The sequence below is a fragment of the Brevundimonas sp. genome (genome assembly GCF_030704825.1).
Classification (GTDB): domain Bacteria; phylum Pseudomonadota; class Alphaproteobacteria; order Caulobacterales; family Caulobacteraceae; genus Brevundimonas.
Genome location: NZ_JAUYNX010000014.1, coordinates 220,733 through 336,075, shown reverse-complemented (window position 1 = coordinate 336,075; position 115,343 = coordinate 220,733). Strand labels below are relative to the sequence as shown.

88 protein-coding genes and 2 tRNA genes (2 of these 90 running past the window's edge) are annotated in these 115,343 nt (G+C 68.5%); 45 read left to right on the top strand and 45 right to left on the bottom strand.

Translation table 11 applies throughout. The features are described 5' to 3' along the window. Together Q8Q71_RS07015 and Q8Q71_RS07010 are read right to left on the bottom strand one after the other, a co-directional pair. Positions 1–559, bottom strand: partial view of a PepSY domain-containing protein gene (locus Q8Q71_RS07015; protein WP_305758911.1) — the 5' portion only. Its footprint begins 170 nt before the window's first position; only the first 559 of its 729 coding nucleotides appear in the window; its start codon is at positions 557–559; its stop codon lies beyond the left edge, outside the window. A gap of 13 nt (positions 560–572) precedes the next feature. Continuing rightward, positions 573–1,037: a DUF411 domain-containing protein gene (locus tag Q8Q71_RS07010; RefSeq protein ID WP_305758910.1), complete on the bottom strand. Its 465-nt coding sequence runs from the start codon at positions 1,035–1,037 to the stop codon at positions 573–575. A 259-nt stretch (positions 1,038–1,296) separates the two neighbouring features. Here Q8Q71_RS07010 and Q8Q71_RS07005 point away from each other — a divergent pair, with 259 nt between their 5' ends. The 4 genes from Q8Q71_RS07005 to Q8Q71_RS06990 all read left to right on the top strand — a co-directional run bounded on the left by Q8Q71_RS07005 (position 1,297) and on the right by Q8Q71_RS06990 (position 3,132). Next, positions 1,297–1,572, top strand: coding sequence for a hypothetical protein (locus Q8Q71_RS07005; protein ID WP_305758909.1), 276 nt, complete (start codon positions 1,297–1,299; stop codon positions 1,570–1,572). Next, positions 1,569–2,009, top strand: coding sequence for a Spy/CpxP family protein refolding chaperone (locus Q8Q71_RS07000; protein WP_305758908.1), 441 nt, complete (start codon positions 1,569–1,571; stop codon positions 2,007–2,009). The genes Q8Q71_RS07005 and Q8Q71_RS07000 overlap by 4 nt, the downstream gene beginning before the upstream one ends. A gap of 8 nt (positions 2,010–2,017) precedes the next feature. Continuing rightward, positions 2,018–2,596, top strand: a complete 579-nt coding sequence (locus Q8Q71_RS06995) for an RNA polymerase sigma factor (protein ID WP_305758907.1) — start codon at positions 2,018–2,020, stop codon at positions 2,594–2,596. 131 nt (positions 2,597–2,727) lie between these two features. Continuing rightward, positions 2,728–3,132, top strand: a complete 405-nt coding sequence (locus Q8Q71_RS06990) for a copper resistance protein CopC (RefSeq protein ID WP_305758906.1) — start codon at positions 2,728–2,730, stop codon at positions 3,130–3,132. A 95-nt stretch (positions 3,133–3,227) separates the two neighbouring features. Here the strand turns inward: Q8Q71_RS06990 and Q8Q71_RS06985 are convergent, their stop codons facing one another. The 3 genes from Q8Q71_RS06985 to Q8Q71_RS06975 all read right to left on the bottom strand — a co-directional run bounded on the left by Q8Q71_RS06985 (position 3,228) and on the right by Q8Q71_RS06975 (position 8,678). Continuing rightward, positions 3,228–4,451 carry a copper resistance protein B gene (locus Q8Q71_RS06985; protein WP_305758905.1) on the bottom strand — a complete coding sequence of 408 codons (1,224 nt, stop codon included), beginning with the start codon at positions 4,449–4,451 and terminating at the stop codon, positions 3,228–3,230. Beyond that, positions 4,448–6,205 (bottom strand): copper resistance system multicopper oxidase, encoded by a 1,758-nt coding sequence (locus tag Q8Q71_RS06980; protein WP_305759017.1) that lies wholly within the window; start codon positions 6,203–6,205, stop codon positions 4,448–4,450. Before Q8Q71_RS06980 ends, Q8Q71_RS06985 begins: the two co-directional genes overlap by 4 nt. A 124-nt stretch (positions 6,206–6,329) precedes the next feature. Beyond that, positions 6,330–8,678 carry a heavy metal translocating P-type ATPase gene (locus Q8Q71_RS06975; RefSeq protein WP_305758904.1) on the bottom strand — a complete coding sequence of 783 codons (2,349 nt, stop codon included), beginning with the start codon at positions 8,676–8,678 and terminating at the stop codon, positions 6,330–6,332. Between the two features lie 99 nt (positions 8,679–8,777). Here Q8Q71_RS06975 and Q8Q71_RS06970 point away from each other — a divergent pair, with 99 nt between their 5' ends. After that, positions 8,778–9,053: a metal-sensitive transcriptional regulator gene (locus Q8Q71_RS06970; RefSeq protein ID WP_305758903.1), complete on the top strand. Its 276-nt coding sequence runs from the start codon at positions 8,778–8,780 to the stop codon at positions 9,051–9,053. Positions 9,054–9,074: 21 nt separating this feature from the next. Here Q8Q71_RS06970 and Q8Q71_RS06965 read toward each other — a convergent pair whose 3' ends face one another. From Q8Q71_RS06965 to Q8Q71_RS06955, 3 genes are all read right to left on the bottom strand, one after another. Continuing rightward, complete coding sequence (locus Q8Q71_RS06965) at positions 9,075–10,622, bottom strand: alpha-N-arabinofuranosidase (RefSeq protein WP_305758902.1); 1,548 nt, start codon at positions 10,620–10,622, stop codon at positions 9,075–9,077. Positions 10,623–10,726: 104 nt separating this feature from the next. After that, complete coding sequence (locus Q8Q71_RS06960) at positions 10,727–11,080, bottom strand: L-rhamnose mutarotase (protein ID WP_305758901.1); 354 nt, start codon at positions 11,078–11,080, stop codon at positions 10,727–10,729. A gap of 11 nt (positions 11,081–11,091) precedes the next feature. Further along, entirely contained in the window at positions 11,092–12,252 is a 1,161-nt protein-coding gene (locus tag Q8Q71_RS06955) for an L-lactate dehydrogenase (protein ID WP_305758900.1), read from the bottom strand. Positions 12,253–12,359: 107 nt separating this feature from the next. Between Q8Q71_RS06955 and fucP the strand changes: the two genes are divergently transcribed. From fucP to Q8Q71_RS06915, 8 genes are all read left to right on the top strand, one after another. Then, entirely contained in the window at positions 12,360–13,628 is a 1,269-nt protein-coding gene (gene fucP / locus Q8Q71_RS06950) for an L-fucose:H+ symporter permease (RefSeq protein ID WP_305758899.1), read from the top strand. A gap of 1 nt (position 13,629) precedes the next feature. Then, positions 13,630–14,439 (top strand): amidohydrolase, encoded by an 810-nt coding sequence (locus tag Q8Q71_RS06945; RefSeq protein ID WP_305758898.1) that lies wholly within the window; start codon positions 13,630–13,632, stop codon positions 14,437–14,439. A gap of 68 nt (positions 14,440–14,507) precedes the next feature. Beyond that, the gene (locus tag Q8Q71_RS06940) at positions 14,508–15,539 is read left to right on the top strand and encodes an aldo/keto reductase (RefSeq protein ID WP_305758897.1); all 1,032 of its coding nucleotides are present in this window, start codon (positions 14,508–14,510) and stop codon (positions 15,537–15,539) included. Continuing rightward, the gene (locus tag Q8Q71_RS06935; RefSeq protein ID WP_305758896.1) at positions 15,536–15,841 is read left to right on the top strand and encodes a UxaA family hydrolase; all 306 of its coding nucleotides are present in this window, start codon (positions 15,536–15,538) and stop codon (positions 15,839–15,841) included. Before Q8Q71_RS06940 ends, Q8Q71_RS06935 begins: the two co-directional genes overlap by 4 nt. After that, positions 15,838–17,052 carry a UxaA family hydrolase gene (locus Q8Q71_RS06930; RefSeq protein WP_305758895.1) on the top strand — a complete coding sequence of 405 codons (1,215 nt, stop codon included), beginning with the start codon at positions 15,838–15,840 and terminating at the stop codon, positions 17,050–17,052. Before Q8Q71_RS06935 ends, Q8Q71_RS06930 begins: the two co-directional genes overlap by 4 nt. Position 17,053: 1 nt before the next feature. Next, positions 17,054–17,785 carry an SDR family oxidoreductase gene (locus tag Q8Q71_RS06925; protein ID WP_305758894.1) on the top strand — a complete coding sequence of 244 codons (732 nt, stop codon included), beginning with the start codon at positions 17,054–17,056 and terminating at the stop codon, positions 17,783–17,785. 3 nt (positions 17,786–17,788) lie between these two features. Next, a complete protein-coding gene (locus tag Q8Q71_RS06920; RefSeq protein WP_305758893.1) occupies positions 17,789–18,637 on the top strand; it encodes a fumarylacetoacetate hydrolase family protein in 849 nt (282 codons plus the stop codon). Between the two features lie 12 nt (positions 18,638–18,649). Continuing rightward, positions 18,650–20,707, top strand: coding sequence for a glycoside hydrolase family 2 TIM barrel-domain containing protein (locus Q8Q71_RS06915; RefSeq protein ID WP_305758892.1), 2,058 nt, complete (start codon positions 18,650–18,652; stop codon positions 20,705–20,707). A gap of 4 nt (positions 20,708–20,711) precedes the next feature. On the opposite strand, the gene Q8Q71_RS06910 is transcribed toward Q8Q71_RS06915, so the two are convergent. Genes Q8Q71_RS06910 through Q8Q71_RS06900 form a run of 3 tightly spaced genes read right to left on the bottom strand, consistent with a single transcriptional unit; the run spans position 20,712 to position 24,770 of the window. Then, a complete protein-coding gene (locus tag Q8Q71_RS06910; RefSeq protein WP_305758891.1) occupies positions 20,712–21,350 on the bottom strand; it encodes a 2-dehydro-3-deoxy-6-phosphogalactonate aldolase in 639 nt (212 codons plus the stop codon). Beyond that, positions 21,347–22,231 (bottom strand): 2-dehydro-3-deoxygalactonokinase, encoded by an 885-nt coding sequence (locus tag Q8Q71_RS06905; RefSeq protein ID WP_305758890.1) that lies wholly within the window; start codon positions 22,229–22,231, stop codon positions 21,347–21,349. Before Q8Q71_RS06905 ends, Q8Q71_RS06910 begins: the two co-directional genes overlap by 4 nt. A gap of 4 nt (positions 22,232–22,235) precedes the next feature. Further along, positions 22,236–24,770 (bottom strand): exo 1,3/1,4-beta-D-glucan glucohydrolase, encoded by a 2,535-nt coding sequence (locus Q8Q71_RS06900; RefSeq protein WP_371315933.1) that lies wholly within the window; start codon positions 24,768–24,770, stop codon positions 22,236–22,238. Positions 24,771–25,038: 268 nt separating this feature from the next. On the opposite strand from Q8Q71_RS06900, the gene Q8Q71_RS06895 reads away from it, so the two are divergent. From Q8Q71_RS06895 to Q8Q71_RS06885, 3 genes are read left to right on the top strand one after another with little or no spacing between them, the layout of a single operon-like run. Beyond that, complete coding sequence (locus tag Q8Q71_RS06895; protein WP_305758889.1) at positions 25,039–27,300, top strand: xyloglucanase; 2,262 nt, start codon at positions 25,039–25,041, stop codon at positions 27,298–27,300. A gap of 11 nt (positions 27,301–27,311) precedes the next feature. After that, positions 27,312–28,973, top strand: coding sequence for an alpha-L-fucosidase (locus Q8Q71_RS06890; RefSeq protein WP_305758888.1), 1,662 nt, complete (start codon positions 27,312–27,314; stop codon positions 28,971–28,973). Between the two features lie 11 nt (positions 28,974–28,984). Beyond that, a complete protein-coding gene (locus Q8Q71_RS06885) occupies positions 28,985–29,623 on the top strand; it encodes a hypothetical protein (protein WP_305758887.1) in 639 nt (212 codons plus the stop codon). Positions 29,624–29,695: 72 nt separating this feature from the next. Here Q8Q71_RS06885 and Q8Q71_RS06880 read toward each other — a convergent pair whose 3' ends face one another. The 4 genes from Q8Q71_RS06880 to Q8Q71_RS06865 form a co-directional block, all read right to left on the bottom strand. Next, the gene (locus tag Q8Q71_RS06880) at positions 29,696–31,672 is read right to left on the bottom strand and encodes a sialate O-acetylesterase (RefSeq protein ID WP_305758886.1); all 1,977 of its coding nucleotides are present in this window, start codon (positions 31,670–31,672) and stop codon (positions 29,696–29,698) included. A 22-nt stretch (positions 31,673–31,694) separates the two neighbouring features. Then, a complete protein-coding gene (locus Q8Q71_RS06875) occupies positions 31,695–34,622 on the bottom strand; it encodes a TIM-barrel domain-containing protein (RefSeq protein ID WP_305758885.1) in 2,928 nt (975 codons plus the stop codon). A gap of 37 nt (positions 34,623–34,659) precedes the next feature. Beyond that, entirely contained in the window at positions 34,660–36,312 is a 1,653-nt protein-coding gene (locus tag Q8Q71_RS06870) for a DUF5597 domain-containing protein (RefSeq protein ID WP_305758884.1), read from the bottom strand. 70 nt (positions 36,313–36,382) lie between these two features. Beyond that, a complete protein-coding gene (locus tag Q8Q71_RS06865; RefSeq protein WP_305758883.1) occupies positions 36,383–39,253 on the bottom strand; it encodes a TonB-dependent receptor in 2,871 nt (956 codons plus the stop codon). A gap of 352 nt (positions 39,254–39,605) precedes the next feature. On the opposite strand from Q8Q71_RS06865, the gene Q8Q71_RS06860 reads away from it, so the two are divergent. From Q8Q71_RS06860 to Q8Q71_RS06850, 3 genes are read left to right on the top strand one after another with little or no spacing between them, the layout of a single operon-like run. Beyond that, entirely contained in the window at positions 39,606–41,123 is a 1,518-nt protein-coding gene (locus Q8Q71_RS06860) for a tryptophan halogenase family protein (protein ID WP_305758882.1), read from the top strand. Positions 41,124–41,140: 17 nt separating this feature from the next. Continuing rightward, positions 41,141–42,661, top strand: coding sequence for a tryptophan halogenase family protein (locus Q8Q71_RS06855; RefSeq protein WP_305758881.1), 1,521 nt, complete (start codon positions 41,141–41,143; stop codon positions 42,659–42,661). Between the two features lie 13 nt (positions 42,662–42,674). Next, entirely contained in the window at positions 42,675–44,645 is a 1,971-nt protein-coding gene (locus Q8Q71_RS06850) for a glycoside hydrolase family 97 protein (RefSeq protein ID WP_305758880.1), read from the top strand. Between the two features lie 54 nt (positions 44,646–44,699). Here the strand turns inward: Q8Q71_RS06850 and Q8Q71_RS06845 are convergent, their stop codons facing one another. Next, positions 44,700–46,289, bottom strand: a complete 1,590-nt coding sequence (locus tag Q8Q71_RS06845; protein ID WP_305758879.1) for a sodium/sugar symporter — start codon at positions 46,287–46,289, stop codon at positions 44,700–44,702. Positions 46,290–46,467: 178 nt separating this feature from the next. Here Q8Q71_RS06845 and Q8Q71_RS06840 point away from each other — a divergent pair, with 178 nt between their 5' ends. The 3 genes from Q8Q71_RS06840 (at position 46,468) to Q8Q71_RS06830 (ending at position 49,962) form a co-directional block, all read left to right on the top strand. Next, complete coding sequence (locus tag Q8Q71_RS06840) at positions 46,468–47,241, top strand: IclR family transcriptional regulator (RefSeq protein WP_305758878.1); 774 nt, start codon at positions 46,468–46,470, stop codon at positions 47,239–47,241. A 168-nt stretch (positions 47,242–47,409) separates the two neighbouring features. Next, positions 47,410–48,159, top strand: a complete 750-nt coding sequence (locus tag Q8Q71_RS06835) for an SDR family NAD(P)-dependent oxidoreductase (protein ID WP_305758877.1) — start codon at positions 47,410–47,412, stop codon at positions 48,157–48,159. 6 nt (positions 48,160–48,165) lie between these two features. After that, positions 48,166–49,962: an IlvD/Edd family dehydratase gene (locus tag Q8Q71_RS06830; RefSeq protein ID WP_305758876.1), complete on the top strand. Its 1,797-nt coding sequence runs from the start codon at positions 48,166–48,168 to the stop codon at positions 49,960–49,962. A 43-nt stretch (positions 49,963–50,005) separates the two neighbouring features. Here the strand turns inward: Q8Q71_RS06830 and Q8Q71_RS06825 are convergent, their stop codons facing one another. The 4 genes from Q8Q71_RS06825 to Q8Q71_RS06810 form a co-directional block, all read right to left on the bottom strand. Continuing rightward, positions 50,006–51,049 (bottom strand): LacI family DNA-binding transcriptional regulator, encoded by a 1,044-nt coding sequence (locus tag Q8Q71_RS06825; protein ID WP_305758875.1) that lies wholly within the window; start codon positions 51,047–51,049, stop codon positions 50,006–50,008. Positions 51,050–51,221: 172 nt separating this feature from the next. Beyond that, the gene (locus tag Q8Q71_RS06820; RefSeq protein ID WP_305758874.1) at positions 51,222–51,650 is read right to left on the bottom strand and encodes a hypothetical protein; all 429 of its coding nucleotides are present in this window, start codon (positions 51,648–51,650) and stop codon (positions 51,222–51,224) included. 19 nt (positions 51,651–51,669) lie between these two features. Then, the gene (locus Q8Q71_RS06815; protein ID WP_305758873.1) at positions 51,670–52,932 is read right to left on the bottom strand and encodes a TadE/TadG family type IV pilus assembly protein; all 1,263 of its coding nucleotides are present in this window, start codon (positions 52,930–52,932) and stop codon (positions 51,670–51,672) included. Beyond that, positions 52,929–53,378 (bottom strand): PleD family two-component system response regulator, encoded by a 450-nt coding sequence (locus Q8Q71_RS06810; RefSeq protein ID WP_305758872.1) that lies wholly within the window; start codon positions 53,376–53,378, stop codon positions 52,929–52,931. The genes Q8Q71_RS06815 and Q8Q71_RS06810 overlap by 4 nt, the downstream gene beginning before the upstream one ends. Positions 53,379–53,566: 188 nt before the next feature. On the opposite strand from Q8Q71_RS06810, the gene Q8Q71_RS06805 reads away from it, so the two are divergent. Beyond that, a complete protein-coding gene (locus Q8Q71_RS06805; RefSeq protein WP_305758871.1) occupies positions 53,567–56,884 on the top strand; it encodes an EAL domain-containing protein in 3,318 nt (1,105 codons plus the stop codon). A gap of 64 nt (positions 56,885–56,948) precedes the next feature. Further along, a complete protein-coding gene (locus tag Q8Q71_RS06800) occupies positions 56,949–57,353 on the top strand; it encodes a response regulator (RefSeq protein WP_305758870.1) in 405 nt (134 codons plus the stop codon). Between the two features lie 31 nt (positions 57,354–57,384). Here Q8Q71_RS06800 and Q8Q71_RS06795 read toward each other — a convergent pair whose 3' ends face one another. Further along, the gene (locus Q8Q71_RS06795; RefSeq protein ID WP_305758869.1) at positions 57,385–57,732 is read right to left on the bottom strand and encodes a hypothetical protein; all 348 of its coding nucleotides are present in this window, start codon (positions 57,730–57,732) and stop codon (positions 57,385–57,387) included. Positions 57,733–57,991: 259 nt separating this feature from the next. Here Q8Q71_RS06795 and Q8Q71_RS06790 point away from each other — a divergent pair, with 259 nt between their 5' ends. Further along, the gene (locus Q8Q71_RS06790; RefSeq protein WP_305758868.1) at positions 57,992–60,184 is read left to right on the top strand and encodes a DEAD/DEAH box helicase; all 2,193 of its coding nucleotides are present in this window, start codon (positions 57,992–57,994) and stop codon (positions 60,182–60,184) included. Between the two features lie 31 nt (positions 60,185–60,215). Here the strand turns inward: Q8Q71_RS06790 and Q8Q71_RS06785 are convergent, their stop codons facing one another. Next, positions 60,216–61,067, bottom strand: a complete 852-nt coding sequence (locus Q8Q71_RS06785; protein ID WP_305758867.1) for a class I SAM-dependent methyltransferase — start codon at positions 61,065–61,067, stop codon at positions 60,216–60,218. 13 nt (positions 61,068–61,080) lie between these two features. Between Q8Q71_RS06785 and Q8Q71_RS06780 the strand changes: the two genes are divergently transcribed. The 3 genes from Q8Q71_RS06780 (at position 61,081) to alr (ending at position 63,854) form a co-directional block, all read left to right on the top strand. Further along, positions 61,081–61,563 carry a helix-turn-helix domain-containing protein gene (locus Q8Q71_RS06780; RefSeq protein ID WP_305758866.1) on the top strand — a complete coding sequence of 161 codons (483 nt, stop codon included), beginning with the start codon at positions 61,081–61,083 and terminating at the stop codon, positions 61,561–61,563. Positions 61,564–61,691: 128 nt separating this feature from the next. Then, positions 61,692–62,774, top strand: a complete 1,083-nt coding sequence (locus tag Q8Q71_RS06775; protein WP_305758865.1) for an ABC transporter ATP-binding protein — start codon at positions 61,692–61,694, stop codon at positions 62,772–62,774. A gap of 45 nt (positions 62,775–62,819) precedes the next feature. Continuing rightward, positions 62,820–63,854, top strand: a complete 1,035-nt coding sequence (gene alr, locus Q8Q71_RS06770) for an alanine racemase (protein WP_305758864.1) — start codon at positions 62,820–62,822, stop codon at positions 63,852–63,854. Between the two features lie 4 nt (positions 63,855–63,858). Here the strand turns inward: alr and Q8Q71_RS06765 are convergent, their stop codons facing one another. Next, on the bottom strand, positions 63,859–65,139 hold the full coding sequence (locus Q8Q71_RS06765) for an amidohydrolase family protein (RefSeq protein ID WP_305758863.1): 1,281 nt from the start codon (positions 65,137–65,139) through the stop codon (positions 63,859–63,861). A gap of 113 nt (positions 65,140–65,252) precedes the next feature. Here Q8Q71_RS06765 and Q8Q71_RS06760 point away from each other — a divergent pair, with 113 nt between their 5' ends. The 5 genes from Q8Q71_RS06760 to Q8Q71_RS06740 all read left to right on the top strand — a co-directional run bounded on the left by Q8Q71_RS06760 (position 65,253) and on the right by Q8Q71_RS06740 (position 68,958). Further along, on the top strand, positions 65,253–66,125 hold the full coding sequence (locus Q8Q71_RS06760; protein WP_305758862.1) for a MoxR family ATPase: 873 nt from the start codon (positions 65,253–65,255) through the stop codon (positions 66,123–66,125). 100 nt (positions 66,126–66,225) lie between these two features. Further along, the gene (locus tag Q8Q71_RS06755) at positions 66,226–67,119 is read left to right on the top strand and encodes a methyltransferase type 11 (RefSeq protein WP_305758861.1); all 894 of its coding nucleotides are present in this window, start codon (positions 66,226–66,228) and stop codon (positions 67,117–67,119) included. Positions 67,120–67,242: 123 nt separating this feature from the next. Next, the gene (locus tag Q8Q71_RS06750) at positions 67,243–67,836 is read left to right on the top strand and encodes an HD family hydrolase (protein WP_305759015.1); all 594 of its coding nucleotides are present in this window, start codon (positions 67,243–67,245) and stop codon (positions 67,834–67,836) included. A 3-nt stretch (positions 67,837–67,839) separates the two neighbouring features. After that, on the top strand, positions 67,840–68,781 hold the full coding sequence (locus Q8Q71_RS06745; RefSeq protein WP_305758860.1) for an NAD regulator: 942 nt from the start codon (positions 67,840–67,842) through the stop codon (positions 68,779–68,781). Between the two features lie 87 nt (positions 68,782–68,868). Continuing rightward, positions 68,869–68,958, top strand: a tRNA-Ser gene (locus tag Q8Q71_RS06740). A gap of 68 nt (positions 68,959–69,026) precedes the next feature. Here Q8Q71_RS06740 and Q8Q71_RS06735 read toward each other — a convergent pair. The 5 genes from Q8Q71_RS06735 to Q8Q71_RS06715 form a co-directional block, all read right to left on the bottom strand. Next, on the bottom strand, positions 69,027–70,532 hold the full coding sequence (locus tag Q8Q71_RS06735; RefSeq protein WP_305758859.1) for a tryptophan halogenase family protein: 1,506 nt from the start codon (positions 70,530–70,532) through the stop codon (positions 69,027–69,029). Positions 70,533–70,545: 13 nt separating this feature from the next. Beyond that, positions 70,546–72,495, bottom strand: coding sequence for a glycoside hydrolase family 3 protein (locus tag Q8Q71_RS06730; RefSeq protein ID WP_305758858.1), 1,950 nt, complete (start codon positions 72,493–72,495; stop codon positions 70,546–70,548). A 105-nt stretch (positions 72,496–72,600) separates the two neighbouring features. Further along, positions 72,601–75,459 carry a TonB-dependent receptor gene (locus Q8Q71_RS06725; RefSeq protein WP_305758857.1) on the bottom strand — a complete coding sequence of 953 codons (2,859 nt, stop codon included), beginning with the start codon at positions 75,457–75,459 and terminating at the stop codon, positions 72,601–72,603. A 180-nt stretch (positions 75,460–75,639) separates the two neighbouring features. Beyond that, the gene (locus Q8Q71_RS06720; protein WP_305758856.1) at positions 75,640–77,106 is read right to left on the bottom strand and encodes a glycoside hydrolase family 30 beta sandwich domain-containing protein; all 1,467 of its coding nucleotides are present in this window, start codon (positions 77,104–77,106) and stop codon (positions 75,640–75,642) included. Between the two features lie 106 nt (positions 77,107–77,212). Continuing rightward, positions 77,213–78,277, bottom strand: coding sequence for a LacI family DNA-binding transcriptional regulator (locus Q8Q71_RS06715; RefSeq protein ID WP_305758855.1), 1,065 nt, complete (start codon positions 78,275–78,277; stop codon positions 77,213–77,215). 92 nt (positions 78,278–78,369) lie between these two features. Here Q8Q71_RS06715 and Q8Q71_RS06710 point away from each other — a divergent pair, with 92 nt between their 5' ends. Further along, the gene (locus Q8Q71_RS06710; protein WP_305758854.1) at positions 78,370–79,596 is read left to right on the top strand and encodes an MFS transporter; all 1,227 of its coding nucleotides are present in this window, start codon (positions 78,370–78,372) and stop codon (positions 79,594–79,596) included. 138 nt (positions 79,597–79,734) lie between these two features. Here the strand turns inward: Q8Q71_RS06710 and Q8Q71_RS06705 are convergent, their stop codons facing one another. Continuing rightward, positions 79,735–83,079, bottom strand: coding sequence for a TonB-dependent receptor (locus Q8Q71_RS06705; RefSeq protein WP_305758853.1), 3,345 nt, complete (start codon positions 83,077–83,079; stop codon positions 79,735–79,737). A gap of 313 nt (positions 83,080–83,392) precedes the next feature. Then, positions 83,393–85,015 carry a family 43 glycosylhydrolase gene (locus Q8Q71_RS06700; RefSeq protein ID WP_305758852.1) on the bottom strand — a complete coding sequence of 541 codons (1,623 nt, stop codon included), beginning with the start codon at positions 85,013–85,015 and terminating at the stop codon, positions 83,393–83,395. A 318-nt stretch (positions 85,016–85,333) separates the two neighbouring features. On the opposite strand from Q8Q71_RS06700, the gene Q8Q71_RS06695 reads away from it, so the two are divergent. The 8 genes from Q8Q71_RS06695 (at position 85,334) to Q8Q71_RS06660 (ending at position 93,915) form a co-directional block, all read left to right on the top strand. After that, positions 85,334–86,470 (top strand): fumarylacetoacetate hydrolase family protein, encoded by a 1,137-nt coding sequence (locus Q8Q71_RS06695; protein ID WP_305758851.1) that lies wholly within the window; start codon positions 85,334–85,336, stop codon positions 86,468–86,470. Beyond that, complete coding sequence (locus Q8Q71_RS06690) at positions 86,467–87,225, top strand: SDR family NAD(P)-dependent oxidoreductase (RefSeq protein WP_305758850.1); 759 nt, start codon at positions 86,467–86,469, stop codon at positions 87,223–87,225. The genes Q8Q71_RS06695 and Q8Q71_RS06690 overlap by 4 nt, the downstream gene beginning before the upstream one ends. A gap of 49 nt (positions 87,226–87,274) precedes the next feature. Next, positions 87,275–88,708: a sugar porter family MFS transporter gene (locus Q8Q71_RS06685; RefSeq protein WP_305758849.1), complete on the top strand. Its 1,434-nt coding sequence runs from the start codon at positions 87,275–87,277 to the stop codon at positions 88,706–88,708. A gap of 76 nt (positions 88,709–88,784) precedes the next feature. After that, on the top strand, positions 88,785–90,227 hold the full coding sequence (locus Q8Q71_RS06680; RefSeq protein ID WP_305758848.1) for an aldehyde dehydrogenase family protein: 1,443 nt from the start codon (positions 88,785–88,787) through the stop codon (positions 90,225–90,227). Between the two features lie 2 nt (positions 90,228–90,229). Further along, positions 90,230–91,084 carry an SMP-30/gluconolactonase/LRE family protein gene (locus Q8Q71_RS06675; protein WP_305758847.1) on the top strand — a complete coding sequence of 285 codons (855 nt, stop codon included), beginning with the start codon at positions 90,230–90,232 and terminating at the stop codon, positions 91,082–91,084. Next, on the top strand, positions 91,081–91,959 hold the full coding sequence (locus Q8Q71_RS06670; protein WP_305758846.1) for an aldose 1-epimerase: 879 nt from the start codon (positions 91,081–91,083) through the stop codon (positions 91,957–91,959). Before Q8Q71_RS06675 ends, Q8Q71_RS06670 begins: the two co-directional genes overlap by 4 nt. Then, a complete protein-coding gene (pelA, locus tag Q8Q71_RS06665; protein ID WP_305758845.1) occupies positions 91,956–93,038 on the top strand; it encodes a pectate lyase in 1,083 nt (360 codons plus the stop codon). The genes Q8Q71_RS06670 and pelA overlap by 4 nt, the downstream gene beginning before the upstream one ends. Positions 93,039–93,051: 13 nt before the next feature. Further along, positions 93,052–93,915 carry a rhamnogalacturonan acetylesterase gene (locus tag Q8Q71_RS06660; RefSeq protein ID WP_305758844.1) on the top strand — a complete coding sequence of 288 codons (864 nt, stop codon included), beginning with the start codon at positions 93,052–93,054 and terminating at the stop codon, positions 93,913–93,915. Between the two features lie 20 nt (positions 93,916–93,935). Here the strand turns inward: Q8Q71_RS06660 and Q8Q71_RS06655 are convergent, their stop codons facing one another. After that, a complete protein-coding gene (locus Q8Q71_RS06655; protein WP_305758843.1) occupies positions 93,936–94,706 on the bottom strand; it encodes a FadR/GntR family transcriptional regulator in 771 nt (256 codons plus the stop codon). A gap of 208 nt (positions 94,707–94,914) precedes the next feature. Here Q8Q71_RS06655 and Q8Q71_RS06650 point away from each other — a divergent pair, with 208 nt between their 5' ends. Continuing rightward, the gene (locus Q8Q71_RS06650) at positions 94,915–98,208 is read left to right on the top strand and encodes an amidohydrolase family protein (RefSeq protein WP_305758842.1); all 3,294 of its coding nucleotides are present in this window, start codon (positions 94,915–94,917) and stop codon (positions 98,206–98,208) included. Positions 98,209–98,230: 22 nt separating this feature from the next. Here Q8Q71_RS06650 and gspM read toward each other — a convergent pair whose 3' ends face one another. The 13 genes from gspM to Q8Q71_RS06585 all read right to left on the bottom strand — a co-directional run bounded on the left by gspM (position 98,231) and on the right by Q8Q71_RS06585 (position 112,829). Next, a complete protein-coding gene (gene gspM / locus Q8Q71_RS06645; protein WP_305758841.1) occupies positions 98,231–98,713 on the bottom strand; it encodes a type II secretion system protein GspM in 483 nt (160 codons plus the stop codon). After that, positions 98,710–99,810 (bottom strand): type II secretion system protein GspL, encoded by a 1,101-nt coding sequence (gene gspL, locus Q8Q71_RS06640; RefSeq protein ID WP_305758840.1) that lies wholly within the window; start codon positions 99,808–99,810, stop codon positions 98,710–98,712. Before gspL ends, gspM begins: the two co-directional genes overlap by 4 nt. Next, complete coding sequence (gspK, locus tag Q8Q71_RS06635) at positions 99,807–100,763, bottom strand: type II secretion system minor pseudopilin GspK (protein WP_305758839.1); 957 nt, start codon at positions 100,761–100,763, stop codon at positions 99,807–99,809. Before gspK ends, gspL begins: the two co-directional genes overlap by 4 nt. A 29-nt stretch (positions 100,764–100,792) precedes the next feature. After that, positions 100,793–101,380: a type II secretion system minor pseudopilin GspJ gene (gene gspJ, locus Q8Q71_RS06630; protein WP_305758838.1), complete on the bottom strand. Its 588-nt coding sequence runs from the start codon at positions 101,378–101,380 to the stop codon at positions 100,793–100,795. Continuing rightward, positions 101,380–101,751 (bottom strand): type II secretion system minor pseudopilin GspI, encoded by a 372-nt coding sequence (gene gspI / locus Q8Q71_RS06625; protein ID WP_305758837.1) that lies wholly within the window; start codon positions 101,749–101,751, stop codon positions 101,380–101,382. The genes gspJ and gspI overlap by 1 nt, the downstream gene beginning before the upstream one ends. After that, entirely contained in the window at positions 101,744–102,184 is a 441-nt protein-coding gene (locus Q8Q71_RS06620; RefSeq protein WP_305758836.1) for a GspH/FimT family pseudopilin, read from the bottom strand. The genes gspI and Q8Q71_RS06620 overlap by 8 nt, the downstream gene beginning before the upstream one ends. Before the next feature lie 40 nt (positions 102,185–102,224). After that, positions 102,225–102,683 carry a type II secretion system major pseudopilin GspG gene (gene gspG / locus Q8Q71_RS06615; protein WP_305759014.1) on the bottom strand — a complete coding sequence of 153 codons (459 nt, stop codon included), beginning with the start codon at positions 102,681–102,683 and terminating at the stop codon, positions 102,225–102,227. Between the two features lie 14 nt (positions 102,684–102,697). After that, a complete protein-coding gene (gene gspF, locus Q8Q71_RS06610; RefSeq protein ID WP_305758835.1) occupies positions 102,698–103,915 on the bottom strand; it encodes a type II secretion system inner membrane protein GspF in 1,218 nt (405 codons plus the stop codon). Next, a complete protein-coding gene (gspE, locus tag Q8Q71_RS06605) occupies positions 103,915–105,429 on the bottom strand; it encodes a type II secretion system ATPase GspE (protein WP_305758834.1) in 1,515 nt (504 codons plus the stop codon). Before gspE ends, gspF begins: the two co-directional genes overlap by 1 nt. Positions 105,430–105,436: 7 nt before the next feature. Continuing rightward, positions 105,437–107,536, bottom strand: coding sequence for a type II secretion system secretin GspD (gene gspD, locus Q8Q71_RS06600; protein WP_305758833.1), 2,100 nt, complete (start codon positions 107,534–107,536; stop codon positions 105,437–105,439). Next, positions 107,533–108,378, bottom strand: coding sequence for a type II secretion system protein N (locus Q8Q71_RS06595; RefSeq protein ID WP_305758832.1), 846 nt, complete (start codon positions 108,376–108,378; stop codon positions 107,533–107,535). The genes gspD and Q8Q71_RS06595 overlap by 4 nt, the downstream gene beginning before the upstream one ends. A 189-nt stretch (positions 108,379–108,567) precedes the next feature. Then, entirely contained in the window at positions 108,568–111,225 is a 2,658-nt protein-coding gene (locus Q8Q71_RS06590; RefSeq protein WP_305758831.1) for a TonB-dependent receptor domain-containing protein, read from the bottom strand. 92 nt (positions 111,226–111,317) lie between these two features. After that, positions 111,318–112,829: a hypothetical protein gene (locus tag Q8Q71_RS06585; RefSeq protein ID WP_305758830.1), complete on the bottom strand. Its 1,512-nt coding sequence runs from the start codon at positions 112,827–112,829 to the stop codon at positions 111,318–111,320. 322 nt (positions 112,830–113,151) lie between these two features. On the opposite strand from Q8Q71_RS06585, the gene Q8Q71_RS06580 reads away from it, so the two are divergent. Continuing rightward, positions 113,152–113,910, top strand: coding sequence for an A24 family peptidase (locus Q8Q71_RS06580; protein WP_305758829.1), 759 nt, complete (start codon positions 113,152–113,154; stop codon positions 113,908–113,910). A gap of 641 nt (positions 113,911–114,551) precedes the next feature. Here Q8Q71_RS06580 and Q8Q71_RS06575 read toward each other — a convergent pair. Then, a tRNA-Ser gene (locus tag Q8Q71_RS06575) sits at positions 114,552–114,643 on the bottom strand. A gap of 123 nt (positions 114,644–114,766) precedes the next feature. Between Q8Q71_RS06575 and Q8Q71_RS06570 the strand changes: the two genes are divergently transcribed. Continuing rightward, on the top strand, positions 114,767–115,343 hold the 5' portion of the coding sequence (locus Q8Q71_RS06570; RefSeq protein WP_305758828.1) for an exopolysaccharide biosynthesis polyprenyl glycosylphosphotransferase. Its footprint extends 998 nt past the window's final position; only the first 577 of its 1,575 coding nucleotides appear in the window; it begins with the start codon at positions 114,767–114,769; its stop codon lies off the right edge, out of view.

The following is a 115,343-nucleotide window of genomic DNA, read 5'->3' as shown; positions in this document are numbered from 1 at the left end:
GACGCCAGAAGAAGTCGAAGAGGCGCCAGACGCCGGAGCGGCGGGTCACCACCTCGGCCGTGGCCGGTGACAGGTAGAAGCTGGTCTTTTCGCGGTCGGCGAAATCCACGCGCCAGAGCGGTCCGGTTCGTCCCGTCTCCTCGGGCGCCTCGCGCAGGAAGGCGACGCCGGATACCTCGGCCGTTCCCCGATAGGCGCGCCTGGCGAAGGCCGAGGCTTCCACGGCCGACAGGGGACCGAAGGGCCGACCGGTCAGGGCGGATACGACGATCGGCTCGCCGCTGGCCGGCTTCAACGTCCAGGCGGGTCCGCGAGGCGTGTTGCGCAGCTCCGCCTGCGCGGGGGCGACGCCGGCCTGCCGGGCGATATCGTCGAGCGGCGGCAAGGCGGCGAGCGCCAATGGGACCGGAGGCTGCTCGGCCACCCGGTGTTCGCTGCGGACCGTCTCGATCGGAATGGCCGTCATCACCAGACCGCCGCCGACCCAGAACAGGACCTGAAGGCCGACCACGAGCGCGATCCACTTGTGCAGCTGGGTCGAGAGCCGGAGCATCTGCATTCCTCGACCTTCCTCAGCCGTGGCGCGCGAAGACACGCGTTCCGCCGCCCCTGAGGATCAGCAGGGTCTCATAAGGTCCTCCCTGACCGTCGGGCGTCTCCATGCCGGGAGCCCCCGGCGGCATGCCTGGCACGGTGAGACCCACGGCCTGCGGACGTTCGGCCAGAAGCCTGCGCGCGTCTCCGGCCGGCACATGACCCTCCAGGACATAGCCGCCGACCACGGCCGTGTGGCAGGAGGCGAGCGTATCGGGCACGCCATGGGCGCCGCGTATGGAGCGGAGGTCGGGAAGTTCGTTTATCCGCACATCGAAGCCCGCGCCGCGCATGTGATTCACCCACGCGGTGCAGCAGCCGCAGGTCGGGGTCTTGTACACCACGAGTTCGGTCGGCGGGCGCCTTGCCGGCGCGCAGGCGGCGGCGGTGACCGCACCGGCTCCTCCGGCCAGAAGCGCGCGGCGCGAAAGCGGGACAATCATCGATCTCATGGGTCCTCGGGCGAGCGGGATGTTAAAGGCTTCTATGGACGCCGGGGAGCGGTCAGGCGGCGTTACGGGAGGGTCGGATCAAAGAGTGATAGAGGTCGAAACTCCAGCCGTCACCTCGCTTGCGGGATTGGGGCTCATGGCCGTTCCGGTCCCCGTCCCCTTTGCTGGTACCCACCGAAGGGGTCGTCCCCCTCGCCCGAGGGATCGGGCGGGTTTCAGCGTAGTAGGATCAGGGGCGAAGGAGAAATCGATGACGCATGATCTGGATGATATTCTGACGGCGTCAGCGGCCGCCGGTCCGTCGCCTGACGGGCTCGAGGCGCTGGTCTGGAGCCGCGTCGAGGTGCTCCGCGGTGAAAGACTTGCTTCACAGCTGCGGCTGGGCGCCGTCGCCCTGGCCCTGGCCACCGGTCTGGCCGTAGGCGGCGTCGGCGCGGTCGCCGCACCCAGACCGCCCGGGGACATGGCCATCTTCACGGTCGGTGCGGATCTGTCGCCGCTGACGGGACTGGGGAGCAGTCGATGATGCGCGGCTGGCGGGCGATCGCCCTGACGGCCGTTCTCGCGGCGGTCGCCAGCGGCGCCGGCACCTGGATCAGCGCCAGCTGGGTGCTGAGCCGGCGCGAACCGCCGTCCCTGCACGACATCGTGCACCATGACCTCAAGCTGTCGCCCGGCCAGGTGACCCGGATCGAGGCGGTCGAGGCCCGGTTCGCGGCGCGCCGGCCCGCGCTCGAAGCCGAGGTCCGCGCGGCGAACCGGGAACTCGCGCGGGCGATCGAACAGAGCGAGGGCGACAGTCCGCAGGTCCAGGCCGCCGTGGATCATTTCCATGCCGCGATGGGCGCGCTGCAAAAGGAGACCATCGCCCACGTTTTCGAGATGCGGTCCGTGCTGACGCCCGCCCAGGCCGAAGTCTTCGACGACCGCATCGTCGCGGCCCTCGCGCCCGACGAAGGCTAGCGGTTCGGGTGGAGAGTCCAGCGGACCTGTCAGCCCGCGCCGCCGGCGGCGACCGTGCGGCCTTCAGCGAGTTGATGCGGCAGACGACGGCCGCCCTGTTCCGTCTGGTCCGGCGTTATGTCGGCGACGAAGAGGAGGCCCTGGATCTGTTGCAGGACACCTATGCGGCGGCCTGGATCAACATTCGCCGCTACGATCCGGCACGGCCCTTCGAGGTCTGGATCCGGACCATCGCGCTCAACAAATGCCGGGACTGGAGTCGTCGTCGGTTCGTGCGACGGCTCATCCGGGGGAGCGTCGAACTGTCGTCGCCCGAAGCCATGGCCGTGTCGGACGGAACCAGATCGGCGGAGGAGCGGATGGAGATCGGCGTCCGGCTGGCCCGGCTGAACACGGAAATGAGTCGCTTGCCGCCGCACCTCAAGGCTCCGCTGCTGCTCACGGCGATCGAGGGTCGCAGTCAGGCGGAAACGGCGGGCATTCTGGGCGTTTCCGTCAAGGCGGTAGAAACCCGTGTGGCGCGCGCCCGTCGCAGGCTGTCCGACGCCCTGTGCGACGCGGCCGCCGTCCGGATCGTCGCGGATTGATCGGGTCGGCGGTCCGGCCGATCGCGTCGGCGGCGAGGGTTGACGCCCGCGCCCGCGTATTCAGTCAAGAGGCCGCCCGCCCATCCGATGGCCGGCCCCAGGCAACAGTCGCGTAAACAGGAGGTCTCCCCATGAACCGTTCAACCCTCGCCGGCCTGGTCGCCCTGGCTGTGCTCACGCCCTCGGTCGCCCGGGCCCAGGACCATTCCCACGCCGGCATGTCGCCGCAGGATCACGCCGCCATGCAGGCCGCGCCCGCGGCGACCGGCGTCACCACCACGCCGGCGGACAACGCCATGCTGGCCGCCGCCCCGGCGGCCTTCTCCGTGACCTTTCCGCACGCGATGACCCTGACGTCGCTCAGGTTGACCGGTCCCCAGACGGTCGAGGTGGCCGTGTCCGCCGACGCCGCGCCGGCCACAACGGTCAGCGCGCCCCTGCCCGCCCTGGCGCCCGGGTCCTGGTCCGCCGCCTGGACCGCCAGGGGCGCCGATGGCCACGAGATGAGCGGCGTCGTCCGGTTCATGGTCCACTGAGGGGGGGCAAGCCGATGTGAAAATGCGCCGCGCAGCCTGCTGTGCGGCGTATTTCGTCGTCGACCGACTCTACGGGCTGAACCGCTCGCCCGCCGCTAGAACCAGGCCCGAATCCCGACGACCAGCCGGGTGTCTTCCGAACTCCGGCCGTCGGCCTCCAGAAAGTCCGCCGTATCGCCGAAGCTCCGGGTCCATTCGACCCCGACATAGGGCGCGAACTCCTTGCGGAGCTCATATCGCAGCCGGGCCCCGATCTGGAGCGACGACAGGCCGGATCCGATCGAGAGCTCGGGGATGTCTTCAGCCGACAGCAGGATTTCGGCCCGGGGCTGGACGATCCACCGGTTGGTGATCCGCTGGTCGTATTCGGCCTGGGCCCGGGCCGTGAGTTCGCCCTTGCTGGACAGGAAGGCGGCGGCGTCGACCTCGAACCAGTGGGGAGCCAGCCCCTGAACGCCGAGGACCAGATCGGTCCGGTCGCCATCCGGCCGCCAGGTCTGGCTCAGGCCGGCCTGTACGTCGAAGAAGGGTCGGAAAGCCCGGCTGTAGAGGGCCTGGATCCCCGCTTCCTCGAGGTCGCCCCCGAAGTCGCCCTCCCCTTCCGATTTCCACCAGAAGCGGTTGATGTCGCCGCCGCTCCAGCCCTGGGCGTCCCAGGCGTATCCGTCCCCGTCCTCCCCGAACGCTGCTTCCAGCTGGTCAACGACGACCGCCGTCGTCCGCACGTCCCCGTGCTCGAGCCGCAGCTGCGCGCGGGCCGCCGCCATTTCGGCGGGGTCGAACAACAGGTCCGCGGCGTGGGTCGGCCCGCCTGTCGCGCCCGGCGGAACGGGATCTTCCGGCGGGCGTCCCGGATTGTCCGCGCTGGTCGGTACGTCGGGCGGCATGGCCGCGCCCGACATATCGTGGCCAGCATGATCGGAGGCGGCGCCCTGAGCCGGCGGCGCCTGCCCCATCATGGACATGTCGTGCCCCGCGGGCATCGCCGGAGCGGGCGGGGTCTGGCCCATCGTCGACATGTCATGACCGGCGTGGCCGGACGCCGCCGCCGGAGCGTGCTGCCCGTGGCTCATGGTCGACATGTCGTGGGTCTGAGCCGGCGGGCGGGCCGGGACCGCGCCCGTCGGGCACGTCGGCGCGCCGGCGGCGCCGACCCGGGATTCATCGGCCGTGGGGGAGCCGCGCGCTACGCAACCCTCCGGGAGCGCCTGCCGAGCCGGCGCGGGCATGACGTGCCCGGCGTGGCTCTGGGCCAGCGCGGGCGTGCCGGCCGCCGAGGCCGCGACGAGGACCAGGGGAAGGATCGCGAGCGTCTTCACGACGCGGCTCCTTCCATCGGACGGACGGTGACGACGTTGAACATCCCGGCATGCATGTGCAGCAGCAGATGACAGTGGAAGGCCCAGTCGCCCGGGTTGTCGGCGGTCAGGTCGAAGCTGACCTTGCCGCCCGGCGGAACGTTGACCGTGTGCTTGAGCGGCTGGTGACCGGCCGGCCCCCCGGTGACCAGTTCGAAAAAATGGCCGTGCAGGTGGATCGGATGCGCCATCATCGAGTCGTTGACCAGGGTCACGCGCACCCGTTCGTTCCGCTCGAACCGGATCGGCTCGACCAGTTCGCTGAATTTGCGCCCGTCGAAGCCCCACATGAACCGCTCCATGTTTCCGGTCAGGTGGATTTCCATCGTCCGGGACGGCGGTCGCTGATCCTTGTTGGGCTGAAGCGACACCAAGTCGGTGTAGACCAGGACGCGGTGATCGACGTTCGCGAGACCGATCGGCCGCTCGCCGAGGCGATTGGCGGGGTCCATGGCGATCATGTCCACCCCGACGCCGACCGCCATGTCCGGCGGGGCGTTTTCCGGGTCGCGCATGTTCATGCCGGCCATGGAGCCGCCCGGTGAGGGAACCGCGGCGCCGTGATCCATGCCCGCCATGGCGCCGTGATCCATTCCACCCATGCCGCCCATGCCCATGTCGCGCATGGTCAGGTTCGGGACCTCGCGCAACGGCGGAACCTCGGCCGTCATGCCGAGACGCGGCGCCAGGGTGGCGCGACCCATGCCCGAGCGGTCGATGGCCTCGGTAACGATGGTGTAGGCCCGGTCCTCCGTCGGCGTGACGATCACGTCATAGGTCTCGGCGACCGAAATCTGGAACTCGTCGATCTCGACCGGGCGCACGTTCTCGCCGTCCGCCTGCACCACCGTCATCGGCAGGCCGGGGATACGGACGTTGAAGATCGACATGGCCGAGGCGTTGATGATGCGCAGCCGCACCCTCTCGCCTGGCCGGAACAGGCCGGTCCAGTTCTCCCGCGGCCCGTGTCCGTTGATCAGATAGGTGTAGGTCGAGCCGTTGACGTCGAGAATGTCGCGCGGATCCATCCGCATCCCGCCCCACATCCGGCGCTCCTCCAGGCTCATGCGGTCGCCGCCGTCCAGCAGGCCGGCCAGGGTGGTGCGCTGCCGGTTGAAGTAGCCGGGACTCTTCTTGAGTTTCTCGAATATCTCGTGGGGGTGCATGAAGCTCCAGTCCGAGAGGACCAGGACATGCTCGCGATCGTAACCGACCGGATCGGCGCCGGCCGGATCGATGACGATGGGCCCATAGTGGCCGAGCGCCTCCTGAAGGCCGGAGTGGCTGTGGTACCAGAAGGTGCCCGATTGCCGGACCGGAAACTCGTAGACGAAGGTTTCGCGCGGGCGGATGCCGGGAAAGCTGACGCCCGGAACGCCGTCCATCTGGAACGGGAGCAGAATCCCGTGCCAGTGGATCGAGGTGTCCTCGTCGAGCTGGTTCGTCACCGCCAGACGGGCATTCTGGCCCTCGCGAAGGCGGAGCACCGGGGCCGGGAGCACGCCGTTGATCGTCGTCGCCATGGCGGTGCGCCCGTTCACGGCGAAGGGCGTGTGTCCCACCGTCAGGTCGATATTCGGGCCGGTCAGGGTGGGCAGATCGGATCGCAACCCCGGCGAACCGGTCTGCGCCCAGGCGGGCGCCAAGCCCTGCAGACCCGCGAGACCGCCTCCGGCGACGGCGGCGCGCAGCAGCGCTCGACGATCCAGGTTCATGGAATACTCCTGAAAGACATGATCGCGCCGCGGTGCGCCGACGATCTGCAGGGATTTACGCACGCGACACGGCCGGCCCTCGCGACATGCCGCCGCGAATCCGACTTCGCCGAAGGACCGGCCCTCAAAGCCTGACGGCCCGAAGGCGCAGCGCATTGCCGACGACGCTGACGGACGACAGCGCCATGGCCAGGGCCGCCAGGGCCGGCGACAACAACAGGCCGAAAACCGGATACAGCAGGCCCGCCGCGATCGGGATGCCAAGCGTATTGTAACCGAAGGCGAAGACGAGGTTCTGGCGGATATTGCCCATTACCGCCTTCGACAATTTGCGGGCCCGGACGATGCCCTGAAGGTCGCCGCCCAGCAGGGTGACGCCCGCGCTCTCGATCGCCACATCCGAGCCGGCCCCCATGGCCACGCCGACGTCGGCGGCGGCCAGGGCCGGGGCGTCGTTCACCCCGTCGCCGGCCATGGCCACGATCCGGCCCTCGGCCCGCAGCCGCTCGACCACCGCCGCCTTGTCTTGCGGCAGAACCTCGGCCTGGACGTCGTCGATGCCGAGCCGGCGCGCCACGGCCTCGGCCGTCGTGCGATTGTCGCCCGTCATCATCACAAGGCGCAGTCCCGCCGCCTTCAGATCGCGGATGGCCTGGGCGGTCGTCGCCTTGACCGGGTCGGCGATGCCCAGGACGCCGGCCGCCGCACCGTCCACGACCACGAAGATGGCGGTTGCGCCCTCCTGACGAAGCGCCTCGGCCTCGCCTTCGAGCGGCGCAATATCGACGCCGATCTCCCTGAGGTAGCGACCGTTGCCGAGCGCCACGCGGCGCCCGTCGACCACGCCCGTGACGCCGCGTCCGACCGGGCTGTCGAACCCGGACGCCTCCGAGAGCGCGAGTTTCCGTTCGGTCGCGGCGCGGACGATGGCGTCGGCCAGGGGATGCTCGCTGCTGCGCTCCAGGCTGGCGGACAACCTCAGAAGCTCCCTCTCGTCGAAACCGGCGGCGGGCCGGATCGCCGTGACCGAAGGCCGCCCCTCGGTCAGGGTGCCGGTCTTGTCGAGCACCAGGGTGTCGACCTTCTCGAAGCGCTCCAGCGCCTCGGCGTTCTTGATCAGCACCCCGCCGCGGGCGCCGCGTCCCACGCCGACCATGATGGAGATCGGCGTCGCGAGGCCCAGGGCGCAGGGGCAGGCGATGATCAGCACGGAAACCGCGGCGACGAGGGCGTAGGACAGGCGCGGCTCGGGCCCGGCCAGGCCCCAGACGACAGCCGCGAGAACCGCGATCGCGATCACGGCCGGGACAAACCAGCCCGACACCTGGTCGGCCAGACGCTGGATGGGCGCGCGGCTGCGCTGGGCCTGGGCGACCATCTGGACGATCCGGGCCAGAAGGGTGTCGGCGCCGACCTTGTCGGCCCGCATCACGAACGAGCCGGTCCTGTTGAGCGATCCGGCGACGACCCTGTCCCCGACCTCCCTGGTCACCGGCATGGATTCTCCCGTGACGAGCGACTCGTCGATGGTCACCCGGCCGTCCAGGATCTCGCCATCGACCGCCACCTTCTCCCCGGGCCGAACGCGCAGTCGGTCCCCGACGGCGACCAGGTCGAGCGTGACGTCCTCGTCGCCGCCGTCCTCCCGCACCCGCCGCGCGGTTTTCGGAGTCAGGTCCAGCAGCGCCCGGATAGCGCCGGACGTCTGTTCGCGCGCCCGCAACTCCAGGATCTGACCCACCAGAACGAGGACGACGATAACGGCCGCCGCCTCGAAATAGACAGGCGCGCTGCCGTCCATTCGCCGGACCGCCGCAGGGAACAGGTCCGGAGCCAGGACCGCGACCACGCTGTAGATCCAGGCCGCGCCGACGCCGAGGGCGATCAGGGTGAACATGTTGAGGCTGCGGGTGCGGATCGACGCCCGGCCCCGCTGGAAGAAGGGCCAGCCGGCCCACAGCACCACCGGCGTCGCCAGGGCGAACTGGATCCAGTTGTTCGTCTGGCCCGGAATTCGCATCGCCAGTCCGGTCAGATGGCCGCCCATCTCCAGCGCGAGCAGCGGCAGGGTCAGCGCCAGGCCGAGCCAGAAGCGGCGGGTGAAATCGATCAGTTCGTGATTGACCGGCGCCTCGGCGGTGACCGTCTCCGGTTCCAGCGCCATGCCGCAGATCGGGCACGAGCCCGGGCCCTCCTGACGCACCTGCGGATGCATCGGGCAGGTGTAGATCGCTCCCGGAACCACAGGCGCGGACCGAGGTTTTTCTCCGAGGTATCGACCCGGCTCGGCGACGAATTTGGTCCGGCAGCCCGCGGAGCAGAAGACGTAGTCCTGGCCCTCATGGGCGATCCGATGCGTCGCGGTCGCCGGATCAACAGTCATGCCGCAGACCGGATCGACCGCCCCGCCGCCGCTGTCGGCCGGCGAGGAGCCGTCGTGACAGGCCGGATGCGAGTGCGAGGGCGTGGACATGACGGGCTCCTTGAACGACCCGATGCCAAATATACCCCAATAGGGTATCGCGCAAGATACCGTCGTAGGGTATATGGAACGGCCGGAACGAGGAATTGGATGCAGACCCAGACCAAGCCCAAGGTGATCAATCGACTCAACCGGATCGAGGGCCAGGTGCGCGGCATCACCCGGATGGTCGAGGATGACCGATACTGTGTGGACGTCCTGACCCAGCTGCAGGCAGTGCGGGCCGCCCTGCTGCGTGTCGAGAGCGAGGTGCTGAAGGACCACCTCGACCATTGCGTCATGGGAGCGATGACGGGCGACGATCCCGCCGACCGCAAGGCGAAGGCGACCGAGCTGATCGAGCTTCTCGGTCGCGCAACGCGTTAGGGCGGGGCTTCCTCGTCGGACCTAGTCCAGCGTCAGGATCACGAGGGATTTGGCCGGCAGGGACACGACCAGCCGGCCTTCCGAGATCCGGGTGGCGGAGAAGGCGGCCGGCTCCACCACGCGCGGCGCATCGAAGTCATTGTGGGCGTCCATGACCGCACCCGTCAGGATCCGGCCCGAAACACGATGGGCCGCGCCGCCGGCGACCGCGAGCGACACCTCGACCGGCCGATTCGGATCGAGATTGACCAGGGCCACATGGACCTTGCCGTCCAGGCCGCGCGCGGCCGTGCCATCCACCGCCTCCAGCGCCCCGTAGGCCGGCGACTCGATCGACAGGGGCAGCACGGTCGCGCCCTGGAACGGCTGGTACATGGCGAAGGCGTGGTAGGTCGGCGTCAGCACCATGGCCGGGCCGTCGGTCAGGATCATGGCCTGCAGCACGTTCACCATCTGGGCGACGTTGGCCAGCCGCACCCGGTCAGCGTGGCGATGGAAGATGTTGAAGTTCACGGCCGCCAGCAGGGCGTCGCGCAGGCTGTTCTGCTGCTGGAGGTGGCCGGCCTGCGATCCCGGCGTCGGATCGTACCAGGCGCCCCATTCGTCGACGGCCAGAACCACCCGCGCCTCAGGGTCGGTCTCGTCCATGATGGCGTCGTGACCGGCGATCATCTCCTCGATCCGGTAGGTCTGGACGAAGGTTCCCGCCCACTGCGCCTCATCGAAGCCGAGCGCCGATCCCTTGGCCCCCCAGTCGCCGGTCGGCAGGGTGTAGTAGTGCAGCGACAGGGCGTCGAAATTCTCCCGACCGGGCATCAGGGTTCGGGTCCAGTCGTAGTCCTCGGAAGTGGGCCCGGCGGCCACCATCGTGGTCCGCTCCCCGTAGGGTGCGACGAAGCCGACGTACTGCCGCATGAGATCGGCGTAGTAGGACGCCCGCATCCGCCCGCCGCAGCCCCAGGGCTCGTTCCCGAGGCCCAGATAGTCGATGCGCCACGGCTCGGCGCGACCGTTGGCCCGGCGCAATTCGGCGAGACGCGATCTGGTCGGGGACGAGATGTATTCCACCCAGTCCGCCGCTTCCGCCGGCGTGCCCGAGCCCACGTTGATGCTGAGATAGGTTTTGGCCCCGATCAGCTCGGCGAACTCGAAAAACTCGTGCGTGCCGAAGCCGTTCGCTTCCTCGTTCCCGCCCCACCAGCGGTTCAGGGTGACGGGCCGTTCGGCGCGCGGTCCGATTCCGTCGCGCCAGTGGTAGATGTCGGCATAGCAGCCGCCAGGCCAGCGCACGACCGGCACCTTCAGCGCCTTCAGCGCCTCGACCACGTCGGTGCGGAAGCCGCGGACGTTGGGAATGTCCGACCCCTCGCCGACCCAGACCCCGCCGTCGATTCCGGTTCCCAGCTGCTCCATGAACTGGCCATAGACCTCGGGCGCGATGGTCGCGCCGGGGCGGTCGAGGCGGAGTTCGCCCGTCGCTCTCAGCGTCTGCGCGGAAGCCCCTGACGGTGCGAGGACCAGGATCATGACCGCCGCAAGACCGCCCGCCACTCTCGAGATCGATGTCATGTCAGCCTCCCCGCGGCGCTGGATGGCCAGCCGCCTTCCAAAAATGGTACCGCTAACATTTCTTGACGGCAACCATGCCCGATGGCCACCGCACCACCGGCGCCTCAATCCGTTCGATGCCCGGACAGGTCGAAGATCAGTTCCGCCGGCCTCCACTTGCCTGCCCCCCCGCCGCCGGGCAACGGCTTCTGGAACTGGTCCATCAGGGCCTCCCACGCCCGGACATCGGGATCGGCCGCGTCGGCGGCCGCCTTGGCCAGGGGGGAGAAGGCCGGACCGGTTTCCATGATCATGACCAGACGATCGGCGACCTGATAAATTTCCATCGAGGTGATGTCCGCGGCCCGGATCGAGCGGATCACCGCAGGCGGCGTGGCCCCCGGCGCGTGCCAGGCCCGGTAGCGGGCGATGCTGGTCGGGTCGTCGATCAGATCGAGGCACAGACAGTGACGCGCCATGGACTGCTCCTTCAATCGGCGGTTCGGCCGCGGTCGACCAGAAGGTGCGGACCGATCGCGGGGATGTCGGCGGCGCCGGTCATGGTCATGACCGAGCGCATCTCGGCGGCGATCAGATCGAGCACCTCCCCGACGCCGCGCTCTCCCCGCGCCGCAAGGCCGTAGACCCAGGCGCGTCCCAGCAGCACGCCATGGGCTCCGCTGGCCAGCGCCCGGACCACGTCCAGACCCGACCGGACGCCGCCGTCCATGAGCACCGTGAGGCTGTCGCCGACCGCCCCGGCGATCGGACGGAGCGCGGTGATCGAGGCCATGGCGCCGTCCAGCTGGCGGCCGCCGTGATTGGACACGACGATTCCGTCCGCGCCGATCCTCGCGGCCTGACGGGCGTCCTCGACATCGAGCACGCCCTTGATGACCAGCCTGCCCGGCCAGGCCGCCCGGATCGCTTCGACGTCCGCCCGGGAGACGGAAGCGTCGAAATTCCGCGCCATCCAGGCCCAGTATTCGTCGACCCCCGCGTGTTCGCCGAGCGCCGAGCTGACGTGGCCGATCGTATGGGGCCGGCCGAGCAAGCCGACATCCCATGCCCAGCCGGGACGGCTTGCGGCCTGCATCAGACGGCTGAGCCGCCGCCGGAGCGGCGTCCCGCCCGCCAGCCCCGAGCGGCGGTCACGATAACGGGGACCGGGCGCGGGCATGTCGACGGTCAGGAACAGGGTGTCGCAACCGGCGCCCAGGGCGCGCGCCAGCATCTCCCTCATGAAGCCCCGGTCGCGAATGACATAGAGTTGGAACCAGGGCGGCGTAGCCACCGCCGCGCGGACTTCCTCGATCGAACAGGCGGCGACGGTGGACAGGCAGAACGGCACGCCCCGGGTTTCCGCAGCCCGGGCGGCCTGGACCTCGCCGCGACGCGCGTTCAGCCCGGCCATGCCGACCGGCGCCAGGGCCACGGGCATGCTCACCTCCCGGCCCAACAGACGGCAATCCAGGGAGACCTGATCGGTCCCCGTGAGCACCCGCTGTCTCAGGCTGATCTTCAGGAGCTCATCGACATTGGCGCGCAGGGTGGTCTCGGCGAAGGACCCGCCGTCCACATAGTCGAACAGGAACCGCGGCAGCCGTCGCCGCGCCGCCTCGCGATAGTCGCCGACGTCCGCGAGGATCATGGCGCGGATCTCATGAAATGCGTTTCATATTTGACGCTCAGGTTCATCTCTGATCTCGTGACGCGGTCTGAGCTCCCGGTCAACGGGGGTCGGGAGGAACACCGTCCATGCCGTCCACGCCCGCACAAGGCCGCCTCGCCACGGCCGCGCCCATCGTACTGGTCGTCAGCCTGTTTTTCCTCTGGGGCATGGCCAACAATCTGAACGATGTCCTGATCGCCCAGTTCAGGAAAGCCTTCACCCTCGGCGACCTTCAGTCGGGTCTGGTGCAGTCGGCCTTCTATTTCGGCTACTTCGTCCTGGCCATTCCGGCCGCCTTGTTCATGAAGCGGTTCGGCTACAAACGGGCGGTCGTGCTCGGGCTTTGTCTGTTCGGGCTCGGGGCGCTGATGTTTTTCCCCGCCGCCGAGGCGCGGCGTTACGAACTGTTCCTGCTGGCCCTGTTCGTGATCGCCAGCGGACTGGCGTTCCTGGAAACCTCGGCCAACCCGCTGGTGACGGTGCTGGGCGCGCCCGAGACGGCTGAGCGGCGGCTGAACCTGGCCCAGGCCTTCAACCCTCTGGGCTCGATCATGGGGTTGCTGATCGGCCGGCACTTCATCCTGTCGGGCGTCGAACACACGCCGGAAGAACTGGCGGCCATGACGCCCGACGCCCACGCCGCCTTCTACGCGGCCGAGGCGGCCGCCGTGCAGACGCCCTATCTGATGATCGGCCTGTTCGTCCTGGCCTGGGCCCTGCTGGTGATGCTGGTCCCCTTCCCCCGGGTCGCCGGGGTCGAGGCCGCCCGCGAGGAAGGCCCCGGCTCGGCGAAGGATTTCGCCGCCCTGTTCCGCAACCGCCGCTACCTGCTCGGCGTGACGGCCCAGTTCTTCTATGTCGGCGCCCAGGTCGGCGTCTGGAGCTATATGATCCGCTACGCCCAGGAGTCGCTGGCGGTCGGCGAGCGCACCGCCGCCGACTATCTGACCTGGTCGATCGTGGCCTTCATGATCGGCCGCTTCGCCGGCACGGCCTTGATGGGCCGGGTGAGACCGACCCTCCTGCTGACGGCGTTCAGCGCCATCAACGTGGCCCTGTGCGTCGTGGCCGTCGCCGCGCCCGGACCGGTCGGCATGATCGCCCTGGCGTCGACCAGCTTCTTCATGTCGATCATGTTCCCGACCATCTTCGCCTCGTCGCTCAAGGGACTGGGAAACCTGACCAAGGCGGGCTCGTCCCTGCTGGTCATGGCCATCATCGGCGGAGCGGTGCTGACAGCGGCGATGGGGCTGGTCTCCGACGTCAGCAGCATCCACCTGGCCATGATCGTGCCGGCGATCTGTTTCGCCATCGTGGCGTTGTTCGGATGGCGGTCGCGGCGCGGCATCGCCTGAGGTGATCGACGCACACCAGCATTTCTGGCGGATCGGCCGACACGGACAGGTCTGGCCGACGCCGGACATGCCGGCGCTCCATCACGACGCCTTGCCGGATGCGTTCGAGCGACTGGCAAGGCCGGCGGGCGTCACCGGCTCGGTGGTCGTACAGTCCCAGCCGGATGACCGCGACACCGACTATCTCGTGGCGCTCGCGACCGAAGAGCCCTTCGTGCGCGGCGTCGTCGGCTGGGCGGACCTGGAAGCGCCCGAAGCGCCCCGCCGGGTCGCGTTCCTCGCCGACCGCCCGAAATTCCGCGGCCTCCGCCCCATGTTGCAGAGTCTCGCGCGAGACGACTGGATCGCCGAGGCCCGGATCGACGGTCCGATCGGCGCCATGATCGACCGGAGTCTGGTCTTCGACGCCCTCGTCGACACGCGCCATCTCAGGCCCCTGCACCGGTTTGCCCGCCGTTGGCCGGAGCTGACCATCGTCATCGACCATGCGGCCAAGCCTCCGATCGGGGAGGATCCCAGGCCCTGGCGGGACGGCTTGGCCGCGTTGGCGACGGAGCCCAACGTCCATTGCAAGCTGTCGGGGCTGACGACCGAGGTGCGACGGGGAAACCCCGGCGAAATGCTTCCAACGGTCATCGACGAGATCGCGGCGCTGTTCGGACCCGCGCGTCTGCTGTGGGGCAGCGACTGGCCGGTGCTGAATCTGGCCAGCCGGTACGAGGATTGGCTGAGCCTGTGCCGCTCCCGGATCGCTTCCGACGCCCACGAGGCCGTTTTCGGGGGAAATGCGCGACGCCTGTATCGCCTGTGAGCCGCTCCGAGGTTGACTTGTCGGGCGCGGGCTCACATCCATCTACGAAGATGGCTTCACCAATAAAAATGTCGGAAGCGGTTGAGGCCGTCGCTCCCCGCCTCTTCTCGCCGACCCTGCTCGGCTTCGGCGGAGCGGCTATCGGCAACCTGTACCGTCCGGTGTCCGACGAGGCCGCGGTGGCGGCCGTCGCGCAATCGTGGAGCCAGGGCGTCCGCTATTTCGACACCGCCCCCCACTATGGATTCGGTCTGGGCGAGCAGCGGCTCGGCGCCGCGCTGGAGCAGATCGATCCGCACGGCGAGGCCCTGGTCTCAACCAAGGTCGGCCGGCTTCTGACGCCTGTCGAGACCGGCGCGCGCGAGCGCCACGGCTTCGTCGACGCCAACGCTTTCGAGCCGGTGTTCGACTACAGCCACGACGGCGTGATGCGCAGCTTCGAGGACAGTCTGGATCGCCTTGGTCGCGACCACGTCGACATCCTGTTCGCGCACGACCTGGGCGCGGCCACGCATGGCGCGGCCCACGCCGGACGCTGGAGCGAGTTCATCGGCGGCGGCTACCGCGCCCTCCGGCGGCTCCGCGACGAGGGCGCCGTGGGCGCGATCGGCCTGGGCGTCAACGAATGGCAGGTCTGCGAACAGGCTATGACGGAAGGCGAGTTCGACGTCTTCCTGCTGGCGGGCCGCTACACCCTGCTGGAGCAGACGGCGTTGGCCAGTTTCCTGCCCCGGTGCGCGGAGCAAGGGGTGTCGGTCATTGTCGGCGGTCCTTTCAACTCGGGCGTGCTGGCCTGCGCGACGCTGTCGGAGGCGCACTACGACTACGGCGTGCCGCCGGAATGGGTGTCGACCAAGGTCGCCGCCCTGCGCGCGGTCTGCGCAGACTGGGACGTCGAGCTGCCGGCGGCGGCGCTGCAGTTCCCGCTGGCCCACCCGCAGGTGATCTCGGTCATTCCGGGCCTGGCGAACGCCGGCGAAGTCCATGCCGCCGCCAAGCGGATGGCCGCACCGATCCCACCCGGCTTCTGGACCGACCTGGTCGACCGGGGCCTGATCGATCCCGCGGCGCCCGTGCCCGGGACGGAGCGGGCGCCATGACGAAATCCGCCCTGATCCTGCTGCATCCGGACGACAACGTCCTAGTCTGCCGCGCGCCGGTGTCCGCCGGTCAGCCGTTGACCATCGACGCGGCCCGGATCGTGGCCGGGAGCGACATCCCGGTCGGCCACAAGGTCGCGCGGACGGCGCTCGCGGCCGGCGACAAGGTGCTTAAATACGGCGCGCCGGTCGGCTCGATGACCGCCCCGGCGCGGCCAGGCGAGCACGTCCACCTGCACAATATGAAGAGCGACTACATCGCCAGCCACGGCCGCGACGCCGCCTCGGAGCAACGGGCATGATCGAGGGCTGGCGCCGGGCTGACGGCCGCAAGGGCATCCGCAACGTCGTCGTGGTCGCCTATCTGGTCGAGTGCGCCCATCACGTAGCCCGACGGATCGTCAACGCCGCCGACGACATCGATGTCCATCTGATCGGCTTTCCGGGCTGTTATCCCAACAGCTACGCCGACCGGATGATGAACGCCTTGGCGACCCATCCGAACGTCGGCGGAGTCCTGCTGGTCTCGCTGGGTTGCGAGAGCTTCAACCGTCGCGGGCTGCGCGAGGCCGTGCTGGCCAGCGGGCGGCCGTGCGAACTTCTGGTGATCCAGGACGCCGGCGGCACGGCGTCGACCATCCGCGCCGGGGTCGAGGCGGTCGAGCGGATCCGCGCCGAAGCGGCGCGGGTCCCGCGCGTTCCCATGAGGCTCGACGAGCTGGTGATCGGCACCATCTGCGGCGGCTCGGACGGGACCAGCGGCATCACCGCCAACCCGGCCGTCGGCCGCGCCTTCGATGCCCTGGTCGCCGCCGGGGCGGCCTGCATCTTCGAGGAGACCGGCGAACTGGTTGGCTGCGAGGCCATCATGGCCGAGCGCGCCGTGACCCCGGAACTCGGCCGCGAACTGGAAGCCGCCGTCGAGAAGGCCGAGCGCTACTACACCATCATGGGGTTCGGCAGTTTCGCGCCGGGCAACGCCGACGGCGGCCTGACCACCCAGGAAGAAAAATCGATGGGGGCCTATTCCAAGTCCGGATCGTCCTTCATCTCCGGCCTGATCAAGCCGGGCGACGTACCCCCCGCGGGCGGACTCTATCTGCTGGACGTGGTGCCGGACGGCGAGCCGCGGTTCGGTTTCCCGAACATCAGCGACAACGCCGAAATCGTCGAGCTGATGGCCTGCGGAGCCCATATGACCCTGTTCACCACCGGTCGGGGATCGGTCGTCGGCTCGGCCATCTCGCCCGTAATCAAGGTCTGCGCCAATCCGGAGACGTGGCGGAGGATGAGCGAGGACATGGACATCGACGCAGGCCGCATCCTTGAAGACAAGGCGACGCTCGACCAGGTCGGGGCGGAAATCGTCGACCTGGTCCGGGCCGTGGCCACGGGCGCCCGCACCCGGTCGGAGGCGCTGGGCCATCAGGAATTCATCCTGACCTACAAGAGCTTCGAGCCGATCGGCCCCGCCTGCCTGCCGGGCCGGCCCTCCCCCGTTGCGGCGGTCTGAGATGGCCGGGCGGCTGGAGGGCAGGATCACGCTGATCACCGGCGCCGGCCAGGGCATCGGCCGCGCGACGGCGGAACTGTTCGCCGCCGAGGGCGCGACCGTCTGGGCGACGGACGTCGACGCCGAACAGCTCGGGACCATGGCGGGGGTCCGCACGCGGGTGCTGGACGTCACCGATCCGGCCGCCATCTCGGACACGGCGCGAGAGATCGGACGCCTGGACGTGCTGTTCAACTGCGCCGGCTATGTCCACCCCGGAACGATCCTCGACTGCGGCGAGGCCGACTGGGCGCGGTCGTTCGAGCTGAACGTCACCGCCATGTACCGCATGATCCGCGCCTTCCTGCCGGCGATGATCGCGGGCGGGGGCGGCTCGATCGTCAACATGGCGTCGGTGGCCAGCTCGATCAAAGGCGTGCCCAACCGGTTCGCCTACGGCGCGTCGAAGGCCGCGGTGATCGGCCTGACCAAGGCCATCGCCGCCGACCATGTGGCGCAGGGAATCCGCTGCAACGCCATCTGCCCCGGAACCATCGAGACGCCGTCGCTGAAACAGCGTCTGGCCGCGACGGGCGACTATGAGGCGGCGCTGGCGGCCTTCACCTCTCGCCAGCCCATGAGCCGTCTCGGGCGGGCGGAAGAGATCGCGGAACTGGCGCTCTATCTCGCTTCGGACGCCTCCTCCTTCACCACCGGGGCCGAGCACGTCATCGACGGCGGCTGGACGGGATAACGCATGAAACTGCTTCGATACGGGCCGGCCGGTTCAGAGCGCCCCGGCCTTCTGGACACCGACGGACAGGTGCGCGACCTGCTGGAACACATCGACGATGTCGCGGGCGAGGCCTTGTCGCCCGACAGCCTCGCCGGGCTGGCCGGCCTCGACCCGTCGACCCTGCCCCTGGTTGCGGAGCCCGGTCGCATCGGCCCGTGCGTCGGGCGCGTCGGGAAATTCATCTGCATCGGCCTGAACTACGCCGACCATGCCGCAGAGACCGGGGCGACGGTCCCCGACGAGCCGATCCTGTTCATGAAGGCGACCAGCGCCATCGTCGGTCCGGACGACGACATCATCCAGCCGCGCGACTCGACCAAGCTTGACTGGGAAGTCGAGCTGGGCGTCGTCATCGGGTCCACCGCCCGCTACGTCAGCGAGGCCGAGGCGCTGGATCACGTCGCCGGCTATTGCGTCATCAACGACGTGTCCGAGCGCGCCTTCCAGCTGGAGCGGGGCGGGACCTGGGACAAGGGCAAGGGCTGCGACACCTTCGGCCCGATCGGTCCGTGGCTGGTGACGAAGGACGAGGCGGGCGACGTCGACGACCTGTCGATGTGGCTGGAGGTCAACGGCCGTCGATTCCAGAATGGCTCCTCGCGCACCATGGTGTTCAAACCGGCCTTTCTGGTCAGCTATGTCAGCCGCTTCATGAGCCTCCAGCCGGGCGACGTCATCTCGACCGGCACGCCGCCTGGCGTGGGCATGGGTCAGAAGCCGCCGGTCTGGCTGCAACCCGGCGACGTCGTCGAACTCGGCATCGAGGGCCTCGGGCGCCAGAGGCAGCGCGTGATCACCGAGGGCGGCTGAGAGGATCGTGCGATGAACCGCCTCGCCTGCATGTTCGCCGCGCTGGCGGTCGTATTCGGAATGCCGGGCGCGGGACCCGCCGCGGCCGATCCCCGAACGGTCGTGCCGCTGGACGAAGGCTGGCGATTCATCCGGGGAGATCCGGCCGGCGCTTCGGACATCGCCGCCGACGAGGCCTCGTGGGGCGCCGTGCGACTGCCTCACACGTGGAACGGGGTCGACGGGGAAGACGGCGGGGGCGACTATTATCGCGGTCCGGGCTGGTACCGGACGACCTTCTCCGCCCCGTCGGACGGCCGACGGACATGGCTCGAGTTCGATGGTGCGGCCCTGATCGCCGAGGCGTGGGTGAACGGCGTCCATGTCGGCCGCCACGAGGGCGGCTATGCGCGGTTCCGCTTCGACGTCACCGACGCCCTGAAGTCCGGTCTGAACCATCTGGCTGTCCGGGTGGACAACAGTTCCGGAGGGGCCGTCGCGCCCCTGGGCGGGGATTTCACGGTCTTCGGCGGCCTTTATCGGCCGGTGCGGCTGGTCACGGTCGACCCGGTCCACCTCGACATGGCCGACCATGGCGGGCCGGGCGTCTATCTGACGGCGTCGAATGTCAGCGAGGCGGGCGCCGACATCGCCCTGCTGGCCCGCGTGACCAACGACGGCGACACGCGGGCCGCGGTCGTGCTCCGTACGACCCTGACGGACGCCGACGGCGCCGTGGCGCTGACGATCGAGACTCCGGTCGTCGCGCCGCCGGGTCAGACCGTCGAGGTTCGCGATACGGCCCGTCTGACCCGGCCGCGTTTGTGGGACGGCAGGGCTGACCCTCATCTCTACGCATTGACGGCTGAGGTGCTGGACGCCCGGGACGAGGCGGTGGACCGGCTGGTTCTCTCCACCGGCGTCCGGGCGGCGACGATCGATCCGGATCGCGGCTTCATCCTGAACGGCCGGCCGGTCCCGCTCCGGGGCGTGAACTATTTCCATGCGGGCCGGCCCGGGCGCGGCCTGGCGGTGCAGGATGCGGAGATCGACGCCGACTTCGCCATCCTCGACGACCTGGGCGGGACCGGCCTGCGCTTCGTTCATTTCCAGCATCCCCAGCGGGCTTATGATCTCGCCGACCGCACCGGCATGGTGGTCTGGACCGAGGTTCCGCTGAACGGCGTCGCCAGTCCCTCGCCCGCGTTCGCCGCGAACCTGACGCAGCAGATGCGCGAGCTGATCCGCCAGAATCATCACCACCCGGCCATCGCCGTCTGGGGGCTCGGCAACGAGGTCTACGCCACCGACGATGTCGCGGATGGGGCGATCGCCCTGATGCAGGCCGTCGCCAGGGAGGAGGATCCGGGCCGACCGACCGCCTATGCCCACTGCTGCCAGGACGACCTGGACCGCAAGGCGCTGCACGCCGACCTGACCGCCTACAACCGCTACTACGGCTGGTATGACGAAACCTTCGCCCGGATCGGCGCCTGGGCGGACGAACGGCGGGCCCGTGATCCGGTCCGGCCGACGGGCGTCGGCGAGTTCGGGGCCGGGGCCAGCGTCCTGCATCAGCAGAGCCCGCCGGATCGGCCGGTTCCGGACGGCGACTGGCATCCGGAGCAGTATCAGACCGCCTTCCACGAGGCCTACTGGCGAGCCCTGCGCGACCGGCCGTGGCTGTGGGGTTCGTTCGTCTGGGTGGGGTTCGACCTCGCCTCGGACGGGCGCGACGAGGGCGACCGCGCCGGCGTCAATGACAAGGGACTGGTCACCTATGACCGCGCGATCCGAAAGGACGCCTGGTACTGGTATCAGGCCAACTGGTCCGATCGGCCGATGGCCCACATTCTCGACCGCCGTCTGACGACCGATACGGCCCCTGTCGCCGCAGTTCGCGCCTACAGCAACCTCGCGAGTCTGGAGCTCTTCATCAACGGACGATCGGCCGGCGTGGCGCCGGTCGTCGACCACGTCGCGACCTGGACCGACGTTCCCTTGCCCGACGGCCTGAATCACCTCGAGGTCCGCGGTCCGGACGGGGTGTCGGACGCCGTCTGGCGGACCCGGCTCGCGCCGGCTCCCTGACCGGCTAGGGTCGGGGGCTGGATCCCGTCCAGGCCGCCACGAAGGCCGCCGCCCGTTCGCCCGTCTCCGTGGCCGACCGGCCGGCGCGATAGATGGCCGAGCCGATTCCGAACCCCGAGGCGCCGGCCGATCTCCAGGCGGCGACGCTGTCCGGTTCGACCCCGCCGACGGCGTAGACACGCTGTTCCGCCGGCAGGACGGCGCGCACGGCCTTGAGGCCGGCCGTCCCCGCCACCTCGGCCGGGAACAGCTTCAGGACCTGGGCCCCGGCGCCGATGGCGGCGAAGGCCTCAGACGGCGTGAAGAAGCCCGGCATGGACGCCAGTCCCGCCGCCCGCGCGGCCCTGATGACGGCGACGTCGGTATTGGGCGAGATGATGATCTGGCCGCCCGCCGCCGCCACCTCCTTCACGGCCTCGGCCGTCAGCACCGTGCCGGCGCCGACGATCGCCCGGTCGCCCAGCGCCGAGCGCAGGCGTTCGATGCTGTCCAGCGGTCGCGGCGAGTTCAGCGGCACTTCCAGACAGGTCAGTCCGGCCTCGACCAAGGCCTCGCCGACCTCGACCGCCCCGGCGGGCTCGAGGCCCCGCAGGATGGCGACCAGAGGCAGGGCGTCGAGCCGCGCGATGATGTCGGTCGTCATTGCGCCGCCTTCCAAATCCGCCAGAGACCCTTCGCCGTCGTCTGCTCCGCGTCCGCCGTCCGGACGACGCCGGCCCCCGCCAGATGCAGCGCCTCGACATACCGCGCGGAGAGCGCCGGATCGCCGATCAGGGTCAACGGACCGCGCAGTCGTGCGGCCTCCTGCCCCGCGATCTCGGCGCCGATGAGGAGGCCGGACAGATAGTCCGCGGCGCCCGCCGGCGCCAGTCGGTCCGCCAGGCTCTCGACCCGGACGGAGAACAGGGCGGCGCTCAGGTTGCGGTCCGCAAGGCTGCGCTCGACCCCGCGCCGGAACGCCTCCGGATCCGCACCCGGCGCGCCCATTCCCGCGCCCAGAAGGGTCGCCGAGCGGATGGCCGCGAACAGCTCTCCGGTCATGAACGTCCGGATCGCGACGATGCGGCCGTCCTCGACCGTGATCCATTTGCTGTGGGTTCCCGGCGCGACGACGAGGCCGTCAGTGCCGAGGCCGAAGACCTGTGTCTCCTCGCCGCGCATCACGTCAGTCAGGATCCCGCCGGGACTGAAGCAGACTCCGGGCGCGATCGCGACCTCCCGATCGGAATCCGGGCGCGCCAGACCGGCGGCGACGTCGGCGACGCCGGCGGGACAGGGACAATAGGCGACCTCGCGCCAGCCACGACGCGCCCCGGCCATGCCGCAGATCAGCACCGGCGCGCCGTCCGTCAGCCAGTCCCCGGCCACCTCGTCCAGAACCCCGCGGAAATCGCCCGGCTCCAGACCGACCCCGCCACGCGGGTCGGACCGACGATCCAGAACCACGCCACCGTCGCCGATGCGCATGACCCGCAGATTGCTGGAGCCCCAGTCCACGCCGATCAGGGCGGTCTTGTCGATCACGGCGTTACTCTGAAGGGCAGATGGCGTCGCCTTCGTTCGAGGCCAGCCGGATGTCCTCGACTGTGATGGCGAACGCCGCGTCTGTCGACAGGCTGAAGGGCTGGTCCACTGCCGAGACGTCGGCGCCCGCGTCCCGGAAGCAGGACAGGCGCACCTTGAGGGTCCGCCACTGTCCCACGGGCGCGTCCCGGAACAGGGTGGTGACGTCGAGCGCCCCCGCCCCGATCATCAGGCGGACCGGACCGGCGGCGCGCGAGTCCACACGATACCGGAAGCTCAGCGCCATCTCTCCATTGGTCTGCCGGGTCAGATCGACCGGCCGGGCGGCGATGACAGCCTGTCCCTGTGCGCCGGAGAAGGTCAACCCGAGGGCCGACTCCTGGGCGGCGCCGTCAGCGACGCGCAGGGTGACCGCGCCGCGCGGCGACTGGCCCGACCTCTCTTGCCCCAGCCGGAACTCTCCGCCGGCGTCGCGCAACATCAACGACCAGGGCGGCATGAACCGGCCGTCGACGAAATAGCGATCCAGGCTCGAGCCGTCGCTGGCCACGCCGCTCACCTCGGCGAGCGCCGGGACCGTCGCCGGGCGGGCGTACGACAGGCCGTAGCCATAGGCGAACTGCGGATCATAGCCGGGTTCTCCGCGGTTCAGCGGGGCGCCCGCGGCGTCCCTGGGCCACGAGAACGACAGCCGTCCGCTGAAGTCATGCCGGGGGCGCCCGTCGCCATCTCCGACCAGGACGTCCGCGACGCCCCCGCCTTCCGCGCCCGGCAGCCAGGCGGCCACGAAGGCGTCGGACTGGTTGATCTCCGGGTTGGTCCACATGGGTCGTCCCGACAGAAACACCGACACGGTCGGGATCCCGGCCGCCTTGAGCCGACGCAGCGTCTCCAGGGGCTCGGTCGGCAGGAAGTCCAGGGTGGCGACATCCCCCTGGAACTCGGCGTAGGGCGTCTCGCCGAACACGACGATGGCCACGTCGGGCTTCTGATCGAAGCTTCCGTCCGGGCTCAGGGTCGCGGTTCCGCCTCCGGCTTCCACCGCCTCGCGCAAACCACCCCAGATCGACTGGCCGTTCGGGAAATCCGAATTGCTGTTGCCCGTCCCCTGCCAGGTCAGGGTCCAGCCGCCGGACGCCTGGCCGATGTCGTCCGCGGCCCCGGCCACCAGCACGCGCGCGCCGGGGCGGATCGGCAGGACCGAACCGTTGTTCTTCAGCAGCACCAGGGACTTGCGGACCGCTTCCCGGGCCAGGGCGCGATGTTCGGGCGAGCCCAGGGCCTCGAACCGGCCTTCGACCGGCCGGGCCTCGACGAACAGACCAGCCTTGACCTTGGCCCGCAGAATCCGCCGCACGGCCTCCTCGAGCCGGGCCATCGGGATTTCGCCCGACTGAACCTGGGCCAGGGTGTTGGCGTAGAGCGGCTTCCAGCTGTCGGGGGCCATCAGCATGTCGATGCCGGCGTTGACCGCCAGGGCGCAGCTCTCGTTCGAGCAGCCGGGCAGTTGCCCGTGGGCGTTCCAGTCGGACACCACGAAGCCGTCGAAACCGAGGGGGCCGCGCAGGACACCGGTCAGAATGGTCTCGTTGCCTGAGTGCTTGATCCCGTTCCAGCTGGAGAAGCTGGCCATGACCGAAAGGACTCCGGCGTCGATCGCGGCCGGATAGCCGCCGAGGTGGATGTCGATCAGCCCCTGTTCCAGGCCCCGGAAGTCGCCCTGGTCCTGGCCGCCCACGGTGCCGCCGTCGGCGAGGAAATGCTTGGCCGACCCGGCGATGCGTCCCGGCGCCAGGGGGCTGTCGGCCCGCAGTTCGCCCTGAAGGCCGAGGGTCATGGGTCCGGCGTAGCTGCGGGCGATCTCCGGATCCTCGCCGTAGCCTTCATAGGCGCGACCCCACCGGTCGTCGCGCGGAACGGCCAGCGTCGGGCCGAATGTCCAGTCGGCGCCAGTGACGGCGACTTCCAGCGCCGTTGCCTCGCCGATGCGGCGGATCAGGTCCGGATCGCGCGCCGCGCCCAGGCCGATGTTGTGAGGGAAGATCGTCGCGCCCACGACGTTGTTGTGTCCGTGGACCGCATCGATGCCGTAGATCAGCGGGATTCGCGCGCCAGGACGGGCGGCGGCGGCGGCCCGGAAGGCCCGGGCCTGCTCGACCCACGCCTGGGGCGTCGCCCGGTCGTCGCCGCCCGGCGCCGAATTGCCGCCCGCCAGGATCGAACCCAGCGGATATGTCAGAAGGTCTTCCGGCTTGATCGCCGAGATATCGGCCTGGATCAGTTGGCCGACCTTCTCCTCGATCGTCATTCGCGACATCAGGTCCGTAACGAAGGCCTCGGTTTCCGGGTCGCTCATCGCGGCCGGAGAAGCCGCTGTCGGCCAGTTCGACGGATGCGCGCGAGCCGCCTCGGGCACGATCGACCCCGACCCCACGAGCGACGTCGGCTCCGAACCTCCTGTCATGGCGCAGCCCGCGCCGGCGAGACCGAGGCCAAGGGCCATGCCGGTCAGCAGCAGGGAGCGAAGGGACTGGGTCATGATCAGGTTCCGAAGGAGCGAAAAGGCCGGCGCGACGGCGGACCGTCGCGCCGTCAGTCGGCTCAGGGTTGCGCAAAAATTCGGCCGTATCCGTCCCACGGAAGGCCGGGACCGACATCGTCTCTCCCGGGACCGTCCGGCGACGCCCTCATTTTTACCTGTGCAAGCTTGATGCACAGGTGACAATGCTGTCAACTGCATTCTAGATAGCGCTACCATTTCACGAGCGGGCGGATCAACCGCCCCTGAACGGGGAGATCGGCCGGGCATGCGTCAAGGCCTGAACAGGCGCGAAGCCGGCGCGGCGCTGCTGGCCGCGGGCGCTCCCGGGGCGTTCCGCGCGCGGGTCGTCGAGGCCCCGTCCTACGTCTGGCGAAACGTCAAGGTCGGCGCGGGCGGCTTCATCCCGGGCGTCGTCTTCAGTCGCGTCGAAAAGGGTCTGGCCTACGCCCGCTCGGACATGGGCGGAGCGTATCGGTGGGATTCCGACCCGGGCCGCTGGGTTCCGCTGCAGGACTCCAACCCGATCGGAAGCGATTTCGGCGTGGAGAGCATCGCCCCCGATCCCGTCGACCCGGACATCGTCCACGCCGCCGTCGGCGTCAGCCGCCGCGAACCCGGGGCCATGTTGCGCTCCGCCGATCGGGGCGAGACCTGGATCCGCACGCCCGTTCCCTTCCGGATGGGAGGCAACGAGGACGGACGCGGGCTGGGGGAACGACTGGCGATCGACCCCAACGACAATCGCATCCTCTATTTCGGATCGCGCCACGACGGCCTGCAGCGCAGCACCGACCGCGGCGCCCGCTGGGAACAAGTCGACAGCTTTCCCGTGCGCGGCCAAGGGCTGACGCCGGGCGGACCGACCCATCCGGGGCTGAGCTTCGTCGTGTTCGATCCGGCCAGTGGAGCGCCAGGCGCGCCCACGCCGAGGCTGTTCGTCGGCGTGGCCGATCCGGACGGATCCCGCCTCTATCGCTCGGAGGACGCGGGGCGGACCTGGGCGGCGGTCCCGGGCGGTCCGGAAGCCGAATTCTCCGCCGCCAAGGCCGAACTGGATGCGCGCGGCGTCCTCTATCTGACCTGCACGCTGGGCGTAGGCCCGAACGGCGTCACCGACGGTCAGGTCTGGCGGCTCGACACCCGCACCGGCGAGTGGCGCGACATCAGCCCGCCACGGCCGCTGGGCGGCTTCATGGGCCTGGCGGTGGACCGCCAGCACCCCGGCGTGCTGATGGTCTCGACCCTCAACCGCTGGCAGCCCGGAGACACCCTGTGGCGCAGCACGGACGACGGCCGCAGCTGGACCAGCCTTCGCGAACAGGCCCGGCACGATGTCACAGCCACTCCATTTCTGAACTGGGGCAATGACAAGCCCGATTTCGGCTGGTGGATCGCCGCCCTGGCCATCGATCCGTTCGACCCGGACCGGGCCGTCTACGCCACCGGCGCGACCGTCTACGCCACAGCCAATCTGACGGAAGCCGATCATGGCCGCCCGACCGACTGGGCGCCGTGGGTCGAGGGTATCGAACAGACGGCCGTCATCACCCTGGTCAGCCCCCCGGCCGGCCCCGCCCTGCTGACCGGATTCGGCGACATCTCGGGGTTCGCGCATGAGGATCTGACCCGGTCGCCGACCCTTCAGTTCACCACCCCGGTGTTCGCCAACACCAACCAGATCGACTACGCCGGTCGCGCGCCGCACGTGGTGGTGCGCAGCGGCACGCCGCATGAGGGCGTCGGCTCCGAAGGGCATGACGGCGCGACTCTCGCCTGGTCCGATGACCATGGCCGCAGCTGGAAATCCCTGGGCCGTCCACGGCCGGCCGGCGCGGCCGAGGCGTCGTCCAACCCTCGCATGGACCTTTACCGCGACGCGCCGATCACCGTCACGGCGGATGGGTCGGCCTTCGTCCTGGCGACGCCCCAGGCGATGGTTTCGCGCGACCGGGGCGTCAGCTGGCGCCCCGTCCAGGGCCTGCCTCCGATGCTGCGGCCGGTCCCGGACCGGGCGGACCCCCTGCTACTCTATGCGCTGGATTTCGATACGGGCGGCTGGTTCGTCAGCATCGATGGCGCCGCCAGCTTCGCCCCGGTGTCATGCCGCGGCCTGCCCGCCGATCTGGCGCGCGACCGGCCGACGTGGCGCGAACAGGCCTGGCCGCTGAAGGCGACGCCGGGTCGCGACGGCGATCTCTGGTTCGTCTCCCGGTCCGGTCTGTTCCACTCCATCGACGCCGGTCAGAGCTTCGGGCGGGTGGACGGCGACCTCCGGGTCGAGATGATGGATTTCGGCAAGGCCCCGCCCGGCGAGACCTGGCCGTCATTGGTGGCCATCGGCGTGCGGGGCGACGTCCGCGGCGTGTTCCGGTCCGACGACCGCGGCCGCTCCTGGCTGCGGGTCAATGACGCCGCGCACGAATACGGCCGCCGCTTCCGCGCCATCGCCGGGGATCCGCGGATCTTCGGCCGGGTCTATGTCGCCACCGACGGCCGCGGCGTTGTCTATGGAGAGCCGACGTCATGAAGGAACCGCCCATGATCGATCTGTCCCGCCGCCGCATGCTGCAGGCCGGCATGGCCGCGCCTCTCTTGCCCGCTCTCCAGGGGTGCGCCACGGCAACGCCCGGCGGCGGCCCCGCCGCCGGGCCCTTCCAGCCGAGTTGGGAGTCGCTGATCGCCGGCTACCGGACGCCCGACTGGTTCCGAGACGCCAAGCTGGGCATCTGGGCCCACTGGGGCCCGCAATGCCAGCCCGAGCGCGGCGACTGGTACGGGCGCCAGATGTACATCCAGGGCAACCCGTACTACGAGCACCACGTCCGCACCTACGGCCACCCGACCGAGGTCGGGTTCATGGAGATCATGAACCAGTGGAAGGCCGACAACTGGGACCCCGAAGGCCTGCTGGACCTCTATCAGGCGGCCGGCGCCAAATACGTGATGGCCATGGCCCAGCATCACGACAATCTCGACCTGTTCGAGTCCAGCCATCCGTGGAACAGCCTGCGGGTCGGGCCGAAGCGCGACATCGTCGGGACATGGGAGAAGCTGGTCCGGGCCCGCGGCCTGCGCTTCGGGGTCAGCAATCACGGGGCCCACGCCTGGCACTGGTGGCAGACCGCCTACGGCTATGACGCCGAGGGGCCTCTGGCCGGTCGCCGCTACGACGCGGCGCGGCTGACGAAGGCGGACGGCGTCGGCAAATGGTGGGAGGGGCTGGATCCGCAGGAGCTCTACACGGGTCCGACCTTCGCGCCGCCGGACGGCATCGCCTCGATCGAGGCCATGAACGCCTGGCATGACGCGCGCGACGGGCAGTGGCTAGAGACGGTCCCGGAGAACAATCCCGCCTTCGTCTGCTCCTGGGTAACGCGCCAGCGCGAACTGGTCGACCGCTACAGGCCGGACATGGTCTATTTCGACAACCATGGCCTGCCCCTGGGCCAGCACGGACTGGACGCCACGGCGTACTACTACAACGCCTCGCTGGGCTGGCGCGGCGAGCTGCCGGTCGTCAACGGCAAGCGGCTGACCCCGGAGAAGCGGCGCGGCGTCGTCGAGACCTTCGAGCGCGGTTTCACCGACGCCCTGATGCCCGAGCCGTGGCAGACCGACACCTGCATCGGCGACTGGCATTACAACCGGGCCCGCTACACCGACCACAGCTACGTGCCCGCGAAGGCGGTGATCCAGCGTCTGTGCGACGTGGTCAGCAAGAACGGCAACCTGCTGCTGAACATCCCGATGCGCGGGGACGGCTCCATCGACAGCGACGAACGCGCCATCCTGGCTGAGATGGCGGCGTGGATCGCGGTCAACGGGGAGGCGATCTTCGCTAGCCGGCCGTGGGCGATCTACGGCGAGGGGCCGACGGCGGTGAACACCGGCAACCAGAACGAAGAGCATGCGCGGCCGTGGACGGCGCAGGACATCCGTTTCACCACCCGCGGCGGCGTGCTCTACGCCATCGCGCTGGACTGGCCCGAAGACGGGCGGGTGAATATCCGCAGTCTGGGCGCCGCGGCTCTGGCCGGCCGGCGCGTTGAGCGGGTCGAGATGGTCGGCGCCGACGCCCCGCTGATTTTCCGTCAAACCGACGACGCACTGTCCATCACCCTGCCCGGGCGCCGCGCCACGGCGTTCGTTCCGGCCTTCCGGATCCGGGGGACGGATCTGGTTCCGGCCCGGATGTCGTGAGGAGAATGTCGATGCACAAACTGCCCTGTGCGGCTCTCGCCGCGGTTTTCACCGTCCACGCCCCGGCCGTCGCGATGAGCCAGACAGCCGAACCGGCCGCCGCCGCCCCCGCCCCGCGGCCCATGAGCGATTTCCTGGTCAACCGGCCCCACGTGCCCAACTGGACCATCTGGGGCCTGCCGAACGGGCCCGAGTTGCGGAACGATCCGGGCGTCACCGGCGGACAGGCCCTGAGGGTGGTCGTGCCGGGACAGGTCGATCCGTGGGCGATCGGGGGCGTCATGCCCGCAAACGCCGAGATCAGGACCGGCGACGTCGTTCTGCTGGCGGTCTGGCTGCGCGCCGTTCCGGCGGAGGGGGCAGGTGAGGCCTCGGCGCGGATCTCCCTGCTCAAGCTGGAACAGAAGGACGTGCCGGACGGGACCATCGCCGGGGCCTCCGACGTCGAGGTCGGCGCGCGCTGGCAGATGGTCTACGCCTCGGGCGTGGCCACGAAAGACTACGCTGCCGACCAGACGGTCATCGCCGTCCTTCTGGCGGCCAGACCGCAGACGATCGACGTCGGTCCGGCCCTGCTGTTCAATCTCGGCCCGGGTTTCGACACCGCCCGCCTGCCCCGCAACCTCCCGCGGTCGTCCGCCGCGCCATAGGGACCACCCTCCTCCGCACGCGGGCCGGGCAGCGGATCTGGCGCGAGCGCACCCCGCTCCACTTTGCTGATCCTATCGCGGACGGGTCACCGGCAGGTCGAACGGAACCGCCGGCAGGCCCGCATCGCCGTACAGGTTGCAGACCGGACTGTCGGCCCAGCAGAAGCGGACCGTCGTCGCATCGGGGACATCGGCGGCGTCCAGCACCACCGTCGCGCCGTCGACGCGCGCATCGACGAACCGGCAGCCGGCCGCGCCGCACAGCTCGAAGCCGACCGGCCGCGACGCGCCATAGACAACCAGGCCCTGCCCGACACGATCGAAGCTGACCGTCACGACCTCGCCCGTAATCCGGGCGTCGCGCGGCGACGGGGACGCCGGAACGCCTTCCTCGCCATGGGCCACGGCCCGGGCGGCGAGCGCCAGCCGGCGGCCGACCTCCTGCTTGTTGGTCGGATGGATGTCGTAGCGGTCGCCGATGTCGATCGCGACCGCCAGTCCTGCGTTCCCGTCGGCCTCGACCACCTCGCGCTGGATTTCACGCAGCGCCGCCCATGCGGAGTCGGTGGGCGCCGACGTCGCCGGCCCGAAATTCGCCAGTTGGACCGCGAAGAACGGCAGATCCTCATTGTCGAAGCGATCGCGCCAGTCGGCGAACAACCCATGGAGCAACCGACGATAGCCTTCCGGATCCCCGACATTGGACTCGCCCTGGTACCAGGCGACTCCGGCCAGGCCGTAGCCCTCGAGAGGCTCGATCATGCCGTTGGACAAGGTCGTCACGCCGCTGCCGCCGATCCACGGCGTGCGCGGAAGGTTGCCCAGTTCGGAGATCGGGGCCGCCACCCGCCGACGCCATGGGTCGGCGAGGCTCACGACCGACCCGTCCGCGAGGGTCAGCGTCTTCTCGGCGGCCGGACCCCAGAGACCGCCGCCGCCGCCAGTGTCGAGCACGCCCACGGCGATGAGGTTGCGGCCTTCATGGAGCACGCCAGCCGGCACGGAATAGGTCCGAGGCGTATCCCAGCCTTCACGACCGCCGATCTTGCGGCCGTTGATCCAAGTGGTGTCGACGTCGTCCACCGGGCCCAGCCGCAGGGTCGCCTCGCCCGCCGCCTGGGCCGCCGTCAGGGTCACGGTGGTGCGATGCCAGATCACCCCGTTGAACATCATCAGCTCGGGCGATGAGCTTTCCCAGAAGCCCTCGGGCGCAGCTGTGGGCCAGCTGGAATCGTCGTAGGCCGGGCTGTACCAGGGCGTCGACCCGGCCGAACCGGGATCGTTGTCACGCCACCACCGGTCGCTCGTCTCGGCCCAGATCCTGCGCCCTTCTTCCGGCGAGCGGGCGTAGACGGCCAGGGTGTCCAGGGAAAGGTCGTAGCCGCCGATCCGACGAAGCGCCGGCTCGCTCAGCCAGTCCTCGATCACCGATCCGCCCCAGGAGGCGGCGATCAGGCCGACCGGCACGTTCTGCGACCGGCGCAACTGCTTGCCCATAAAGAAGCAGGTCGCCGAAAAATCACGGACGCTTTCCGGACCGGAGACGCGCCACACGCTGCCTGGCTCCATCGCATCCGTCGCCGACGGGCGGCTGGAACGGCCGACGAGGAGCAGTCTCAGTTGCGGGTCCGCCGAAGCGCCGATCTCCGTGTCCGCATTGGTCACGCTGCGCACGCCGAACTCCATGTTCGACTGCCCCGAGCAGAGCCAGACGTCGCCGATCAGCAGATCGGTGAGAACCTGGGTCCGGCCATCCTGCGCCACGCTCAGCTCATGAGGTCCGCCAGCGGGGAGCGCTGGCAGGACCGCCCGCCAGCGCCCTTCGGCGTCGGCGCGCGCCGCAACCGTGGTCCCGGCGAGGGTCACGGCCAGCTGCGAGTCCGGCGCCGCCCGGCCCCAGACGGCGATGGGCCGGTCGCGTTGCAGCACGGCGTGATCCTGGAACACGTCGGCCAGCAGGGGGCTCGTCGGCGACGTTTGCGCCAGGACGCCCGTCGCCGCGCCGGCCAGCACCACCGCCAGCCCGGCGGCCTTCAGGAACTGCTTCATCTACGCCTCGCCTTGATGCACCTCAGGGGCGGGAGACCTGTACGGCCTGCCCGCTATATTCGACCGTCCGCGCCGGAGCCGCGTCGAAATCGACCGCCGCCGCCGTCGGTCCGTCGATCCAGCGGATGTGGAAGGTCCGGTTCGCGGGCATGCCCGGATAGGTTCCGCTGCGCGCGCCGATGGTCAGGACGCCGCGAGCCTGGTCCCACGCCATCGGAATGCGCGAGAACTCGCCGCGCTCATAGCCATAGGTCGTTCCGGCGTCGTCGTAGAGCTCGAATGAGCCGTCGGCGCCGGCATAGACGGTCAGGGTGATCGGCCCATCCAGCTTCTCGGCGGTGTGCTGGATCTGCGGTCCCGTCGGCAGGATCGAACCGGCCCGCACGAACAGCGGGATCCGCTCCAGCGGCGCCTGGACGGTGGCTTCCGAACCGCCCGCGAATTTGCGGCCGGTGTAGAGGTCGAACCAGTCCGCGCCGGTCGGGAACCAGACCGACCGCTCGCGCGCCTGATACCTGTGCACCGGGGCGACCATGATCGCGGGCCCGAAGAGATACTGGTCGTTGACGTCGCGCCCGCGGACGTCCTGCGGGAAGTCCATGGCGAGGGCGCGCATGATCGTGCCATCCCTGTGCCAGGTGTCTCCGGCCAGGGTGTAGATATAGGGCATCAGCCGATAGCGCAGACGCATCTGGGCGGCGAAGGCGTCATACAGATCTCCGTCCGGCTCGGCGAGGTTGTAGACCTCGCGCAGCGGGAACTCGCCGTGTGAGCGGAACACCGGCGAGAAGGCGCCGAACTGGAACCAGCGCAGCTGCAGCTCGTCCCATTCGGCCCTGTCCTCGGGCTTCATCTGCGGGGCCTGATAGCGCGCCTCGACCGAGAAACCGCCGATATCGTGCGTCCAGTTCGGGATCCCCGACAGGCCGGCGTTGACCCCGGCCGAGATCTGCTCGCCCAGATTGTCCCAGCGCGCCACCACGTCGCCCGACCACAGGGTCGAGCCAGTACGCTGCAGACCGCCCCAGGCCGAGCGGGTCAGGATATAGGTCCGGGTGTCCGGCTGCTCCGCCCGGAAGCGCTGGTAGACGGTCTCGGCGTTGACCAGCGGATACGAGTTGAACACCAGGGCCCCCGGGCCCGCCGCGGTCGGCCCCATGCGCAGGGTGCGTTCCGCAATGTCGAGGTTGGAGTGCATGTCCGGCTCGACCGAATCCAGCCACCAGCCGTCGAAGCCCATGCCCCTGAAGCTGTCGCTGATCTGGCGCCAGTACAGGTCCCGCGCCGCCGGCAGATAGGGATCGTAGAAGCTGTTGGCGTAGCCGGGGCCGACCCAGTCGCGGGCGCCGGCCTCGACGTTGCGAGTATACATGCCGCCGATCGCCGCGAGTTCCCTGTAGTGATCGGTCGTCGGATAGAATTTCGGCCACACCGAGATGATGATGTTGGCGTCCATGTCGTGGACGTCCTTGACCATCTGCGTCGGGTTCGGGAAGCGCGCCGGATCGAAGTCGTGCGATCCCCAGGCGTTCTCGGGCCAGTAGAACCAGTCCTGCACCACGTTGTCGATCGGCAGGCCGAGCTCGCGATAGCGGCGCACCGTGTCCACCACCTCGGTCTGGGTGTTGTAGCGCTGGCGGCTCTGCCAGAAACCATAGGCCCAGCGCGGCAGCATCACGGCCTTGCCGGTCAGCCCTCGATAGCCGGATATGACCTCGTCCAGATCGTCGCCGCCGACGAAATAATAGTCGACGTCGTGGCCGGCCTGCGACCACAGCGACAGCGCCTGCCGGTCAGCCTCCGACTGCGGATCCAGGTGGCGAAGGGCGATGTAGCCGTCGCCGGGGATCCACTCGACCTTGATCGAGACCTGCCGGTTCGCCGGAAGCTCGACATCGAAATCGTGGAACCACGGGTTCCAGTTCTGACGCCAACGGTCGATCCGCAGTTCGCCGTCGATCCAGACCTTGGCGTAGCCCGAGGAATAGAGCTTGAACTTGTGCCGTCCGGCCGTGAAGGCCTCGATGGTGCCTTCCCAGACGACGCGCACGCCCTCCTGCCCTGCCCGGCCCATATCGCCGACCTGCACCGGCTGGGCCGGCTGGGCCTTGAGCCCCTCCGGCCAGCGTTGCTGGTCCCGGATGTATTCGTAGTTGATCTGGCCTTCCTGGCGCTGGACCCTGAGTTCGTCGCCCTGGAAATAGCTGGCGGTCAGACCGCCGAACCGGCCGGTCGCGTCCCGCACGGTCAGCCGCTCATCCAGCATGCCGTAGGGGCGCGGGTCGCCGAAGCGGGTGATGGAATTGTTGTCCCAAAGCAGACCGTAGCCCCCGGTCGAGGCGACGAACGGAACGCCGACATCCATGTTGTGCTGGGCCAGTTCGACGTCATGGCCGCGATAGTTGAGCACCCCCTGCTGGTGCTGGCCGAGGCCGTAGATGGCGTCGTCCGCCGCCGGCTCGAACACCTGACGCACCGTCTCGAAGCGGTGGGCTCCGGTCTGGTCCTCGACAATGATCGGATCGATCTCGCGGCCGTTCGCGCGTTCCGCCAGGATCACCTCGCCGGCGTTGTCGAGGAAACGCACCGCCCCCGTCTCGAGCGACACCTCGGCGGTGACCTCCGCCGCGCGGACCAGAACCAGATCGCCCCGGGTCTCGACGTCGAAGCCCTGGGTCACCGGCTCGGCCGTGACCATCAGGCTGGCCGGCGCCTCGAAGCTGGCGTCGGGGGAGGCCGTGACGCGGATTGTCCGCGGCCCGAACACCTGAAGGCGCACGGCCCGCGCCTCGCCCGAACGTGGCGTGACGATGACGCCATCCGGCTGGCGCCGCACGAGCGAGTCGGCGACCACGTCCGGCGATCCGCCCGGAAAGGAGGCGCAGGCCCCGAGGGCGAGCAGGGCCGCCGCCAGGGCGGCGGAAGCCAGGTGACGGGACTTGGACGGCATGGGGCGGACTCCGCTCTCTTGGGGCGATCGGATCAAATCAATAGGTCGCGGTGACAACGCGCAGCAGCCATGGCTGGTCGGTGAAGTTGAGGCCGTAGTCGGTCTGGTCGCCGTTCCAGATGCGCTCGAACACCCAGGTCCCCGCCTCGTCAAAATGACCTTCCTCGACGCGCAGCACCATGCGGCGCTTGCCGTCGGTCGAGGGCTTGGCGTTGAAGTCGACCCGGGCGTAATGGCCGGCGACGATGAACTCGCCCGGCGCGATCCGCGCGATCACCGCGCCGCCGTTCGGCGTCTCTCTCCCGGGCACCTCGGCCAACGGGCCGAGCCAGGTCCATTCCGGCTGGCCGAACTGCCAACGGCGATAGCCGACCGTGGCCGTCCATTCGCCGAGATCCAGGGTTTGCGATGACCGGTCGTCGGGCTCGGAAACGCCCCACACCTGACTTTCGAAGGCCAACCGGGCCCAGACCCGCTGCCATGGGGCGATCAGGCGATAGGCGTCGCGCAGTGGGGTCAGGGTCTTTTCGGTGACCGCCTGCGAGCCCAGCGGGTAGTTGGCGTAGCCGGTGTAGTCGATGCCGAACGGCGAATATCCGATGCCGCCCCGTCCCAGGACGGTGAACAGGTAGCGGGCGTACATGGCGTCGTTGCCCGTCTCGGCGACGAACAGGGCGTTGTCGGGCCGCGCGTATCGGCCAAGGTGCGCCTCATAGTTGACCGAGCCTCGCTCGTAGATGTCAGGCGACAGGATATCGATCGCCGGGGCCGCGGCCTTCCACACGTCCATCACGTTCCAGGTCGGACCGCCCGAGGCGTAGCTTGAAGGCGCCTGATGGTTCACCGGATCCCGCAGGGCGGCGTTGACGTACATCGGCAGCGGGTACTCGGCCTTTCCGGCCGCGGCGACCTCGCCGACGTAGGAGCCGATGGCCCAGGCGTGGAAGAATTCGTCCGCGTCGCCGCCGAACACCTGCGCCCAAGTGCCGGGCGATTTGCCCATCCGCTCCAGCAATGCGGGCGGAACGGGCCCGTCGAACAACGCCTGGGCGGCCGGGCCGTAGTCGCGGACCGAGCCATAGGTGCCGGTCTCATTCTCGGGCTGGACCATGATGACAGTGCGGTCCCGGCTGTCGATCCGGCGCAGGTGGGCCATCAGGGCGGCGAAGGCGCGCTTGTCCGCCTCCAGCGTGTTCCGCGAATGCGGCGACAGGGCGTAGGAGCTGGAGCCGTCCCGGGTGACCAGGAGCGGAAACCGCTCCGGGTTCAGCTTGACCCAGGCCGGCGCGTATTTGGGGGCGGTGTTTTTCCAGGTGGCGAACCACAGCAGAACCAGACGCACCTCGTTGCGCCGTGCCTCCTCCACCAGATGATCGACGAAGGAGAAGTCGAACTGGCCCTCGACCGGCTCGATCTGCTCCCAGGCGATGGGAACCTGGACCGTGTTGGCGCCGACGAAATGAACCGCGGGCCAGGCCCTGGCCAACGGGGCGGGATAGTTCGAAGAGTTGTTGACCTGGGCGCCGAGGATCGTAAAGGGCGCGCCGTCGACAATCAGGGCGTGACGATCGTCCTGTTCGACCAGTCGCGGAATGGGCTGCTGGGCGGCGGCGATCCCCGCTGTAGCCGTCAGGGCGCACAAGGCCGCCGCAACGGACACCCACCATCGACCGATGTGCGAACCGCGCATCGCTATCCTCCAACCCACTCGGAAACAGAAAGGGGACGATCCACCCGGATCGCCCCCCTGTCACGTTCGATCAGAACGCGGCGCGCAGGACGATGGCGACGCGGCGGTCCGTATCGACCCAGTTGTACGGCGGCTTGCGGGTCTCGTTGCCGACCTTCAGCACCGTCCGTTCGTTCAGGATGTTGGTCGACTGGATGCCGATCTTCAGATCATCAGTGATGTTGTAGAAGATCGACCCGTCCAGCTGGCCGAAGTCGGAGGCCCACACGGGGGCGTTGATGTTCGCCGCCGAGGTGGTCAGCAGGTACTCTTCACGCCAGTTGTAGGCCAGCCGCGCGGAGAAGCCGTATTTCTCATACAGCGCCGCGATATTGTAGCTGGTGCGCGACATGCCCTCGAGCGGCAGGGCCGCGGCCGCGCCGCTGTTTTGCTGCGGGTCGAGGATGTTCTGGCTGGTGTTCCGCCCGCCGCTGCTGTCGATGTAGGTGAAGTTGCCCTGCAGGCCGAAGCCGCTGAGGAAGCCGGGCAGGAAGTCGTAGAACTGCTGGTAGGCGAGCTCGAACCCGTCGACCGTGCCTTCGTCGCCATTGACGTAGCGGGTCAGCAGGAAGTCGTAGGTGACGCCGTTGTTGGTGAAGCTTTGCGTCTGCGTACCGGTGAAGATGTAGTCGGTGATGTCCTTGTGGAACGCCGCCAGCGTCAGGCTGCCGGTCGGCGCGAAATACCATTCCAGGCTGACGTCGTAGTTCGTCGCCTTGATGGGATCGAGCGTCGGATTGCCCCCGGTGCCGGTGAACGGCGCCACGTCGTCCAGGGTATAGCCGTCGGCCTCGAAGTTGATCGACAGGTTGGTGAACGGCTGCAGTTGGTACATCTCGGGCCGCACCATGGCGCGGGACACCGCGAAGCGTGCCTGCAGATCCTCGGCGAGGAAGACGCGCAAGTTAAAGCTGGGCAGCACCTCGGTGTAGCTGTGATCGATCGGAAGCCCGTCCAGTGACCCCCCGGTCGCGAAGGCGCGGGCCTGGTTGAAGGCCGTGCAGTCCGCGGCCGGGAAGAGCGGCGGCGGGCAGGCCCCGTTGATGGTCGGCAGAGTGGTGATGGACTGGGTGGAGGTGTTGGTCTGAACCACGCGGAGGCCGACGTTGCCGTCGAAGCTCCGGCCGAACAGGGCGTCCTCGGCGCCAAAGCGGGCGAAGACGTAGCCCGCCCGGGTCTCTTCGGTCAGTTCCGTGATGCCGCCGTTGCCGCCGCCGAGGCGATAGCTTTCGAAGTCATCCGACAGCGGCGTCCAGCCCCAGCCCGAGCTCTCCGTATTCCTCAGGATGTCATAAGCGTAGGCGGTGCCCTGGTTGATCAGGCTTTCGGCGGGGAACCAGGCGACGCCCGGCACCGGCGCGTCGCCGCGGAAGAAGTTGTCGAAGCTGTACAGCACCGACGAGGCCGGCAGGCGCGGATCCTGCGTGCCGCCCGGATAGCCGGTGTCGTCCAGATAAACCACGGCGCCGCCGCCGTTGCCCCAGTACTGGTTGGACAACAGGCCCCAGTTATAGCCGGTCTGGCGGTTGATGTAGTTCTTCTCGGTCGCGCGGGCGCCGAAGGCGACGGACCTGAAGAAGGCGCCTTCCTCGTTGTCGTACCGCACATCGAAGCGGCCGCTGAGTTCGTCGGCCTCGTTGTCCTCGATGTGGTCCATCGCGGCCGCCCACCAATAGGCCGACTGGTCGGTCGGGGTGCCCCCGGTCGAGGTGAGGGTCGGCAGGTCGCCGCCGATGGTGATCTCCAGATTGGGGCGGTTGGCCAGCTGCGTGAAGGCCGTCATCGAGTAGATCTCGGCCGTCGACTTCACGTACTGCAGATCGCCGCTGAACGACCAGGGCGAATCGGGCGTGTACTGGAAGCTCAACGCCACGTCGCCGGTGCGCTTGGTGTCATCGCCAACCCGCGTGTCGGTGTTGTAGTTGGCGTTGGGGACGCTGCCGCCGGTGAAGACGTCATCGTCATTGTAGGTGTAGGTGGTGTTCGGCGACAGAACGCTCTCGGTGCCGAGCGCGTACTCGACGTTGTAGGCGTCGGCCTGCGAACCCAGCGCCTGCAGGGTGATCAACAGGTCGTCATTGGGCCGCCACTGGGCCGCCAGGGCGATCGCCGTGCGGTTCTGCTCCCAGTCGATGGTCCGCCAGCCCAGATATTTCGGAATATAGACGGTATCGCCAGCGACACGGCCATCCGACGCGTTCCCCGCGTTCAGAACGACCGGATCGTAGCGGTCCACCGAGATCGAGTCGGTCCGGTTGCCGACGTTCCCGATGCTGACGTTGGCCAGCAGGCCGATTTCGCCGATTCCGGTCTCCCAGCGGTCGGACGCCAGGACGCTGCCTGACCAGAAGCCACGCTCGGACAGGTCGCCATAGTTATAGTCGGTGTTGAACGAGATCAGCGAGTCGGTGCTGTCGAAGGGTACGCGAGTGCGCAGGTTGATGGTGCCGGCGATGCCGCCTTCGATCATGTTTGCGGCGACGTTCTTGTAGACGTCGACACCCGCCAGCAGGTCCGCCGAAACGTCCTCGAAGCTCAGGCCCCGGCCGTTCGAGGCGGAGAAGATGTCGCGCCCGTTGGTTTCGGACCGCACCCAGGACAGGCCGCGCACGAAGACGCCGCCGCCCTCGGCCGCCAGACGGGCCGGGTCGCGAGCCGCATTGGTGCGCTGGAGCGTCACGCCCGAGATGCGCTGCAGCGCCTCGGACACCGAACGGTCAGGAAGGGCGCCGATGTCCACCGCTGTCACCGAATCGACGATGACCTCGGAGTTCTGCTTGATCGCCTGGGCCGTACGCAACTGGGCGCGAATGCCCGTGACAACGACTTCGTCGATTTCCGCGACTTCTTCCTCGTCCGGCTCCTGGGCCACCGCCACGGACGGCAGGGCGAGCGCGCCCATGGAAAGCATCGAGACACTGCACAGCAACGCAAACCGATTCGTACGATTGGTTCGAGACATAGGTCTCATCCTCCCCATCTGGGTCGCACCGGCCGCATTCTCGCGGTTCTCGCGGTGGGACGCCTCCCAAAATTTAGCGCTGACGACCCCGCCAGGGGGGCCTCGCACTTTTAAAGATGCACAAAGTTTCACATGATGAAAAGCGATTTCTGGTAGCGCTATCATCTCAATGGGGCAAAACTGAACGGAGTGTGTAATCCGGGCAACTGCTGTCGGGACGGTTCTCCGTCGGAATGACAGGCTGCCCGCGGCCAGCGATAACGAGAGGCGAAGCCTCCGGGGAGGAGTGGGAATGAGTCGATCGATCCGCCGTATTGTGATCGTCGGCGGCGGGTCCGCCGGCTGGATGGCGGCGGCCTCGCTGGCGCGTTCCTTTTCCCCCCGCCTCGCCTCCGGCGACCTCGGCATCACCGTGATCGAATCGACGGCGATCGGGATCGTCGGGGTCGGGGAAGCGACCATTCCCCCCATCCGGAACTTCAACTCGGCCCTGGGCATCGACGAGGCCGAATTCTTCAAACGCACCGAGGCGACGATCAAGCTCGGGATCGAGTTCCGGGACTGGTCGGGCGACGGCAGCCGATATTTCCACGGCTTCGGCGACTATGGCCCGCCGATCGACCGGCAGCCGGCGACACAACATCTGTTCCGCCTCAAGGGACTCGGCCTGATCGACGACCTCGAGCCGTGGTCCCTGCCCAGCGTGATGGCCGCGCAGAACCGCTTCGCGCCTCCGCTGCAGGATCCCCGTTCGGTCCTGTCGGCCTATTCCTATGCCTATCAGTTCGACGCCGCCCTCTACGCAGCCTTCCTGCGGTCCTACGCTGAGGACCTGGGCGTACGGCGTCTCGACCGCCGGATCACGGATGTTTCGCTGCGCGGGTCCGACGGCTTCATCGAGGCCGTGGTGCTGGAGGACGGCGAACGCCTGGAGGGCGATCTGTTCCTCGATTGCTCGGGCTTTCGCGGCCTGTTGATCGAGCAGGCCCTCAAGACCGGCTACGAGGACTGGACACACTGGCTCCCTTGCGACCGCGCGGTCGCCATGCCGTGCGCCTCGGCGGGCGAAACGACGCCCCTCACCCGGGCCACGGCGCGCGAGGCGGGCTGGCAATGGCGCATCCCGCTCCAGCACCGTACCGGCAACGGCTATGTCTATTCGTCGAACTTCGTCGACGACGACACGGCCATCGCTGACCTGAGAAGCCGGATGGACGGACCGGCGCTGGCCGAGCCCAACCTGCTTCGTTTCGTCACCGGCCGGCGACGGAAGGCCTGGAACCGCAACTGCGTGTCCCTGGGGCTGGCGAGCGGCTTCGTTGAGCCGCTGGAGTCGACCAGCATCAACATGGTCCAGACCGGCGTCGGCCGGCTGCTCGAGCTGTTCCCCGACCTCGATTTCGATCCGGTCCTGACAGACGAATACAATCGTCAAACGGCCCAGGAGATGGAGCGGGTGCGCGACTTCATCGTGCTGCACTACCATCTCGCCGGCCGGGAGGGCGCGCTCTGGGACCATTGCCGGACCATGAGCCTGCCTGACACCCTGACCTACAAGATCGCCCTGTTCCGCGCCCGGGGCGAGGTCGCCCTGACGGAACACGAGTCCTTTCGAGAGGCGAGCTGGACGGCGATCTTCACCGGTCTTGGCGTCTGGCCCGAGCGCTGGAGCCCCTTGACGGATCAGGTCCCCGCCGCGGTCACCCTTGAACGGATGCAGCGCCGCGCCGCCCTGATTCGCGAGGCGGCGGGGTCTCTCCCGCCGCATGACCGCTATCTCGCTGACCTCGCCCCCTCCGCCAAGCCCTGACGGCCCGGAACCGCCCCATGACCGCAAATCCCATTCGAAGCATCGTCATCGTCGGCGGCGGAACCGCCGGCTGGATGGCGGCGGCCGCCCTGTCCAAGGTGCTTCGGAACCATTGCCGGATCGAACTGATCGAGTCCGCCGAGATCGGAACGGTCGGCGTCGGCGAATCCACCATTCCGCCGATCATGCTTTTCAACGAACTTCTGGGCATCGATGAGAACGAGTTCGTTCGCCGGACCCAGGCCACCTTCAAACTGGGCATCGAGTTCCGGGACTGGACCCGCAAGGGCGACACCTACTTCCACCCCTTCGGCCAGTACGGCACGCGTATCGACGCCGCCGCCTTCCACCACTACTGGCTGCGCCTGAAGGAAGCCGGGCTCGATGACGACCTCGGGGCCTATTCCCTGACCACGCTCGCGGCCAGGCAGAACCGGTTCTCCCGACCGGTGCGCGACCCCCGCTCGCCGCTGTCCCAGATGACCTACGCCTTCCAGTTCGACGCCTCGCTCTATGCGCGCTACCTCGGCGAACTTGCCCGCGGACGCGGCGTCGTCCGCCGCGAGGGCAAGATCGTCGACGTCACGCTGCGCGAGCCTGACGGCTTCATTCAATCGGTGACGATGGAGTCCGGGGACGTCGTCGAGGGCGACCTGTTTATCGACTGCTCGGGATTCCGCGGCCTGTTGATCGAGCAGGCCCTGAAGACCGGCTACGAGGACTGGAGCCACTGGCTGCCCGCCGACCGCGCGGTGGCCATGCCCTGCGAGCATGGCGAAGCCGGCCTGACGCCCTACACGCGCGCCACGGCCCGCGAAGCCGGATGGCAGTGGCGAATTCCTCTCCAGCACCGGGTCGGCAACGGCTACGTCTACTGCAGCCAGTACATCAGCGACGACGAGGCCGTCGCGAAACTGACCGACAGCCTCGAGGGCCGTCCCCTCGCCGATCCCAATCTGCTTCGCTTCCGCACCGGCATGAGGAAGAAGGCCTGGAACCGCAATTGCCTGTCCCTGGGACTGGCCAGCGGATTTCTGGAGCCGCTGGAGTCGACCAGCATCCACCTTGTCCAGAGCGGCCTTTCCAAGTTCCTGCTGAACTTCCCCGACCGCGATTTCGCCCGGATCGAGATCGATCAGTACAACGCCCGCATGCGCTTCGAATACGAGCGGGTCCGGGACTTCATCGTTCTGCACTACCACGCCGTGGAACGGGATGATTCCGGGCTGTGGAATCAGGTACGGACCATGGCGATTCCGGAGTCCCTTCAGCGCAAGATCGACCTGTTCCGCGGCCACGGCCGCGTGTTCCGGGAAGACGAGGAATTATTCCAGGAGACCAGCTGGATCGCCGTCCTGATGGGCCAGGGCATCATCCCCGAACGCCATGATCCGTTGGCCGAAATTCCCGATCTGGAGGATCTGAGGCGCAGCCTCCACGGGATCCGCGACGCCTACGCCCGGACCGCCGCCGCCATGCCGAGCCAGGCCGAGTTCATCGATCGCAACTGCCGCGCCGGCCCGGTCGTCGCCGGATGACTGGAGACCAGCCATGACGTTGCGCACCATACTGCTGGCCGGAGCCGCGCTCCTGTCGGCTACATCGGCATCGGCCGAAGAACGGCTGAGGTCGCCGGGCGGACGCATCGAGGTCATCGTCGACCGCGCGGCCGATGACGGCTCGCCCACCTATGCGGTGGTGTACGAGGGCCGGCAGATTCTGGCCCCCTCCCGGCTGGGCCTTGATCTGGATCGTGGCGGCCCGATCGGCCCGAACATGGAGGTGACCGCTACCCATGTCCGGCAAGGGGAAGACCGGTATCGCCTGCTCGGCAAGACCGACGAGGTGCTCAAGCGCTACCAGGAACTGGCGCTGGACCTGACGGAAACCGGGGCGGTCGACACCGCGCCCCGATCGATGCGGCTGTTCTTTCGCGCCTACGACGACGGCGTCGCCTTCCGCTATGTCGTGCCGGCCGCCGGAAGCCAGGACGCGATCGGTTTACGCGGCGAGGCTACGCAATTCGCCTTTTCCGGAAACTACACCTGCTGGGGACTGAACCTCGGTCACTTCAACTCGGCCCACGAAGGCGAGTTCGATCCCGTCTCCTCTTCGCGCATCCGGGACCACAACGCCTATGACGCTCCGCTGGTCTGTGAGACCGCGCCGGGCGGCCCGGCTTTCGCGATAGCCGAGGCGGACCTGCGGAACTATGCCGCCCTTTATCTGGCGGGTCGCGGCGACGGCGGTCCCGGCGCGCAGATCAAATTGGCGTCGCGCCCCGATGATCCGTCGGTCAGGGTACGGACCCGGGTCGGATCGGACCTGACCACGCCATGGCGCGTGATCATGATCGGAGAACGCGCGGGCGACCTGATCGAATCCACCCTCATCACCGACCTGAACCCGGATCCGTCGTTCGACCCCGCATGGGTCAGGCCAGGCAAGGCGGCCTGGGACTGGTGGAACGGCGGCCGGATCGAAAGCGTGCCGAACTCCGGCATGAACACGGCCACCTTCATGGCCTTCATCGATTTCGCCGCCGCCAACGGCCTGCAGTACGTCATGATCGACGAGGGCTGGTATCAGGGTGCGGGCGGCGGCGGCGTGGTGCGGCCCGGCGCCGACGTTACGCGCCACGTGCCCGAGGTGGACGTCCCACGACTGGTCGCCTATGGCCGCGAGCGCGGGGTGGGCGTCCTCCTGTGGGTCAACTGGCGCGCGCTGGACCACCAGTTCGACGCGGCTCTTGACCAGTACCAGGCCTGGGGCGTGGCCGGGATCAAGGTCGATTTCATGGACCGCGACGACCAGCAGATGGTCGACTGGTTCCACCGCCTCCTCAGCCAGGCCGCGGAGCACCGGTTGCTGGTCGACCTGCACGGCGCCTATCACCCGACCGGCCTCGCGCGAACCTACCCCAACTACCTGACGCAGGAGGGGGTGCTCGGGGCCGAGTACAACAAGTGGAGCAGCCGGATCACGGCGACCCACAATGTCACCCTGCCCTATACCCGCATGCTGATCGGCCCGATGGACTATACGCCGGGCGGCTTCCGCAATGTGGCGCCCGGGGACTTCCAGTCCCGGTTCATCCTGCCCACGGTCCAGACCACGCGGGCGCATGGGCTGGCGATGTTCGTGGTCTATGACAGTCCCCTGACCGTCGTCGCGGACACGCCCGACGCCTATGCCGGACAGCCCGAGACGGCCTTCATCGGCGCCGTCCCGACGACGTGGGATGAAACCCGCTTCATCGCGGGGGAGATCGGCCAGTCGATCGTGCTGGCCCGCCGCAAGGGCCGCGACTGGTATGTCGGCGCCATGACCAACGAGGACGCGCGCCGCATCTCCGTGCCGCTGGAGTTCCTGGGGTCGGGCCGGTTCGCGGCCACGATCTACAGCGACGGGGCGAGGCCGACCGACGCCGATATCGAGACGCGCGCCGTCACGGCCGCCGACACCCTGTCGCTGGAGTTGAAGGGCAGCGGCGGAGCGGCGATTCGCCTCACGCCTCGGTGAGGCGGAAACGGCGACGCCCGCCGGGGCGTCGCCGCATCGGTCCGCGGGCCGTCCTCACCACCAGATGGCGTAGACCGCGATCAGGAACAGGATCACCCCCACGCCGGCGATGTTGAAGCCGGCCGAGGTCCTGTAGCTGACCCCGTCCAGCCGGATCTGCATCGTGCCCGCCTTTGGGGGCGACATCAGGGACACGATGACAGCGGCGGCCAGGGACAGGAGGAACACGACGCCGACCCGGTTCATGAACGGGAAGGCGAAGATGTCGAGGAACTGGAGCAACCAGAAGACCGCCGACAGCGCCACGGACAGGATCGCTCCGGTCAGCGCCCCGGCCTCGGACGCGCGGCTCCAGAACAGGCCAAGGATGAAGATCACCACGATGCCCGGCGTGAAGAAGCCCGTGAACTCCTGGATATACTGGAAGCCCTGTTCGAAATTGCCCAGCAGCGGCCGCGCCGTCAGGATGCCTATGACCATGGCGGCGACGGCGGCGATCCGGCCGACGAGGACCAGCTGACGATCCGAGGCCGCCTTGTTGGCCTTGGCGTAGAGGTCCAGCGTGAAGATGGTCGAGATCGAGTTCACCTTGGACGCCAGCGAGGCGACGATGGCGGCGATCAGGGCGGCGAAGACCAGACCCTTCAGACCGGCCGGCAGCAGGTTCATCATGGAGGCATAGGCCTGGTCGGTCGCCGGCTGTCCGGGCTGGCCCAGATTGGGCGCCAGCACCAGCGCGGCCATGCCGGGCAGGACCACGATGACCGGCATCAGCAGCTTCAGATAGGCGGCGAAGGCGATGCCTTTCTGGGCCTCGCCGATCGACCTGGCGGCCAGGGCGCGCTGGATGATGTACTGGTTGAAGCCCCAGTAGCTGATGTTCATGATCCACAGCCCGCCCAGCAGAACCGCGATTCCCGGGAGGTTCACGAACTGGGGATTGTCGGGCGACAGGATCATGTCGAACTTCTCGGGGAAGCGCGTCAGCAGCGTCTGGAAGCCGCCCAGCGCCCCGGCGTCGCCGCCGATCTGTCCGAGAGCGATATAGCCGATGATCAGTCCGCCCGCGACCAGGAGCATGACCTGGACGATGTCGGTCAGGGCCACGGCCTTGAGGCCGCCCCACAGCTGATAGGCCAGGGCGAACACGCCGATGGCGACGATGGCGTAGGTCTGATCCAGCCCGGTGACGCCGTTCACGGCCAGAGATCCCAGCCACAGGATCGAGGTCACGTTCACGAAGACGTAGAGCAGCAGCCAGAACACGGCCATGACATTGCGGATGGAAGGCCCGTACCGCTGCTGCAGGAACTGCGGCATGGTGACGATCTCGTTGCGCAGGAAGATCGGCAGGAAGTATTTCCCGACGATCAGCAGCGTCAGCGCCGCCATCCACTCGTACGAGGCGATGCCCAGGCCGATCACATAGCCGGACCCGCTCATGCCGATGATCTGTTCGGCCGAGATGTTGGCGGCGATCAGGGAGGCGCCGATGGCCCACCACGGCAGGTTCTTCGAGGCCAGGAAGTAGTCGGTGGAGGTTTTCCTGGCCCCGTCCTTGTCGCGCGACACCCACTGGGCCAGACCGAAGATGCAGACGGCGTAGATGGCGAGAATGACCAGGTCGATGGTCGCGAGCGTCATGAAAGCCTCCCCGGCGCGGCCCGTTCCGGGCTCGACCCAACGCTAGGTGACGAGGGCGCGACGGGCAACCCGTTTTCATATCTGATGCGATGCTTCATATGTGGCGGTGACGACCCCCTGCTTTCCGAAAGCGGCGACGCCCGCTAGTTTCGCCCCGCCAGAAGGACCCCCGGCGCCGATGACGCTTCAAGACGAGACAGACGATCGCAAGTACCGCGCCCCGGCGCTGGAGAAGGGCCTCGATGTCCTCGAACTGCTGTCGTCGCACGGCGAGCCGATGACGCCGTCGCAGATGTCGGGCGTGCTGGGCCGGTCGGTCAGCGAGCTGTTCCGCATGATCCAGGTGCTGGAGTTCCGCGGCTACATCGAGCCGTCGCCGGACGGCTACCGCCTGACCAATCGACTGTTCACTCTCGGCATGGCCCAGGCGCCCGTGAAGTCGCTGGTCGAGGCCGCCCTGCCGGTGATGCGCGAACTGGCCAATACGACCATCCAGTCCTGCCACCTCGTCGTGCTCTCGGGCGAACAGATCGTGGTGATAGCCCGCATCGAGGGACCGGGCGATCTCGGCTTCTCGGTACGCGTCGGCTATCGCCGCAACGTCATCGACGCCACCTCTGGTCTGATGTTCTATGGCTGCGCCCCCGCCGCCGCCAAGGCCGAGCTGCGGGAACGGCTGGTCGCCCGGTTCGGAGCGGCGCGCACCAACCGCTTCATCAAGGCGGCCGATGCGGCGGGAGCCAAGGGTTACGTCGAGCGGCCCAGCGACTTCGTCCGGGGCGTCACCGATCTGGTGGCGCCGATCATCGGCGCCGACGGCGTCATCGCGACCCTCATCTCCCCCTATATCGAACGCACGCCGCCAACGTGCGACATCGAGGTGGCGGTCAGCCACCTCCGGCGCGCCGCCGCAACGCTGTCGGGTGAGATGAGCGCCGCCTCCCAGGCCTGAATTCGCCCGCAGACATTGATTTTCCGCCGCCGGAGCGCGCGGTTGCGTTGACTTCGGCGGGCCGCGCGAGCATTTTCGCCGACGAATATCGCTTTCAGGAATGAAAGATCGGCCGCGAAGGCCGATGCAGGCCCGACGGGTCCGCCGAAGCAACAGTTCGGGGAGCGTATGGCCGCCATCTATTCCGACCTCGCGGGCGCCGTGGTCATCGTCACCGGCGGGGCCGGCGGCATCGGCGAGGCGATCACCCGGGCCTTCGTCGCCCAGGGCGCCCGCGTAGGCTTCCTCGACATCGACGCCGCGCGCGGCGCGAAACTGGAGACGGAATTGGGCGAAGCCGCCCTGTTCGTGCCCTGCGACCTGACCGACATCCCGGCCCTGAAGGCCGCCGTACAGATCGTGCGAGACCGCTTCGGCCCGATCGGCATCCTGATCAACAACGCCGCCCATGACGAGCGCCACGCGACGCTCGAGGTCACCGAGGCCTACTGGGACGGCCGGATGGCCGTGAACCTGAAGCACCAGTTCTTCGCCGCCCAGGCCGTGCTGCCGGACATGCAGGCGGCCGGCAAGGGCGCCATCGTCAATCTGGGCTCGACCTCGTGGGTGATCGGCCAGGGCGGGATGGCTGCCTATACGGCGTCCAAGTCCGCCGTACTGGGTCTGACACGCTCGCTGGCGCGCGACTTCGGCCAGCACGGGGTGCGGGTCAACGCCATCGCCCCGGGCTGGATCATGACCGAGCGCCAGCTCGAGCTGTGGGTCACCCCGGAGACCGAAAAAGAGATCTATGAGCGCCAGTGCCTCAAGCGCCGGCTGGTCCCCGACGACATCGCCCGCGTCGTCGTCTTCATGGCCTCCGACGAGGCCGGGGCCATCACCAATCAACATTACATCGTCGACGGCGGCTGGAACTAGAGACCCATGACAGACCGACCGAAGAAGCCGCTGCGTTCGCGCGCCTGGTTCGACAATCCCGACAACCCCGACATGACGGCGCTCTATCTCGAGCGCTATCTGAACTACGGCCTGACGCGGAAAGAGCTGCAGTCGGACAAGCCGATCATCGGCATCGCCCAGACCGGTTCCGACCTGAGCCCCTGCAACCGGCACCATCTTGTGCTGGCCGAGCGGCTGCGTGAGGGCATCCGCGAAGCCGGCGGCATCGCCATGGAATTTCCGGTCCATCCGATCCAGGAAACCGGCAAGCGGCCGACGGCGGGGCTGGACCGCAACCTGGCCTATCTGGGCCTCGTCGAGAGCCTCTATGGCTACCCGCTGGACGGCGTCGTGCTGACCATCGGCTGCGACAAGACCACCCCGGCCTGCCTGATGGCGGCCGCGACCGTCGACATCCCCGCCATCGCCCTGTCGGTCGGTCCCATGCTGAACGGCTGGCACAAGGGCGAGCGCACCGGCTCGGGCACGATCATCTGGAAGGCGCGCCAGATGATGGCCGCCGGCGAGATCGACTACGACGGCTTCATCGAACTGGTGGCGTCATCGGCGCCGTCCGTCGGCTATTGCAACACCATGGGCACGGCCACGACGATGAACTCTCTGGCCGAGGCCCTCGGCATGTCCCTGCCCGGCTCGGCCGCCATCCCGGCCCCCTATCGTGAGCGCGCCCAGGTCGCCTATGAGACCGGCCTGCGCATCGTCGAGATGGTGCGCGAGGATCTCAAGCCCTCCGACATTCTCACGCGCGAGGCCTTCCACAACGCCATCGTGGTCAACTCGGCGATCGGCGGCTCGACCAACGCGCCGATCCATCTGACCGCCCTGGCCCGCCACGCCCATGTGGACGTGCCGCTGAAGGACTGGGAAACCCACGGCCTGCATGTGCCGCTGCTGGTCAACCTGCAGCCCGCCGGCGAATATCTGGGCGAAGACTATTTCCATGCCGGCGGGGTGCCGGCCGTGGTCAACGAACTGATGAAGCACGGCCTGATCCATGAGGACGCCCTGACCGTCTCGGGCCGCACCATCGGGGAAAACTGCGCCGGTCGCGAAATCGCCCTGCCCGACGTCATCAAGCCTTTCGACACGCCGATGAAGACCGACGCCGGGTTCGTGGTGTTCAGCGGCAATCTGTTCAATTCCGCGATCATGAAACTGAGCGTCATCAGCCCCGAGTTTCGCGAACGCTATCTGTCGAACCCCGACGACCCGAACGCCTTCGAAGGGTCCGCCATCGTGTTCGACGGACCCGAGGACTATCATCACCGCATCGACGACGAGAGCCTCGGGATCACCGAGCAGACCCTGCTGTTCATGCGCGGGGCGGGCCCCATCGGCTATCCCGGCGCTGCCGAGGTGGTGAACATGCGGCCACCGGACTATCTGATCAGGAAGGGCGTCCACGCCCTCGCCTGTATTGGCGACGGGCGGCAATCCGGGACCTCCGGCTCGGCCTCTATTCTCAACGCCTCGCCGGAGGCGGCGGCCGGCGGGAACATCGCCCTGCTGAAAACCGGCGACCGGGTGCGCATCGATCTCAACACGGGGCGAGCGGACATGCTGGTTTCCGACGCCGAACTGGCCGAACGCCGGGCGGCGCTCGAAGCGGCGGGGGGCTACGCCTATCCCGCCTCACAGACGCCGTGGCAGGAAATCCAGCGCGGCATGGTCGGCCAGCTGGAAACCGGCGCCGTGCTGGAGCCGGCCGTGAAATACCACCGCATCATCGATCGTTTCGGCGAGGCGCGGGACAATCACTAGGGACGGCGCCGCCCCGTCGTCGGCATCCTGACGGCGCGCGGCGTCAGGCCTCGGCCAGGCTCCGGGGCGGCCCCGAGGACTCGCGAATAACCAGGCTGTGAGCCATCAGGTGCTCCTGGGGCAGATCCTCGTCCCTTTCGCGGCCGGGCGGGGTTTCCGTCAACAGACGAATGGCGGTCTCGGCCATTTCAGCGATCGGTTGGCGAATGGTCGTCAGGGAGGGCCAGACGGCCGTCGCCAGGGGCGTATCGTCGAACCCCACGACGGTCAGTTGCCCCGGCACGTCCAGCCCCCGTCGATGAGCCACGGCGATGGCGGCGGCGGCCATGTCGTCATTACTGGCGAAGATCGCCGTGGGCGGCCGGCGGGCCGACAACAAGCGCTCGGCCGCCTCGAATCCGGACCGGTAGGTGAACTCCCCCGCCTCGACCAGGCATTCCGCCGTCGGTTCGGCCATCGCCAGCTCGGTCTCGAAGCCGATCAGCCGCTCGGCGCTCGCCGTCTGGTTCGAGGCTCCCTTGATGAAGCCGATACGCCTGTGGCCGAGCTCCAGAAGGTATCGGGTCATGTCCGCCGCGGCGGCCATATCGTCGATCCGGACGCCGAGCGCGTCGGACTTGAACCGACCCGCGGCCACGGCCACGGCCCGCAGCCCATGCGCCTGCAACTCCCCCAGGGCCGCCCACGATTCGCCGTGCGGCGGCGGAAGCACCACGCCGACGACGCCTCCGGCCACCAGCCGCGTGATCGCCGCCCGTTCGCTTGCCGCATCCGGCTCGCACTTCTCGATCAGGAGCTGGGCCCCCGCCCGGTGCACTCCCTCCAGCGCGCCGATCAGAAATTCGCTGAGATAGCTGGCGCTGGGATTGGAGTAGAGGATTCCCAGACGGCCGGCTCCGGCCCGGGCCAGGCTGCGCGCGGCGGCGTTCGGCGTATACCCCAGCCGCTCGACCGCTTCCATGACGGCCTCGCGGGTCGCGGCCTTGACCCCGGGAACGTGATTCATCACGCGCGATACCGTCATCGGCGAGACGCCCGCCGCCCGGGCGACATCGCTGATCTTCACGACGGACTTTACAGCGGCCATGTCTGTTCCCCGCCGCGGTCCCGCGGCTTTGCCGGAACGGCTTAGCAATCTCGCGGGGATTTCGACAGCCCGGGCGTCACAGGAAACACCGCGGCGCACGGCGAGCCCCTCAGCACGCCGGAGTCGGTCCCCGGGCAGGCGTCCGACAGTCGCGGCTCGCCGCCTGGCAGACCTAGTCCGCGCGGTCGTCGGCGCTTTCGCCGTCGCCGCGGCGGGCCGAGCGACGGCGGTCCTCGCGCCGCATGCCGCCGTTCAGCATCATCAGTTCGAGCCGGATCTCGATCAGGCGCAATTCGACCGAACCAATGGCCAGCAGGATGACCGAGGTCGCGAGCGCGGCGGCCTCGAAGGCGACGGCCACCACCGTGGCGCCCTGCCCGAGCACCTCGCCCGCCACCAGGGTCAGGGCGAGAGCCGCGGTGCTGAAGGCCACGCCATAGGCGCCCAGCGCCTTGAGCAAGGATCGGCGCGGCGCTCCCATATTGACGCGGGCGCCCGGCTTGCGGCGGTCGCGACCCCGCCGTTCGCTGCTGGCGCGGCGGTCGGCGGGACCCGCGGGTCCATCCAGGGTCTGGGCGACGCTCTCGGCTTCGACGGACATCGGGCTTCTCCTGGCCGGCTCAGCGAACGAGCCGCGAACCGGTGTTGGGGCCGACGCCGCTGGGCACCGGAACATCGGAGGCGTCGTAGTTGGCGTTGATAAACAGCGACGGCGAACCCTGCAGTTGCAGGCTCCTGGCGATGATCACGGTCCAGGCGCTGTCACGGGCCACGTCGGCCCGGCCCTCGACGACCAGTCGGGCGTTCGGCACATAGAGGACGCCAAGCAGGCTTTCGACATTGTCGCTCGAGATGACGAAGTCCAGGATGTTGTCGCGCGTGGCGCCCATGACGATGCCCGCATAGTCCCCGGTCATGCGGCCGGACAGCCGCACAAGGGCGCTGTCGGTGAAGGCGAACCTCGACGTCCTGTCGAAAAACACCGCCACGTCATCCCCTTCGAGACGGGCGTTCTCCCTGACCAGCAGGTGCCCCGCCAGGAACCAGTGCTCGCCGGGCTCGAGCGTGACCGTGGCCGAACCCGAGATATCGATGCCGCCGCAATGCATGCCGGGCGGGATGCTCCGCGAGCCGAAGGCCAGTCTGAGCGGCTGCATGGGCGACCCGGCGGGACAGCCCAAGCCCGGCGCGCGGTCGAGGTCAAGGGTCGCGAACGGGTCATCGATAGGCTCCGCGCCGGTCCCCGGGCTGGGGCTGATCGCGCCGCTCGCCGAGGTCACCGCCTGGACAGCGGCGCCCGTGATCGAGCCGCCCTCGACCAGGATGTCGCGGTTGGAGTGGACCATACAGGCGGGAGCCGCCAGTCGTCCCGAGTCCTGCACATTGAGGATTCTGTCCCGCGTGTCGCCCGTGGTGAGGACGCACAAGGGCACCAGCCCCACCGAGGAGGCGGTGGCGTCGCCGACGAAATGCCAGCCGCCCGGCGGCAGCATATTGGCGAAGAAGGACGGCCTGTGCCCTTCAAGGAGCACCCGGATCGCGCGCTGGCCGGCCTGATCGACGATCTCGTAGCGCCCCACATAATCGGGGGCGTCGGACCACTGGCTCATTTCGGCGACCACGAAGGAGGCTGCGCGTTCCTTGGCGGCCGCGCCGTCTGTGGCCAGGGCCAGGGCCGGCGCGCCGGCCAGGGCGCCGGCGTCGGCGATGCTCTGCAGCCGACCCTGGGCGGTGCTGACCGCCAGCAGGTCGATGGCGCCGACGCCGAGCAGGAAGACGGCCGGCCCGACGAAGGCGAATTTCAGGGCGATCGAGCCGCGCGTCTCGCGCAGGAACCGCCCGATCCCCGCTGCAAGTCGGCGAAGCCCCCCTGCCCCCGTCATGCGGCCTCACCCTGTCTGTGGACGGCGGCGCGGACGCGGCGCTCGGCCTGCGAGGCCCGCAGGACATAGCGGATCTGATAGGTCAGCAATCGCCAGTTCAACGGCTTGGTGACGAAGGAGGTCGCGCCGAGACGGAAGGCCCTGTCGATCGCCTCGACATCCTCACGACCGGTCTGGACGATGACCGCCAGATGTTCGGTAAGCGGATCGGCCCGCAGTCGCGACAGGACCGCGAACCCGTCCATGACGGGCATCTCGAGGTCCAGCAGGACGACGTCATATTCGCGGGCGGCCAGGCGCTCCAGCGCCTCGGCGCCATTCTCCGCGACATCGATCCCCGCTTTCGGGGACGCCAGATTGACCTGGGCGAATTCACGCAAAATGGGGTCGTCGTCCACAAACAGGATGCGGGAAGTCTCGTCGAGGACGTAAAAAAAGCTACTCACGGCTTTCCCCAAGGGCCTGCGCGGCCCTTCCGGTCCCAGGACCAGACCCTACGCTTAAGGGAGAAGTCATTAATCCTCCGTATAACGGGGATCAGTCGACCGGGGGTGCTCTGGAATTGCGAAGCAAAGGCAAGTCTTCGGGCGGCTCGATCCGTCGAAAACTGATCGCGCTTGTACTAACCTCACTTGTGACGACCTGCGTTGTTACAGCGACGCTTGCCGGCTGGATCGACGCCCGCCGGCAATCGGAACTCGAAACCCAGCGGCTGGCCCAGACGGCGCGGGTGATCGGCTCGCTGGCGGCCCGCTCGGTTCACGATGGAGATACGTCGGGCGCCTTCGTGGCGATCCGCTCGATCGGCCAGATGCCGGACATCAGCTACGCCCGCATCGTGGGCCCCGGCGGCCGGTTGCTGGCCGAGACCGGCGGCGGAGTCCGGCTGAACTCCGACGCCAGCGTCGGAGAGGACGGCGGAGCCTCGCTTTGGGCCGTATTGAACAGCGGCACCATCCAGGCGACCGCGCCGATCATGAGCGAGGGCCGAAGGGTCGGCGAGATCACCCTACTGGGCCATACCCCGGGTCTGAGGGCGCGCATCCTGGGCGCGGTCCTGATCAGCCTGGCCGGCGCTGGCGTAGCCTTGCTGGCGGGCCTGCTGATCGCCCTGCGCATGGCTCGCCGGATCAGCGACCCCATCGTCGAGCTGGCCGGGTTCACCAACGCCGTGTGCCGGTCAGAGGATTACACCAAAGGCCCCGACATCGCCGCCGATGGAGAGGTGGCCGATCTCGTGTCGGGTTTCCGGGCGATGATGGAAGGCATCCGCGTTCGGGACGACAGGATCGCCGCCCATGTCGCGGGGCTCGAGGAACAGGTCGCGACGCGGACGGCCGAACTCTCGGTCGCAAGGGACGTGGCGGAGGCGGCGACGGCGGCCAAGTCCGACTTCCTCGCCGTCATGAGCCATGAAATCCGGACGCCGATGAACGGCATACTGGCGCTCAGCGAACTGCTGTCCAGCTCCGAGCTTCCGGCCCGACAGCGGCGCTACGCCGACGTGATCGCCAAGTCCGGCCGATCCCTGCTGAGCATCATCAACGACATTCTCGATTTCTCGAAAGTCGAGGCCGGCAAGATGGATCTGGAGACCCTCGAGGTCGATCTGGCGGAGGCGGCCGAGGACGTCGCCAGCCTGTTCGCCGAACGGGCGATGGAGAAGGGCCTGGATCTCGCCGTCTACGTCGATCCGCGCATCCCGGCCGTGCTGGCCGATCCGACCCGTCTGCGGCAGGTGCTCGGCAATCTGGTCAATAACGCCATCAAATTCACCGGGACGGGCGGCGTCCTGCTGACCATCGAACCCGACGGGAACGGCTACCTTTTCGGCGTCACGGACACGGGGCCGGGCATTCCCGAGGACAAGCTGCCCAAGCTGTTCGAGGCCTTCTCCCAAGCCGACCAGAGCACTACGCGCAAGCACGGGGGTACCGGCCTGGGCCTGACCATCTGCGACCGGCTGGTGCGGGCGATGGGCGGCGAATGGCGGCTGTCGAGCCGGGAGGGCCAGGGCTCGACCTTCGCCTTCCACGCTCCGCTGCGAACCGCCGGCCCGGACATCGATCCCGGCGTCGACGGCCGCGGGCTCCATGTCACGATCGGCGATGTGGGGCCGATGACGGAACGGGCGTTGGTCCGCTACCTTGAAGCCCTTGGCATCGGCCGCGCCGCCGGGACGGAGGTCGCCGTCGCGGCCTTCCGCGGCCCTCGCGCGCCCGCCTCCGCCATCCCGACGGTGATCATCGCCTCGGCCCGGGACGAGATCCCGCCGGGATCGTCCGTGATGAACCGGCCCGTGCGCCGCTGCGATGTGATGACCCTGGCCCGCCAGATATGCGCGGGCGAGCCGCTCCTGCTCGAAGAGACCTCATCGGGCGCCGCGACGACCCTCCAGTTCCCCGGCGCCCGGGTGCTTGTCGTCGACGACTCCGACGTCAACCGCGAGGTCGCGTCGGAGGCCCTGCAGCGGCTTGGCGTCGAGCCTGTGCTCGCCGAGGACGGGCTGCAGGCGGTGGAACGGCTTCGCACCCAAGCCTTCGACCTGGTGCTGATGGACGGATCCATGCCCCATCTCGACGGATTCGAGGCCACCCGGTTGATCCGCGCGGAGGAAGCCGACCAGAACCGCGACCGCACCACCATCCTGGCCCTGACTGCCCACGTCGTGGGGTCCGCCGCGGACGCCTGGCGAACGGCCGGCATGGACGGGGTCATCCACAAGCCGTTCACGGTGGAGGACCTGTCAAAAGCGCTTCAAGGCCACTGCGGTCATCTGGCTCGCGACGAGGCCTCGGTCAGGCCGACACTGGAACCCGAGCGCCATGCGGGCGACAACGAACTGTTCGATCCGGCCACCCGTGCGGATCTCGCGGCCATGGCCAGCAATGGCCGGTCCGACTTCGTCGAACGGGTCGAGACCCTGTACGCCGTCAATGCGCCCCTGCGGCTGCAGGACATCCGCGATGCGCTGGCGGCCGGCGAGGCCGAGGCGGCGGCGCGCGGCGCCCATGCCCTGAAATCCATGAGCCTCAGCCTCGGGGCCTCGGCCGTGGCGTCGGCCGCCTCGGCGGCCGAGAACGCGGCCCGGCGGAACCAGATCGACGCGATCGACCTTCCCGCCCTGGTCCGGCTGGTGGACCGGACCCTGGCGTCATTCGCGGGCGGAGTCGCTCCGGCCGCATCGGCCGCACCGGACGCACCCGGAATCCGCAGCGCCTTCGACCGCGCGGTGAGGGACGGACACCTGCACCTCGTCTACCAGCCCCTGATGGACCGGAGTGGAGCGTTTTCCGGCAAGGTCGAGGCCCTGGTCCGGTGGACCTGTCCCGACCGCGGCGAACGGAGCCCGGACTCCTTCGTCCCCGAACTGGAAGCGGCTGGCGCCGTCGCCGATCTCACCGACTTCGTCATGGTCCGCGCGATGCAGGACGGCGCGGGGCGGGACGACGTCCGGATTTCCTTCAACGCCTCAGCCGACGAGTTCCAGAAGACCGAGTTCGCCGACAGGGTCGCCGCGGCCGCCCGTCGTCAGGCCTTCCCGCTCGACCGGCTGGAGGTCGAGGTGACCGAGACGGCCATCCTCGACATCGAACGCGCCCGCCCCACCCTCGATCGTCTGCGGGAAATGGGCGTGGCTGTGGCTCTGGACGATTTCGGAGCGGGTTACACCAGCCTGCACGCGCTGCGGGAGCTTCGCTTCTCGACCCTGAAGATCGATCGCAGCTTCGTGGCCCGCTGCACCGATGACACGGCCTCGGCGGCCATCATCCACGCGGTCATCGGCGTGGGTCGCTCGCTGGGCATGAAGATCGTCTGCGAAGGGGTGGAAACCGAGGCCCAGGCGCAGTTTCTGAAGACGGCCGGAGTCCATCTGATCCAGGGCTATGTCTATCGCCGGCCCTGCGTCTTCGCGGAACTTCCCCGAGGCGACGCCCAGGCGGCGGCGTGATCTTAATCATTTCTGTTCAAACTATCACAGGGATCGGCGGGCACAGTCGATTCCGGAGACTGTCATGGCTGTCATAGTAATCGTGGACGACGACCCGACCGTCCGGCTCATCGCCACGGAGTTGCTTCGCCAGGAAGACCATGTGGTCGTCGAGGCCGACGACGGCGAGGAAGCCCTGAAGATCATCGGCTCCATGGCCGTCGATCTGGTGGTTCTCGACATGCTGATGCCGAACAAGGACGGGCTGGAGACCATCGTCGAGCTTCGCCGCGCGTGGCCGCACATCCGCGTTCTGGCCATCTCGTCCGGCGGCCGCGTCGGCGCCGACCAGCTGTTGCGGACAGCCATGGTGCTCGGCGCCGACGACACCCTGGTCAAGCCATTGCGGCTCGAAACCTTTGCGCGCTCGGTCTCGCGGCTCCTGTCACGGCCAACCACCGGTCAGGACCCGCACCGCCAGAGCGCCTGACGCGCCGCGCCGGCCGGAACCGCCGATCGGGTCAGCTATCCTCGATGCCGGCTCGATCCGACAGATAGCGCGCGCCGATATAGGCGGTGGCCAGCCACAGCGCCGACCAAAGGGCCCAGGCGACGGTGGCGTCTTCCAGGCGCACATTCACGTCCTGGGCGGTTCGCATCTGGCTGATCGCGCCGACGGCGGCCGCGGCGCAGGCGGACGAAAGCACGACGATCCGGGACCACGGCCGGGCCAGAAACAGGGCGAGGCCGCCAATCGCCAGCAGCACCGCCGAAATCAGCCATGGCAACTCCTGCCGGTTCAGGCCGAAAGCGGCGTTGAACAGGGCGTAGATCAACAGGGTTAAGCCGGCGGCGCGAAGCACGAACATGGTGAAGCCTGTGTGAGGGCTGGCAGCATCCACCCGACGGCCTGTCCAAATCGTAAAGCCCGGAACGAATTACCTGCGGGACAGCCGGCGCTTGCAGCGGGGAGCCGCGCGGGCTATGCGCGGCGCCGGAATGGGCGCCGCTCGCGGAGGCCGATCCCCGCATCATCCACCATTCCGCCGTTATTTCCCCTCATAGGCCGCCGTCCGCCGCTACCCGCGCCGACCGTTCGCGCGCTGAATCGTGCTATTGGACCGCCCCATGCCCTTCCCCGCCAGTCATCCCGCGCTCGACCGCGCCCTGCACGAACGCGGCTATGCCGAGCCCACCCCGGTGCAATCGGCCGTGCTGGAGGCCGAAGCGGGCCGCGACCTGCTCGTGTCCGCACAGACCGGATCCGGCAAGACCGTCGCCTTCGGCCTGGCCCTGGCCCCCACCCTGCTGGGCGAGGCCGAGAAATTCGCCGAGTTCGGGGCGCCGGTGGCCCTGGTCATCGCCCCGACCCGTGAACTGGCCCTGCAGGTCTCGAATGAACTGCAATGGCTGTACGCCCAGACCGGCGCGCGCATCGTCTCCTGCGTCGGCGGCATGGATCCCAAGGTCGAACGCCGGGCCCTGGAACGCGGCTGCCACATCGTGGTCGGCACCCCGGGCCGTCTGCGCGACCATCTGGAGCGCGGTTCGCTGGACCTGTCGACGCTGCAAGCCGTCGTGCTCGACGAGGCCGACGAGATGCTGGACATGGGCTTCCACGAAGACCTGACCTTCATCCTGGAAGGCGCGCCGGCGGAACGCCGCACCCTGATGTTCTCGGCGACCCTGGCGCGCGACATCGTGCAACTGGCCAAGACCTATCAGAAGAACGCCCTGCGGATCGACACGGTCGCGGGCAACGCCTCGCACGCCGACATCGAATACAAGGCCATCCGCGTCGCCCCGAACGAGGTCGAACTCGCGGTCGTCAATGTGCTGCGCTATTTCGAGGCCCCCGGCGCCCTCGTCTTCGCCAATACGCGCGAGCGGGTGAAGCATCTGACCTCGTCGCTGCGCGAACGCGGCTTCTCGGTCGTCGGCCTGTCGGGCGAGCTGACCCAGAGCCAGCGTTCCGAAGCGCTTCAGGCCCTGCGCGACGGACACGCCCGCGTCTGCGTCGCCACCGACGTCGCCGCGCGCGGCCTCGATCTGCCCGATCTCGGTCTGGTCATCCATGCCGAGATTCCTGTCAACAAGGCCGGCCTGCTGCACCGTTCGGGCCGCACCGGCCGGGCCGGCAAGAAGGGCGTCTCGGTCCTGCTGGTCAGCTACACCCGTCGCCGCAAGGTCGAGCTGATGCTGCAATCCGCGTCGATCAAGGCCGAATGGTCGGGCCCGCCCTCGGCGGACATGATCCTTGAGAATGACCGCAAGCGCATGCTGGCCGATCCCGTCCTGACCGCGCCGGTCGAGGACGAGGACATGCTGGCCCTCGGCCGGCAGCTGCTCGAGAAGAGCACGCCCGAGCAGATCGCGGCCGCCCTGATCCGCCTGTACCAGCAGAAGCTGCCCGCGCCGGAAGACGTCTATGACGACGACCGCATGAAGCGTCAGCAGGAGATCGGCAAGAACGACAAGGGCCAGCCGGACGTTCCGTATACGGACTTCGCCCGCGGCGGCGACATGGTCTGGTACCGGATCAACATCGGGCGCGACAAGAACGCCGACCCGAAATGGCTGATGCCGACCATCTGCCGTCTCGGCCATGTCACCAAGCGCGACATCGGCGCGATCAAGATCTTCGAGCGCGAGACCAAGTTCGAGATCACCCAGGAGATGCAGGCCAAATTCGAGGCCGCCATCGCCCTGGGCCTCGAGGAAGGCGTCAAGATCGACCCGGCCGTCAAGCCGGGCCCGTCGGAGAAGCCCGTCAGCCGCTGGGACAAAAAGCCCGGCGCGGGCGGCGACCGGCCCGAGAAGAAGCCGTGGAAGGCTCGCGAGGAAGGCGGCGACAAGCCGGCCTGGAAGCCGCGCGAGGACCGTCCCGAGGGCGCGAAGAAGCCGTGGGTGAAACGCGAAGACAACGCTCCGGCGGCTGAAGGCAAGAAGCCTTGGGTCAAGCGCGACGAAGTTGGCGACAAGACCGCCTGGAAAGCCCGCGAGGACCGTCCGCAAGGCGACAGGAAGCCTTGGGTGAAGCAGGACGACGCTGCTCCGGCCGCCGAGGGCAAGAAGCCCTGGGTGAAACGCACGCCGAACGATCCGACGCCGCCGGGCAAGAAGCCGTGGGTGAAAAAGCCGGCGGCCGAAGGCAAGACGCCCTGGGCGCCGCGTTCCGACGCCGAGGCGGCTCCGGCCGCCGCCGGCGACAAGCCATGGAAGGGCAAGCCCAAGGGCGGCGATCGTCCGTGGGCGGCCAAGGACGCGCGCGGCAAGCCCGCCGGGGCCAGGCCGCCGTACAAGGTCAAGGGCCCGCGCTGAGTGAACCCTCGCGCCCTCTCCGAGGGTGACCTCACCCGGGGTTGCGGGCCCGGACCAGCCAGCAGGCGGTCGTGATATGGGCCGCGCCGGAGGTCACCCAGGCCTCGAAGGCCTGTCTGACGGCGGCGACGATCCGGCTTCTCCGGTCTTCGTCCAGATCAGGCAACAGCGCGCCGACCGGGCCCATTCTGGCGGCGTAGGCGTCCAGATCCACGGCGGACAGCGTAACGACGAGGTCCAGCGGCTGGATGTCGACGTCCCGCCATCCGGCTGCGGCCAGAATCCCGCGGACCCGCTCCGCATCGGCGAAGGCGAACTGTCCGGGCCCGGCGGGATCGCGCGCGGGAAGTTCCGGCAGCAGCGGCGCCGCCGCCCGTTCCGCCGCGGTCATGAATGGATTCTCCTCCGCGCTGCGCCAGGCGATGAACGCCAGTCCGGCGTCGGGCCGGGCGGCTCGCCTGATGTTGGCGAAGGCGGCGACCGGATCGGCGAAGAACATGACTCCGAAGCGCGAGATCACCCCGTCGAAGGCTGCCGGCTCGAACGCGTATTGCTGCGCATCGGCGGCGATGAAGCGGCAGGTCTCGAGACCCGCCGCTTCGGCTCGACGCCGCGCGGCCTCGATCAGGGGGACGGAGATGTCGACGCCCGTGCATCGGCCTCGCTCCCCGAGATGGCGAGCGGCCCCGAGGGTCGTCGCGCCCGCGCCGCAACCGACGTCCAGCACGTCGCCCGCGCCGAGGTTCGCCACGACCTCCACCAGCGCCCGTTCGAAGGGTTGGAGCAGGCGGTCCAGCAACTCCTGCTGCTCCACCCAGACTTCGCCGACGCGGGCGTTCCAAAGCCTGGCCTGCGCTTCGTTGGCTTCCTGTCCTGACTTCATCGTCTGATCCTTCTTGATTTCCGTACCGGCGGAAGCGACGCTACAACTTCAAGCTAGGTTGAGGTCAACGGTGAAATCTCTCGATATCGCCGAGGTCGCGCGGCGTTCCGGCATGGCCGCGTCGAAGCTCCGGTTTTATGAGGAGAAGGGGCTGATCGCCTCCGTCGGCCGACACGGGCTCAAACGGCTGTTCGACCCGGGCGTGCTCGAACGCCTGTCGTTGATCGCGCTGGCCCAGACCGCCGGTTTCTCACTCGACGAGATAGGCGGCATGTTTGGCGAAGACGGCCGACCGCGCCTCGACCGAATCCAGCTCTCCACGAAGGCTGACGAACTGGATCAAACCGTCAGGCGTCTCAGCGCCCTTCGGGACGGGCTCCGCCATGCGGCGGCCTGTCCTGCGCCCAGCCACATGGAATGCCCGACCTTCCAGCGACTCCTGAAGACGGCGGTCTCACGACGCCCGGACCCGGCGACCGCGCAAATGCGTCGGTAGCTCGCCTGCTCTTCGGGACCCCAGGGAGGATTGCAGACGGACTGTAACCGTTTACGGTGACCGCAAAACCCGGTTTCATGCAGCGCGAAGCGCAGTGGACCAGACAAGAAGTTGCGGGCGGGAAACATATGGCGGACGTCCGGCTGACCGGCGTGACCAAAAGCTTCGGGGCTGTCGAGGTCCTGAAAGGCATCGATCTGGAGATCGCGGACGGCGAGTTCGTGGTCTTCGTCGGGCCGTCGGGCTGCGGCAAGTCCACCCTGCTGCGCACCATCGCCGGCCTCGAGGAATCGACCGGCGGCGACATCGCTATCGGCGGACGCTCGGTCAACGACCTGAGCCCGTCCGACCGGGGCATCGCCATGGTGTTCCAGTCCTACGCCCTCTATCCGCACATGAGCGTCTACGAGAATATGGCGTTCGGCCTGAAGCTGGCCAAGGCCGACAAGGCCGAAATCGACCGGCGGGTGCGCGGCGCGGCCGGGACGCTGAACATCACCGATTATCTGGACCGCAAGCCCAAGGCCCTGTCCGGCGGCCAGCGCCAGCGGGTCGCCATCGGCCGGGCCATCGTGCGCGAGCCGCAGGTTTTCCTGTTCGACGAGCCCCTGTCCAACCTCGACGCCGCCCTCAGGGTGCGGATGCGCTACGAGTTCGCCAGCCTGCACGAAAGGCTGAAAACGACCATGGTCTATGTCACCCACGACCAGGTCGAGGCCATGACCCTGGCCGATCGGATCGTGGTGCTGAACGCCGGCCGGATCGAACAGGTCGGCAAGCCGATGGAGCTGTACGATCGGCCCCGCAACCTGTTCGTGGCCGAGTTCATCGGCAGTCCGAAGATGAACCTGCTGCCGGCCGAGATCGTCATGGCGACGGCCAAGGGCGCGACGGTGCGGACCGGGGCGGGCGAGACGCTGAAGGTCGCGGTCAATGCGGCGCGGGCGAAGGCCGGCGACAAGGTCACCCTGGGCGTCCGGCCCGAGCACCTGACGACGGCCGGCAAGGGCGATGCGGTCCGCGCCGAGGTGACCTTCGTCGAGACCCTGGGTCATGCGACCTACGCCTATCTGACCGCCGGGGAGGCGCCGGTGACGGTGCTGTTGCCGGGCGACGCGCGGCCCTCGACGGGCGAGACGTTGAGCCTGAAGGTTCCGCCGGATCAGGCGCATCTGTTCGACGCGGACGGCGAGGCTTTCGTTCGCCTGTAGGCTCCGCTTGTTGCATCGCACAAGCAGGTCGCCATAGATGGCGGAATGCCCGCACCGGCCACGCTCACCATCGACCTGAACGCCCTCGCCGCCAATTTCCGCACGCTGGAAGCGGTGGGCGGCGCGCCCGTGCATCCCGTGGTCAAGGCCGACAGCTACGGGCTGGGCGCCGCCGCCTGCGCCGCACGACTGATGGCCGAGGGCGCGCGAACCTTCTTCGTGGCCCGGACCAGCGAAGGCGAGCGGCTGCGGGCGGCGCTGGGACAGACGCCGACGATCTATGTGCTGGACGGATGCCTGGCTGGACGGGCGGCGCGGCTGCGGACCGCAGGGTTGAAGCCGGTGCTGAACACCGGGGCGCAGCTGGCGGAATGGCGGGCGGCCGGCGGCGGAGGAAGCGGCCTGCAGATCGATACGGGCATGAACCGGCTGGGATTCCGCGTCGAGGAGGCGCCGGAGCCGTTCGAGGGGCTGGATTTGGTGTTGAGCCATCTGGCCTGCGCCGACGATCCGGTCGAGCCGATGAACGCGCGGCAGAGGGACGCCTTCGCGGCCGCGGCGGCGCGGTATCCGGGAACTGTGCGGTCGTTCGCCAATTCCGGCGGCGCCTTCCTGGGGCCGGACTACGCCTTCGACGCCCTGCGGCCGGGCGTCTGCCTGTACGGCGGCGGTCCGGAGGGGCGGCCCGACGACCGTATCCGGCCGGTGGCGACGCTGACGGCCGAGGTGCTGCAGGTGCGCGAGGTTCCGGCGGGCGAGAGCGTGGGATATTCGCGCGGCTTCGTGGCGCGCGGATCGACGCGAATCGCGACCTGCGCTGCGGGTTACGCTGACGGCGTCTTGCGGGCTTACAGCCCGAAAGGTCTGGTCCATATTGCGGGGGAGCTACGGCCGATCGTGGGGCGGGTGTCGATGGATGTCTGCGCCGTGGACGCCACCGGGCTGGATGTCGCCGTCGGGGACCGAATCGAGCTGTTCGGCGTGAACCGGATGGTGGACGACGCCGCTGCGGCGGCAGGGACCATCGCCTACGAGCTGCTGACCTCGGTCACCGCGCGGATTCCACGCGTCTACACCTGAACCGTCAGCGCGCGTCCCGGACCACAGCCCCGCCCTTGATGACCACGGGCACGGTTTCGAGCATTCGTACATCGGCCAGGGGGTCGCCGGACACGGCGATCAGGTCGCCATAGCGGCCCGTCACGATAGCGCCGACGTCGCTCTCGCGGCCCAGGGCCTGGGCGGCGTTCCAGGTGGCGGCGCGGATCGCCTCGGCGGGGGTCATGCCGTATTCGACCATGATCGCGAACTGCCGGGCGTTCTGGCCATGCGGATAGATGGCGGCGTCGCTGCCGAACACCATCCGGGCTCCGGCGCGGTGGGCGGCGCGGAAATTGTCTCGCTGCAACTGGCCGATCTCGCGGTCCTTGCGCAGATTGTCCTCGGTGACCCCGAACTCCGTGCCCGTCGCCTGGGTGAAGTCGGTGTTGTAGATGTCCATCGACAACCAGGTCCCGTGCTGGACCGCCAGGCGGATGCCCTCGGCGTCGATGAGGGAAGCGTGTTCGATGGTGTCGATGCCGGCGCGGATGGCGTCGGCGATGCCCGAGGCGCCGTGGGCATGGGCCGCGACCTTGAGACCCCACATATGCGCCTCGTCGGCGACGGCCGTCAGCTCGGCCAGCGTCATCTGCTGCTGGCCGGGCTCGGTGTTGCGCGAGAAGACGCCGCCGGTGGCGCAGACCTTGATCACCTGGGCTCCGTATTTGCGCACCTCGCGCACGCTGTGGCGGGCCGCGTCGACGCTGTCGGCGTTGTAGTCATTGGCCTGGGCCAGGGAGCGCGGCAGGCCGGTGTCGTCGCAATGGCCGCCGGTGGCGCCGAACGACACGCCAGCCGGAATGACGCGCGGCCCCTCGATGAAGCCGGCGTCGATGGCCTGACGCAGGGCGACGTCGGCGAAGTCGGGACCGCCCAGATTCCGCACCGTGGTGAAGCCCGCCATCAGGTTGGCGCGGGCGTTGGGGACCTGAAGCACCGTCTCGAAATCGTCAGCGTACTCGAGCACCTTGAAGCCCGAGACATAGGGGGTTCCGGCGAGATGGACGTGCATGTCGATCAGGCCGGGCAGAAGGGTCAGGCCCGGTAGATCGAGGCGGCGGGCGTCAGCGGGAAGGCCGGCGGGGGCAGCGGTTCCGACTGACGTTATCCGGCCATCCGTGACCACGACGACAGGGTTGTCGACATAGCGACCGCGCTCGACATCGACCATGCGTGCGGCGGTGACGACGAGGGTGTCGGCCCGGGCGGGGCCGGCAAGCCCCAATGTGAGCGCGACGGCGGCGGCGATCAGTCGATGCAGCATGGTGGTCTCCCCTGTCCAAAGAGGCTGGCATGGCGCGCGGGGCGGGGCAACATGATCGTTGTTAACCCGCTCCGCCTTCGCTAACCCGGAGCCGATCCCCACCGGAGCCGACCATGTCTCGCCCGTCCGACCGCTTCGAAGGCACTTCGAACTATATCGCGACCGATGACCTGAAGATCGCGGTGAACGCCGCCGTGGCGCTGGAACGCCCGCTGCTGATCAAGGGCGAGCCCGGCACGGGCAAGACGGTCCTGGCCTATGAGATCGCCCGGGCGATGAACGCCCCACTCATCACCTGGCACATCAAGTCCACGACCAAGGCCCACAATGGCCTGTACGAATATGACGCCGTCTCGCGGCTGCGCGACAGCCAGCTGGGCGAGGCCCGCGTCCACGACGTGCGCAACTACCTCAAGCCCGGCAAGCTGTGGGAGGCGTTCACCGCCCCTGCCCGCCCCGTCCTGCTGATCGACGAGATCGACAAGGCCGATATCGAATTCCCCAACGATCTGCTGCAGGAACTCGACCGTATGGAGTTCTACGTCCAGGAAACGGACGAGACGATCCGCGCGGAGGTGCGCCCGGTCGTGGTCATCACCTCCAACAATGAAAAGGAGTTGCCCGACGCCTTCCTGCGGCGCTGCTTCTTCCACTACATCCGCTTCCCCGACGACGCGACGATGCGCGCTATCGTCGAGGTCCACTTCCCCGGCATCAAGCCGCGTCTGGTCTCGGAGGCCCTCAAGACCTTCTACGAGATCCGCGACACGCCCGGCCTGAAGAAAAAGCCCTCGACCTCGGAATTGCTGGACTGGCTCAAGTTGTTGCTGGTCGACGACATCGATCCGGAGACCCTGCGCGAGAAGACGCCCCACAAGCTGATCCCGCCCTTGCATGGCGCCCTGCTGAAGAACGAGCAGGACGTGCACCTGTTCGAACGTCTGGCCTTCCTGAATCGCCGCGAAGGCGCGCGGCCCGGCGGTTGAACACATCAACGAACAGGTTTCGTCACCCGCCTTACCGCGATTTCACTGGAAAATGAATCCGGGGCGCGCAGGATGTCCTCGTGACCAGGACCGCAAGTCTATGACCGTTCGTCCCTTTCTGATCCCGACCGTCTGCGCCCTCGCCGCGCTCGCCGCCTGCGACGAGGGCAGCTCGGTGCGCATTTCCTCGACCCGCGAGGATGCCGACGCCAAGGGCGTGCTGAAGGTGGTCGAGACCCTGCAATGCCCCCAGACCATGGGCTCGCTGACGCGCAAGGGATCGGCCTCCGCCGGCGGCACCGTCTGCACCTATGTCGGTCCCAAGGGCGCCGAGGTCAGCCTTCACCTCGTGCCGCTGGACGACGAGACCCCCGCCCAGATCCTCAAGGCCTTCGAACGGCGCCTGTCCGGCCACCTGCCCCGCGCTGTGGAGCAGCTGGCGGCCTCCGAGGCCGCCGCCGCCCGGGCGGCCGCCTCGGCTGACCTCGCCGCCGATGCCGCTGACGCCGCCGCGGCCACGGCGGAGCGCGCTGCAGAACAGGCCGCTTCGGCGGCCGATCGCGCCTCGGTTCGCGCCCCCGGCGTCGCCATCGACGCCCATGGAGACGACGCCTCCGTCAGCCTGCCCGGAATGCGCATCGAGACGCGCGGCGACAAGGCCAGCGTTCGCATCGGCGGCTTCCATATCGACGCCGACGACAGCGACGGCTCCGCCCGCATCACCGGCTCCGGCGGCGATGGCGAAAACGTCAGCATCAACGCCCGGGACGACGCCGCCGAGATCCGCGCCAGCGCCGGCGGCGACGCCACCCGCGTCAGCTGGATCCTGACCGACAACCGCCCGTCGGAAGCGGGCTGGCGGCTGGTCGGCTACGAGGCCCGCGGTCCCGTGGGCGGCCCGCTGGTGGTCGCCACAGTCCGCTCCCGCGATACAAATCGCGACCGTGCCTTCGAGGACGCCAAGGACCTGGTCACGCTCAACGCCGGGGAATAAACGGCGCCCGCCCTTGATCGCGCCGTCCCGATGCGTCACCAACCCTGCCCACGAGAGCAGGAAAAAGCCTTGGCCGTCACGCCCCGACCGTCACCCTCGAAAGAGCCCCGCGCCTGGCAGCGGATGCTGTCCGGCCGCCGCCTCGACCTGCTCGACCCCTCGCCTTTCGACATCGAGATCGAGGACATCGCCCACGGCCTGGCCCGCGTCGCCCGCTGGAACGGCCAGACCATCGGCGAGCATGCCTTCTCGGTCGCCCAGCACTCCTGCGTCGTCGAGGAGATCGCCGCTCACATCAGGCCGGGGCTCGAGCCGAAATGGCGGCTGGCCGCCCTGCTCCATGACGCCTCGGAATACGTCATCGGCGACATGATCTCGCCGTTCAAGGCGGCACTGGGTATGAACTACAAAGCCTTCGAGGCACGGCTGGAAGGCGCCATCCACGTTCGCTTCGGCCTGCCGCCGAAGAACCCGATCGCCGTCAAGACCCTGATCAAGAAGGCCGACCGGGCCTGCGCCTTCTTCGAGGCGACGCAGTTGGCCGGCTTCACCCGGAAGGAGTCCCTGCTCCTGTTCGGCGCCCCGCCCGCGGGCTACGAGCTGACGATCGATCCCCTGCCCGCCCCCGTCGCCCAGCAGCGCTATCTCGAACGCTACCGGGTGCTGGCCGAGGCCGTGGGCCTCATGCCCGCCGCCGACGCCTGGCATACGGAATAGGTGATGGAGACCGCTGGCGAACAGGGCGTCCGCATCGGTCTCTCCGCCGTCGTCATCGCGCTGCGCGACCGCAAGGCCTGCGTCCTGACCATTCCCGGGGACGACGGCGCCGCCGCCCTGCCCTTCGGTCCCTTCGATCCGACCCGCGACCGCACGTTCGAACTGGCGCTGCGCGCCTTCGTCACCGCCCAGACCGGCTTCCGCCTCGGCTTCGTCGAACAGCTCTACACCTTCGGCGACCTCGGCCGGGGCAGCCCCCGCGCCACCCCGGGCCCGGAACGCCATCGCGAAGTCTCGGTCGGCTATCTCGCCCTGACCGCCGACGCCGCCGACGTCCCCCTGGCCGAAGCTCGCTGGACCCCGGTGCTGGACATCTTCCCGTGGGAGGATCGCCGCGACGGGGCCCCGGCCTGCTTCGCCACGCTCGTCGCCGATCTCGCCGCCTGGGCAGCCGACGATCCACGCCGCCAGGCCCGGATCGAAACCCTCTTCGCCACCACGCCCTCCCATCGCTGGAACGAGGGCCGGGTGCTGGACCGGTATGAATTGCTTTACGAGGCCGGTCTGGTCGCCGAGGCCGCCCGCGATCAGGATCGGCCGTCGCCCGCCGCCGCCCCGGGCCGCGCCATGGCCTCCGACCATCGCCGTATCCTCGCCACCGGTCTGGGCCGGTTGCGCAGCAAGCTGAAATACCGCCCCGTGCTGTTCGACCTGATGCCGGCGACGTTCACCCTGTCCGAACTCCAGGGCGCCGCCGAGGCGGTCGCGGGGCTGTCGCTGCACAAGCAGAATTTCCGCCGCGGCGTCGAACGCACCGGCCTGGTTCAGCCCACCGGCCGCCTCTCGCCCGCCACCGGCGGCCGTCCCGCCGAACTGTTTCGCGTCATCGACGGCGACCTCTCAACCGGCGAGACGCTGGGGCTCCCGCTTCCCGCCCAGCGCTGACACGATTTATCGCCGAGCCCGCTTGCGGCGCGGCCCCCCGCCCATTAGAGAAGCCGCTCGCTCGACCAAAGCGTCTATCGGCCCCGCGGAGAGGTGGCAGAGTGGTCGAATGTACCGCACTCGAAATGCGGCGTGCCTTTGCGGGCACCGTGGGTTCGAATCCCACCCTCTCCGCCACCGGTCCTTGTTTTAGCTAACTTTTTCAGCCCTTCGGGGGAGCGCCCCTCAGAGCTCTTGCGGCGAGCTCAGGCGGGTTTGGCGGGACACACCCTGGCGACATAGTCGGCGTGGGTCGGCATCACCGCCACGCATTTGCGGATGACGCCTTCGACATCGTCCAGGAACTCCGCGACCTGGGCGTCGCTCTTGATGTCGACCAGCGGATCGTAGCCGCGTGGCGTGACTCCCTGCCCGAGGAAGACCTGGATCCAGCTCTCCTCCGCGAACAATTCCTCGTCCTCGCGGAAGATGCGGCCGTTGGCGGCGAACAGGTCGATCTTGCGCTGAAGGGTGTCCGGAACCTCCATGTCGCGGCAGTAGCGCCAGAACGGCGTGTCGTCGCGCTCCGTCGCCTTGTAGTGCAGGATGATGAAATCGCGGATGCGCTCGTATTCGAAGTCGGTCTGCCGATTGAACTCGGCGATGGTGGCCGGGTCGAAGCCGGCGTCCGGCAGAAGGCGCACCATGCGGATGATGGCCGACTGGATCAGGTGGATGCTGGTCGACTCGAGCGGCTCGAGGAAGCCGCTGGCGAGGCCGATCGCGACGCAGTTCCGGTTCCACGTCTGTTTGCGCTTGCCCGCGACGAAGCGGAGCCGGTTGGGCTCGGCCAGTTGCTCCCCGTCGAGACTGGCCAACAGGATGGCTTCGGCCTCGGCGTCGTCCATGTACTGACTGGAGTAGACGTGTCCGTTGCCGGTGCGGTGCTGGAGCGGGATGCGCCACTGCCAGCCGGCGGGGCGGGCCGTGGACCGGGTATATGGCGTGAACGGCTCCGCCCGGGCGCAGGGCACGGCCATGGCGCGGTCGCAGGGCAGCCACTGGTTCCAGGCTTCGTAACCGGTCTTCATCGCCTGTTCGATGATCAGCGCCCGGAAGCCCGAGCAGTCGACGAAGAGGTCGGCGGCGATGACCTCCCCGTCCCCCATGGTCACCGACTGAACGAAGCCATCTTCGCCGCGAAGAGTGACGTTGGCGACCTTGCCCTCCCGCCGCTTCACGCCCCTGGCCTCGGCCAGACCGCGCAGGTGGCGAGCGTACAGGCTGGCGTCGAAATGGAAGGCGTGGGCGATCTGGCCGATGGGCGACTCCGCCATCTTCGGATCGGCGCGCATGAATTTGTTCTCAAGCGCGGCGGCCGTGTTGATCGAATAGTCGGCGAAGTCCGAGGCCCGGCCAAGGCTGTTCAACTTCAGCCAGTACTGGTGGCAGCGCAGCCATTCGAGATCACGACCGATCACGCCGAAGCCGTGAATGTAGCTCGATCCCAGGCGCAGCCAGTCGACGAACTGGATGCCGAGCTTGAAGGAACCTTGGGTCGCTTGCATGAACTCGTTCTCGTTCAGGCCCAGCAACTCATTGTATTTCTTGATGGCAGGGATGGTCGCTTCGCCGACGCCGATGATCCCGATCTCTTCGGACTCGACGAGCGTGATCTCGTAGAGGTCCTTGAACAGCTTCGACAGCAGGGCGGCGGTCATCCACCCGGCCGTTCCGCCGCCGACGATCAGAATCTTCTTGAGCTGTCGCATGCCGTGTCCGTCGCTAGGGTGCGATGGTTTCGCAGGTCGCGGGCGTGGCGGGCAAGGGCAGAGGCCCCAGCCGCGCCGGCCGGGCGTAGCTCAGGCCGTAGCCGCGCGCGAACTGGACGACGTCGTCCGGATCCTCGCCGGTGCTGCACGCCGAGCCCGGCCAGGCGAAGGACAGCCGGCCCGTGAAGTCATGCTGACCGCCAAGGAGGACATCGGCCAGGCCGCCGCCCTCGGTGCCGGGCAGGAAGGCGGCGACGAAGGCGTCCGACAGGTTGATCAGGTCGTTGGCGTAGGCGGGTCGGCCCGAATAGAGCACGGTGACGACCGGCGCCCCTTTGCCGGACACCGCCCGCAGGGCGGCGAGGTCGGCGGGGTGCTGCAGGCTGTGCTGGACCGGGACCGGAAAGCGGACGTCGCCATTGTATTCGGCGTACGGAGTCTCGCCGAGCACGGCGACGACCGCGTCGAAACGCGAAACGTCCACGCCCGAGCCGTCCGCCGAATAGACCACATTGTCCGCTCCCAGCGCCTCGCGCAGCGCGGTCAGCAGGGTCTGGCCCGTGGCGAAGTCGGCGTTGACGTTCTCGGTGCCCTGCCAGGTCAGCGACCAGCCGCCTGTCTGGTTCGACAGACTGTCGGCGCTGGCGCCGACGACGAGGACCCGACGACCACGCTGCAGCGGCAGGACCGCGTCATCGTTCTTGAGCAGGACCACCGACTTGCGCACGGCCTCGCGGGCAAGGGCGCGGGCGTCCAGGCCATCGGCGCGCCCCGTCAGGACGCTGGCGTCAGCCGGGCGGTCGAACAGGCCGGAGCGCATCTTGACGCGCAGAATGCGGGTCACGGCGTCGTCGATCCGCGACTCGGCGATGCGGCCGGCGCGAACGTCCTCCACGGTATTGGTGATGAAGGCGCGCCAGTCCTCGGGGACCATGAACATGTCGATGCCGGCGTTGACCGCCTGGGAGCAGCGGTCCCTGGCGCAGCCCGGCACCTGTTCGATGCCGTTCCAGTCGGACACCACCAGGCCGTCGAAGCCGAGCTCGCCCTTGAGCACGCCGGCGATCAGGTCGCGGTTGCCGTGCATCTTGCCGTGGTCCTGGTCGGCCGCCGTGTCGTACCAGCCGCTGTACGAAATCATTACCGTCTGCACGCCGGCGTCCAGCGCGCCGAGATAGCCGGCGCCGTGGCGGCCCAGCAAGTCTTCGCGGGTCATGCGGGCCTGGCCCTGGTCGACGCCGTTGAAGGTGCCGCCGTCGCCCAGATAGTGTTTCGCCGTCGCCAGCACGTCGGCGTCGCCGGTCAGGTCGCCCTGCAGTCCCCGGACCATGGCTTCGCCATAGCGGCGGACGAGGGCCGGATCGCTGGACCAGCTCTCATAGGTCCGGCCCCAGCGCCGGTTGTCGCCGACAGCCAGGGTCGGGGCGAAGGCCCAGGTGATGCCGGTGGCGCGGACCTGCCGCGCCGTGGCCCGCCCGATGCGCTCGATCAGCGCCGGATCGTTGGCGGCGCCAAGGCCGATGTTGTGCGGAAAAATGGTCGCGCCCGAGACATTGTTGTGCCCGTGTACGGCGTCGGTGCCCCACAATAGCGGGATCGGCGTCGGCAGGTCGGTGGCCAGGGCGGCGTCGGCGAAGCGGTCGGCCAGGGCGGCCCAGTCGGCGACGGAGGCGCGCTTGTTCATGTCCGGCCAGGCGCCGCCGCCGTTCAGCACCGAGCCGATGTAGTATTGGCTCACCTGTTCCGGCGTGATGTAGCGGACGTCCGGCTGGGTCATCTGCCCGACCTTCTGCTCCAGCGTCATGCCAGCCACGATGGCGGCGATGCGCCGCTCCATGGCCGCGTCCGGCGCGGCGGCCGCCGGGGCCGCGACCTCGAGCGGCGGCCGGGGGAAAGTCTGTATGGGCGCGCAGCCCGCCAGCAGCAGGAGTGAAAGCGAGACCTTCAGGGCGGGGCGCTTCATACGTCTACTCGACTACTCACATTAAAGGGCCGCCGTGGACGGGGTGCGGATGCGCTCCCGATCCACGGCGAGTTCCGGTTCCGGCGCCGGGAAGGGTGGCGCCAGTCAGAACCGGTAGTTGATGCCGAACAGATACTGACGGCCGTATTCCTCGTAGGTTTCCGGCAGCGTGGTTCCGTCCGCGGTGGTGGTGCCGCCGCTGTCGAGGCCGAGGCGGGTGCGATAGGGCGAGTTGGTCAGGTTGTTGACCTGGAACAGCAGCCCCAGACCTTCCAGCCGGCCCTCCTCGAACGTGTAGCCGATCTGCGCGTCGACCTGCTCGTCGTCGAGGATTTCAGTGTAGCCGCGGGTCGCGAACAGCTGCACCACCTCGCCCTTGAAGGCCTCGCGGAAACGCTTGCTGATCCGCGCCTGGAAGCCGCCACGCTCGTAATAGGCGGTCATGTTGTAGACCATGCCCGACAGGCCGGGGATGCGAACTTCCTGGCCGGTGGGGCTGGGGTTCAGGTCGGATTCGGTGAAGGAGACGCTGCCCAGCACGCCGAAACCTTCGAGCGGCTCCCACACGGTGCCGAGGTTCAGGGCGCCGCTGACCTCCACGCCCTGAATCGTCCCCCCGTTGCCGTTCGCCGGAAGCGTGATCTGACCGATCGGGCTGATGGTGACTCCGGCGGGAATGGCGGACGCCGTGCTGGGCAGGGGAATGCCCGAGAAGTCGAAGGTTCCGGTCTGCTGATAGATGTAGCTGTCCAGATCCTTGTAGAAGGCCGCGACCGACACATAGGTCGTCGGGTTCACGTACCACTCATAGGCGACGTCGAACGCCGTGGCGCGCCAGGGCTCAAGGTGCGGATTGCCGCCCGAGGCCGACCAGGGGTTCACGGTGGTACCTGGCAGGCAGGGCTGACCCGTGCAGACCAAGGCGTTGAAGCCCGGGGTCACATTGGCGCGCATCTCGTCCATGCGCGGCCGGGCCATGGTCTTGGACGCCGCGAACCGGATCCGCTGGCCGTCGCCGAAGTCGTAGATGAGATTCAGGCTCGGAAGGACATCGGTGTAGTCCTCGCTCTCGGTCACCGAGATCGGGGTGATCGGCTGACCCGGCTCGAGGCCGTTGATCACCACCCCCGTCGACTCCTGGGACTGCTGGACCACCTGGACGCCGATGTTGCCGCGGATGGGACCGCGTTCGAACTCGGCCCGGGCGAAGAAGGTGATCACCTCCTCCTGGATGTCCCAGTTCTTGTCGAAATAGTTGGCGTCCAGGATCGGCGCCCGGTCGTAGTAGACGTCCAGGGCTCGGCTCAGATCGACGCTGAGCACATCGCCGAAGCCCGCGTAGCCGAGCGAGGTCGGCGCGGCCAGGTATTGCGGATCGACATAGACCTGCTGGCGACCGTTCTTGAGAAACAGGTCGAAATCGTCGACGCGCTTGGACTTCTCGCGGTTGGCCAGGTTCACCCCGGCGCTGAGGTTGGTGAAGAAGCCGTCCAGATCGCGCTCCGCCATCAGATCGACGGCGTAGATGCTCTCCTCGACGTCGGGGAAGCGGATGGCGCCGTCGTGACCCCAGCCGCCCCAGGGGGCGCGGTCGCCGAGAGATACCTGGGAGGCGTCTGCGTAGTTCAGCCCCTCCGAATAGGTGGGATAGCCGTCGTCGTTGACCTCGAACTGGATGGTGTCGAGGGTGCGGCCGACGTTGGGGGTCGCGGGCGTGACGCCGCCGACGCCGCGTCCGTAGCCGGCGTAGGTCTCGAGGATCTGTTCGCGCCGGCGATTGTTGGAATAGGACAGGTCGGCGTGCACCCGGGTGCGGTCGTCGATCTGGAACTCGTTGTTCAGCCCGACCGAGAAAAGCTCGTCCTCCCGGGTGTTGAAGTCGTTGCGGATGATGGGAACGCCGCCGTTCAGCGTGCCGCTGGTGGCGAAGAGCGTGCCGCCGCGCGTCTCGGTCTGGACATCGGTGAAGGTGGCGTTGTCGGCCCAGCCATTGGAGAACCACTGGGCGCCGCGCGTTGTCTCTTCCTGGTCGAATTTCGAATAGTAGAGATCGAGAGTCGAATGGAAGGCTTCGTTGGGCCGCCACTCGACGATGCCGATGAAGGCGTCACGCTGGTTGAGGCGCGAAGTCGCGAAAAGCTCCTGGCCGTTCAGGATCAGCGCGTTGTCCGCACTGTCCGGCGTCACGGCGAAGCCGAACGCCTCGTAGCCGTAGGCCTTGTAGTGCTGGTTCTGGGACGGCGAATCCAGATGGGCGTAGCCCAGGGCGATGCCCAGGGTGTTGTCGGCGAACTGGTTAATATAGCTGATGGAAACGCGGCCGCCGTAGTTGCGGACGTCGTCGTTGAGGCTGTCGCCTTCCACGACTTCGCCGCGAACGTTCAGCGCCAGGGCCCGGCGGCCGAATTCGAGCGGCCGGACAGTGCGCAGGTCGGCGGTGCCGGAAAGACCCATGCCCGAAACCTCGGCGTCCGGGGTCTTGTAGATCACCACGCTGGACAGCAGCTCGGACGGATACTGGTCGAATTCGACGGCCCGGTTGTCCCCCGAGCTGGCCTGCTGGCGGCCGTTGAGCAGGGTGGTGGTGAAGTCGGGGGCCAGACCCCGGATCGAGATCACCTGGGCGCGACCGTTGACCCGCTGGGCGGCCAGGCCGGGAAGGCGCGCGATGGACTCAGCGATGGAGACGTCGGGCAGCTTGCCGATGTCCTCGGCCGAAACCGCCTCGACGATGGAGGTCTCGTTCCGCTTGACGCTGATGGAGTCGGCCAGGCCTCGACGCAGGCCGGTGACGATGACTTCGTCGATCTCGACCGCCTCGTCCTGCGCCGGCGCCGGCGCGGGGTCCTGGGCCAGGGCGACGGCCGGCGCCGCCATGGCGAGCGCAAGGGCCGAGACCGTCAGGCAGAGCTTTGATGACGAGACGGATCCGAACTTGCGGACACCTGCGAACTCGTTGCGCATTGTTAACCCCCTTTGCGATTCCCCGGCATGAGACCCGTGAGCCCCACGTCCATTTTTGTTTCGCGATTCCGACCGCGCTCGACGGCGAGTTGGAAGCGCTTCCAATGGCTAGCCGAATTCCGGGAGCTGCGCAATCTGAAATCGCGGGCCCGTCCGAACGGAGGGCGAGAATGACGGTGATCAGTCGGCCTCGGGGCCGTCGGGAGCCCGCCAGACGTAGGTTGCGGCGGTCTTCGCCGGCAGATCGGCGGCCGCCTGCCACCTCCCCTCCCGGAGGATGAACGAGACCGGAACCTCGCCTTCGTTGAGAAGGATCAGGATCCGCTCGCCGTCCGGGTTGACGAAGGCGACGGCGTGAAGGCCTTCGGGCCCGGCCGATGCGATCCGCCGCGCGCCCGGCCGCACGAAACGGCTTGCGTGGCCGAAGGCATAGTATTCCTGGTTCCGTTCCACGGTTCCGGTGCGGCTGTCGACGGTCACCACTCCGCGGCAGTCGCCGCAGCCTCCGGCGTGGGGACCGTGCGACTCGTCGAGCGCGAGATTCCACATCAGGACGCCGCGCGCCCAGTGCCCGGTCGATCCGATGATGAGGCTCCTCATCGTCCAGGAAAAGCTGTCGGAGAAGTCGGCCGCCCAGTCCCCGCCCGAACATTCGGTGAAAAAGACATCCTTGTCAGGATAGGCTTCCCGCACCGGCGTCTGGGCCGCCACGTCCCCGGCGTAGCAGTGCCAGGCGACACCGCTGACGAAGGTGCTGGCCCGGGGGTCGGCGAGTACGCCGAGGGGCTGCTCCGGCTTGTCCCAATTGTGGTCCCAATCGAGAATTCGCGTCCGGATCCCGGCGCTCCGGAACATCGGTCCAAGGTGGCCGCCGATGAAGGCCGCGCGTCCCTCCGGACCCCACCGCATGCCGGGATAGCTGTCCGGCTCGAAGTCGGGCTCGTTCTGGATGCTGAGATAGTCGGTCGGCACGCCGTGGGCCGCCGCGGCCTCGACATAGCGCCGCAGGTAGTCGGCGTAGGTCGGATAGAATTCCGGCTTCAACTCGCCCTGGATCATGGATCCGGTGGTCTTCATCCAGCCCGGCGCGCTCCACGGCGAGGCCATCACCTTGAGATCGGGATTAACGGCAAGGGCCTGCCGCACCGTCGGAAAGACATGGGCCTCCATCCGTGCGGTCGAGAAATTCGCCAGCGCCGGGTCGGGCGTGTCCGCCAGGCTGTAGTGGTCCAGAGAGAAATCCGAGGCGCCGATGGTCACCCGCGTGAAGCTGAAGCCCAGGCCGCCGTCGTCACGACCGAACAGCTCCCGCATCAGGGCGTCGCGTTGGTCCGGCCGCATCTTCGTCTGGATCAGCCATGCCGAGGCGTCGGTGATCGCGGCGCCGAAGCCGACCATCTCCTGGAACCGCCGCGACGCGTCAATGACGACGACTGAGGGGCTCGGGGTCGCATCGGCGGCATGGAACGTGAGCGGCGTCTGCTCGGCCAGCAACCGGCTCCGGTCGCCCGAAGTCATCCAGACGCGCGCCGCCGGTTCGGGGGGAGCCACGGAGGGCGAAGCGCAGGCCGCCGCGCCCAGGACCGCCGCCGTGACGATCGCCAGCATCCGCAAGGCCGTCGCCGAAATCCCGTGCCGCTTCATCATCGGATTCTCCCTGAACCTTCCCGAGGCGGGCCGCTGCCGCTCCGGGCGGACGTGCTCCGCCGCGATTGGGAGCGCTTCCAATAAGCGCTCGGGACGGGGCCCTGTGTCAAGCGATGGCGGTAGCCAGTTGCGGCAGCACTTGACCGGCCGAAGCCCTCGGGACGACCGTGTGCGGCAGGGTGCGGAAGCGCCAGTCGCCGCGCATTGTCCCGGTCAGCCGTCCGGCGAGGACCAGAACCGCCTCACGCCCCATCGCCTTCAACGGCTGGTGGACGGTGGTCAGGGGCGGCCAGACGATCTCCGAAACGGGCGTGTCGTCGAAGCCGGTGATGGACAACTGGCCCGGTACGTCCAGCCCGCGGCTGTGGGCGGCCGACAGCGCCCCGGCGGCCATGTCGTCATTGGCGCAGATCAGGGCGGTCGGGGGGTTCGGCTGATCCAGGAGTCGCGCGGTCAGAACGCTACCGGAGCGGAAGGTGAAGTCGCCGCGCAGCAGGTCCACCACCTCCGCATCCGGCCCCGCCTCCCGGAGGGCCCGCCTCAGCCCGTCGAATCGCTGTTCGGCCGACAGATGGCCCGCGATGCCGCTCATGAAGGCCAGGCGCCGATGCCCCAGGTCGAGCAGATGACGCGTGACGTCGTAGCCGCCAGCCTCGTCATCGATGCCCACGCCGTCGGCGACCGCTCGACCGGGCCCGCCCGGCGAAATGGTCACCACCTTGCAGCCGCTGCGCCGGATTTCCTCGATCAGAACCACGTCGTCGGCGAAGGGCGGCGTCAGGATCAGGCCCTCGCACCTCTGGGATGTCATCAGCTCAAGAACCTGCTGGCGACGGTCGGGGCTCTGCTGCGGCACGTGCCGGGTCAGGAGCTGATAGCCCAGGGCCAGACACTCCCGCAGCGCGCCGAGCTCGAGCGCCGAGGCGTAGAAGGAGTTCGGCTCCGCCTCCAGATCGGAGGCCAGGATCAGGGCCAGCATGCGGCTGCCCCCGCCGGCCAGAGATCGCGCCTGCGGATTGGCCTGGTAGTTCAGCGCCTCCATCGCCTTGAGCACGCGCTCGCGCACTTCGTCGCGGACGTTCGGCCCGCCGTTGAGCACGCGCGACACGGTCGTACGGCCGACGCCGGACTGGCGCGCCACATCGTCGATCGTCGGTCTCCTGGCGGTCAACGGTCACTCCACAAGCCCCGGCGCGCGGTCATCGCCCCGCCCGACCCATACAATAGGTCGACGCGACGCGCACCGCGACCTCATATGTCGTCATGATCGCTCCCGCTGCCGAGTCGGACCCGTCTCATCGATCCCGATGGTTCATCCTCGGCTATGGCGCGGCCCAGGCCGGGGCCTTTGTCTGCTTCATTCCGCTGCTGACCCTGTTGCTGCCGGGCAAGGCCCAGCTGATGGGCGGGGCCGAGAAGGCCCTGTTGCTCAGCCAGATGGCCATGCTGGGCGGGCTGACCGCGGCCTTCGCCAACGTCCTGTTCGGGACCCTGAGCGACCGCACCCGGACCCCCCTGGGCCGCAGGCGTCCGTGGATTCTCGGGGGCCTGGTCCTCGTCGCCCTTTCGCTGGGCCTGATCGGCCGGGCTGACAGTCCCTTGCAGCTCGCGTTCGGCGTGGTGGCCTTCCAGCTGGCGGTCAACGCCCTCTTCGCGCCGCTGGCGGCCCTCGTTCCCGACATGGTCGGGGACGCCCAGAAGGGGCTGATTTCCGCCTGGGCGGGCGCCGCCCTGCCGGTCGCCAACCTGTTCACGGCGGTGGTGGTCACGAGGCTGGCGGGATCGACCCCGCTCCAGTTCGCCGTCGTCGTCGTCGTGGCTGCGGCCCTGATCCTGCCCTTCGCCCTGACCCTGCGCGAACCGTCGTCGTCCCGCCCCGTTCCGACCCCTCTGGGGCAGTCCTTCGCCGCGCTCAGGGACCGGCGGTTCTTCTGGACGTTTGTCTCCCGCCTGTTGGTTGAGAGCGCCGTGGCGATCAACACCCTCTACCTGCTCTTCCTGTTGCAGGACGTGCCGGAGGCGACGCCGCCCGGATGGTCGCCCCTCCAGCTGTTCGGTGCGCTGCTGATCGCCTCCACGCTCGCGGCGACGATCAGCGGTTTCGTCGGTGGCGTAAGCTCGGACCGGGTGCGACGACGACGGCCCTTCGTCATCGCCGGGGGCGTGGGGATGGCCGCCGGCCTGGCGCTGATGATCGGCTGGCCGCAATGGCCCGGCCCCCTGGCGGCCCAGGTGCTGTTCGGCGCCGCCCATGGGCTGCACGCCACGACGGTCGCCGCCATGACGGCGGAGATCCTGCCCGATCGGGCGAGAGCGGGACGCGATCTGGGGGTGATGAATATGGCCATCGCCCTGCCCCAGAGTCTGGCGCCGGCGGTCGCCGCCGCACTCCTCGGCCTCGGTCTACCCCTGTCTTCCGTCTTCCTGGCGGCCTGCGTCGCGGCCCTGATGGCCTCCGCGATCCTGGCGCCGCTTCGTCGCCTCGCCTGACTGCGGCAGGTCATCGACGGACCGACCTGAAATCGCCGGACGACCCTCCGCGTAAAAAGGAGCGCCGCCCGACGCCAGGCGGCGCTCCAAGTATGGACAGGAACCCTTGGGAGGACTGTCCAACCTGAGTGTCCGCGATCAGAACGAGAAGCGGGCGCCCACGAAATACTGACGTCCGGTCTTGGCGTAGCTGGAGACGACGGGATCGTCCTGGTAGCCCCAGCGGCTGTCGGCCTGGTCCGTCAGGTTCAGCGCCTCCGCCGTGATCGTGACGTTGTCCGTCATCTTGTAGGTGAACGAGGCATCCACGTGCAGGGTGTCGTCGCTGCCGACGAAGTCATTGATCAGCGGCGAATCGCATTGTCCCGGATCGCAGCTGCCGGCGGCCAGCGGATAGGTCGTCTGGTAGGCGGCGCGGTAGGCGGCGGAGACCCGGGCGCTCCACCGCGGGACTTCGTAGAAGACAGTGGCGTTAAAGGCTTCCGGCGAGGCGCCGAGGAAGGGCGCCGTACCGGTCAGGTTCCGGGCCGGATCGAGGATGTATTCGAGTTCGGAGTCGATGTGGGTGTAGTTCGCCTGCACGCCGAAATTCGCCCAGAAGCCCGGCAGGAAGGTGAAGTTCTGCTGATAGATCACCTCATAACCGGTCAGGGAACCGCCGGGCGCGTCGTTGAACTGGCGCACCGAGAACGGCAGATCGGCGTCGATATAGGCGCGCCGGCTGTCCGATGCGACGTCGGTGAGGCCGTCGAAGGCCGCACGCAGGTTGGCGATCGCCTCCGGATCGAAGAGTTCGCTCAGGGTGGCTTCGCGAAGGACGACCTGCGGGAAGCTTTCGATCTCCTTGTGGAAGACCGAAACCGAAAACAGCGCGTCTTCGGCGAAATACCATTCGATGTTGAAGTCGAGGTTGTTCGCCCGAAACGGCTTCAACCTCGTATTGCCGAGCGTAATTCGTGCGTTCGAACCATCGAAGTCGGCCGGCGCGCCGGCGATGCCAACGGGAACAGTGAAGTTGGTGACCCCGGGGTGAAGGGCCAGCAACTGGGGCCGGGCCATGACCTGGGCCGCGGCGAACCGGACCAGCAGGGAGTCCGAAATCTCGTAGATCAGGTTCACCGACGGCAGGGTGTCGGTGTAGTCGTTGCTGTTCTCGATCCCGCGTCCGCTTGGCGAACGGCCCCGCGCCTCCACGCTGGTTTCGGCGATGCGGACGCCGTAGTTCCCGCGCAGATCGCGGCCGAAAATCGGGATCCGGAAGTCGACCTGGGCATAGTAGGACGTGTCCGTCTCATCGACCCAGAAGGTATTGGCGCCGCCGTTGCGAAGATCCGACAGCCGCCAGTCGCCCCACTCGTTGATGCAATCGCAGTCGAACCCGAACCGGTCCTGGAACGCCGCGAGGTTGGGCGCGAAGAATTCGGTCGGCATGCCGTCGGGCACATCGAGGCCTTGGCCCCATGACACGATCTGGCCCATCTGACCCACGGTCGTCGCCGGCGCGAGGCCGGTCGCGACGCCTTCCAGCAGGCTGGGATTATAGGTGTCGGCTATCAGGCGCTCAAAGCGTGTGTAGTAGAAGTCGAACTTCCGTTGGCCGACGCCGAACCGGAGGGTGACGTCATCATGGACGTCCCAGGCGAAGTCGATCTTGGCGGTGCTGTAGCCATTCTCCGTCACCGTCCGGTAATGACGCAGCGCCGAATAGCCCTTGACGAAGTCCCAGTTGTCGGGATCGACCGTGTCGAAGCCGAAATCCATCAGCGGGATGTCGCCCACGCGGGCGTCGAAGACGAAATAGTCGTCCCCCGGGACGCCCTGACCGGAATCCAGTCGGATGAAGTCCGCCAGCAGTCCCTCGTTTTCATTGGTCGATTCCGAAACCCCGAACAGGGCGACCATGCGGAAGGCGTCGTTGAAGTCGTGCTCGATATTGATCGAGTTCTGGCTGAACTTGGTCGTATAGGCGCCTTGGTCGACGGCGGAACGCATGTCGACGTTGCCCAGAACGAGATAATCGGCGTTCGCCCCTGTCTCGCTGAGCCCCGCGTCGATCAACCGAACGGACGGGCGCCCAATGAAGGGCCCCCGCATGGCCAGAAAGTTCGGATGCGGAACGTAACCTACTGATGTGGGTTGATTATAGTAGTCGTACACTTCCAGGTTGTTGGGATTGAAGCTGCCCGTGTTCGCCAGGAGGTTGTTGTTCGTGGCGCCCGGCGCGGTCGTGTAGATCGGCGTGCTCCCGTACAAGCTCTGGCCGCAGTCGATCTCGTCGCGGAAATCCGTTGCCGCCTGGAACGTACAGCTTGGGTAGGAACCGCGGCGGTTACGGTAGCTGTTGTTGCCGGCCGATGTCGTCGGGAAGGTGTTGTAGCTGAACGACGTGATGTTGCGGTTGCCGTTGGTGTTGTTCCGGTTCAGGCCGACAGGCCCGAGTTGATAGTTCGTCGAGGTCGACGACATTTCGGAATAGAGGTTGTCCACGCTGACCAGGGTCGACGACGCCGGCCGCCACTGGAACGACAGGGTCGCGCCGGTGCGATCCTGCTCGATCTCCCTATGCTGAAGCGAGGCGAGAGACGGGATATGGACCAGCGAGCCGCGATAGTTGTTCGGCCCGTAAAGCAGCTCGTAAGCGGCGGGATTTGAGCCGATCAGATAGCCCAGAGCTTCGGGATTGGTGACGCGCGGAAGAACCAGGGCCGGATTGACATTGGTCGGCAGGGCGAAACCCTGGGGGTCCGTTGATGCGCCGCCCGACACATTGTTGAAGGTCGAGCCGCGGTAGGTGTATTCATGGCCGCCGACAGGCCGTGAGAAGCTGTCGCTGGACTGATTGCGCTCGTTGTAAGCGATCGATCCGAGCACGCCGAATTCGCCGAGCGGGGTGTCCCAGCGATCCGAGACCAGCAGGGCGAAGCGAGGATTGTGGGTTCCCCCGTTCTCGTAATAGGCGTCCTGCGCCGAGAAGGCGAAGCGCCGGCTGCTGAAGTCGAAGGGGCGGCCCGAGATCAGGTCGACCGTGGCGCCGAGGCTGCCTTCGTCGGTCTGGGCATCGGCTGACTTCTGCACCTTGAGCGAGTTAAAGAGCTCCGAGGCGAAGGTGTTGAAGGCGAAGCCGCGGTCGCGGCGCAGGGCGCCGTCGGCATTGCTGGCCCCCGACGTCGACAAGGTCTCCAGACCGTTCAGCCGAACCCGGGTGAAGTCGCCACCCAGGCCCCGCACGGAGATGGCGTTGCCCTCGCCATTTTCCCGGTCGATCGAAACGCCGGGCAACCGCTGAAGGGACTCCGCCAAGTTTGCGTCCGGGAAGTCGGCGATGTCTTCCGCGTTGATGACGTCGACGATGGTGTTCGAGCGCCGCTTCTCGTTAAGGGCGCTCGCCAGCGAGCCCCGGATGCCGGTGACGATGACGTCGTCGAGCGACGAAGTCTCTGGCGCCGGGGCTTCCTGAGCGAACGCCGGGGACGCCGCGAGCATCGCGGCGAGGCAAAGAGCCCCTCCGGACGCGGCCAAACGCAACTGTGTCTTGAGATGGTTCTGCACCTTGATTCCCTCCGCGTTTCCCGACGACCTCCAGCCTCTAACGGGCTGATAAACCGGCTCGCCCGACCCCGAACGGGCCCTGCTCAAAAAGTAGTATGATACGATTTGGGGCACGACAAGGAGTTTTTGCTACCGGTGTCATTTTGGAGTCCCAACGGCTGCTGGCGCCCCGGGAATTCCTCAAACGAGGTTCCCCGGCCTGCTGGCGACACCTTCGGTCGACGACATCGACCGGTCGACGAACGCCCTAGAGCGCCCGGAACCTGAAGTTCCTGAACCGCGCCTCGCCCTCGCCGGCTGCATAGATGCCGGGGCGCAACATCATGAATCCGCCGCGCACATTGTGGTGGTAGCCCGACACTTCCATCTGGCGGTCGAACCGCTTCCAGTTGATCCCGTCCGGGCTCGTGTCGAAGTAGACCACATTGTAGGCGTTGGTCAGGCGCATGAACATGCGCTGGCCGTTCGGGTTGGCGGGCCGGCCCCGCTCGATCCCGTATTGATGAGTGACGAAGCGATGCGCGTCGAAGCCCAGGCCCCCGTAAAGCGCCCGGTCATAGAACAGGATCACGCCGGCCGTGACACCGGGATCGATCTCGATCTCTACCTCGATCTCATAGGCCAGATCGCCCTGCACGAAGGTCAGGGGCGAACAGTTGCTGGGCGCCGTTCCCTTGGCGCGCATGTGCAGGGCGCCGTCGCGCCGGGTCAGGCGCGCCCCCTCGTCGGCCTGCGGATCGTACAAGCTCCACTGCAGCCCAAACTTGTCGGTCGAGAAGTCGTCCGACAGCGCCATCCCGTGCGGCAGGGCCTCGCCGCTTCCAGGCTTGGCGATGGGCCGGGCGAGGTCGCCGCCCTTCGCCCGGAACCAGCCGTCGTCGGTCCATTCGATCGGATCCAGCAGCGTCTGGCGGCCGAGGGTCCAGAAGGCGTTCTCATAGCCGTGATAGACCATCCACCAGCTTCCGTCCGGCCCCTCCACCAAGGTGGCGTGGCCCCGCGACCACCATTTCTCGGCGCCCGAGACGGTGCGGACGATCGGGTTGTGGGGGCAGTTCTCCCACGGCCCGTCGATGGATCGCGACCGGGCGGCGATCACCATATGTCCCGTCGGCGGACCGGCCGTGCCGCCCACGGCCGTGATCATGTAGAACCAGTCGCCATGACGGGTGATCTTCGGTCCTTCCGGGGCGAAGCCCTCGACGATCCAGTCGTCCGGATAGCGCCACGGATCGTAGACATGTTCGGGCGCGCCGTCGGTCGCCAGACCGTCGTCAGTCAGCTTCACCCGGTCGCCGCCGCTCAGGAACAGATAGCGTTTGCCGTCCTCGCCCACCGCGTGGCCGGGGTCGATGTGGGCCGGAAGCTTGAGGTCGACGGGATCGCTCCAGGGCCCCTCGATGCTGTCCGCCCAGATCACGTAGCTGGAGCGATAGTCCGGGAAGCGCGCCGGGATGTAGACGAAGTAGCGGTCGCCGTGCTTGCACAATTCCGGCGCCCAGACCGAGCCGATGTTCTTCGTCAGGGCGGCGGTGACGGGAGTCCAGTTCACCAGATCCCTCGAATGCCAGATGTGGATGCCCGGCACCGACTCGAAGGACGAGAAGGTCATGTAGTAGTCGTCGCCGTCCTTGAGGATCGACGGGTCCGGATGGTCCCCGGACATGATCGGGTTCAGGAACGTCCCGTCTCCGAGATCGGCCATGCGCTGGTTTTCGATGCCCCGCCGCCAGCGCATGTTCGACCATTCTCGCCCGAGCGCCGCGGCCTGTTCATTGCTTTGCGCGAAGGCGGCCCGGACCGGCAGGGCGGCCCCGGCGACGCCGCCGAGAAGGCCGGCAAGGGCCGAACGGCGATGGATCGAATTCATGAGAAGGCCCTTGGTGATTAAGGTTGCGAGTAGGCGGCCGACGAGGTCGCTAACATAGGAAGGGATCGATCGGCGGGATCGTCCTCTCCGGATTGTGGGCAGGGTCGACGGCCTGCCGGTTTCCGACAACAGAGGTGATATAATAATACTTTTCCGGCCGAATCCAGCTTTTGCTACCGGTGTCATGTCATGCCGGCGGCCATTGGTGGAATCCGGCCTGCCGAACCGGGGCCCGGCCTCAGACACGTTGACACCGGTAGTGGCGTCCGCGATGTTAGCGCTACCACGTCGCCAGTACGTGGACGGGGAGGCTGGTTCTTGAGACTGATTGACGACATGCCGGCGGACTGGCGCGCAGGAGTATTCCTCGGCCGCCTCCTGCTACCCGAAGGACCCACGCCCGTTCTGGTCAGAGGCGGCGAGGTCATCGACATCTCCCGATCGGCTCCCACAACCGCCCAGGCGATCGCCCAGGGCGATGCCGGATCCATGACGGGAGAGAGTCTCGGTCCTCTGGAAGCGCTGGAGCTGGAGACTTCCCCGGCCAGGTCGACGCCCAGACTGCTGTCGCCGCTGGATCTCCAGTGCATCAAGGCTTCGGGCGTGACGTTCGCCGTCTCCGCCGTCGAACGGGTGATCGAGGAACGGGCGCGCGGCGACGCCAGTGCGGCCCAGACCATACGGCGCGCCCTGGCTGACCGCGTCGGCGCGGATCTTTCGGCGGTGCGGCCGGGATCCGAAGGCGCCGAACAACTCAAGGCGGTTCTGATCGAGGAAGGTCTCTGGTCCCAGTACCTCGAGGTCGCGATCGGCAAGGACGCGGAAATTTTCACCAAGGCGCCAGTGTTGGCGTCGGTCGGCTGGGGCGAGGACGTCGGGGTCCGATCCGACAGCGCCTGGAACAATCCTGAGCCCGAAGTCGTCCTGATCTGCAACGCCCGCGGCCAGGCCGTCGGCGCCGCGCTGGGAAACGACGTCAACCTCCGCGATATCGAGGGCCGCTCGGCCCTGCTTCTGGGCAAGGCCAAGGATAATAACGCCTCAGCCGCCATAGGCCCCTGGATTCGCCTGTTCGACGCCGACTTCGGCATTGAGGACGTCCGCAACGCGGTAGTTTCGCTGAAGGTGACGGGCGAGGACGGTTTCGAGCTTTCGGGGCAGTCATCGATGCGCTTGATAAGTCGCGACCCGCTCGACCTCGCGGGCCAGACCCTGTCCCCGAATCATCAATACCCTGACGGCTTCGCCCTCTATCTCGGCACGATGTTCGCCCCGATCGACGATCGCGACATTCCCGGCCAGGGCTTCACCCATAAACAAGGAGATGAGGTTTGCGTATCCTCGCCCCGGCTCGGCGTCCTGCGCAACCGCGTGACCTCCTGCGAGAGCGCGCCGCCCTGGACGTTCGGGATCGCCAGCCTGATGACCAACCTCGCCAGCCGGGGGCTGCTGTGAGCGGCGCGATCTATCCATCGTTGAAGGGCCGGTTGGTGGTTGTCACCGGCGGCGGCTCGGGAATCGGCGCGGCCCTGACCGAGGGCTTTGCCCGCCAGGGCGCCCGGGTCATTTTCATGGATATCGCCGCGGAGGCCTCGATCGCGCTGGTCGACAGCCTGGGCGATTGCCAGCCGTGCCCTGTGTTTCGCGCCTGCGACCTGACGGATCTGGAGGCCCTGCGCGCCACGATGGACGCCGTGATCGCCGAGCACGGGCCGATCGACGTGCTGATCAACAACGCCGCCAACGACGATCGTCACACGCTCGCGGAAGTCACGCCGGCCTATTGGGACGACCGCATCGGCGTGAACCTGCGTCATCTGTATTTCGCCGCCCAGGCGGCCGCGGCGGGCATGCGCGAGAGGGGCTCCGGCGTCATCCTCAATCTCGGTTCGATCAGCTGGCATCTGGGCCTGCCCGACCTGTCCCTTTACGAAACCGCCAAGGCCGGCATCGAGGGCATGACGCGGGCCCTGGCGCGGGAGCTGGGCGTGGACGGGGTGCGAGTGGCCTGTATCGTGCCGGGAAATGTGAAAACCCCCCGGCAGATGAAATGGTACACGCCGGAAGGCGAGGCGGAGATCGTCGCCGCGCAGTGCCTCAAGGGCCGGATCGAGCCCGTGGACGTCGCCGCCCTGGCGATGTTCCTGGCCTCGGACGACGCCCGCTTCATCACGGGACATGAGTATTTCGTGGACGCCGGCTGGAGATAGCTGGACGATCCGCAAAATCGGGCCGCTAGAGCCCACAAGGGAGGATGAAATGGCAGGACCGACGGGGGCCACGGGCCCCGACATCGCGGGGAGAGACCGCGTCAACATGGGCTTCATCGCCCTGATCGTCGCGGTGGCGACGATCGGCGGGTTCATGTTCGGCTACGATTCAGGGGTGATCAACGGCACCCAGGACGGGCTGGAGAGCGCCTTCAATCTGTCGGCCCTGGGCACCGGCTTCAATGTCGGCGCCATCCTGCTGGGCTGCGCGGTCGGGGCCTTCGTGGCCGGGCGGCTGTCGGACCTGATCGGGCGCAAGACGGTGATGCTTCTCGCCGCCGCGATGTTCATCGTCAGCGCCCTCTGGGCCGGCGCGGCCGACAGTTCGTTGCACTTCATCCTCGCCCGCTTCATCGGCGGCCTGGGCGTCGGCGCCGCCAGCGTGCTGGCCCCGGCCTACATCTCCGAGGTGACGCCGGCCAGCATCCGCGGCCGCCTGTCCAGCGTCCAGCAGATCATGATCATCACCGGCCTGACTGGCGCCTTCGTGGTCAACTACGCCCTGGCGGCGACGGCCGGGGGCTCGACCGAACTGTTCTGGCTGGACCTCCCGGCCTGGCGCTGGATGTTCTGGCTGCAGGTCATTCCGGCCGGCATCTATCTGTTCGCCCTGCTGCTGATCCCGGAAAGTCCGCGTTTCCTGGTCGTCAAGGGCAGGGAGGCCCAGGCCGAGGCCGTGCTGACGCGGCTGTTCGGGGCCGACGCCGCCCGCCGCAAGGTGATCGAGATCCGCGAATCCCTGGCCGTGGATCACAAGCCCAAGCTGGCGGACCTGCTGGACCCCATGACCCGCAAGGTGCGGCCGATCGTCTGGGCCGGCCTGATCCTGGCGGTGTTCCAGCAACTGGTCGGCATCAACATCGTCTTCTACTACGGCGCGGTGCTGTGGCAGTCGGTCGGTTTTTCGGAGAATGACGCCCTGCTGATCAACATCGGTTCGGGCACGCTGTCGATCGTCGCCTGCCTCGCCGCCATGGCGGTGATCGACAAGATCGGCCGCAAGCCGCTGCTGCTGATCGGTTCGGCCGGCATGGCGGTGACCCTCGGCGTGATGGCCTGGTGTTTCTCGCAGGCCCAGATCGTCGACGGCGCGCCGCACCTGCCCGGTCAGGTCGGCATGATCGCCCTGGTCGCCGCCAACGCCTATGTGGTGTTCTTCAACTTCAGCTGGGGCCCCGTGATGTGGGTCATGCTGGGCGAGATGTTCCCCAACCAGATGCGCGGCTCGGCGCTGGCGGTGGCCGGCTTCGCCCAGTGGATCGCCAACTTCGGCATCTCCGTCAGCTTCCCGGCCATGGCCGCAGGGCTGGGTCTGACCATCACCTACGGCTTCTACGCGGTCAGCGCCTTCGTCTCGTACTTCCTGGTCCAGGCGTGGATCAAGGAGACCCGCGGACGCGAACTGGAAGACATGACGGGCTGACCGCACGCGCGTCACACCCTATCTACCCTCACGGGCGGCGCTCCCCCGCCGCCCGTGTCACTTTTGAGGACCGGCCATGACCGAGACGATCGAACTGTCCCACTGGATCAATGGCGAGAGGGTTCCGACCGACCGGCCCTCCGAGAGCCTGAACCCGTCCGATACCCGCGATCTGGTGGCCCGCACCCCGGACGGCGGCGTCGCCGAGGTCGATGCGGCGGTGGCGGCGGCCAAGGCGGCCTTCCCGGCCTGGTCGGAAGCCTCGCCCGAGGTCCGGTCCGACATTCTCGACAAGGCCGGAACCCTGGTCATGGAGCGGCGCGAGCAACTGGGCCGGCTGCTCTCGCGCGAAGAGGGCAAGACCCTGCCGGAGGGCATCGGCGAGACGGTGCGCGCCGGCCGCATCCTGAAATATTTCGCCGGCGAGGCCCTGCGGGTCCATGGCCAGAATCTGGCCTCGGTGCGGCCGGGGGTCGAGATCCAGACCTATCGCCAGCCGGTCGGCGTGTTCGGCCTCATCTCCCCGTGGAACTTCCCCATCGCCATCCCGGCCTGGAAGTCAGCCCCCGCCCTGGCCTTCGGCAATACGGTGGTGATCAAGCCGGCGGGGCCGACCCCGGCCACGGCCGAGGCGCTGGTGGCCATCCTGCACGAGGCCGGACTGCCCAAGGGGGTGCTCAACATGGTCGTCGGGCGCGGCGGTGTCGGTCAGGCCATCGTCGACCACAAGGATGTCGACGGCATCTCCTTCACCGGTTCACAAGGCGTCGGCGCGGGCGTCGCGGCGGGCGCGGTCAAGCGCCAGGCGCGGGTTCAGCTCGAGATGGGCGGCAAGAACCCGCTGATCGTGCTGGATGACGCCGACCTGGACCGGGCGGTGCAGATCGCCCTGGACGGCTCCTATTTCGCCACCGGCCAGCGCTGCACCGCCTCCAGCCGTCTGATCGTGCAGGACGGCATCCACGACCGCTTCGTCACGGCCCTGGCCGAAAAGGTCGCGGCCCTGCGCGTCGGCGCCGCGCTGGATCCGAACACCCAGATCGGCCCCGCCGTCAGCGAGGACCAGCGCGAGACCTCCTATCGCTACATCGAGATCGCGCGCGGCGAGGGCGGGCGCATCGTCGCCGGGGGCGAGCGGCTCCAGCTGGAGACGCCCGGCTGGTACGTCCAGCCGACCCTGATCGTCGACACCGATCCCGCCAGCCGGATCAACAACGAGGAGGTCTTCGGCCCCGTCGCCTCGACCATCCGGGTCAAGGACTACGAACAGGCGCTGGAGATCGCCAACGGCGTCGAGTTCGGCCTGTCGGCCGGGATCGTCACCAGCTCCCTGAAGCACGCCCGGGACTTCCAGCGGCGGGCCCGCGCCGGCATGACCATGGTCAATCTGCCCACCGCCGGCGTCGACTATCACGTCCCCTTCGGCGGCTCAAAATCCTCCTCCTACGGGGCGCGCGAACAGGGCTTCGCCGCCGTCGAATTCTTCACCCAGACCAAGACCGCCTATTCCTGGAGCTGATCATGACGGGACCGGAACTGGTCTGGGACCTCGGCGCCGAACTGGGCGAAGGTCCTGTCTGGGACGCGGAACGGCGAGCGGTCTGGTTTGTCGACATCAAGGGGCGAAAGCTCCATCGTCTTGACGTCGACGACGGCGCCCGGACGTCCTGGGACGCCCCCGATCAGATCGGCTTCGCCCTGCCGGCCGACGACGGCACGCTGATCTGCGGGGTTCGCGGCGGCCTGCATCGCTTCGATCCGGACAGCGGCGCTTTCGAACTGGTCCTGCGCGTCGAGGAGGATCGGCCGGGAAACCGGCTGAACGACGGCTTCGTGGCCCCGGACGGCGCCCTGTGGTTCGGCACGATGGACGATCGGGAGGAAGCGCGGACGGGCGCGCTTTACCGCTGGGATCGGAACGGCCTGCGACTGGCGGACGACGGCTACGGCGTGACCAACGGGCCGGCCCTCAGCCCCGATGGCGCGACCCTCTATCACCACGACACGCTGGCGAAGACGATCTTCGCCTTTGACCACCGCGACGGCGCCCTGTTGAACCGAAGGGTTTTCGCACGGCTCGAGGACGCTTTCCCGGACGGACCATCCGTCGATGCGGAAGGCGTCCTTCACGTTGGTCTGTTCAACGGTTGGGGCGTCGCCCGCTTCGCGCCCTCCGGCGAACGTCTCGCGACGCTCAGCCTGCCGGTCCAGACCGTCACCAAGGCGGCGTTCGCCGGCGACGACCTGCGCGATCTCTATTGCACCACGGCCTGGCTCGGCAACGCCGGCCTGCGCGGCGACCAACCGACCCTGGGCGGTCTCTACAGGTTGCGGGTGGAGACGCCGGGTCTCCCCCAGGCGAGGATCAAGGTATGATCCGGCTGACCCATCGGGACTGGGCCCTGTCGCTGAATCCCGCCCTTGGCGCCGCGGTCACCCGACTGACCTGGCGGGACCGCGACATCCTGCGCCCGGCGCCCGACGATACCCGCGACCTACTGGCGACGGGAAGCTTCCCCTTGGCGCCTTACGCCAACCGCATCGCCGACGGGGCCTTCACCTTCGAGGGACGCGACCTGCGCCTTCCTCCGACGCCGGGCTTCGAGCCGCACGCCCTGCACGGGGTGGGCTGGCGACGACCCTGGCGTGTCGCCGGGGCGACGGAAAACTCGGTCGACCTGGACCTCGAACAGGCCGTATCGGACGAGTGGCCATGGTCCTGGACAGCGAGGCACCGGGTCGCGCTGACGGAGAACGGCGTCGTCTTCGATCTGGAAATCGCCAACAGGGACACGCGCCCCATGCCCGCCGGTCTCGGCCTGCATCCCTATTTCGCCGCGAATGGAACCACCGTCCTCACGGTTCCGGCGGACCGCGTGTGGTCGGCCGACGCGCGGCAGATCCCGACGGCGCTGGCCCCGCCCGAATCCCTGATCGACTGGTCGGCCGGCGTTCGCCTCGCCGACGCGCCCTTCGTCGACAACGCCTACGCCGGCTGGAGCGGCGCGGCCGTCCTCGACCACGCCGACTGCCGGGTCACCATGACCGCCTCCGGGAACGCCCGCTGGGCCCACGTCTATGCCCCGCCGGGTGAGGGCTTCGTCTGCGTCGAGCCCGTCACCCATCGCCCCGACGCCCACAACGCGCCCGAGGGCGAGGCGAGCGGGCTGATCGTACTTCTGCCCGGCCAGACCCTGTCGATGTCCATGCGAATAACGGCCGAACCCCCCGCCGCGGGCGACCGGTCATGATCCGCACGTCCCTGCGCCTGCTGTTGTGCGTCGGCGTCCTTGGCCTCGCCTCGCCCGGCCTGGCCCAAACCGCCGCGCCGCAATGGAACGGCGCTGTCCTGACCCGCCCGGCGGACTGGTACGCCACGCCGCAGGCGCGGGCCCTGGCCGATACCGTCATCCTGCACCAGTCCCCCGAGGGCGGCTGGCCCAAGAACACATCCCTTGCCGTGTCGCCCGACGCGGTCCCGGTGGACGAACGCTCGAAAAACACCTTCGACAACCAGGCCACCACCCTGCCGATGGCCTTCCTCGCCCGGGTGATTCACGCCGGCGAACGGCCGGGGGACCGCGAGGCGTTCGACCGCGGCCTCGACTACATTCTGGCCGCCCAGTACCCCAATGGCGGTTGGCCCCAGTTCTTCCCCCTGCGAGAGGGTTACTGGTCCCGCATCACCTTCAACGATGACGCCATGGTGCGGATCATGGTCCTGCTTCGGGACATCGCATCCGGCGCCGCCCCCTATGATTTCGTGGACGCCGGCCGGCGCCTACGCGCCGCCGAGGCCGTCGCCCGGGGCACGCAGCTGATCCTCGACGCCCAGATTCGCCAGAACGGCGTCCGCACCGCCTGGGGCGCCCAGCACGATGAGCGGACGCTGGAACCCGCCTGGGCGCGCGCCTATGAGCCTCCTTCGCTCTCCGGCAGCGAGAGCGTCGGCGTCACCCGCTTCCTCATGGCGATCCCGGACCCGTCGCCCGAGGTCGTGGCGGCGGTGGAGGGGGCGGTGGGCTGGTTCCAGGCCGTCGCCCTGACCGGCGTGCGGTTCGAGCCGACGACGGAAGACGACGGCCTTCCAGACGCCCGCCTTGTGTCGGATGCTTCGGCCGGCCCGTTGTGGGCGCGCTTCTATGAACTGGGCACCAACCGGCCGATCTTCCTGGACCGGAATTCTGTCGTTCATTACGACATCGCCGGGATCGAGCGCGAGCGGCGCACCGGCTACCGATATTACGGGGAATGGCCTCTGGCCCTGATCCGCGAAGACTATCCCGCATGGCGGCGGCGCATCGGCCTGACCGCGCCCGACGCCCGCTGACCGGAGGATCATCATGCACGCCGCGCTCGCCGCGATCCTGTCGCTTCAGCTCGCCTCCCCCCTCCCCGCGCCTCAAGCGGCGCCCGCGCCGGAGGCCGCAGCCGCGCAGCGCATCTCCGCGTCCAAGATCATCCTCGTGGGGGATTCAACCACGGCGGTGATCGGCGGCTGGGGTCCGAGCTTCTGCGCCGATCACGTAACGTCCTTTCTGGCCTGCGTGAACCTGGCGCGCGGCGGTCGCAGCAGCGGCAACTACCGCACGGAGGGCTCCTGGGACCTGGCCCTGGCGGAGATGTCCACGCCCGGATACGCTGCGACCTATGTGCTGATCCAGTTCGGGCACAACGACCAGCCGGGCAAGCCGGGGCGATCGACCGACCTTGCGACCGAGTTTCCCGCCAATCTCAGGCGGTATGTGGCCGAGACCCGCGAACGCGGGGCCATCCCCGTGCTGGTGACGCCGCTCACGCGGCGCCAATTCGTCGATGGCCAGCTTCAGAACGACCTCGAGCCCTGGGCCGACGCGGTGCGCGCGGTGGCGGCCGAGACGGGAACTCCCCTGGTGGATCTGAACGCCGCCAGCGCCGCCGTCGTGCAGGCTCTGGGGCCCATGATGTCGGCGCGTCTCGCCCAGGCGGCGCCCTCCCGTGAGGTCGCGGCGGCCATGTTGACCGGAACGACCATCCCCGGCTCCACCGGCGTGGGGACGCCGCCCGCGCAGGCCGAAGTCAACGCCGCGGTCGAGCCGCTGGGACAGGCGAAGGCGGCGTTTGACTACACCCACCTCGGAGGGGAAGGCGCGGACTTCTTCGCCGCCCTGGTGACGCGCGACCTGATCGCCGCCGTCCCGGCGCTGCGCCGGTTGCTCGTTCCCTAGGACCCGCGGCGGCGGCTGGATCAGCGACGCCCGCTGTGGCCGAGGTCGCGCTCGGCTTCCACGCGCTGATATCCGGCGTATATGACCGCGACCATGGCCGCCGCCGCGCCGGCGCCGTCCGCCTTCTCGATACAGTCCACGATCCGCTCGTGGGCCTCCACGGTATCGCGATGAAGCTTCGGTTCCCGCGTGGGCGGACTCAGCGTGAACGCTTCCAGCAGCGCTGTTTCTATGACGCTCGCCAATGAGCGCATCATCGGATTTTTCGACGCGACCGCGACGGCGAGGTGCAGTTCCAGATCCGCCCGGGCGAAGTCATATTCGGACTGTTGCTCGCGTCGCATCGCCTCGATTGCTTCCCGCATCGCCGCGAGATCGTCGGGCGTGCGATGGGCCGCGGCGAGGGCGGCAGCCGCCGGCTCGAGCGCGCGGCGCACCTCGGCCAGATGACGCCGGAAGGTCGCGTCCATTCCGTTGCCCACCTGCCAGGACAGAACCTCCGTGTCGAAGAAGTTCCAACGCGCGGGATCGGTCACCTTGGTGCCGACCCGCGTCTTGACCACAAGGAACCCCTTGGCGGAGAGGGTCTTCAGCGCCTCTCTCAGGGCGGTTCGGGAAACGCCGAAACGCTCCAGCAGCTCGGCTTCGCTGGGAAGCTTTTCCCCGGGCGGAATTCGACCGCTGAGGATGTCCTGGCCGAGGGAGCGCACGATCTGGTCGTGGCTGGAAACGATATGGCTTCCTCCCCGCAGGGCGGATCCAAAACCATGTCTGTTCGACAGAGCGGGCATGGCTTCGCTCTATACGTTCGGCCCGGAACCTTAAAGGCAGGGCTGCTTCAAATTATACGATGATATTATTGGGTCAGGTCCATCGATGCATCCCGGACGCCCGGGGACTGGACTTGCGGTGTCCGGCGGTGCTCATTTGCGTCTTCGGCAAGGACGCGGCCGCCTGCGGGACGGACGAGACGTCCGCAGACGTCTCGGGGACGACAGCATGAAGCGCGTAATCCTGGCCATGGCCGCCGTGCTGGCCCTCGCCTGTCCGGTCCGGGCCCAGACGCCCGAGCCGGCGCCGGCCGCGCCGCCGCTCGCCGATGAAGCCGCCGGGCCTGACGAGACGCCCAGATGGGACGTGCAGAACCCGCCCGGACCGTCACGCGATATTCCGATCGACGTCACCCGCGGCACCTGGATGTCGCTGGACGTCAGCCCCGACGGCCAGACCCTGGTCTTCGACCTGCTGGGCGACATCTATGTGATGCCGGCCGCGGGGGGTGAGGCGCGCGCCATTGCCTCGGGGGTGGCCTGGGAGATGCAGCCGCGCTGGTCGCCCGACGGCCGCCACATCGCCTTCACCTCGGACCGCGGCGGCGGCGACAACATCTGGATCATGGACGCCGACGGGTCGAACCCGACGCAGGTGTCCAAGGAGACCTTCCGCCTGCTGAACCAGCCGGAGTGGTCGCCCGACGGCCAGTTCATCGTCGCCCGCAAGCATTTCACCTCGGCCCGGTCGCTGGGGGCCGGCGAGCTGTGGATGTACCACCGCTCGGGCGGCGGCGGGGTGCAGATGACCGAGCGCCGGACGCAGCAGAAGGATACGGGCGAGCCCGCCTTCTCGCCCGACGGCCGCTATCTGTATTTCAGCGACGACGCCACGCCGGGGAACACCTTCGAATACAGCAAGGACCCCAACACCCAGATCTACATCATCCGCCGCCTCGACCGCGAGACGGGCGAAATCGATCCCTACATCACCGGCCCCGGCGGCTCGATCCGGCCGACGCCGTCGCCCGACGGCAAGTCGATCGCCTTCATCCGGCGCGTCCGCTACCAGTCGACCCTGTACGTCATGGATATCGAGTCCGGGCGTGAGACGCCGGTCTTCTCGGCCCTCGACCGCGACATGCAGGAGACCTGGGCCATCCACGGCGTCTATCCGGGGATCAGCTGGACCCCGGACAACCGCTCGATCGTCTTCTGGGCCGACGGCCGCATCCAGCGCGTCGATGTGGCCACCCAGGCCGTGACCGACATCCCCTTCCACGTCGCCGACACCCGCCGCGTACAGGAGACGGTCCGCTTCCCGGTCGAGGCCGCGCCTGACCGGTTCGACGTCAGGATGATCCGCTGGGCCCGTCCTTCGCCCGATGGCACGAAGGTGGTGTTCGAGGCCCTCGGCAATCTGTGGATCCGCGATCTGCCGACCGGGACGCCGCGCCGGCTGACGCGCCAGAGCGACCATTTCGAACTCTATCCGTCCTGGTCCCGCGATGGCCGCTCGATCGTCTATACGACCTGGGACGACCAGGAGCTGGGTTCCATCCGCGTGGTCCCGGCGTCCGGCGGCGCGGGCCGGGTGGTGACGCCCAACCCCGGCCATTACGTCGAGCCCGTCTTCTCGCCCGACGGCCGCACCATCGTCTATCGCACGGTCAGCGACGGCTTCCTGACGACCGCCCTGTGGAGCCGCGATCCCGGCGTCTACCGCATCCCCACGGCGGGCGGCGAACCGGTCCATGTCACCGACGACGGCGAGGGCCCGCAGTTCGGGGCCGACGGCGAGCGCCTGTTCCTGACCGGCCGCGACGGCGACAAGCGCACCCTGATCTCGGTCGACCTCGACGGCGACGACCAACGCACCCACCTGACCTCGGAATGGGCCAGCGAGTTCGCCGTCTCGCCCGACGGAAACTGGGTCGGCTGGACCGAGCGGTTCAACGCCTATGTCGCTCCCTTCGTCGCCGCCGGAAGGCCGGTCGCCCTGGCCCCGGACGGCAAGTCCCTGCCCCAGGCCCGGGTCACCCGCGACTCCGGAGAATGGCTGAGCTGGTCCGGCGACAGCCGCCGCCTGCACTGGTCGCAGGGGCCCGAGCTGTTCACCCGCGATCTGAATCAGTCTTTCGCCTTCGTCGACGGTGCCCCGGACGAACTGCCCAAACCCGACGAGCGCGGGATCAACATCGGCTTCAGCGCCGAAGCAGATCGGCCCGAGGGCCGCATGGCCCTGACCGGGGCGCGGCTGATCACCATGAACGGCGCCGAGGTCATCGAGAACGGCGTCGTCATCGTGAACGGCAACCGGATCGAGGCCATCGGCCCGGCCGCGACCACCCCCGTCCCCGCCGGCGTCCCGGTCATGGACATGGCCGGCAAGACCATCATGCCCGGTCTGGTCGACGCCCACTGGCACGGGTCCATGGGCTCGGACGAGATTATCCCGGAGCAGAGCTGGGTCGACTACGCGTCCCTCGCCTTCGGCGTGACCACGATCCACAACCCGTCCAGCGACACCAGCGAGATCTTCGCCCACAGTGAACTGGCCCGCGCCGGGCGGGTGGTGGCCCCGCGCATCTTCTCGACCGGCTCGATCCTGTACGGCGCCACCAGCGCCGGGACGGTGAAGATCGACAGTCTGGACGACGCCCTGTCGACCCTGCGCCGCATGCAGTCGGCGGGCGCCTGGAGCGTCAAGAGCTACAACCAGCCGCGCCGCGACCAGCGCCAGCAGATCATCGAGGCGGCGCGCCAGCTGAACATGATGGTGGTGCCCGAGGGCGGCTCCCTGTTCCACGCCGACATGTCCATGATCGTCGACGGCCACACCACGGTCGAGCATTCCATCCCCCTGGCCCGCATGTACGACGACGTGCACCAGCTGTGGCGCCAGACCGGCACGGCCTACAACCCGACCCTGGTGGTGGCCTTCGGCGGCAGCTACGGCGAGAACTACTGGTATCAGGAGAGCCCGGTCTGGGATCACCCGATCCTGACGCAATACGTTCCGCGCCGGATCCTGGACTCTCGCGCCCGCCGCCCGGTGACCCTGCCGGACAACGAGTGGAACCACATCTCGGTAGCGCGCGAGGCGACACGCCTGTCCGAACAGGGCGTCAGCGTCTCGATCGGCGCCCACGGCCAGCGCGAGGGCCTGGCCGCCCACTGGGAGCTGTGGAGCCTCGCCCTGGGCGGCATGGCCCCGATCGACGCCATCCGCGCCGGCACGATCAACGGCGCGCGGTCGCTGGGACTGGACCGGGACCTGGGTTCGCTGGAGCCCGGCAAGCTGGCCGACATGGTGGTGATGAACGCCAACCCGCTGGAGAACATCAGGAACACGACGTCGATCGCCTACACCATCGCCAACGGCCGGGTGTACGATACGGGCATGAACGAGGTGGCCCCGAGGCAGAGGCCGCGGGCGCCGTTCTGGTTCGCGGAGACCGACGGCGAGGGCTGGGCCGCGGGGGCGACGGAAAGCGATACCCACGGCCACGACAGCCACTGAGAAACCTCCGCCGCCGCTCCGGTCACCGCGAGAGGCTGCCCTCGACCTGGAGCGAAGCGTCGGTGTTCTCCACCACGCCAAGGGCGCTGACATCGACGCCGTGATCGGTCTGCAGAGCGGCCAGCCATCCAAACACGGCCGCGCTGGAGCCGCTGGATATCCGGAAGGCCAACCCACCCGATGCGTCCATCTCCGTCGTCAGCTGGAGACCGGTCGCCTCGGCTGTCCGTCGGACCAGCGGCTCCAGTCCACCGGCATCGCCGGCGACCTGTCCGGGCGCCGCAGCGGGCGTAAGGCGTACGAGTCCTGCACGCACCTGCACAAGGTCAGTCTCGGCCCGGACCCGTTCCGCCGCTGCTGCGTCGCGCCATTCCATGGACGGCCGGATGACGCCCAACCAGACCGCCGTCGCCGCCACAAGCAAGGCCATCAGCATCAGCATGCGCCGTTCGCGCGCGGTGCGCCCGTCCCACCATTGGTGAAGGCGCCCAGTCAGGGATCTCATCGCCCGGCTCCTATGGTGATATCGCTGACCACCCGTCCCGCGTCGTCGAGCGTGCCGGTCTCCGTGACGGTCATGCCGGCTTCGGCCATGGACGCCTTGATCGCGGCCATGTCAGCATAGGCGGGGTGACTGATCGTGGCCTTCACCCCGGTCTCCGGATCGGCGATCAGAAGATCAAGTTCGGCGCCCTCGACCGCTTCGACAGCGGTGAACAGGGCCGCCGCCGCCGCGCTGACGCCGCCTGGCGGGGGCGCCGCAGCCAGACGCCGGCGGAGAGCGGAGACCGGATCCGGATCCCGGGCCAGATCCGGCGCGGCCTTGGCTATGGACGCCAGCGTCCCGGATCGCATCCGTTCAGCCGCCATGTCGTCCCTCGCCGCGGACGCCACGGTCAGCATCAAGGGGGAAGCCGCCGCGAGCGCCGCGAGAATCGCCGCCCGCTTCCATCCTCCGGGAGCCGCTCGTTCGCGCTCGCCCGTATCGAGCAGATTGATCGCCGGCGTTCGCGCCGCCGCGACCAGGGCGCTTTCAACGACCGCCGGATCCTGGACCGCGACAACCCTGCGCCCGCCGGCGACCAGATCAACGACATCGGGTTGAACCGTGGCGGCGAAGCGGCGCCCGCGGAGGGCGACGCCGTCTCCGAACGCGACCGCCGAGAGCGCGTCGTCCGCTGCGGGTTCGGACAGGGTCAGCACGTCCGGGATGAACACATCGGCCCGCACCCCCACGACGGCCAGATAGTCGGTCCAGGCCTCGATCAGGGACCGGTTCACGACCGCGACAAGGCGTTCCTGCCCGGGCGGGACCGGGGGTCCGAGCACCGTGGACAGCCGGTCGGGCGGAGCGGCGACCTGATCGCGCAGCAGCCAGACCGCGGCGGCTCGCCCCTGCGCGGCGCTGCCCGCCGGCAGGTCCAGCCATCGAACCAACACGTCGCCGCCCGGAACCACCGCGACGGTGCGCATCGATTCGGGTTCGACGCCGTCCGGAGTCAGCTCGCCGCGATCCATGACGACCCCGGCGGTATCGATCACCAGGAAGGGAGCCGGCCGGTTGCCGGTCGCGGGGATCAGGATCAGGCGGGTGGTTTTCATTCGTCGGGAGTCCATCGCTGGATGACGGTCCGGACGGAGCCGTCGGGCTGCGCCTGCAGAAGGGCGGTGCGGACGGCGCGGCCGCCGCCGTAGTCGATGTCGACGCGAAGATTGAAGAAGCGGGTCAGCACGGCAGCCTGCTCGCGCACCTCATCGGAGGGGGCGACCATCGCCAGCGCCGGCTCGGCCCAGAAGTCGTCGGCGTCAGGCCAGCCGCCGACCGGTCTGTGGGCGATCAGGTCCCTGGCCGCCGCCCGGCCCAGGCGGTTGTCGGTCAGCATCATCAGAAGCGGCGCCTGGTCGAGCGTCAGCGTGTTAACGTTGAGGGCCGACAGCCGACTGGTCGGCAGCGCGCAAACGTGCGGCCGCAAACGCCGGTAGAGGTCGGCGTCCACCCCCTTGACGGCGCGCAGCTCGCTGACCTCGGCCAGCAGAACTCCCCCGGTGCGGTAAGGCGTGGTGAGACCGGCATAGGCGCCGTCCTCGGCTCCGAGGGGATGAGGCGCTGTATCGGCGTCCAGCCAGTCGGTCAGGGCGTCCGCCACCGCGCGCATCCGGCTGTCCGGCGCTCCGACGGCTTTCCCAAGCGCGAGGAATTGGGCGGCGCCCAACGGCCGGGCGATCAGATCCTCGCCCTGGCCCTCGACGAGGCTGTTCAGGTTGAAACAGGCCTGGCCGTCGGTGATCACCGCGCTGATCGTTCCGCCGTCGATCGGGAACGACAGCCCGAGACCGTTCCATTCGGGTTCCAGCGGCGTGCGGGCCGGCGCGGCGGCGATCAGACGCCCGACCTGGCGGCGAGCCAGCGCCTCGGCGCCGGAGGCGTACCATTGGGCCTGGGCCTGGGTCTCCGCATTGGCGGTGCGGCGCACGGAAAAGCGCACGTCGTCCAGAACGGCCACCGCCACCACCGACATCACCGCCACCAGCAGCAGGACGGTCAGCAGGGCCATGCCCTCACGATTGTCCGATCGGCGCCGCATCAACCGCCCCCGACCAGAAACAGCTGCTCGACCCGCCCGTAGCCGTCCAGCACCATCGTCAGACGCACAGCGTCCGGCAGCGGCCGTTCCGGCGTGGTGATGAAGGCGGGCGCCTCGGTCCCGTCGCGCACGAAGGAGACGGTCAGGTCCCGTACGCCCCGGTACAGCACCTGCGGCGGGCCGGGCCGGGCGCCGTCGAGATGGCTCGACACGCGCCGCTCCAGCCGCCCCTCGACCACCCGGTATTCGACCCGTTGCAACGATGGACGCGGCTGCTCGCCTGGATTGCTCCACCCGGCGCGCGCGAGGACGAGCGCCGGATCGCCCGGCGCGACCGGTCCCGCTATCGGCTGGGGCGCTGGTCGCCCGGTGGGACCGCGCGAGCGGCGGGCCGCCGCCTGGCCCAGGTCGGCCTTCAACAGGCTGCGCATCCGCTGCAGGTGGCCCGTGCGGTCGGACGCCGTCTTGATGGCGAAGCGGTTGTCGATCGACAGACCCAGCACCGCCGCCCCCGCCGCCGCGATCATGGCGAAGATCAGCAGGGAGATCAGCACCTCCACGAGCGTGAAACCGGCGCGGCGTTCCATCAGGACCCCCTCGCCCTGAACAGGGTGCGGTCGGCGGCCCGGCCCTCGTCGGTCAGGACGCGGATGTCGATGCGCAGCAGTCCGGGGTCGTCCGTGGCCGCGACGATCCGCGTCCAGCGCCACCGGCGGCCCGCCATCGGAATCTGCCCCGACGTCTCGCCTTCGGCCAGGTGCGGCGCGATCGCGGCCTCGACCGCCAGGTTTTCCGCCACCAGCCCGCCGAGCGTCCGGTCCTCGACCCGCACCGCCGACCGCGTATTTTCTCCCGCCAGATTGAGCAGGGTCAGTGCGGCGAGGCTGAACACGGCCAGCGCGACCAGCAACTCGATCAGGGTGAAGCCCCCGCGCGATGTCCGGGTCCGCTCAATCATCGATGGTCACCTCGCCGGCGCCGTCGACCGCGACCGTGCGCGCACGACCGTTCCGGCTCAGCGTCAGGGCCGCGGACTCCGCCACGCCCGTGGGGTCGAAAACGACTCGCAAGGGCTCGGCGGGCGACACCGTCACGCCCTCACTCCACAGTTCGGTCCCGAACGGCCCGTCCGTCAGCGCCGACCAGCTCGCGCCGTCGAACGACGAGAAGCCGTAGCCGACGGAGGTGGTCTCGACCGCCACCGGGCGATTGGACAGGACGGCCTCCTCGCGGGCGCGGCTCAGCCGGGCAGCGAACCGTTCGGCCTCCTGTCCTGCGGACGGCCGCGGATCCGGCGCCGCCAGCACGACCGCCCCCGTCGCCAGGCCGATGATCGCCACCGTCATCAGCAGTTCGACGAGGGTGAAACCGTCCCGCGGCCCGCGACCCATGCTCGAGCGACGCCAATCCGCGTGCGGCCCGACAGGGCCGCTAGCCCTGCCAGTTGCCGAGGTCTGCGTCATGGCCCTCGCCCCCTTCCGTGCCGTCCGCGCCGTAGGAGAAGACGTCGAATTGTCCGCCGTGAGCGCTCTGGCGGCGGTACTGGTAAGGATTGCCCCAGGGATCCTCGGGCAGGCGACGGACATAGCCGCCCTGGCGGTAGCGCTCGGGCTGGGCCAGGCCGGTCGGCGGGGCGACAAGAGCCTGAAGACCCTGCCGGTCGTCCGGGAAGGACAGGTTGTCGAGGCGGTAGGTCTCGACCGCCTGCTCCAGCACGGAGATGTCCGCCTTCGCCTTGCCGATCATGGCGCGGTCCTGGCTGGGAAGGACATTGATCGCCACCACTGTCGCCAGCAGGCCGATAATCACGATCACCACCATCAGTTCGACAAGCGTAAAGCCCGCACGCTTGCGACGGGCCTCGGCGATTTTGCGTTCGGTTTCAGTTATTTCTCGCAACTCCGTCACCCCATGGCCAAGGTGTTGATCTGAAGGATGGGCAGCAGGATCGACAGAACGATCAGGGCGACCACGCCGCCCATGACGACGATGATCGCCGGTTCGAGCAGGCTCAGCATCACCGCCGTGAAGGTCGAGAATTCGCGCTCCAGATAGTCGGCGGCGCGCTCCAGCATGGGCTCAAGCCGGCCGCTGCTCTCGCCAGAGGCGGTCATGTAGACGAGGATCGGCGGGAAGACGTCGGCGCGGCGCATCGCCGCCGACAGACCCCCGCCCTCTCGCACGGCGTCGGCCATGGTCCCGGTGGCGAGGCGCAGCCGGCGGTTGGACACCGTGCGGGCCGTGATGGTCAGTCCCTCCAGCACCGGCAGGCCAGCCGCGATCATGGTCGACAGGGTGCGGGCCATCTTCGCCCCGTGCAGATCCCGGGTCAGCCGTCCGATCAATGGCAGGCGCAGGATCGCCGTGTCGACCGCCAGCCGGAAGACCGGCCTGCGCAGGGCGATGGCGCCCGCAACCCCGACCAGGACCACAATGACGAGGGCCAGCCAGCCCCAGTTGCGCATCAGGTCCGACACCCCGATCACCAGCCGCGTCAGCGGCGGCAGGGTCTGGTTCATACTGTCGAACTGGTCGACCACCCTGGGCACCACGAAGGTCATCAGCGCCCCGATGACCCCCAGCGCCACCACAGCCAGCACCGCCGGATAGACCAGGGCCGTGATCACCTTGCCGCGCACCGTCTGGTCGCGTTCCAGCCCGTCGGCGAGTCGTTCCAGGATGGGCTCCAGCGCGCCGGACGTCTCGCCCGCCGACACCATGGCCCGGTACAACGGCGGAAAGGCCTGCCCCTGCAGGGCCATGGCGTCCGACAGCCGCCGGCCCTCCATCACCCCGCCATGCACTCCCTCCAGCACCCGGCGCACCGCCGGCCGGTCGGCCTGCAGGGCTATGGTCCTGAGCGCTTCCTCGATCGGTGCGACCGACACCAGGGTGGACAGTTGCCGGGTGGTCAGGGCCAGGGTCCTGGCGTCCAGCTTCCCGCCCTTGCCCGCCGTCCTCCGCCCGCCCTTCCGCACCGCCCCGCGCGCCGGGATGATCTCCAGCGGCATCAGCCTGCGGCGGCCCAGCAGCGCCCGCGCCGCATTTTCATCGTCGGCGGCCAGCGCGCCCGTCACCGTGCGCCCGCCGGCGTCCACCGCCACATAGTCGAACGCCGCCATCAGGCCGCCGCCTCGCGCGGCGATGCGTCGCTGACCGGTTCTCCCGCATCCTGACGCGTCACCCGAACCGCCTCCTCGACCGAGGTCAGACCATTGAGGACAAAGGCGCGGGCGCGCCGGGACAGGGTGTCCGAACGCTCGAAGGCGACAGCGTTGATCGCCTCCTCATCCGCCTCGGCGGCGATAAGGCGGCGCACACGGTCATCGACGCGGATCGCTTCGTACAGGCCGACCCGGCCGACGTATCCGGTCTGGTTGCATTGGGCGCATCCGTGGGCGCGCCAGATCGCCTGGCCTGTCCTGACGCCGACAAGGCGTGCGGTCGCGGCGTCGGCGGGTTCCGAGCGGCGACAATCCTTGCACAGGCGCCGCACGAGTCTCTGCGCCACGATCAGTCGCAGGGTCGAGGCCAGCAGGAAGGGCTCCACCCCCATGTCGCGCAGACGGGTGATCGCGCCCGCCGCATCGTTGGTATGCACGGTGGACAGCACCAGATGGCCGGTCAGGGCGGCCTGGACGGCGATGCCGGCCGTCTCCACGTCGCGGATTTCGCCCACCATGACCACGTCCGGATCCTGACGCAGGATGGCGCGCAGGCCGGCGGCGAAGGTCATGCCGACCTTGGTGTTGACCTGGGTCTGGCCGACGCCGTCGATGGCGTATTCGACGGGATCCTCGACCGTCAGGATGTTGCGGGTCGCGTCATTGAGCAGGCTCAGGCCGGCGTACAGGGAGGTGGTCTTGCCGGACCCCGTGGGCCCGGTGACGAGGATGATCCCGTTCGGCTCCTTCAACGCGGAGCGGAAGGCGTCCAGCGTCTCGCCGGTCATGCCCAGCTGGTCCAGTTTGAGCTCGGCCTGATCGCGATCGAGTATGCGCAGCACGACCCGCTCGCCCGCCCGCGACGGCAGGGTCGAGACCCGGACGTCCAGCGTCTTGCCGCCGAGGGCGAGCGGAATGCGCCCGTCCTGCGGCACCCGCTTTTCGGCGATATCCAACCGCGCCATGACCTTGATCCGCGACACCAGCAGCGGGGTGATGCGAGGGTTCAGCGACAGGACCTCGCGCAGCACGCCATCCACGCGCATCCGCACCGTCAGGGCGGTCTCGAACGGCTCCAGATGGATGTCCGAGGCCCCCGCCCGCACCGCCTCGGCGATGACGCCGTTGATCAGCCGGATGACCGGAGCATCGTCGGCCGTCTCCAGCAGGTCGGCGGCCGCGGGAATGTCATCGATCAGACTGTCCAGCCCCGACGGCATATCCAGCCCGTCGCCGTCGGCCGCGTTCAGACGGTCGCCGGCATAGACCTCCGACAGACGTCGATCGAAGGCCGCCTGGCTGAGCCGCTCGATCCGAAGCGGCCGGCCCACGACCCGACGGGTCTCGATCAGGGCCGCCGGATCGGCGCCCTCGCGCAGGCCGACCACGGCGACCTCCCCTGCATCCAGCAGAATGACGCCGTGCCGCTTTGCGAAACCATAGGGCAGGGTCGGATTGACCAGGGTGATCATGGCCCCCTTACTCCTGCGGCGCGGGGTCGGCGACGGGAGGGAGCGGCGCCGCGATCACCTCGCCGACCGGCGCGGCGACGGCCGTGTCTGGCGCGGCCGGGGCCTGGGTTCGCATGTATTCACGCAGCATCTCGTCCAGGCCGGGTTCGACGCCCGGTGCGTTGTTCAGCTGCTGCTGGCGCATATAGCCCCACCGGTCGGCGGCCAGGGTCTGGGCGTCGGCGGGCGTGCGGATGATGGTCGGGCGGATGAAGACCATCAGATTGGTCCGCCCGCGCTGACGACTGGTCGAGCGGAACAGGGCGCCGATCCCCGGGATGTCGCCAAGGCCGGGCACCTTGTCGATCGACATCCGGTCGTTCTGGTCCAGCAGGCCGCCGGCCACGGCGATGTCGCCGTCATCGACCACCAGGGTGGTCTCCAGCTCGCGCTTGTTCAGCACCAGGTCGTTGGCCGAGTTGGTCAGGACGCCGTTGATGCTGGACACCTCCTGGCGCAGGAACAGGGTGATCGAGCCGCCGGCGTTGATCTGGGGCCGGACGATCAGCTTGACGCCGATGTCCTGACGCTGGGTCGTGCGGAACGGGTTGGAATTGCCGTCCAGCAGGGTCTCGCCGGTCGTAATCGGCACCTCCTGCCCGACCAGGATGGTGGCCTCCTCATTGTCCAGCGTCATCAACGACGGCGTTTGCAGCAGGTTGGAGCCGTCGTCGGTCTTGGCGGCATTGATGATGAAGCCGAACAGACCGTCGCCGATGCGCCCGCCCCCGCCGCCGACGAAGCCATTGGCGCCCAGCAAGGTGTTCAGAGCCAGATTCTGCAACTGCTCGCGGAGTGGATCGTCTTCGTCCAGCTGGCCCGCGGCGGCGCCGCCCGCGATGGGCAGCAGGGGAACCGCGCTGTCCGAATAGTTGGTCAGGCCGACCGGATTGCCGTCCTCGCCCGCCAGCAGCCATTGGACGCCGAGTTCACGAACGGCGTTGTCGGACAGTTCGACCACAATGGCCTCGATCAGCACCTGCTGACGGCGCTGGTCGAGTTGGTGAATGACGTCCGCCAACGTGCGCTGGGTGTCGGCGGAGGCCGAAATCACCAGGGCGTTGGCCCCCGGAAAACGGGCGATGGTGGCGCGCTGACCCGGCAGCGGGGCCGTCGGGACGGCGCTGGCCGGACCCTCGGTCGTCGCATCGGCTCCGGCTCCGCCCCGCGTCGCCGCCGGGGTCGCGTTGGCGCTGGCCGGGGTGACCTGCTGGCCGACGATCTGCTGCAGCACCGGCAGGAGGGCCTCGGCGTTGGCGTGTTGCAGGAAGACGACCTTGACGTCATCGGCGGACTCGGCGCGCCGGTCCAGGTCCTCGATCAGGGGCCGGATGCGCGCCATGGCCGACGGGTCGCCGCGCAGGACGATGGAATTGGAACTCTCCACGGGCGTGACCGACACCATCCCCTGCCCCGGCTGGCCGCCCGGAGGCGCCAGAACGGTCTGAAGCACCGCCGCGATCTCTCGCGCCGACGAGTTCTGCAGGGTGATGACCTCGAAGCCGGTTCGGTCGACATCGATGCGGCCGATCAGGGCGCGGATGCGGGCGAGGTTGTCGGCGAAGTCGGCCACGACGACGCTGTTGGCGCCCGGATTGGCCAGCACCTGCCCCTGGGGGCCCACCAGCGGCCGGATGGTCTCGGCGGCCGAGGCGGCGTCGATGTTGCGCAGCTGGAAGACCTCGGTGGAGAAGCGTTCCGAACCCACCGTCGACGGCCCCTGCGCCGCGCCCTGCGCCGGGCTGATGCGCCAGGCGCCGGACGCGGTCGGCGTCACTACCAGGCCATTGGCCCTCAGGGTCGACAGAAAGACCTCGAACAACTGGGCGCGGGTCAGGGCGCGCTCGCTGGTCACGGTCACCGTGCCGGTCACCGCCGGGTCGACGATGAAGGTGCGGCCCGTCGACCGGGCCACATCCTGGATGAAGGCGCGGATGTCGGCTCCCTGGACGTTCAGGGTCTGGCGCTGGCCGGACTGGGCCCAAGCCGGCGCGGCGCCGAGCAGCCCCGGGGCGGCCAGCAGTGCAGCCAGGGCAAGGCCGACGACGCTGCGGTTCGATCGCTTCAACGGCCTGTCCTTATGGTGGTGGTCTGCACCGCGCCGCCCCGTTCGAAGCGGATTTCGACGCTGCTGCTGCCGGAAAGCTGGCCGCGCAGGGCGGCGATGCGGTCGAGCCGGTCGAGCGCCTGGCCGTTGACCGCGAGGAGGACATCGCCGGGTTCCAGGCCGGCCGCCTCCAGCGCCGTACCGTCGCCCGCCCCGGAGATGGTGAAGCCGGTGATGCGCGTCCCCTGCATCCGCGGGCGGAGCGAGGCCTGGGCCATCAACTGCGCCGGGTCGACGGCCACGGCGGGCGACGCGGCGGCCGGCTCCGGCGTCATGGTCTGGGCTTCGGGCGGCGGCGGCGGGGGCGGAGCGACGCCGACGGGGACCTCGCCGAAGACCAGCCGGGACACCGACTGTCCCCGCGCCAGCACGACGTGGTCGAGACCGACGGATTGCAGGATCAGACCCGGCTCTACGGCCTCGCCGACGCCAACCGACACCTGCCGTCCGTCGGAGAGACCGATGATGGCCGAACCGCCCCCGGCGCCCCCTGCCCGCACGCCATACAGACGCATCTGGCTGCTGCCCGTCGCCGACGCCTCGGCCATGCTGCTCTGGCCGCCGGTGCGGAAGAAGGCGTCGAAGCGCTGGAAGACGGAATAGTCGACCGGCCGGGCCTGAACCGGGTCCGCGGGAGCGGCCGGGCCGCCCGTCACGGGAGCGGTGACGATCAGCGCCAGCCGCCCCAGTTGAAGCGCCAGGATCAGCGCCAGCGCGATCTCGACGCCATGGCGCAACCGGTCGGGCCGGGCGGCCAGCGCCTCGCGAACCGTACCGCTGAACTGGCGAACTGCGCCGATCACTTCTGGATGCCCCGGCAGGCCCCGACGGCCCGGCGGCCTTCCTAGACCAATCGTCCGGGTCCGGGCTTCACGGCCCCATGACGTCACCGCGAACTTGCCGTGACGGTTGAACCGGGTGCGGACGAACTGCCGCAAAATCGTCTTGCCGCCGGACCCGGAAGGCGGTTGACAGCCGCCTCCCGAGACCTCCTAGAACCGCGCCGTCAGGCTGACCGTCGCGCTCGATCCCAGTTCGTAGTTGTTGATCAGGATCTTGTTGCCCAGCTCCTGAAACTCGTCGAACTCCGTGTTCAGCAGGTTGCGCAATTCAAGGGCGAAGCCCAGATCGCGGCCGGCGTATTCGAAATCCTTGCGGTAGACGAAGTCGACGAAGACGCCCGGGTCCTGGATATAGTCAGGTTCGCGGTTGCCCGCCCCGCCCGCCCCGCGGGCGCTGATGCGCTCGCTGACGTAGTTGACGATGATCGTCGCCTGCGACCGGGCCGTATCGTCCTCCCAACCCAGCTGCAGATTGGCGACATGCTCCGACTGGCCCTGCAGGCGGCTGCCGTCCTCGATGAAGAAGGTCGCATCCTCGTCCGCGCCGCCGCCGCCCGGGGTCCGGACGACGTCGCCGGCCTCGACATGAACTTCCGAGTCGGACCAGGTGTAATTCGCCTGCACCAGCCAGCGCTTGTTGGCGATGAAGGATGATCCGCTGTCCGGAAACTCGAAGTACTTCTTGGCCTCGATCTCGGCGCCGTAGATGGTCGCCTGTGGCGAGTTCAGGAAGGACTGCTGGCGCGCATTGCCCGACGTCACGATGGTCGCTTCAACCGGCTTGTCCAGATCCTTGTAGAAGACGCCGGCCGTCAGATATTGCTGGCGGGCGAAGAACCACTCGTAGCGAGCGTCCAGGTTCAGGATTTCGGTGTCGACCAGGAAGGGGTTGCCGGTGAACTCGCGGTCGGTTTCCGGGTCGGTGTAGGACTGGGGCGCCAGCTCGCGGAACTGCGGCCGGCCGATGGTCTGGGAGGCCCCCAGACGCAGCTGCTCGTCTTCCGCGAAATTCCACGTCGCCGTGAACGACGGCAGGAAATACTGCTCCTCGATCTCGGTCGGGGCGAAGGGCGCCGCCCCGCCGAACAGATCGCGCGTGGTGACAGACTGGTAGCCGTCCTCATAGCGCACGCCGAAGGTGGTGCGGACCAGGGGGATGAACTCCGCGTCGACCTGTACATAGGCCGCCGCGACCTCGAGCTGGGCTGAATAGGCGGCCGCCCCGCTGCCCGCGCTGCCGGTGACCTCGGACAGGATCAGCCCGGTCGGGCCGATGTTGAAATCCGAATAGAGGAAGTCCACGCGTGACCGGCGCTGTTCTTCCGTCAGGGTGCTGGCGGGAACGAACTGCAGGTCGCGACGCTCGGCGTCGCGGTTGTTGTCCGACCAGGCGACACCGACGCTGAAGACAGCGTCGCGATAGTCCGACAGCGGCAGGGTATAGCTCAGGTCCGCTCCGCCGGAGACGATGTCGTCGTCCAGCTCGCTGAACGAGATACGGTTGCCGCCGATCTCGTGCAGGAACTCGCCACTGGCGTCGACTCCGTACTCGAAGCGGGTCTCATAGGGCGCGTTGCGCTCGGTCAGGGCGTAGGCGCCCCGCCAGGCGAACTCCAGCGCTCCGTCCATGAATTCGTGCTCGCCGGCCAGCTGGCTGGAGAACAGCTGGCGTTCATACCATTCGGTGAAATCGGTCCGTTGAATCTCGCCGCCGGCGTCGAAATCGGGCCCGACGCTGATCCGGGCTTCCTTGGTGACGTTGCGGACGTAGAAATTGGTCCAGCGGTACTCGCTGTTGTCGGTGACCAGCGACATGCCGCCGAGGAAGTTCAGCTGGATGTCGTTCTGGTTGGATTCGAACGCCTTGCTGGTGACCGGCACCAGCACGGAGCCAGAGAACTGGGCTTCTTCCTGAACGCCGTTGCGGGTCGACCAGTTGTTGCCGTAGCCGGCCACGGCGATCAGGCCGAAGGTCCCGATGCTGCTGTCGCTCTTCAATCCGCCGGCGAGGTCGAAGCCGAAATTCACCGGCGTGGTTCCGCGCTGCAGCAGGCGGAGCGGTGCATTGACCAGCGACTGGCCGATCCGCTGGAGTTCCTGGGCCTCGACATTGGCGCTGTTGACCGGAACGCCCCGGGCGAAGGCCAGGGCGAGCGGCTCGGGGATGTCGCGCGTGCCGTCGTCGAAGCCTGTGAAGTCGGTGCGCGAACCGAAATAGATCAGGCCCTCCTTGTTGGTCGTCTCCGTGTTGCCGCCGATCGACGCCGACATGGAGAAGAAGGGTTCATTCGGCGCATCGATGGTGCGCAGGTCGATCACGCCGCCGCCGAACTCGCCGGGGAAGTCCACCGAGTAGGATTTCTGGACCGTGACGCTCTCGAGAACGCTGGACGGAAACAGATCAAGCGGGACCACCCGCTGCAGCGGTTCCGGGCTCGGCAGGGGCGAGCCGTTCAGCAGGGCCGATGAATAGCGTTCGCCGAGACCGCGCACATAGACGAACCGCCCTTCGACGACCGTCAGGCCGGTCACGCGCGCCAGGGCGCCCGCGGCGCTGCTGTCGCCGGTCCGCTCCAGGTCCTCCGCCGTCAGGAAGGCCGCGACTTCGGCGCTCTCCCGGTTCGGTTCGGGAATGAAGCGACCCAGAACGACGACCTCGTCCAGTTCGCCGGCGGTGTCAGGATCTTCCTGGATAGACGGATCCGGCGCGATCGCGGACGGCGGCGCGCTCTGGACCGGGGTTTGAGCATACGCGGCGCCGGGCGCGATCAGCGCGCTGGTGGCCAGAAGGACCCTGCTCAGGGTCAAGGTAACGGTCTTCATGATCTGCGCCTTGAAGGAGTTCAACGGACTGGGCGAAAGCCGGAGGCGGCCCGGGCGGGCCGCCTCCGCATCCGTCGTCAGCAGGTCGCGCCGGCCGTCAGGCCGCAGGTCCAGCCCTGCCACCAGGTATCGGCGGCGTTCTGGACGGCGCCGATGTAGGTGGTGTTCTGGAAGAAGGCATGCACCGAAGCCGCGGTGGCTGGCGTCACGGCGTTCTCGTTGGCGCCGTTGATGAAGGTCAGGACCTGATTGCTCAGGCTTGTGCCCGAGGCCGGGGCGGTCAGGGTGGAGGTCCCCGCCGCGGTGTTGTTCGTTCCGGCGGTGAAGGCCGCCGCCGACAGCACGGCGTTGGCCGGACGGTACGACAGGCTGCAGGACATGAAGACCGAGTTGAAGGTCACGCCGCTGGTGGCGGTGTCCGCGTCGTTGATGGCCATACAGCCGGCCAGCGAACCGGCGACGCTGGTGAACACCGAGTTGATGATCGTGCCGTCGTTGCCCGAGTCGAAGTGCGCCACAGTGTGGGCGTCGGTCGGCGAGTTGCGGCCGACCAGGGTCCAATTGGCGATCTTGGGCCGTGAGACATAGCGCGAGGCCAGCGGCACCGAGGTCGGGGCCGAGGAGAACTCGAAGCCGGCGCTGCGGCTGGTGGAGCCGGGCGCGCGCTGGGTCACGATGCCGAACTGGGCGCCGCCGCGCCAGCCGGTGTCGGTGTCCAGGCCATCGTCATCGGCGCCGTTGATCACGATGTGACGCAGGTTGACGTTGCCGCCGAAGATTTCGATGCCGTCGTCCGAGCTGTTGTAAACCTGGATGTGATCGACCGTCGTGCCCGAGCCGACGCCGGCCATGGTCAGGCCCTGCAGCTCGTTGCCGGTCGAGATCTCGAAACCGGAGAACTTGATCTGGATGTAGCGCAGCCGGCCCGAGTTGTCGGCCGGAGTGTTGCCGCCGTAGAAGGCGCTGGTGCCCTCAACCGTCCCCGTGCAGGTCACAGGTGTGGTCAGCTGGCAGTTGGCCTGCGGCGCGCGGCCGGCCAGGACGATGCCGCCCCATTGCCCTTGCGAGCTCTCGGTGGTCGTGGATTCGACGTTCTGCCGGCTGGTGAAGACGATCGGATTGGTCGCCGTCCCTTCGGCGAACAGCTGCGAGCCACGGTTCACCAGCAGATAGTCCGAGCCGCCCGAGGCGAAGATGCGGACGCCCGCCTCGATGGTCAGGATGCCCTGGACGCTGCCGGCGATCGGAGCCGCCGGATCGACGCCCTGGTCGGTGCCGACCGCGGTGCGGCCGGTGATGGAGTAGATGGTGCCGGCGCGCAGCGGAACCGTCAGGGCGCCGTTGATCTGTTGCGGCAACTGGCAAACGCGCAGAGTGTTGCTCGCGATCAGGCCCACATTCGAGAAGCCGGTCGGGCAGTCCGCCGCCGGCGTGCCCGGAGGGGGCGTAACCGGGCCGCCGCCGCCGCCTCCCGTGCCGCCGCCGAAATCGCCTTCGCCAGGCGAGGCGACCTCGGCCGAGCCGCAGGCGGCGAGGGTCAGGGCGCTGGCGGAGATCGCGAGCAGGGTCGTCAGTCGAAAGCCGGTCATCGTTTCCACCGTGGCTGGTCCAAAGGAACGCAGGACAGATGGCGTCAGGGCTCCCAGCCCCGATCACGACGACGGTCATCGCCCCACCTGCCCGGCGTTTTCGTTAGAAGCCGGATGTGACAGGGCGAGCGCCGAATGGTGACGGTTCCGGCGCGCTTGTGTGAAGTTGTTTTCGCCGTTCGATGAAACACCGTCCCGATACGGCGGGATCGTCACAAAACCGGCGGGAAGCCGCTGCGCGCTCCGGCTTGGCAGGCCGTCGCGAGGGGCCTAATCGCCGTCTTTCGGAAGACAACCCGCCTTCCTCGAGAGTGACCCGACGGTGACGCCAGCGATCCTCGCACTGATGTTGGGCGGCGCCGGTCTGATCGTCGGCAGCTTCCTCGGCCTCATCAGCCTGCGGCTGCCACGCGGCGAGAACATCATCCTTGGACGGTCTCGATGCGGCGGGTGCGGCCGGCCGCTGGCGCCTTGGCGCCTGGCGCCGGTGATCAGTTATGCGGTCAGCCGCGGCCGCTGCGCCGGCTGCGGCTCCCGCATTCCGGCGCGCTACCCGCTGATGGAACTGACGGCCGCCGCCGTCGGCGTCTGGGGCGCCCTGTCCCAGCCCTCTCCCGTCGCCGCTGGCCTGACTGCCCTGCTGGGCTGGCAGTTGCTGCTGATCGCCGTAATCGACGCCGAGCATTTCTGGCTGCCGGACCGGCTGACCCTGCCGCTTCTCGGGACTGGCCTGCTGGCGGCGGTCGCTCTGGACCGGATCGGGCCTCTCGACGCCCTTCTCGGCGCAGCGATCGGTTTCGGGGCTCTCTGGTCGCTGGCCCTGGTGTATCGACGGCTGCGCGGGCGCGACGGTCTGGGCGGCGGAGATCCCTTTCTGCTGGGCGCGGGGGGCGCCTGGGTCGGTTGGGTGGGCCTCCCGAGCGTGCTGCTGTGGGCAGCCGCCGCGGGCCTCAGCCTTGTCGCCGCGCGGGTTCTGATCGGCAAACCGGTGTCAGGCGGCGATCGTCTGCCGTTTGGGCCCTGTCTGGCTCTGGGTATCTGGCTGACCTGGCTGGCCGGACCGTTGGGGCTCTTCCTTTAGCAAAGACGCCGTCGATCAGCCGGCGCCCGCCGCGATTCGCTTTCCGCATTTGCGGCAAACATAGGCGCCGCGCCGACTGCGGCTGATGTCCCACTCGTGGTGGCAGAACAGCTTTTTGACCAAGGCGAGCATGGAGGGACCCCGACGAAGCCAACCAGGTAACATGGTTTTCCGGCCTCCCGCGTGACCAAATCTGACGACGCGACGACGGTTTGACGCCTGGCGCCAGTCGAGACGGGGCCAGGAACCAGAGGCCCTGACGTTTCGGCCCATCCGGCGCGTACGCGGCCCGCGCCCCCCCACACAGCTGGCGCGCCCGCTTGTATCTGATCGAACCTGGGGCAAGGGCTCCGGCGAGGCTGTGGGTAGACCGACAATTCTGCCGGGGAAGCCTTTTCCGCCATCGACAGCCCTCCTAGTTTCGCGATCGCGAGGGCCGGCCAGACTGGCGACGACAAGGGGGAGCCGATGCTGAAATGGATCCGGAGACTGATCAGACAGCTGAGATGCCGGCGACATCGCTGGCGACCGGACCGGCGGCGGCCTGGCAGCGAATTCTGTGATCTGTGCGGCGCCCGACAGCAGGCGAACTAGGCCCGGGCGGCGATGGCTCCCTGGCCGGTCGACCTTTCGGAGCGGTCTGGCGGAGACGGAGGGATTCGAACCCTCGGTACCCCTTACAGGGTACGACGATTTAGCAAACCGTTGCCTTCAGCCACTCGGCCACGTCTCCGGCAGGCGGCGTGATTAGCCGAGCGCGCGGGCGGGCGCAACGGGGTCCGGACACGGGGCCTGCGTTAACGGGACAGTGAGGCCGGGCGTGCATGGTGGACGGGAACTCCCCGCCGCGAGCCCCATGACCGAAACCGCAAGTCGCCATTCGTACGACGCCGACCGATCCGTGACGGACGGGATGGACGCGTCCGGCCTGCAGGCGCTCGCGGCCGCCGTTACCGACGGGGCGGAGACCGTCGGCGCCAGCGCGGCCCGCCGGGGTCCTTTCCGTCCGGAAGTGTGGCTGAACGCGCGTCAGCGGCACGCCTCGCGGCTGGCCGCCCACTATTTCCGCGCCTTCGACGCTCTTGCGGTGGTCGGCGTCAGTCTGCTGTGCGCCTGGGCGGCTTCGCCCGGCGCGCTTCTGACGGCGCCGCTGTCGCATCTCCTGCCTTTCGTCCTGGGGGCGGCCACGGTGCTCGGACTGATGGGGTCGCTTGGCCGCTATCGCTTCGCGCGGGGGCAGAGGGCGGCCCGACACCTCGCCTCGGTCGCGGCCATCGTCGCCGTCGGCGCGGGGGTCGCGCTGGTGAGCGGCTGGATCATGCAGGGGCCGGCGGCGCAGTGGTCGGCCTGGCTGGTCTGGGCCGGACTGGTGCTGATCAGCCTGTACGCCCTGCACATGGGCTGGAGCGACATGGTTGCGCGCTGGCGAGCCT

Bases quoted from the DNA above. Each gene is read 5' to 3' on its own strand.
- Q8Q71_RS07010 (WP_305758910.1), bottom strand. From the start codon at position 1,037: ATGATTGTCCCGCTTTCGCGCCGCGCGCTTCTGGCCGGAGGAGCCGGT.
- Q8Q71_RS07005 (WP_305758909.1), top strand. From the start codon at position 1,297: ATGACGCATGATCTGGATGATATTCTGACGGCGTCAGCGGCCGCCGGT.
- Q8Q71_RS07000 (WP_305758908.1), top strand. From the start codon at position 1,569: ATGATGCGCGGCTGGCGGGCGATCGCCCTGACGGCCGTTCTCGCGGCG.
- Q8Q71_RS06990 (WP_305758906.1), top strand. From the start codon at position 2,728: ATGAACCGTTCAACCCTCGCCGGCCTGGTCGCCCTGGCTGTGCTCACG.
- Q8Q71_RS06980 (WP_305759017.1), bottom strand. From the start codon at position 6,205: ATGAACCTGGATCGTCGAGCGCTGCTGCGCGCCGCCGTCGCCGGAGGC.
- Q8Q71_RS06975 (WP_305758904.1), bottom strand. From the start codon at position 8,678: ATGTCCACGCCCTCGCACTCGCATCCGGCCTGTCACGACGGCTCCTCG.
- Q8Q71_RS06970 (WP_305758903.1), top strand. From the start codon at position 8,778: ATGCAGACCCAGACCAAGCCCAAGGTGATCAATCGACTCAACCGGATC.
- Q8Q71_RS06965 (WP_305758902.1), bottom strand. From the start codon at position 10,622: ATGACATCGATCTCGAGAGTGGCGGGCGGTCTTGCGGCGGTCATGATC.
- Q8Q71_RS06960 (WP_305758901.1), bottom strand. From the start codon at position 11,080: ATGGCGCGTCACTGTCTGTGCCTCGATCTGATCGACGACCCGACCAGC.
- Q8Q71_RS06955 (WP_305758900.1), bottom strand. From the start codon at position 12,252: ATGATCCTCGCGGACGTCGGCGACTATCGCGAGGCGGCGCGGCGACGG.
- fucP (WP_305758899.1), top strand. From the start codon at position 12,360: ATGCCGTCCACGCCCGCACAAGGCCGCCTCGCCACGGCCGCGCCCATC.
- Q8Q71_RS06940 (WP_305758897.1), top strand. From the start codon at position 14,508: ATGTCGGAAGCGGTTGAGGCCGTCGCTCCCCGCCTCTTCTCGCCGACC.
- Q8Q71_RS06935 (WP_305758896.1), top strand. From the start codon at position 15,536: ATGACGAAATCCGCCCTGATCCTGCTGCATCCGGACGACAACGTCCTA.
- Q8Q71_RS06930 (WP_305758895.1), top strand. From the start codon at position 15,838: ATGATCGAGGGCTGGCGCCGGGCTGACGGCCGCAAGGGCATCCGCAAC.
- Q8Q71_RS06925 (WP_305758894.1), top strand. From the start codon at position 17,054: ATGGCCGGGCGGCTGGAGGGCAGGATCACGCTGATCACCGGCGCCGGC.
- Q8Q71_RS06920 (WP_305758893.1), top strand. From the start codon at position 17,789: ATGAAACTGCTTCGATACGGGCCGGCCGGTTCAGAGCGCCCCGGCCTT.
- Q8Q71_RS06915 (WP_305758892.1), top strand. From the start codon at position 18,650: ATGAACCGCCTCGCCTGCATGTTCGCCGCGCTGGCGGTCGTATTCGGA.
- Q8Q71_RS06910 (WP_305758891.1), bottom strand. From the start codon at position 21,350: ATGACGACCGACATCATCGCGCGGCTCGACGCCCTGCCTCTGGTCGCC.
- Q8Q71_RS06900 (WP_371315933.1), bottom strand. From the start codon at position 24,770: ATGACCCAGTCCCTTCGCTCCCTGCTGCTGACCGGCATGGCCCTTGGC.
- Q8Q71_RS06895 (WP_305758889.1), top strand. From the start codon at position 25,039: ATGCGTCAAGGCCTGAACAGGCGCGAAGCCGGCGCGGCGCTGCTGGCC.
- Q8Q71_RS06890 (WP_305758888.1), top strand. From the start codon at position 27,312: ATGATCGATCTGTCCCGCCGCCGCATGCTGCAGGCCGGCATGGCCGCG.
- Q8Q71_RS06885 (WP_305758887.1), top strand. From the start codon at position 28,985: ATGCACAAACTGCCCTGTGCGGCTCTCGCCGCGGTTTTCACCGTCCAC.
- Q8Q71_RS06880 (WP_305758886.1), bottom strand. From the start codon at position 31,672: ATGAAGCAGTTCCTGAAGGCCGCCGGGCTGGCGGTGGTGCTGGCCGGC.
- Q8Q71_RS06875 (WP_305758885.1), bottom strand. From the start codon at position 34,622: ATGCCGTCCAAGTCCCGTCACCTGGCTTCCGCCGCCCTGGCGGCGGCC.
- Q8Q71_RS06870 (WP_305758884.1), bottom strand. From the start codon at position 36,312: ATGCGCGGTTCGCACATCGGTCGATGGTGGGTGTCCGTTGCGGCGGCC.
- Q8Q71_RS06865 (WP_305758883.1), bottom strand. From the start codon at position 39,253: ATGGGCGCGCTCGCCCTGCCGTCCGTGGCGGTGGCCCAGGAGCCGGAC.
- Q8Q71_RS06860 (WP_305758882.1), top strand. From the start codon at position 39,606: ATGAGTCGATCGATCCGCCGTATTGTGATCGTCGGCGGCGGGTCCGCC.
- Q8Q71_RS06855 (WP_305758881.1), top strand. From the start codon at position 41,141: ATGACCGCAAATCCCATTCGAAGCATCGTCATCGTCGGCGGCGGAACC.
- Q8Q71_RS06850 (WP_305758880.1), top strand. From the start codon at position 42,675: ATGACGTTGCGCACCATACTGCTGGCCGGAGCCGCGCTCCTGTCGGCT.
- Q8Q71_RS06845 (WP_305758879.1), bottom strand. From the start codon at position 46,289: ATGACGCTCGCGACCATCGACCTGGTCATTCTCGCCATCTACGCCGTC.
- Q8Q71_RS06840 (WP_305758878.1), top strand. From the start codon at position 46,468: ATGACGCTTCAAGACGAGACAGACGATCGCAAGTACCGCGCCCCGGCG.
- Q8Q71_RS06835 (WP_305758877.1), top strand. From the start codon at position 47,410: ATGGCCGCCATCTATTCCGACCTCGCGGGCGCCGTGGTCATCGTCACC.
- Q8Q71_RS06830 (WP_305758876.1), top strand. From the start codon at position 48,166: ATGACAGACCGACCGAAGAAGCCGCTGCGTTCGCGCGCCTGGTTCGAC.
- Q8Q71_RS06825 (WP_305758875.1), bottom strand. From the start codon at position 51,049: ATGGCCGCTGTAAAGTCCGTCGTGAAGATCAGCGATGTCGCCCGGGCG.
- Q8Q71_RS06820 (WP_305758874.1), bottom strand. From the start codon at position 51,650: ATGTCCGTCGAAGCCGAGAGCGTCGCCCAGACCCTGGATGGACCCGCG.
- Q8Q71_RS06815 (WP_305758873.1), bottom strand. From the start codon at position 52,932: ATGACGGGGGCAGGGGGGCTTCGCCGACTTGCAGCGGGGATCGGGCGG.
- Q8Q71_RS06800 (WP_305758870.1), top strand. From the start codon at position 56,949: ATGGCTGTCATAGTAATCGTGGACGACGACCCGACCGTCCGGCTCATC.
- Q8Q71_RS06795 (WP_305758869.1), bottom strand. From the start codon at position 57,732: ATGTTCGTGCTTCGCGCCGCCGGCTTAACCCTGTTGATCTACGCCCTG.
- Q8Q71_RS06790 (WP_305758868.1), top strand. From the start codon at position 57,992: ATGCCCTTCCCCGCCAGTCATCCCGCGCTCGACCGCGCCCTGCACGAA.
- Q8Q71_RS06785 (WP_305758867.1), bottom strand. From the start codon at position 61,067: ATGAAGTCAGGACAGGAAGCCAACGAAGCGCAGGCCAGGCTTTGGAAC.
- Q8Q71_RS06775 (WP_305758865.1), top strand. From the start codon at position 61,692: ATGGCGGACGTCCGGCTGACCGGCGTGACCAAAAGCTTCGGGGCTGTC.
- alr (WP_305758864.1), top strand. From the start codon at position 62,820: ATGCCCGCACCGGCCACGCTCACCATCGACCTGAACGCCCTCGCCGCC.
- Q8Q71_RS06765 (WP_305758863.1), bottom strand. From the start codon at position 65,139: ATGCTGCATCGACTGATCGCCGCCGCCGTCGCGCTCACATTGGGGCTT.
- Q8Q71_RS06760 (WP_305758862.1), top strand. From the start codon at position 65,253: ATGTCTCGCCCGTCCGACCGCTTCGAAGGCACTTCGAACTATATCGCG.
- Q8Q71_RS06755 (WP_305758861.1), top strand. From the start codon at position 66,226: ATGACCGTTCGTCCCTTTCTGATCCCGACCGTCTGCGCCCTCGCCGCG.
- Q8Q71_RS06750 (WP_305759015.1), top strand. From the start codon at position 67,243: ATGCTGTCCGGCCGCCGCCTCGACCTGCTCGACCCCTCGCCTTTCGAC.
- Q8Q71_RS06745 (WP_305758860.1), top strand. From the start codon at position 67,840: ATGGAGACCGCTGGCGAACAGGGCGTCCGCATCGGTCTCTCCGCCGTC.
- Q8Q71_RS06735 (WP_305758859.1), bottom strand. From the start codon at position 70,532: ATGCGACAGCTCAAGAAGATTCTGATCGTCGGCGGCGGAACGGCCGGG.
- Q8Q71_RS06730 (WP_305758858.1), bottom strand. From the start codon at position 72,495: ATGAAGCGCCCCGCCCTGAAGGTCTCGCTTTCACTCCTGCTGCTGGCG.
- Q8Q71_RS06725 (WP_305758857.1), bottom strand. From the start codon at position 75,459: ATGCGCAACGAGTTCGCAGGTGTCCGCAAGTTCGGATCCGTCTCGTCA.
- Q8Q71_RS06720 (WP_305758856.1), bottom strand. From the start codon at position 77,106: ATGATGAAGCGGCACGGGATTTCGGCGACGGCCTTGCGGATGCTGGCG.
- Q8Q71_RS06710 (WP_305758854.1), top strand. From the start codon at position 78,370: ATGATCGCTCCCGCTGCCGAGTCGGACCCGTCTCATCGATCCCGATGG.
- Q8Q71_RS06705 (WP_305758853.1), bottom strand. From the start codon at position 83,079: ATGCTCGCGGCGTCCCCGGCGTTCGCTCAGGAAGCCCCGGCGCCAGAG.
- Q8Q71_RS06700 (WP_305758852.1), bottom strand. From the start codon at position 85,015: ATGAATTCGATCCATCGCCGTTCGGCCCTTGCCGGCCTTCTCGGCGGC.
- Q8Q71_RS06685 (WP_305758849.1), top strand. From the start codon at position 87,275: ATGGCAGGACCGACGGGGGCCACGGGCCCCGACATCGCGGGGAGAGAC.
- Q8Q71_RS06680 (WP_305758848.1), top strand. From the start codon at position 88,785: ATGACCGAGACGATCGAACTGTCCCACTGGATCAATGGCGAGAGGGTT.
- Q8Q71_RS06675 (WP_305758847.1), top strand. From the start codon at position 90,230: ATGACGGGACCGGAACTGGTCTGGGACCTCGGCGCCGAACTGGGCGAA.
- Q8Q71_RS06670 (WP_305758846.1), top strand. From the start codon at position 91,081: ATGATCCGGCTGACCCATCGGGACTGGGCCCTGTCGCTGAATCCCGCC.
- pelA (WP_305758845.1), top strand. From the start codon at position 91,956: ATGATCCGCACGTCCCTGCGCCTGCTGTTGTGCGTCGGCGTCCTTGGC.
- Q8Q71_RS06660 (WP_305758844.1), top strand. From the start codon at position 93,052: ATGCACGCCGCGCTCGCCGCGATCCTGTCGCTTCAGCTCGCCTCCCCC.
- Q8Q71_RS06655 (WP_305758843.1), bottom strand. From the start codon at position 94,706: ATGCCCGCTCTGTCGAACAGACATGGTTTTGGATCCGCCCTGCGGGGA.
- Q8Q71_RS06650 (WP_305758842.1), top strand. From the start codon at position 94,915: ATGAAGCGCGTAATCCTGGCCATGGCCGCCGTGCTGGCCCTCGCCTGT.
- gspM (WP_305758841.1), bottom strand. From the start codon at position 98,713: ATGAGATCCCTGACTGGGCGCCTTCACCAATGGTGGGACGGGCGCACC.
- gspL (WP_305758840.1), bottom strand. From the start codon at position 99,810: ATGAAAACCACCCGCCTGATCCTGATCCCCGCGACCGGCAACCGGCCG.
- gspK (WP_305758839.1), bottom strand. From the start codon at position 100,763: ATGGCCCTGCTGACCGTCCTGCTGCTGGTGGCGGTGATGTCGGTGGTG.
- gspJ (WP_305758838.1), bottom strand. From the start codon at position 101,380: ATGGAACGCCGCGCCGGTTTCACGCTCGTGGAGGTGCTGATCTCCCTG.
- gspI (WP_305758837.1), bottom strand. From the start codon at position 101,751: ATGATTGAGCGGACCCGGACATCGCGCGGGGGCTTCACCCTGATCGAG.
- Q8Q71_RS06620 (WP_305758836.1), bottom strand. From the start codon at position 102,184: ATGGGTCGCGGGCCGCGGGACGGTTTCACCCTCGTCGAACTGCTGATG.
- gspF (WP_305758835.1), bottom strand. From the start codon at position 103,915: ATGGCGGCGTTCGACTATGTGGCGGTGGACGCCGGCGGGCGCACGGTG.
- gspE (WP_305758834.1), bottom strand. From the start codon at position 105,429: ATGATCACCCTGGTCAATCCGACCCTGCCCTATGGTTTCGCAAAGCGG.
- Q8Q71_RS06585 (WP_305758830.1), bottom strand. From the start codon at position 112,829: ATGACCGGCTTTCGACTGACGACCCTGCTCGCGATCTCCGCCAGCGCC.